General features: G+C 74.5%; 103 protein-coding genes and 1 pseudogene (2 of these 104 running past the window's edge). 51 read left to right on the top strand and 53 right to left on the bottom strand.

What is annotated here, in order from left to right; genetic code table 11:
• A protein-coding gene (locus tag RMN56_RS19975) for a hypothetical protein (RefSeq protein ID WP_313719010.1) crosses the window boundary here: on the bottom strand, positions 1–410 show its 5' portion. The gene continues 1,288 nt to the left of window position 1, outside the view; the window shows 410 of its 1,698 coding nt (coding positions 1–410); the start codon lies at positions 408–410; its stop codon lies beyond the left edge, outside the window.
• 45 nt (positions 411–455) lie between these two features.
• On the opposite strand from RMN56_RS19975, the gene mptB (RMN56_RS19980) reads away from it, so the two are divergent.
• The 3 genes from mptB (RMN56_RS19980) (at position 456) to RMN56_RS19990 (ending at position 3,778) form a co-directional block, all read left to right on the top strand.
• The gene (gene mptB / locus RMN56_RS19980; RefSeq protein ID WP_313719011.1) at positions 456–1,871 is read left to right on the top strand and encodes a polyprenol phosphomannose-dependent alpha 1,6 mannosyltransferase MptB; all 1,416 of its coding nucleotides are present in this window, start codon (positions 456–458) and stop codon (positions 1,869–1,871) included.
• 11 nt (positions 1,872–1,882) lie between these two features.
• Entirely contained in the window at positions 1,883–3,358 is a 1,476-nt protein-coding gene (mptB, locus tag RMN56_RS19985) for a polyprenol phosphomannose-dependent alpha 1,6 mannosyltransferase MptB (RefSeq protein ID WP_313719012.1), read from the top strand.
• A gap of 123 nt (positions 3,359–3,481) precedes the next feature.
• On the top strand, positions 3,482–3,778 hold the full coding sequence (locus RMN56_RS19990) for a GYD domain-containing protein (RefSeq protein WP_313719013.1): 297 nt from the start codon (positions 3,482–3,484) through the stop codon (positions 3,776–3,778).
• Positions 3,779–3,866: 88 nt separating this feature from the next.
• On the opposite strand, the gene glnA is transcribed toward RMN56_RS19990, so the two are convergent.
• The gene (gene glnA / locus RMN56_RS19995; protein WP_313719015.1) at positions 3,867–5,291 is read right to left on the bottom strand and encodes a type I glutamate--ammonia ligase; all 1,425 of its coding nucleotides are present in this window, start codon (positions 5,289–5,291) and stop codon (positions 3,867–3,869) included.
• Between the two features lie 290 nt (positions 5,292–5,581).
• Here glnA and RMN56_RS20000 point away from each other — a divergent pair, with 290 nt between their 5' ends.
• Positions 5,582–5,992 carry an RDD family protein gene (locus RMN56_RS20000; RefSeq protein WP_376787208.1) on the top strand — a complete coding sequence of 137 codons (411 nt, stop codon included), beginning with the start codon at positions 5,582–5,584 and terminating at the stop codon, positions 5,990–5,992.
• A 66-nt stretch (positions 5,993–6,058) separates the two neighbouring features.
• Here the strand turns inward: RMN56_RS20000 and RMN56_RS20005 are convergent, their stop codons facing one another.
• Positions 6,059–6,748, bottom strand: coding sequence for a DUF4191 domain-containing protein (locus RMN56_RS20005; RefSeq protein ID WP_091268389.1), 690 nt, complete (start codon positions 6,746–6,748; stop codon positions 6,059–6,061).
• Positions 6,749–6,960: 212 nt separating this feature from the next.
• Between RMN56_RS20005 and RMN56_RS20010 the strand changes: the two genes are divergently transcribed.
• Together RMN56_RS20010 and RMN56_RS20015 are read left to right on the top strand one after the other, a co-directional pair.
• Complete coding sequence (locus RMN56_RS20010; RefSeq protein ID WP_192579699.1) at positions 6,961–7,131, top strand: hypothetical protein; 171 nt, start codon at positions 6,961–6,963, stop codon at positions 7,129–7,131.
• Positions 7,132–7,334: 203 nt separating this feature from the next.
• Positions 7,335–10,301, top strand: a complete 2,967-nt coding sequence (locus RMN56_RS20015) for a helix-turn-helix transcriptional regulator (protein WP_313719017.1) — start codon at positions 7,335–7,337, stop codon at positions 10,299–10,301.
• Here the strand turns inward: RMN56_RS20015 and RMN56_RS20020 are convergent.
• Both RMN56_RS20020 and lipA read right to left on the bottom strand, forming a co-directional pair.
• Positions 10,283–12,139: a DUF423 domain-containing protein gene (locus RMN56_RS20020; RefSeq protein WP_313719018.1), complete on the bottom strand. Its 1,857-nt coding sequence runs from the start codon at positions 12,137–12,139 to the stop codon at positions 10,283–10,285. The two genes, RMN56_RS20015 and RMN56_RS20020, sit on opposite strands and share 19 nt — an antisense overlap.
• 60 nt (positions 12,140–12,199) lie before the next feature.
• Entirely contained in the window at positions 12,200–13,246 is a 1,047-nt protein-coding gene (gene lipA, locus RMN56_RS20025; protein WP_313719019.1) for a lipoyl synthase, read from the bottom strand.
• A gap of 356 nt (positions 13,247–13,602) precedes the next feature.
• Here lipA and aspS point away from each other — a divergent pair, with 356 nt between their 5' ends.
• Positions 13,603–14,889, top strand: a complete 1,287-nt coding sequence (aspS, locus tag RMN56_RS20030; protein ID WP_313719020.1) for an aspartate--tRNA(Asn) ligase — start codon at positions 13,603–13,605, stop codon at positions 14,887–14,889.
• A gap of 58 nt (positions 14,890–14,947) precedes the next feature.
• Here aspS and nadE read toward each other — a convergent pair whose 3' ends face one another.
• The 4 genes from nadE to RMN56_RS20050 form a co-directional block, all read right to left on the bottom strand.
• On the bottom strand, positions 14,948–15,772 hold the full coding sequence (nadE, locus tag RMN56_RS20035; RefSeq protein ID WP_313719021.1) for an NAD(+) synthase: 825 nt from the start codon (positions 15,770–15,772) through the stop codon (positions 14,948–14,950).
• Between the two features lie 20 nt (positions 15,773–15,792).
• Complete coding sequence (locus tag RMN56_RS20040) at positions 15,793–16,185, bottom strand: VOC family protein (RefSeq protein ID WP_313719022.1); 393 nt, start codon at positions 16,183–16,185, stop codon at positions 15,793–15,795.
• A gap of 4 nt (positions 16,186–16,189) precedes the next feature.
• The gene (gene lipB / locus RMN56_RS20045) at positions 16,190–16,837 is read right to left on the bottom strand and encodes a lipoyl(octanoyl) transferase LipB (protein ID WP_313719023.1); all 648 of its coding nucleotides are present in this window, start codon (positions 16,835–16,837) and stop codon (positions 16,190–16,192) included.
• A 105-nt stretch (positions 16,838–16,942) separates the two neighbouring features.
• Positions 16,943–18,760 (bottom strand): DUF6311 domain-containing protein, encoded by a 1,818-nt coding sequence (locus RMN56_RS20050; protein ID WP_313719024.1) that lies wholly within the window; start codon positions 18,758–18,760, stop codon positions 16,943–16,945.
• Positions 18,761–18,949: 189 nt separating this feature from the next.
• On the opposite strand from RMN56_RS20050, the gene RMN56_RS20055 reads away from it, so the two are divergent.
• Positions 18,950–20,161, top strand: coding sequence for an extracellular catalytic domain type 1 short-chain-length polyhydroxyalkanoate depolymerase (locus tag RMN56_RS20055; protein ID WP_313719026.1), 1,212 nt, complete (start codon positions 18,950–18,952; stop codon positions 20,159–20,161).
• A 22-nt stretch (positions 20,162–20,183) separates the two neighbouring features.
• Here RMN56_RS20055 and RMN56_RS20060 read toward each other — a convergent pair whose 3' ends face one another.
• From RMN56_RS20060 to RMN56_RS20070, 3 genes are all read right to left on the bottom strand, one after another.
• A complete protein-coding gene (locus tag RMN56_RS20060; protein ID WP_313719027.1) occupies positions 20,184–21,083 on the bottom strand; it encodes a TIGR01777 family oxidoreductase in 900 nt (299 codons plus the stop codon).
• A 114-nt stretch (positions 21,084–21,197) separates the two neighbouring features.
• Entirely contained in the window at positions 21,198–21,704 is a 507-nt protein-coding gene (locus RMN56_RS20065) for a DinB family protein (RefSeq protein WP_313719028.1), read from the bottom strand.
• Between the two features lie 71 nt (positions 21,705–21,775).
• Positions 21,776–22,558, bottom strand: a complete 783-nt coding sequence (locus RMN56_RS20070) for an alpha/beta fold hydrolase (protein ID WP_313719029.1) — start codon at positions 22,556–22,558, stop codon at positions 21,776–21,778.
• Positions 22,559–22,630: 72 nt separating this feature from the next.
• On the opposite strand from RMN56_RS20070, the gene RMN56_RS20075 reads away from it, so the two are divergent.
• The gene (locus RMN56_RS20075; RefSeq protein WP_313719030.1) at positions 22,631–23,155 is read left to right on the top strand and encodes a PadR family transcriptional regulator; all 525 of its coding nucleotides are present in this window, start codon (positions 22,631–22,633) and stop codon (positions 23,153–23,155) included.
• Between the two features lie 51 nt (positions 23,156–23,206).
• On the opposite strand, the gene RMN56_RS20080 is transcribed toward RMN56_RS20075, so the two are convergent.
• From RMN56_RS20080 to RMN56_RS20095, 5 genes and pseudogenes are all read right to left on the bottom strand, one after another.
• A complete protein-coding gene (locus RMN56_RS20080; RefSeq protein ID WP_313719031.1) occupies positions 23,207–24,130 on the bottom strand; it encodes an LLM class flavin-dependent oxidoreductase in 924 nt (307 codons plus the stop codon).
• Positions 24,131–24,347: 217 nt separating this feature from the next.
• Complete coding sequence (locus tag RMN56_RS20085; RefSeq protein ID WP_313719033.1) at positions 24,348–24,860, bottom strand: hemerythrin domain-containing protein; 513 nt, start codon at positions 24,858–24,860, stop codon at positions 24,348–24,350.
• 82 nt (positions 24,861–24,942) lie between these two features.
• Positions 24,943–25,380 (bottom strand): NAD(P)-dependent oxidoreductase, encoded by a 438-nt coding sequence (locus RMN56_RS20090; protein WP_313719034.1) that lies wholly within the window; start codon positions 25,378–25,380, stop codon positions 24,943–24,945.
• A gap of 1 nt (position 25,381) precedes the next feature.
• Positions 25,382–25,567 (bottom strand): annotated as a pseudogene (locus RMN56_RS32705) (NAD(P)H-binding protein); the annotation flags it as partial.
• A gap of 24 nt (positions 25,568–25,591) precedes the next feature.
• A complete protein-coding gene (locus tag RMN56_RS20095; protein ID WP_313719035.1) occupies positions 25,592–26,047 on the bottom strand; it encodes an SgcJ/EcaC family oxidoreductase in 456 nt (151 codons plus the stop codon).
• 90 nt (positions 26,048–26,137) lie between these two features.
• Between RMN56_RS20095 and RMN56_RS20100 the strand changes: the two genes are divergently transcribed.
• Complete coding sequence (locus RMN56_RS20100) at positions 26,138–26,584, top strand: MarR family winged helix-turn-helix transcriptional regulator (RefSeq protein ID WP_313719036.1); 447 nt, start codon at positions 26,138–26,140, stop codon at positions 26,582–26,584.
• A gap of 13 nt (positions 26,585–26,597) precedes the next feature.
• Here RMN56_RS20100 and RMN56_RS20105 read toward each other — a convergent pair whose 3' ends face one another.
• Both RMN56_RS20105 and RMN56_RS20110 read right to left on the bottom strand, forming a co-directional pair.
• Positions 26,598–27,929 carry a low temperature requirement protein A gene (locus RMN56_RS20105; protein ID WP_313719037.1) on the bottom strand — a complete coding sequence of 444 codons (1,332 nt, stop codon included), beginning with the start codon at positions 27,927–27,929 and terminating at the stop codon, positions 26,598–26,600.
• Between the two features lie 45 nt (positions 27,930–27,974).
• Positions 27,975–28,541 (bottom strand): TetR/AcrR family transcriptional regulator, encoded by a 567-nt coding sequence (locus tag RMN56_RS20110; protein ID WP_313719038.1) that lies wholly within the window; start codon positions 28,539–28,541, stop codon positions 27,975–27,977.
• A gap of 149 nt (positions 28,542–28,690) precedes the next feature.
• Between RMN56_RS20110 and RMN56_RS20115 the strand changes: the two genes are divergently transcribed.
• Positions 28,691–29,635 carry an SDR family NAD(P)-dependent oxidoreductase gene (locus RMN56_RS20115; RefSeq protein WP_313719039.1) on the top strand — a complete coding sequence of 315 codons (945 nt, stop codon included), beginning with the start codon at positions 28,691–28,693 and terminating at the stop codon, positions 29,633–29,635.
• 59 nt (positions 29,636–29,694) lie between these two features.
• Here the strand turns inward: RMN56_RS20115 and sucB are convergent, their stop codons facing one another.
• Both sucB and lpdA read right to left on the bottom strand, forming a co-directional pair.
• The gene (sucB, locus tag RMN56_RS20120) at positions 29,695–31,512 is read right to left on the bottom strand and encodes a 2-oxoglutarate dehydrogenase, E2 component, dihydrolipoamide succinyltransferase (protein WP_313719040.1); all 1,818 of its coding nucleotides are present in this window, start codon (positions 31,510–31,512) and stop codon (positions 29,695–29,697) included.
• Between the two features lie 67 nt (positions 31,513–31,579).
• Positions 31,580–32,971, bottom strand: a complete 1,392-nt coding sequence (gene lpdA, locus RMN56_RS20125) for a dihydrolipoyl dehydrogenase (protein ID WP_313719042.1) — start codon at positions 32,969–32,971, stop codon at positions 31,580–31,582.
• A 177-nt stretch (positions 32,972–33,148) separates the two neighbouring features.
• On the opposite strand from lpdA, the gene RMN56_RS20130 reads away from it, so the two are divergent.
• The gene (locus tag RMN56_RS20130; protein ID WP_313719044.1) at positions 33,149–33,478 is read left to right on the top strand and encodes a hypothetical protein; all 330 of its coding nucleotides are present in this window, start codon (positions 33,149–33,151) and stop codon (positions 33,476–33,478) included.
• 64 nt (positions 33,479–33,542) lie between these two features.
• Here the strand turns inward: RMN56_RS20130 and RMN56_RS20135 are convergent, their stop codons facing one another.
• Positions 33,543–35,111 carry a leucyl aminopeptidase gene (locus RMN56_RS20135; protein WP_313719046.1) on the bottom strand — a complete coding sequence of 523 codons (1,569 nt, stop codon included), beginning with the start codon at positions 35,109–35,111 and terminating at the stop codon, positions 33,543–33,545.
• A 268-nt stretch (positions 35,112–35,379) separates the two neighbouring features.
• Here RMN56_RS20135 and gcvT point away from each other — a divergent pair, with 268 nt between their 5' ends.
• Complete coding sequence (gcvT, locus tag RMN56_RS20140; RefSeq protein WP_313719048.1) at positions 35,380–36,510, top strand: glycine cleavage system aminomethyltransferase GcvT; 1,131 nt, start codon at positions 35,380–35,382, stop codon at positions 36,508–36,510.
• Between the two features lie 232 nt (positions 36,511–36,742).
• A complete protein-coding gene (locus RMN56_RS20145; RefSeq protein WP_313719050.1) occupies positions 36,743–37,078 on the top strand; it encodes a winged helix-turn-helix transcriptional regulator in 336 nt (111 codons plus the stop codon).
• 7 nt (positions 37,079–37,085) lie between these two features.
• On the opposite strand, the gene RMN56_RS20150 is transcribed toward RMN56_RS20145, so the two are convergent.
• From RMN56_RS20150 to RMN56_RS32710, 4 genes are all read right to left on the bottom strand, one after another.
• The gene (locus RMN56_RS20150; RefSeq protein ID WP_313719052.1) at positions 37,086–38,378 is read right to left on the bottom strand and encodes a DUF2314 domain-containing protein; all 1,293 of its coding nucleotides are present in this window, start codon (positions 38,376–38,378) and stop codon (positions 37,086–37,088) included.
• Between the two features lie 65 nt (positions 38,379–38,443).
• On the bottom strand, positions 38,444–39,217 hold the full coding sequence (locus RMN56_RS20155) for an adenosylcobinamide-GDP ribazoletransferase (protein WP_313719054.1): 774 nt from the start codon (positions 39,215–39,217) through the stop codon (positions 38,444–38,446).
• Complete coding sequence (locus RMN56_RS20160; protein ID WP_313719056.1) at positions 39,207–41,195, bottom strand: bifunctional adenosylcobinamide kinase/adenosylcobinamide-phosphate guanylyltransferase; 1,989 nt, start codon at positions 41,193–41,195, stop codon at positions 39,207–39,209. The genes RMN56_RS20155 and RMN56_RS20160 overlap by 11 nt, the downstream gene beginning before the upstream one ends.
• 50 nt (positions 41,196–41,245) lie before the next feature.
• A complete protein-coding gene (locus RMN56_RS32710) occupies positions 41,246–43,219 on the bottom strand; it encodes a serine/threonine protein kinase (RefSeq protein WP_376787209.1) in 1,974 nt (657 codons plus the stop codon).
• 122 nt (positions 43,220–43,341) lie between these two features.
• Between RMN56_RS32710 and RMN56_RS20170 the strand changes: the two genes are divergently transcribed.
• On the top strand, positions 43,342–43,542 hold the full coding sequence (locus RMN56_RS20170; protein WP_091268332.1) for a hypothetical protein: 201 nt from the start codon (positions 43,342–43,344) through the stop codon (positions 43,540–43,542).
• The gene (locus tag RMN56_RS20175; RefSeq protein WP_313719059.1) at positions 43,539–44,339 is read left to right on the top strand and encodes a site-2 protease family protein; all 801 of its coding nucleotides are present in this window, start codon (positions 43,539–43,541) and stop codon (positions 44,337–44,339) included. Before RMN56_RS20170 ends, RMN56_RS20175 begins: the two co-directional genes overlap by 4 nt.
• A gap of 105 nt (positions 44,340–44,444) precedes the next feature.
• Here the strand turns inward: RMN56_RS20175 and RMN56_RS20180 are convergent, their stop codons facing one another.
• Together RMN56_RS20180 and RMN56_RS20185 are read right to left on the bottom strand one after the other, a co-directional pair.
• Positions 44,445–45,443: an aldo/keto reductase family protein gene (locus RMN56_RS20180; protein ID WP_313719060.1), complete on the bottom strand. Its 999-nt coding sequence runs from the start codon at positions 45,441–45,443 to the stop codon at positions 44,445–44,447.
• A 96-nt stretch (positions 45,444–45,539) separates the two neighbouring features.
• Positions 45,540–47,471, bottom strand: coding sequence for a WG repeat-containing protein (locus tag RMN56_RS20185; protein WP_313719061.1), 1,932 nt, complete (start codon positions 47,469–47,471; stop codon positions 45,540–45,542).
• A 1,414-nt stretch (positions 47,472–48,885) separates the two neighbouring features.
• On the opposite strand from RMN56_RS20185, the gene RMN56_RS20190 reads away from it, so the two are divergent.
• From RMN56_RS20190 to RMN56_RS20205, 4 genes are all read left to right on the top strand, one after another.
• Complete coding sequence (locus RMN56_RS20190; protein WP_313719063.1) at positions 48,886–49,470, top strand: hypothetical protein; 585 nt, start codon at positions 48,886–48,888, stop codon at positions 49,468–49,470.
• Between the two features lie 2,311 nt (positions 49,471–51,781).
• A complete protein-coding gene (locus RMN56_RS20195; RefSeq protein ID WP_313719065.1) occupies positions 51,782–52,633 on the top strand; it encodes an ABC transporter permease in 852 nt (283 codons plus the stop codon).
• On the top strand, positions 52,626–53,435 hold the full coding sequence (locus RMN56_RS20200; protein WP_313719067.1) for an ABC transporter permease: 810 nt from the start codon (positions 52,626–52,628) through the stop codon (positions 53,433–53,435). The genes RMN56_RS20195 and RMN56_RS20200 overlap by 8 nt, the downstream gene beginning before the upstream one ends.
• A complete protein-coding gene (locus RMN56_RS20205) occupies positions 53,432–54,400 on the top strand; it encodes an ABC transporter ATP-binding protein (protein WP_313719068.1) in 969 nt (322 codons plus the stop codon). Before RMN56_RS20200 ends, RMN56_RS20205 begins: the two co-directional genes overlap by 4 nt.
• A gap of 10 nt (positions 54,401–54,410) precedes the next feature.
• On the opposite strand, the gene RMN56_RS20210 is transcribed toward RMN56_RS20205, so the two are convergent.
• The 3 genes from RMN56_RS20210 to nadA all read right to left on the bottom strand — a co-directional run bounded on the left by RMN56_RS20210 (position 54,411) and on the right by nadA (position 57,864).
• Positions 54,411–55,019, bottom strand: coding sequence for a DUF3043 domain-containing protein (locus RMN56_RS20210; RefSeq protein ID WP_262282352.1), 609 nt, complete (start codon positions 55,017–55,019; stop codon positions 54,411–54,413).
• A 99-nt stretch (positions 55,020–55,118) separates the two neighbouring features.
• Complete coding sequence (gene murA / locus RMN56_RS20215; protein ID WP_262282353.1) at positions 55,119–56,531, bottom strand: UDP-N-acetylglucosamine 1-carboxyvinyltransferase; 1,413 nt, start codon at positions 56,529–56,531, stop codon at positions 55,119–55,121.
• Positions 56,532–56,688: 157 nt separating this feature from the next.
• The gene (gene nadA / locus RMN56_RS20220; protein ID WP_313719069.1) at positions 56,689–57,864 is read right to left on the bottom strand and encodes a quinolinate synthase NadA; all 1,176 of its coding nucleotides are present in this window, start codon (positions 57,862–57,864) and stop codon (positions 56,689–56,691) included.
• Positions 57,865–57,908: 44 nt separating this feature from the next.
• On the opposite strand from nadA, the gene RMN56_RS20225 reads away from it, so the two are divergent.
• The 4 genes from RMN56_RS20225 (at position 57,909) to RMN56_RS20240 (ending at position 61,546) form a co-directional block, all read left to right on the top strand.
• The gene (locus tag RMN56_RS20225) at positions 57,909–59,069 is read left to right on the top strand and encodes a glycerate kinase family protein (protein ID WP_313719071.1); all 1,161 of its coding nucleotides are present in this window, start codon (positions 57,909–57,911) and stop codon (positions 59,067–59,069) included.
• 116 nt (positions 59,070–59,185) lie between these two features.
• Complete coding sequence (locus tag RMN56_RS20230; protein WP_313719072.1) at positions 59,186–59,845, top strand: DUF4232 domain-containing protein; 660 nt, start codon at positions 59,186–59,188, stop codon at positions 59,843–59,845.
• A 157-nt stretch (positions 59,846–60,002) separates the two neighbouring features.
• Entirely contained in the window at positions 60,003–60,371 is a 369-nt protein-coding gene (gene erpA / locus RMN56_RS20235; RefSeq protein WP_107079767.1) for an iron-sulfur cluster insertion protein ErpA, read from the top strand.
• A 200-nt stretch (positions 60,372–60,571) separates the two neighbouring features.
• Positions 60,572–61,546 (top strand): carbohydrate kinase family protein, encoded by a 975-nt coding sequence (locus RMN56_RS20240; protein WP_262282358.1) that lies wholly within the window; start codon positions 60,572–60,574, stop codon positions 61,544–61,546.
• A gap of 47 nt (positions 61,547–61,593) precedes the next feature.
• Here RMN56_RS20240 and RMN56_RS20245 read toward each other — a convergent pair whose 3' ends face one another.
• On the bottom strand, positions 61,594–61,830 hold the full coding sequence (locus tag RMN56_RS20245; protein ID WP_313719075.1) for a sulfurtransferase TusA family protein: 237 nt from the start codon (positions 61,828–61,830) through the stop codon (positions 61,594–61,596).
• Entirely contained in the window at positions 61,827–62,978 is a 1,152-nt protein-coding gene (locus RMN56_RS20250) for a cysteine desulfurase family protein (protein ID WP_313719077.1), read from the bottom strand. Before RMN56_RS20250 ends, RMN56_RS20245 begins: the two co-directional genes overlap by 4 nt.
• 171 nt (positions 62,979–63,149) lie before the next feature.
• On the opposite strand from RMN56_RS20250, the gene ctaC reads away from it, so the two are divergent.
• A complete protein-coding gene (gene ctaC / locus RMN56_RS20255) occupies positions 63,150–64,121 on the top strand; it encodes an aa3-type cytochrome oxidase subunit II (RefSeq protein ID WP_313719078.1) in 972 nt (323 codons plus the stop codon).
• A gap of 10 nt (positions 64,122–64,131) precedes the next feature.
• Complete coding sequence (locus tag RMN56_RS20260; protein WP_313719080.1) at positions 64,132–64,557, top strand: cytochrome c oxidase subunit 4; 426 nt, start codon at positions 64,132–64,134, stop codon at positions 64,555–64,557.
• Between the two features lie 478 nt (positions 64,558–65,035).
• Here RMN56_RS20260 and RMN56_RS20265 read toward each other — a convergent pair whose 3' ends face one another.
• From RMN56_RS20265 to RMN56_RS20280, 4 genes are all read right to left on the bottom strand, one after another.
• Positions 65,036–65,245: a hypothetical protein gene (locus RMN56_RS20265; protein ID WP_313719081.1), complete on the bottom strand. Its 210-nt coding sequence runs from the start codon at positions 65,243–65,245 to the stop codon at positions 65,036–65,038.
• A 104-nt stretch (positions 65,246–65,349) separates the two neighbouring features.
• Complete coding sequence (trpD, locus tag RMN56_RS20270; RefSeq protein ID WP_313719082.1) at positions 65,350–66,396, bottom strand: anthranilate phosphoribosyltransferase; 1,047 nt, start codon at positions 66,394–66,396, stop codon at positions 65,350–65,352.
• Positions 66,397–66,607: 211 nt separating this feature from the next.
• A complete protein-coding gene (locus RMN56_RS20275; RefSeq protein WP_313719084.1) occupies positions 66,608–67,006 on the bottom strand; it encodes a response regulator in 399 nt (132 codons plus the stop codon).
• A 133-nt stretch (positions 67,007–67,139) separates the two neighbouring features.
• Positions 67,140–68,093: a cytochrome c oxidase assembly protein gene (locus tag RMN56_RS20280; protein ID WP_313719085.1), complete on the bottom strand. Its 954-nt coding sequence runs from the start codon at positions 68,091–68,093 to the stop codon at positions 67,140–67,142.
• Between the two features lie 108 nt (positions 68,094–68,201).
• Here RMN56_RS20280 and ctaE point away from each other — a divergent pair, with 108 nt between their 5' ends.
• The 5 genes from ctaE (at position 68,202) to RMN56_RS20305 (ending at position 73,378) form a co-directional block, all read left to right on the top strand.
• Entirely contained in the window at positions 68,202–68,801 is a 600-nt protein-coding gene (ctaE, locus tag RMN56_RS20285; RefSeq protein ID WP_151463215.1) for an aa3-type cytochrome oxidase subunit III, read from the top strand.
• 72 nt (positions 68,802–68,873) lie between these two features.
• A complete protein-coding gene (gene qcrC, locus RMN56_RS20290; protein ID WP_313719086.1) occupies positions 68,874–69,710 on the top strand; it encodes a cytochrome bc1 complex diheme cytochrome c subunit in 837 nt (278 codons plus the stop codon).
• Positions 69,711–69,777: 67 nt separating this feature from the next.
• Entirely contained in the window at positions 69,778–70,866 is a 1,089-nt protein-coding gene (gene qcrA, locus RMN56_RS20295; protein WP_313719087.1) for a cytochrome bc1 complex Rieske iron-sulfur subunit, read from the top strand.
• On the top strand, positions 70,863–72,494 hold the full coding sequence (gene qcrB, locus RMN56_RS20300) for a cytochrome bc1 complex cytochrome b subunit (protein ID WP_313719088.1): 1,632 nt from the start codon (positions 70,863–70,865) through the stop codon (positions 72,492–72,494). The genes qcrA and qcrB overlap by 4 nt, the downstream gene beginning before the upstream one ends.
• A 209-nt stretch (positions 72,495–72,703) precedes the next feature.
• Positions 72,704–73,378: a DUF4142 domain-containing protein gene (locus RMN56_RS20305; protein WP_313719089.1), complete on the top strand. Its 675-nt coding sequence runs from the start codon at positions 72,704–72,706 to the stop codon at positions 73,376–73,378.
• Between the two features lie 62 nt (positions 73,379–73,440).
• Here the strand turns inward: RMN56_RS20305 and RMN56_RS20310 are convergent, their stop codons facing one another.
• The 5 genes from RMN56_RS20310 to RMN56_RS20330 all read right to left on the bottom strand — a co-directional run bounded on the left by RMN56_RS20310 (position 73,441) and on the right by RMN56_RS20330 (position 78,929).
• On the bottom strand, positions 73,441–73,728 hold the full coding sequence (locus RMN56_RS20310; RefSeq protein WP_151463220.1) for an Lrp/AsnC family transcriptional regulator: 288 nt from the start codon (positions 73,726–73,728) through the stop codon (positions 73,441–73,443).
• Positions 73,729–73,780: 52 nt separating this feature from the next.
• Positions 73,781–74,668: a nucleotidyltransferase family protein gene (locus RMN56_RS20315; protein WP_313719090.1), complete on the bottom strand. Its 888-nt coding sequence runs from the start codon at positions 74,666–74,668 to the stop codon at positions 73,781–73,783.
• On the bottom strand, positions 74,665–75,204 hold the full coding sequence (locus RMN56_RS20320) for an NUDIX hydrolase (protein WP_313719091.1): 540 nt from the start codon (positions 75,202–75,204) through the stop codon (positions 74,665–74,667). Before RMN56_RS20320 ends, RMN56_RS20315 begins: the two co-directional genes overlap by 4 nt.
• 48 nt (positions 75,205–75,252) lie before the next feature.
• Positions 75,253–77,043: a RelA/SpoT family protein gene (locus tag RMN56_RS20325; protein WP_313724802.1), complete on the bottom strand. Its 1,791-nt coding sequence runs from the start codon at positions 77,041–77,043 to the stop codon at positions 75,253–75,255.
• A gap of 128 nt (positions 77,044–77,171) precedes the next feature.
• Complete coding sequence (locus tag RMN56_RS20330) at positions 77,172–78,929, bottom strand: DEDD exonuclease domain-containing protein (protein WP_313719092.1); 1,758 nt, start codon at positions 78,927–78,929, stop codon at positions 77,172–77,174.
• Between the two features lie 127 nt (positions 78,930–79,056).
• Here RMN56_RS20330 and RMN56_RS20335 point away from each other — a divergent pair, with 127 nt between their 5' ends.
• The 4 genes from RMN56_RS20335 to RMN56_RS20350 all read left to right on the top strand — a co-directional run bounded on the left by RMN56_RS20335 (position 79,057) and on the right by RMN56_RS20350 (position 83,287).
• Positions 79,057–80,457 carry an NYN domain-containing protein gene (locus RMN56_RS20335; protein ID WP_313719093.1) on the top strand — a complete coding sequence of 467 codons (1,401 nt, stop codon included), beginning with the start codon at positions 79,057–79,059 and terminating at the stop codon, positions 80,455–80,457.
• Positions 80,458–80,589: 132 nt separating this feature from the next.
• On the top strand, positions 80,590–80,799 hold the full coding sequence (locus RMN56_RS20340) for a hypothetical protein (RefSeq protein ID WP_262282588.1): 210 nt from the start codon (positions 80,590–80,592) through the stop codon (positions 80,797–80,799).
• A 107-nt stretch (positions 80,800–80,906) separates the two neighbouring features.
• Positions 80,907–82,166 (top strand): M48 family metallopeptidase, encoded by a 1,260-nt coding sequence (locus RMN56_RS20345; RefSeq protein WP_313719094.1) that lies wholly within the window; start codon positions 80,907–80,909, stop codon positions 82,164–82,166.
• The gene (locus tag RMN56_RS20350) at positions 82,163–83,287 is read left to right on the top strand and encodes a glycosyltransferase family 4 protein (RefSeq protein WP_313719095.1); all 1,125 of its coding nucleotides are present in this window, start codon (positions 82,163–82,165) and stop codon (positions 83,285–83,287) included. Before RMN56_RS20345 ends, RMN56_RS20350 begins: the two co-directional genes overlap by 4 nt.
• A 51-nt stretch (positions 83,288–83,338) precedes the next feature.
• Here RMN56_RS20350 and RMN56_RS20355 read toward each other — a convergent pair whose 3' ends face one another.
• A complete protein-coding gene (locus tag RMN56_RS20355; protein ID WP_313719096.1) occupies positions 83,339–85,447 on the bottom strand; it encodes an MMPL family transporter in 2,109 nt (702 codons plus the stop codon).
• Positions 85,448–85,599: 152 nt separating this feature from the next.
• Between RMN56_RS20355 and RMN56_RS20360 the strand changes: the two genes are divergently transcribed.
• Together RMN56_RS20360 and RMN56_RS20365 are read left to right on the top strand one after the other, a co-directional pair.
• Positions 85,600–86,898, top strand: a complete 1,299-nt coding sequence (locus tag RMN56_RS20360; protein WP_313719097.1) for a sensor histidine kinase — start codon at positions 85,600–85,602, stop codon at positions 86,896–86,898.
• Entirely contained in the window at positions 86,850–87,524 is a 675-nt protein-coding gene (locus RMN56_RS20365; protein ID WP_313719098.1) for a LuxR C-terminal-related transcriptional regulator, read from the top strand. Before RMN56_RS20360 ends, RMN56_RS20365 begins: the two co-directional genes overlap by 49 nt.
• A 6-nt stretch (positions 87,525–87,530) precedes the next feature.
• On the opposite strand, the gene RMN56_RS20370 is transcribed toward RMN56_RS20365, so the two are convergent.
• From RMN56_RS20370 to RMN56_RS20390, 5 genes are all read right to left on the bottom strand, one after another.
• Complete coding sequence (locus RMN56_RS20370; protein ID WP_313724803.1) at positions 87,531–89,219, bottom strand: putative bifunctional diguanylate cyclase/phosphodiesterase; 1,689 nt, start codon at positions 89,217–89,219, stop codon at positions 87,531–87,533.
• A gap of 88 nt (positions 89,220–89,307) precedes the next feature.
• Positions 89,308–90,120, bottom strand: a complete 813-nt coding sequence (locus tag RMN56_RS20375; protein ID WP_313719099.1) for an SAM-dependent methyltransferase — start codon at positions 90,118–90,120, stop codon at positions 89,308–89,310.
• Positions 90,121–90,331: 211 nt separating this feature from the next.
• Positions 90,332–91,000 (bottom strand): response regulator transcription factor, encoded by a 669-nt coding sequence (locus RMN56_RS20380; RefSeq protein ID WP_007072219.1) that lies wholly within the window; start codon positions 90,998–91,000, stop codon positions 90,332–90,334.
• Between the two features lie 7 nt (positions 91,001–91,007).
• On the bottom strand, positions 91,008–92,699 hold the full coding sequence (locus tag RMN56_RS20385) for a GAF domain-containing sensor histidine kinase (RefSeq protein ID WP_313719100.1): 1,692 nt from the start codon (positions 92,697–92,699) through the stop codon (positions 91,008–91,010).
• 14 nt (positions 92,700–92,713) lie between these two features.
• Positions 92,714–94,519: an AMP-dependent synthetase/ligase gene (locus RMN56_RS20390; protein ID WP_313719101.1), complete on the bottom strand. Its 1,806-nt coding sequence runs from the start codon at positions 94,517–94,519 to the stop codon at positions 92,714–92,716.
• Between the two features lie 188 nt (positions 94,520–94,707).
• Here RMN56_RS20390 and RMN56_RS20395 point away from each other — a divergent pair, with 188 nt between their 5' ends.
• From RMN56_RS20395 to RMN56_RS20420, 6 genes are all read left to right on the top strand, one after another.
• Positions 94,708–95,163, top strand: a complete 456-nt coding sequence (locus RMN56_RS20395) for an SRPBCC family protein (protein WP_262282383.1) — start codon at positions 94,708–94,710, stop codon at positions 95,161–95,163.
• A gap of 41 nt (positions 95,164–95,204) precedes the next feature.
• Positions 95,205–95,846, top strand: a complete 642-nt coding sequence (locus RMN56_RS20400) for a hypothetical protein (protein ID WP_313719102.1) — start codon at positions 95,205–95,207, stop codon at positions 95,844–95,846.
• A gap of 62 nt (positions 95,847–95,908) precedes the next feature.
• Positions 95,909–96,865, top strand: a complete 957-nt coding sequence (locus RMN56_RS20405; RefSeq protein ID WP_313719103.1) for an ROK family glucokinase — start codon at positions 95,909–95,911, stop codon at positions 96,863–96,865.
• A gap of 1 nt (position 96,866) precedes the next feature.
• A complete protein-coding gene (locus RMN56_RS20410; RefSeq protein ID WP_313719104.1) occupies positions 96,867–97,568 on the top strand; it encodes an endonuclease/exonuclease/phosphatase family protein in 702 nt (233 codons plus the stop codon).
• Between the two features lie 104 nt (positions 97,569–97,672).
• Positions 97,673–99,076, top strand: a complete 1,404-nt coding sequence (locus tag RMN56_RS20415; RefSeq protein ID WP_313719105.1) for a flavin-containing monooxygenase — start codon at positions 97,673–97,675, stop codon at positions 99,074–99,076.
• A 55-nt stretch (positions 99,077–99,131) separates the two neighbouring features.
• A complete protein-coding gene (locus RMN56_RS20420) occupies positions 99,132–99,956 on the top strand; it encodes an alpha/beta hydrolase (protein WP_313719106.1) in 825 nt (274 codons plus the stop codon).
• Positions 99,957–99,969: 13 nt separating this feature from the next.
• Here the strand turns inward: RMN56_RS20420 and RMN56_RS20425 are convergent, their stop codons facing one another.
• Together RMN56_RS20425 and RMN56_RS20430 are read right to left on the bottom strand one after the other, a co-directional pair.
• Entirely contained in the window at positions 99,970–101,388 is a 1,419-nt protein-coding gene (locus RMN56_RS20425) for an alpha,alpha-trehalose-phosphate synthase (UDP-forming) (protein WP_313719107.1), read from the bottom strand.
• Positions 101,389–101,560: 172 nt separating this feature from the next.
• Complete coding sequence (locus RMN56_RS20430) at positions 101,561–102,406, bottom strand: DUF308 domain-containing protein (protein ID WP_313719108.1); 846 nt, start codon at positions 102,404–102,406, stop codon at positions 101,561–101,563.
• Positions 102,407–102,601: 195 nt separating this feature from the next.
• Here RMN56_RS20430 and RMN56_RS20435 point away from each other — a divergent pair, with 195 nt between their 5' ends.
• Positions 102,602–103,294: a lysophospholipid acyltransferase family protein gene (locus tag RMN56_RS20435; protein WP_313719109.1), complete on the top strand. Its 693-nt coding sequence runs from the start codon at positions 102,602–102,604 to the stop codon at positions 103,292–103,294.
• A gap of 1 nt (position 103,295) precedes the next feature.
• Here the strand turns inward: RMN56_RS20435 and RMN56_RS20440 are convergent, their stop codons facing one another.
• The gene (locus tag RMN56_RS20440) at positions 103,296–106,859 is read right to left on the bottom strand and encodes an ATP-binding protein (RefSeq protein ID WP_446685820.1); all 3,564 of its coding nucleotides are present in this window, start codon (positions 106,857–106,859) and stop codon (positions 103,296–103,298) included.
• A gap of 52 nt (positions 106,860–106,911) precedes the next feature.
• Between RMN56_RS20440 and RMN56_RS20445 the strand changes: the two genes are divergently transcribed.
• Positions 106,912–107,145: a hypothetical protein gene (locus tag RMN56_RS20445; protein ID WP_313719110.1), complete on the top strand. Its 234-nt coding sequence runs from the start codon at positions 106,912–106,914 to the stop codon at positions 107,143–107,145.
• 84 nt (positions 107,146–107,229) lie between these two features.
• Here RMN56_RS20445 and RMN56_RS20450 read toward each other — a convergent pair whose 3' ends face one another.
• The gene (locus tag RMN56_RS20450) at positions 107,230–107,922 is read right to left on the bottom strand and encodes a Crp/Fnr family transcriptional regulator (RefSeq protein ID WP_091268212.1); all 693 of its coding nucleotides are present in this window, start codon (positions 107,920–107,922) and stop codon (positions 107,230–107,232) included.
• Between the two features lie 246 nt (positions 107,923–108,168).
• Between RMN56_RS20450 and RMN56_RS20455 the strand changes: the two genes are divergently transcribed.
• The 5 genes from RMN56_RS20455 (at position 108,169) to RMN56_RS20475 (ending at position 111,752) form a co-directional block, all read left to right on the top strand.
• A complete protein-coding gene (locus tag RMN56_RS20455; RefSeq protein ID WP_313724805.1) occupies positions 108,169–108,666 on the top strand; it encodes a polyadenylate-specific 3'-exoribonuclease AS in 498 nt (165 codons plus the stop codon).
• A gap of 70 nt (positions 108,667–108,736) precedes the next feature.
• Entirely contained in the window at positions 108,737–109,240 is a 504-nt protein-coding gene (locus tag RMN56_RS20460) for a pyridoxamine 5'-phosphate oxidase family protein (protein ID WP_313719112.1), read from the top strand.
• A 178-nt stretch (positions 109,241–109,418) separates the two neighbouring features.
• Positions 109,419–110,447 (top strand): 6-phosphofructokinase, encoded by a 1,029-nt coding sequence (locus RMN56_RS20465; RefSeq protein ID WP_151461234.1) that lies wholly within the window; start codon positions 109,419–109,421, stop codon positions 110,445–110,447.
• Positions 110,448–110,523: 76 nt separating this feature from the next.
• Positions 110,524–111,342, top strand: coding sequence for a pyrroline-5-carboxylate reductase (gene proC / locus RMN56_RS20470; protein ID WP_313719113.1), 819 nt, complete (start codon positions 110,524–110,526; stop codon positions 111,340–111,342).
• A 59-nt stretch (positions 111,343–111,401) separates the two neighbouring features.
• Positions 111,402–111,752 (top strand): DUF2203 domain-containing protein, encoded by a 351-nt coding sequence (locus tag RMN56_RS20475; protein ID WP_313719115.1) that lies wholly within the window; start codon positions 111,402–111,404, stop codon positions 111,750–111,752.
• Positions 111,753–111,815: 63 nt separating this feature from the next.
• Here RMN56_RS20475 and RMN56_RS20480 read toward each other — a convergent pair whose 3' ends face one another.
• Entirely contained in the window at positions 111,816–112,763 is a 948-nt protein-coding gene (locus RMN56_RS20480; protein ID WP_313719116.1) for a threonine ammonia-lyase, read from the bottom strand.
• 178 nt (positions 112,764–112,941) lie between these two features.
• Between RMN56_RS20480 and RMN56_RS20485 the strand changes: the two genes are divergently transcribed.
• On the top strand, positions 112,942–113,370 hold the 5' portion of the coding sequence (locus RMN56_RS20485; RefSeq protein ID WP_313719117.1) for an SGNH/GDSL hydrolase family protein. 375 nt of this gene lie beyond the right edge of the window; the window shows 429 of its 804 coding nt (coding positions 1–429); its start codon is at positions 112,942–112,944; its stop codon lies beyond the right edge, outside the window.

Below are 113,370 nucleotides of genomic sequence, written 5' to 3' on the forward strand. Positions count from 1 at the left end.
GCGAGGAGCGCGGCCAGGCCGAAGGTGACCCCGAGGGCGTACGTCACCCGGCCGGAGACCAGATTGCCGGCGATGGTGAGCACTCCGACCAGGCTGCCCAGCAGCGGCCGAGGCACCCGGGTCCGGACCAGCAGGGCCGCGAACGCGGTGGCCGAGGCGAGCAGGGTGAGCGCCCCGGTGAGGTGGACCCCGAGCAGGGCCATGAGCGGCGGCGAGACCAGGCTGTAGCCCCACGGGTGGACGCCGCCGTACCAGCGCAGGTCGACCAGGGCGGGCCCGTGCTCGGCGAAGAAGCCGGCCCGTGCCACCTGGGCGGACAGGTCCGAGCCGGTGGCCGGCAGGGTGAGATACAGCACGGCGAGGACCAGCGCGGACGCGGCGGACACCGCCACCACCCGACCGCCCCGCATGCCCACCTCCTGATCGCGACCCACCGTACTGGCAGCATGTCCGGCGTGCCTCACCACCTCTCGCGCTGGATCGGCCTGGCGGGCTCGGTGCTGCTCGCCGTGGCCGCCTACCTCGGCGGCGCGCTGCCGCACGGTGACCTGCGCCCCACCCCGGTCAGCATCTGGCAGGGCCCCAACGGGCCCCTGATCATCGCGCTCTGGTTGGTCGGCACCGCCCTGCTGGCCGGGGCCTGGTGGTCGCTGCGCGACCAGGCCCCGTCGACCCGCTGGGTGCTCGTCACGGTCGCCCTCTGGCTGCTGCCGATGCTGTTCACCCCGCCGCTGGGCAGCCGGGACGCGTACGCCTACGCCTGCCAGGGTGCCAGCTACTCGGCCGGGATCAACCCGTACGAGCAGGGCGTGTCGGCGCTGCCCTGCCCGTGGCTGGACACCATCTCCTACATCTGGCGGGACACCCCGGCCCCGTACGGGCCGCTGTTCGTGGTGCTTTCCGGGGCCGTGGTGTCGGCGGCCGGGTCGCTGGCCGGCAGCGTGGCGCTGTTCCGGCTGCTCGCGGTCGCCGGGGTGGGGCTGACCGCCTGGGCGCTGCCGGTGCTGGCCCGCCGCTGCGGGGTGCCGCCGCAGCGGGCGCTCTGGCTGGCGCTGGCCTGCCCGCTGGTGCCCGTGCACCTGATCTCCGGGGCGCACAACGACGCGCTCATGGTGGGCCTGCTCGTCGCCGGGCTGGCCGTGGTGGCGGCCCGGCCCGGTCGGCCGCTGCCGCTGCTCGCCGGTGGGCTGCTGCTCGGCCTGGCCGCCGCCGTCAAGGTCACCGCGCTGGTCGTGGTGCCGTTCGCCGCGCTGGCCGCGATCGTCGGGCCGTACCGGATCCGGGCGCTGGTCCGCGACGGCGCGTGGGTGGTCGGCGCGGCCGTGGCCACCGTGGTGGCCGTGACCCTGGCCGCGGGCCTGGACTTCGGCTTCATCAGCGGACTCGAACAGGGCGGGCTGGTCGTGGCCTGGACCTCGCCGCCCACCGCGGTCGGGCAGACCGCCGGGTACGTCGCGGCGATCTTCGGCGCGCACATCGACGCGCTGCCGGTCACCCGCGGGATCGCCGTGGTGGTCCTGGTGGGGGTGCTGGTCTGGCTCTGGTTCCGGGCGCTGCGCCGGGGGGAGCCGTTCTGGCACGCCGGCCTGGCGCTGACCGCGACGGTCGCGCTCTCGCCGCTGTTCCACCCCTGGTACTGGATCTGGCCGCTCACCGTGCTCGCCGCCACCGCGCGCCGGACGGGCTGGTTCGCGCTGGTGGCGCTGGTCTCGTCGTTCCTGGTCCTGGCCGACGGCACCGGCCTGCCCCGGTGGAGCAAGATGCCGGGCGCGCCCCTCATGACGCTGTTGGTGATCGTGGTGGTGGTCCGGTTGGTACGTTCGGCTCGGGCGGCCCGCCGGCCGGTCCCCGCCGACCGAGGAGCCGACTGAGAGAGGTGCCGGTGAGCGAGCCCGGCGCGCTGCCCGACGGACCGGTCCGGCCGGTGGCCGCCGCGGTCGCCCGGTACGCCGGACTCGCCGGGGCCGCGCTGCTGACCGTCGCCGGCTGGCTCGGCGGCGCGCTGCCCGACACCCCCGCCGTGACCAGCCTCGGCGACGCCTGGCGCGCCCCGCACGGGCCGGCGGTGCTCGGCTGCTGGCTGGTCGGCACGGTGCTGCTGGTCGGGGCCTGGTGGTCGCTGCGCTGGGGCGCCCCGTCGGGCCGGTGGGCGTACCTGACCGCCGGGCTCTGGCTGCTCCCGCTGCTGGCCGCGCCGCCGCTCGGCAGCCGGGACGTCTACTCGTACGCCTGCCAGGGCTGGTCCTGGACGCACGGCGCCGATCCGTACCGGGTCGGCGTGGCGGCGGCCGGCTGCCCGTGGGCGGAGAGCGTGTCGCCGATCTGGCGGGACACCCCGGCTCCGTACGGGCCGTTCTTCGTGCTGCTCGCCGGCCTGGCCGTGCTGCTCGGGGGTGGCCTGGTCGGCGCGATCGTGCTGCTGCGCGTGGTGGCCCTGGCCGGGGTGCTGCTGGCGGCGCTCTGCCTGCCCGGGCTGGCCCGGGCCGTCGGGGTGCCCACCCGGCGGGCGGCCTGGCTGGTGCTGGCCTGCCCGCTGGTGGGGGTGCACCTGGTGGCCGGCGCGCACAACGACGCCGTCGGCCTCGGGCTGCTGCTGTTCGGCCTGCTGGTGCTGATCCGCCGGCCCGGCGGGCCGCGGGCGCTGGTCGTCGCCGGGGTGCTGTTCGGGCTGGCCGTCGCCGTGAAGGCGGTCGCCGTGGTGGTGCTCCCGTTCGCGGTGCTGGCCGCCGTGCCGGGCCGCTACACCTGGCGCGCGTTGCTGCGCGACGGCGGTTGGCTGGCCGGGGGAGTGCTGGCCACGCTGGCGGCCACCAGCCTGGCCACGGGCCTGGGTCTCGGCTGGGTACGCGGCCTGGCCCGAAGCGGCGACTCCGAGCAGTGGACCTCCCCACCGACCGCGGTCGGTCTGGTGGTCGACTACGCGGGCGGCCTGGCCGGCCGGGATCCGCAGGCCGTGCAGGTGGTCCGGGCGGCCGCGCTCGCCGTGCTCGCCGTGCTGCTGGTGATCCTCTGGTGGCGGGCCTGGACGGCGCTGCGCCGGCTGGGCGACGTCGGGCAGCCGGCCGCCCGGCCGCGGGCGGCCCTGGCCGGGGCCGGCCTGGCGCTGGCCGCCACCGTGCTGCTCGCCCCGGTCTTCCACCCCTGGTACGCGACCTGGCCCCTCGCGCTGCTCGCCGTGGCGACGCTCGCCGTGGCCCGGACGGCGTGGTTCGTGGCGCCCTGCGCGGTGGCCTCGTTGCTCGCCCTGCCCGACGGCACCAACCTGGCCCGGTTCACCAAGGCGCCGGGGGCGATCCTCATGACCGCGCTGGTGGTGGTGGTCGTGGTGGTCGCGATCCGAGCCCGCCGAGCCCGCTGACGGCGTACGCGCGAACCGGAGCTGGCAGAGCGGGCACGGAAGGACCGGGATGTTGATGCAGATCCCGTCCATTATGTCCAGAATTGACCTTACGATGAGGTCTCTTCATGGAGGTGAAGGCCCATGCCGACGTATGTCGCGTTGCTGAACTGGACCGATCAGGGGATCCGAGGCTACAAGGACACCGGGAAGCGCGCTGAGGCCTTCGCCGCAGCGACCCAGAATCTCGGGGCGAATCTCCTGACCATCTACTGGACTGTCGGTCCGTACGACCTCGTGGCCGTCGTCGAGGCTCCGGACGAGGAAACCGGCACCGCGGCGCTCCTGAAGCTCGGCGGGGCGGGCAACGTCCGTACCACGACCCTGCGGGCCTTCGGTCGAGAGGAGATGGACGGCATCATCGCCAAAGCCGCTGGCTAAGGCGACAGAGCGCGACGGGCCATCGATCGCGCGTACGCGGAGATCGATGGCCCGTCGGTTGTACCCAAGTTGTGCCCAGGGGCTCTGCTCAGCAGTCGAAGTACAGGGCGAACTCGTGCGGGGTCGGGCGCAGGCGCACCGGGTCGACCTCGTTGGCCCGCTTCCACGACACCCAGGTGGAGATGAGGTCCGGGGTGAACACGCCGCCGTCGAGGAGGTAGTCGTGGTCGGCCTCCAGGGCGTCGAGCACCTCCGGCAGCGAGCCCGGCACCTGCTTGACGTCGCCCCACTCCTCCGGCGGCAGGTCGTACAGGTCCTTGTCGATCGGCGCCGGCGGTTCGGTCTTGTTCTTGATGCCGTCGAGACCGGCCATCATCATCGCCGAGAACGCCAGGTAGGGGTTGCTGGACGGGTCGGGCACCCGGAACTCGACCCGCTTGGCCTTCGGGTTGCTACCCGTGACCGGGATGCGGGTGCAGGCGGAGCGGTTGCGCTGCGAGTAGACGAGGTTGACCGGCGCTTCGAAGCCGGGCACGAGCCGCCGGTAGGAGTTGATCGTGGGGTTGGTGAAGGCCAGCAGCGACGGGGCGTGGTGCAGCAGGCCGCCGATGTACCAGCGGGCGGTGTCGGACAGGCCGGCGTAGCCGGTCTCGTCGTAGAACAGGGGTTCGCCGTTCAGCCACAGGCTCTGGTGGGTGTGCATGCCGGAGCCGTTGTCGCCGAACAGGGGTTTGGGCATGAAGGTGGCGGTCTTGCCGTTGGCCCACGCCTCGTTCTTCACGATGTACTTGAACAGCTGCAGCTGGTCGGCGGAGTGCAGCAGGGTGGAGAACCTGTAGTTGATCTCCGATTGGCCGGCGGTGCCGACCTCGTGGTGCGAACGCTCCACGGTGAAGCCGGTGTCGACCAGGCGGCGCACGATGCTGTCGCGCAGGTCGGCGTAGTGATCCACCGGCGGGACGGGGAAGTAGCCACCCTTGTACGCGGTCTTGTACCCGCGGTTGCCGCCGGGCTCGTCCCGGCCGGAGTTCCAGGCGCCCTCGATCGAGTCGATGTAGTAGAACGACTGGTGGGCGGAGGTTTCGTGGCGGATGGAGTCGAAGATGTAGAACTCCGCCTCGGCGCCGAAGTAGGCGGTGTCGGCGATGCCGCTGGCCGCGAGGAACGCCTCGGCCTTCTTGGCCACGTTGCGCGGGTCCCGCGAGTAGGCCTCGCGGGTGAACGGGTCGTGGATGAAGAAGTTCAACGCGAGGGTCTTCTGCGCCCGGAACGGGTCGATGAACGCCGACGCGACGTCGGGCAGCAGCAGCATGTCCGACTCGTGGATCGCCTGGAAGCCGCGGATCGACGAACCGTCGAACGCGAGGCCGTCGGTGAACAGGCTGTCGTCGACGGACTCGACCGGCAGGTTGAAGTGCTGCATCACGCCGGGCAGGTCACAGAAACGTACGTCGACGAACTTCACGTCCTCGTTGGTGAGGTAGCGCAGCAGTTCCTCGGGATTGGCGAACACAGGTCCTCCTGGCGGGTCCACTCCGGTCGCTGTCTTCCTGGCGACGCTATGGCCGCGGGGTTGCCCGGCCGTGTCTCGTCTGTTTCCGCCGTGTTACGTCCCTCGCGGAGCGTCATTCCGGCCGCTCAGCCGCGCGGCTCCGACGCTCCCGCTGCGCCGGTCTGTCGCCGTCTGCGCGGTTTGGTCCCGTTCCCCGCTGGGCGCCGAACCGCCGTACCGGGCAGTGACCGGCACCCCTGCCCGCCGCGGCGCTCCCGTCACCGCGCCGGCCGCTGGCTACCCTGGCCGCTGTGACCGATACCGCCGCCGTGCCGGTGCCGCCCGCCGCGGACCCGACCTTCACGCCTCCGAGCCTCGGCCGCCGCTTCGGCGCGCTGCTCGTCGACTGGCTGCTCTGCCTGCTGATTGCCAACATCTTCGCCAACCCGGTCCGGGACGGCTGGGCCCCGGTCCTGGTGCTGATCCTGGAGTACGGCTTCTTCCTCGGCCTCTTCGCCCAGACCCCCGGCATGTACCTCACCCGGATCCGCTGCCTCTCCTGGGCCGACGGGGGCCGGATCGGCCTGGTCCGGGCGCTGCTGCGCGGCGTGCTGCTGGCCGTCGTGGTGCCCGCTCTGATCATGGACGAGCACCGGCGCGGCCTGCACGACCGGCTCACCGGGTCGGTCGTCACCGACGCCCCGCGCGCCGCCCGCCGCTGACCCTGGCCCGCACGACGAAGGAGCCGGCCCCGCGCGGGACCGGCTCCTTCTCGCGTACGACGGGGATCAGCGACCCCGGGTCTGGCGGAACGCGCCCCGCGGCGGCCGCATGTTCTTGGGGATCGCGCCCTTGGGCATCTGCGGGCGGGCGGTGAGCGCCTTGAGCCGCTTGTCGAGGGCGTTGACGTCCTTCGGGGCGAGGCTGCGGGGCAGCCGCATCAGCGTCATCCGCAGCTTGCGGATCGGCAGTTCGCCCTCGCCCTGGCCGATCACGTAGTCGTGCAGCGGCGCCGAGCCGATCACCTTGGCCAGCCGGCGCTTCTCCTGGCCGAGCAGGCCGCGCACCCGCTGCGGGTTCCCCTCGGCCAGCAGGATCACCCCCGGCCGCCCGATCACCAGGTGCACCATGTCCATCTGGGTGGTGGAGCTGACCGCCGGCGTGACCCGCCAGTCGCCGCGCATGCTCTCCATGATCTGGGCCGCCGCCCCGGGCTGCCCCTCGGCCGCGTTCATCATCGCCTTGTTGGACCGCAGGTTGAGCACGATCAGCACGGCGAGCAGGATGAACAGGATGCCGATCGGCAGCCAGATCCAGCCCCAGAGCAGCACCGCCACCACGGTGAGCGCGAGCGGGATCAGCACCGCCGCCGCGGTCAGCGGCGCGAACCACCGGTCCTGCTTGGCGGTGAACTGGAACACCATCCCGATCTGCTTCAGCCGCTGGCCGAACGAGACCTTCTCCTGGGGCTTTGCCATGGTGCAGAGTCTAGTGGTCGCCGCGCAGCCGGTTGATCCGTGGCCGCCCCTCCGCCGCGGCTGAGTACCTTACGTCGCGGCCGGGCCGCTGAGGCCCCCGGGTAAGGAGGGGGAACGGCCGAAGATCAGGCAGCGCACCCATGCCCCGGGGGCACCTTCGCGCGGAAAGTCAGTGTCGACAGCGACAGACACCGCACGACAGGAGAACCGAGATGTTCGGCAACGACGCAGACCTGCTCCTCAGCATCCACCGCAGCCACGCCTCCGAGCTGCAGGCCGACGCGGCCCGTGACCGGCTCGCCCGGTCCCTGCCCCGCCGCCACCCGCGCGGCTGGCTGGGCCGCCGGCAGCACGCCGCCCGCGTCTCCGACGCCCGCCGGTGACCGCCCCGGCGCTGCCGGCGCACCCGAGCGCCGCAGCCGGGGCGGGCTCCACGGACGCTGGTCCGGCCGTCCCGGACCGGGGTGGTGCGGCCGGGTCGGGTTCCAGGCCCGCCGGTCCGGCCGCCACGGGGGCGGCCGGACCGGCGGGGAACCGGCCGGTCGGCCGGGACGGCGCCGGCGTACGCCGTGGCATGCTCGACGGCGTGACCCCACGCGCCGCCAGCACCGTCCTCGTCGGCCGCCAGTCCGAGCTGACCGGGCTGCGCGAGGCGCTCGGCCGGGCCCGGGCCGGGGACCCGGCGACCGTCCTGGTGGGCGGGGAGGCCGGGGTCGGCAAGACCCGGCTGCTGGAGGAGTTCGGGGCGCACGCCACCGCGACCGGGGCGCGGCTGCTCATCGGCCAGTGCCTGGAGCTCGGCGAGGCCGGCCTGCCCTTCGCGCCGTTCGCCGCCGCGCTGCGCGACGTGCTGCGCCACGACGGCCCGGCCGCCTTCGCCGGCTACGAGGCCGAGTTCGCCCGGCTGCTGCCCGAGCTGGCCCGGGTGCCGGCCGGGGCCGCCGCGCCGATCGGCCTGCCCGTCTCCGACACCCCGCGCGGCTACCTGTTCGACCTGGTCGCCGACCTGTTCCGGCGGCTCGCCGAGGAGCGGCCGCTGGTGCTGCTCATCGAGGACCTGCACTGGGCCGACCGGTCCACCCGGGACCTGATCGACTTCCTGGTCCGGGCCGCCCGGTCCACCCGCCTGCTGCTGGTCTGCACCTACCGCACCGACGAGCTGCACCGCGGCCACCCGCTGCGCCCCTTCCTCGCCGAGCTGGACCGGGCCCGGGGCGTGAGCCGGGTCGAGGTGGGCCGGCTGGACCGGGACGGCACGGCCGCCGTCCTCGCCGACCTGCTCGGCGTCGAGCCGGCGCCCCGCGCCGTGGACGACGTGCACGGGCGTACCCAGGGCAATCCGTTCTTCATCGAGGAGCTGGCCGCGGCCGGTGACCCGGTCGGCTGCGCGGTGCTCCCGGAGACGCTGCGCGACCTGCTGCTGGCCCGGGTGGACCGGCTGCCCGAGCCGGCCCAGCGGGTGCTGCGGATCGCCGCCGCCGGTGGCACCCGCTTCGCCCACCAGCTCCTCGCCGAGGTGGCCGGCCTGCCCGAGAACGAGCTGGAGGACGCGCTGCGCGCGGCCGTGGCCGGCCAGCTCGTGGTGGCCGACCCGGACGGCGACTACGAGTTCCGGCACGCGCTGGTGCGCGAGGCCGTCCACGACGACCTGCTCCCCGGCGAGCACGCCCGGCTGCACGCCCGGTACGCCGCCGCCATCGAGGCGCAGCCGCACCTGGTGGCCGCCGGCCGCGCCCCGGCCGAGATCGCCCACCACTGGTACGCGGCACACGACCACCCGCGCGCGCTGATCGCCGCCCGGGAGGCCGCCGGCGCGGCGGGCGACCGGTACGCGTACGCGGAGCAGAGCCGGCTGCTGGAACGGGTCCTCGAACTGTGGGAGCTGGTGCCCGACGCCGCCGACCGGCTCGGGATGGACCACCTGCGGGTGCTGGAGGAGACCCTGGCGGCGGCCACCACGGCCGGCGACTACAGCCGGGCGCTCACCCTGACCCGGGCCGCGCTGGCCGAGGTGGACACCGCCGCCGAGCCGCTGCGCGCCGCCCACCTGCTGCACCGGCGTGGCCGGCTGCTCGCCCTGCTCGGCAAGAGCGACGGCACCGCCGAGGTGCGCGAGGCGTACCGGCTGGCGGGCGGGCTGGCGGACGCGCCGGAGCGGGTGCGGCTGCTCGCCGACATCGCCGCCCACCTGGTCAAGATCGACCCCGCGCAGGCCGCCTCGGTGGCCGACGAGGCGATGGCCGCGGCCGAGGCGATCGGCGAGGACGTGGCCCTGCTGCCCACCCGGATCGCCCTGCTCTGCCGCACCGACAAGGCCCCCGACCTGGGGCTGGCCGAGCTGCGCCGGGCCGAGGCCCTCGCCCGGGCCACCGGCAACGCGCCGGCGCTGGTCAGCGCGCTGGTGTACCTCTCCGACGTGCTCTACGAGCTGGGCCGGTACGCCGAGAGCGAGGAGGCCGCCGCGGCCGGCGTGAGCGAGGCGCGGCGGGTGGGGATCAGCCGCTCCACCGGGGCGTACCTGCTGTCGAACCGGGCCGAGGCGCTGCTCGCGCTGGGCCGCTGGGACGAGGCCGACGCGGCCTGCGCCGAGGCGGCCCGGATCGACCCGCCGGGCGTCTCCGGGCTGCACTGGCTCCAGCTCCGGGCCGGGCTGCGGCTGGCCCGCGCGCATCCCGCCGCCGACGAGGTGGTCGGCCGGGCGCTGGCCTTCCTGGCCCGGCCGTACCTGTGGCCGAACCACCGGCTGCCGCTGCACGAACTGCGGGTCGAGGCCGCCCTGGCGGCGGACGACAAGGTGGCCGCGCTCGCCGCGAGCCGGGCCGCCCTGGCCGACGAGCGCCTGGTCGACCTGCCGCGGGAGGGCTGGCCGGTGCTCAGCGCGGTGGCCCGCGCCGCGGCGCTCGTCGGCGACGCCGAGCTGGCCGCCGAGGCGGCCGCGGTGGCCGCCGTGCTGCCCGCCCGCTTTCCGGCGGAGCAGGCGCACGCCGCCCAGGTCACCGCGATCCTCACCGGCGTCACCCCCGCCACCGACGGCGGTGCCGGAACGCCCCTCGCTCCGGCGGAGCGGCCGGTTGGGGCGCTGCCGGCCTGGCGGGCGGCGGTGGCGGAGTGGCGGGCGGTGGGGCAGCCGTACCCGCTGGGCCGGGCGCTGCTCGCGCTGGCCGAGGCGGCCGCGGCGGCCGGCGAGCGGGACGAGGTGGCCGCCGCCGTCCGCGAGGCCGCGGACATCGCCACCGCGCTCGGCGCCGCCCCGCTGGGGGAGCAGGCCGCCACCCTGGCCCGGCGGGTCGGGCTGCGTGGCGCCGGCCGGCCCGGCCCGGACCTGCTGACCAGCCGGGAGCAGGAGGTGCTCCGGCTGGTCGCCGAGGGGCACAGCAACAGCCGGATCGCCGAGCGACTCTTCATCTCGCCGAAGACGGCGAGCGTGCACGTGTCCCGGATCATCGCGAAGCTGGACGTGACCAACCGGGTGGAGGCCGCCGCGCTGGCCCACCGCCTCGGGCTGCTCGACCCGGCGCCACCCGTCACGCCGGCTCAGCGGCGGGGCAGGTAGATCCGCCAGCCCGGGACGTCGACCACCCTGAGCCCGCCCGGGCCGGGTCCGAGTCGCCCGTCCAGCCGGGCGGCCAGCGGCGACCCGGCCGGGGCCACCCAGGCCGCGTCCGGGTCGGCGCCCACCGCCCGCCGGTATCCGGGCAGCCGGTCGAACCCGGGGCGTAGTTCGTCGTCGACCACCGCGCAGCGCACCTCCTCGCCGCTGGCGAAAGCGAGCCGGTTGCAGGTCCAGTAGCCGGCGCGGACGTGGCGCAGGTTCAGGTCGCCGAGGGCGTCGACGAGTATGCGGTGCCGGTCGGCCTCCCCGTGGGTGGCCGGCACGGTCCCGACCGCGCCCGTTGTGGCGACCGCCCCGGTGCCCAGCATCCCCGCCAGCACGGCGACCGCCGCCACCCCGGCCGCCCGGATCCGCTTCCGGCCGCCCGCAGCCCGACTGATCGACTCCGGCTCGCCGATGTGGCGGTATCCAGGCCGGTCGGATCCCGCCAGCTCGCCGAGGTGGTGGCCGGCCGGGTCGAATTTCGCCACCTCGCCGGGGTGGTGGGGCGGCCCGGCCGGTCGGGGCCACAGGCCGGCCCGGCGGGCGGCGGACCAGAGGGGCCAGAGCAGGGCGGGCGTGGCGACCGCGAGGACCGAGAGGTAACGGGCGCTCTCCATCGGGGCCCGCCCGGCCGCGTTGCTCATCGCATAGGCCGCCAGCACCGCCGCGGCTCCCGCGAGCAGGGCGAGGCGGACCCCAGCCGACACCCGCTGGCCCGCCTCGCCAGCGGAGTCGTCACCAGATCTTGGAGAGTTGTCGTTCGCAGGGAACCGGAACTCTCCAAGATCCGCGGGCGACGCGGCTCGGCGGAGCGTGCGCCAGGCGGTGATCGCCGCGAGCAGCAGCAGGACGAGGAACGTCGGCGCCCACCAGAGTTGCCACCCGGCACAGCGGCCGGGGGAGCAGAAGCCCATGGCCAGCGGCGGCCCGAGCACCAGCCCGCCGTGCAGGCGCTCGCCCAAGCTCGCCGCCGCATCGGCGCCGCTGGCGGTCAGGACGGCGGCGAGCGGGTTGCGGCCGTGCCGGAGGCTGTCCACCAGCATCGGCGCCGCGCCCAGCAGCAGGCCCCCGGCCAGGGCCGCCCCGGCCCGCCCGACCAGATCCCGCCGGCGCCACCCCACCAGCACCGCGCCGAGCGCCAGCACGAACGGCAGGATCAGCGGGTCGACCCAGAGCAGCAACCCGGAGACAAACCCCCAGGACGCCCAGCGCGGCAGGCCCGCCGCGGGCCCGCCCGCGGCCGCCCGGCGGGAAAGCCCTCGCGAGCCGCCGGCGCACAACCCCACGGTGAGCAGCGCCAGCGCCGCCGCGGCCGGGTTCAGCTCCGGGTAGCCGCCGCCGGCGATGAGCTGGTTCTTGAGCACCCGGTCGGAGCCGAGCGCGAGCACGGCGACGACCAGCAGGGCGTACCAGCGGTCGCCGCCGAGCCGGCGGGCGAGCCGCCAGGACAGGGCGAGGAAGAGGGCGTAGAGCGCCAGGGTGGGCAGGCGCAGGGCGAGCACCGACGGCCCGGCCAGGGCGATCAGCGGCGCGGCCAGGTACGCCTCCAGGGTGCCCATGTACGCCTGGCCGTAGAACCAGACCGGGAAGTCCGCGCCGCGGGCGATGTGCAGGGCGGCCAGCCCCATGGTCGCCTCGTCGCTGTTGGTGGGCGGCGCGTCGGCGAGCAGCAGCGCCAGCCGGTAGCCGACCCCGGCCAGCCCGACCAGCAGGGCGAGCAGGACCGGCAGCCGGGGACGCCGGGGCGCGCGCGGGCGGGTGGCCTCGCGCGGCTCCTGGCGTACCCCGGCGGTCATCCCTGCGATCATGGCATCCGGCGGGTGGCCGGCGGTGGGTGACGCGGCGGACGGCCGGCCTCAGCCGGCGGCCACGACCTCGTCGCGGGCGGCGAGCGCCTGCTGGTAGAGCCGCCCGGCTCGGTACGACGAGCGGACCAGCGGGCCGCTCATCACACCGGCGAAGCCGATCTCCTCGGCCTCCTCGCGCAGCTCGACGAACTCCTCCGGCTTGACCCAGCGGGTGACCGGGTGGTGCCGGGGGGAGGGGCGCAGGTACTGGGTGATGGTGATCAGCTCGCAGCCGGCCTCGTGCAGGTCGCGCAGCGCCTGGGAGACCTCGGCCCGCTCCTCGCCCATGCCGAGGATCAGGTTGCTCTTGGTGACCAGGCCGGCGGCGCGTGCCTGCCGGATCACGTCGAGGGAGCGCTCGTAGCGGAAGGCGGGGCGGATCCGCTTGAAGATCCGCGGCACGGTCTCCACGTTGTGCGCCAGCACCTCGGGCCGCGCGCCGAAGACCTCGGCGAGCTGCTCGGGCACCGCGTTGAAGTCGGGGATCAGCAGTTCGACGCCGCAGCCGGACTGGAGGGCGTGGATCTGCCGGACCGTCTCGGCGTAGAGCCAGGCGCCGCCGTCGGGCAGGTCGTCGCGGGCCACGCCGGTGATGGTGGCGTAGCGCAGGCCCATCGCGGCCACCGACTCGGCGACCCGGCGGGGCTCGTCGGCGTCGAACTCGGCGGGCTTGCCGGTGTCGATCTGGCAGAAGTCGCAGCGCCGGGTGCACTGGTCGCCACCGATGAGGAAGGTGGCCTCCCGGTCCTCCCAGCACTCGTAGATGTTGGGGCAGCCGGCCTCCTGGCAGACGGTGTGCAGCCCCTCCCGCGAGACGAGCCCGCGCAGCTGGGTGTACTCCGGGCCCATCTTGGCCTTGACCTTGATCCACGGCGGCTTGCGCTCGATCGGCGTCTCGGCGTTGCGCGCCTCGATCCGCAGCATGCGCCGCCCCTCGGGGGCGACAGTCGCGGTGCGCGCTGCCTGCTCGGTCGTCGGCGCGGAGTGCTCGATCGTCACGAAACCGAGCCTACGCCGGTCGGCGGCCGTCGATGAACGTCGGGCGACGGCCGTCACGCCCGAATCGTTGTGACACCGGACACGAGCGACCAGAAAACCCCGTCACACCGGGCCGGGAGAGGGTGCTAGCGTGCCCGACAGAGCTGCGACGGAGCCGAGTAGTGGGCCGATCCGCCAGCGCAGAGAGCCGCCGATGTGCTGGAAGGCGGTCTGGCGCCGGCCCGCGAAGACCCTCCCGAGCTGCGGGAAGAACGGCGTGCGCGCCCAGTAGAACCCGCCCGGCTGGCCCCGGTGAAAAGGCGACGAACGAGGCTCCGCCACCGTGCGGGGCGAAGGTGTGGTGGCACCGCGAGGCTCCCGCTCGCCCACACCTCCCGGGGATCGCGTTGCGATTGATCGAGGAGGTAACCGCCGTGCAACGCATCCTGTCCTCCCAGCTCAGCTCCCAGGTCGGCGAGTCCGTCCGGATCGCCGGTTGGGTGCACCGCCGCCGGCTGCTCAAGTCGGTGGCCTTCCTGATCGTCCGGGACGCCGCCGGCCTGGCCCAGGTGGTGGTCACCGACCCCGCCGTGCGGGCGGCCGTCGAGTCGCTTCCCGAGGAGACCGTCGTCGAGGTCACCGGCACGGTGGTCGCGAACGCCACGGCGCCCGCCGGGGTCGAGCTGGCCGAGCCGACGGTACGCCCGCTCGGCCCGCCCGCCGTCCCGCCGCCGTTCGACCTGTACCGGCCGGCGCTCACCGCCACCCTGCCCACCCAGCTCGACCACGCGCCGGCCGCGCTGCGCCACCCGACCCGCTCCGCCGCGCTGCGGATCTCGGCGGCGGCGGTGGCCGGCTTCCGGGCCAGCCTGGACGCCCGCGGGTTCGTGGAGATCCACACGCCGAAGGTGGTCGCCTCGTCCACCGAGAGCGGGGCGAACGTGTTCGCGCTGGACTGGTTCGGCCGGCCCGCGTACCTGGCCCAGTCGCCGCAGTTCTACAAGCAGCTCATGGTCGGCGTCTTCGAGCGGGTCTACGAGGTCGGGCCGGTGTTCCGCGCCGAGCCGCACGACACGGTCCGGCACCTGGCCCAGTACACGTCGCTCGACGTCGAACTGGGCTTCGTGGCCGACCACCGGGACGTGATGGCCGCGCTGCGGGAGACCCTGGCCGGGATGCTGGCCGAGGTCGCGGCGCGGGCCGGCGCGGCCGTCGCCACCCTCGGGCTCACCCTGCCCGAGGTGCCCACCGAGATCCCGGCCGTGCACTTCACCGAGGCGCTGAAGATCGCCGGCGCGCCGGCCGACGAGCCGGACCTCGCCCCGGCGCACGAGCGCGCGCTGGGGGAGTGGGCGCTTCGCGAGCACGGCTCGGACTTCCTCTTCGTCACCGGGTACCCGATGGCGAAGCGGCCGTTCTACACCCACCCGGACCCGGCGCGGCCGGCCCACTCCAACGGCTTCGACCTGCTCTTCCGGGGGATGGAGCTGGTCACCGGCGGGCAGCGGCTGCACCGGTACGAGGACTATCTCGCCGCCCTGGCCGCCCGCGGCGAGCCGGTCGAGCCGTACGCCGGCTACGTGGACGCGTTCCGCCACGGCATGCCGCCGCACGGGGGCTTCGCCATCGGGCTGGAGCGCTTCGTCGCCCGGCTCACCGGCGCGGCCAACGTGCGGGAGGTGACCGCCTTCCCGCGCGACCTGCACCGCCTCACGCCCTGAGGAGAAAGGAGGGGCCCCCTGTTAACAGACGGGTGTTAACAGGGGGCCCCTCCTTTCGTCAGGGGGCGATCGGGAGCTGGCGCTTGTGGTCGGTGGCGTGGTAGCGGGCCACCAGCGCCGCCTCCACCTCCGGGGGCACCGGCTGGCCCTCCAGGTAGTCGTCGATGTGCTCGTAGGCCAGGCCGAGCGCGTCCTCGTCGAGCTTGCCCGGGGCCAGGGTCTCCAGGTCGGCCGTGGGCGCCTTGCCGACGAGTTCGGTGGGGGCGCCGAGCGCCGCGGCCAGCGCCCGCACCCGCCGCTTGGTGAGCCCGGTCAGCGGGACCAGGTCCGCCGCGCCGTCGCCGTGCTTGGTGAAGAAGCCGGTGACCGCCTCGGCGGCGTGGTCGGTGCCGACCACCAGCCCGCCCTCCGCGCCGGCCACCGCGTACTGGGCGATCATGCGCTGGCGGGCCTTGACGTTGCCGAGCACGAAGTCCTGCTGCGCGGCGTCGCGGAAGGTCAGCCCGCCGGCGACCAGCGCGGCCAGGGCGGCGTCGGCGGCCGGCTTGACGTCGACCGTGAGCACCCGGTCGGGACGGATGAACTCCAGCGCGGCCTGCGCGTGGTGCTCGTCGGCCTGCACCCCGTAGGGCAGCCGCATGGCGATGAAGACGGCCGGGTGGCCGGCGGCGCGGGCCCGCTCCGCGGCGAGCTGGCAGAGCCGGCCGGCGGTGGTCGAGTCGACGCCGCCGCTGATGCCCAGGACCAGCGTGGTGAGGCCGGTGTCGACCAGGCGGTCGGCGAGGAAGACGACGCGGCGCTCGATCTCCTGGGCGGCGTCGAAGGTCGCCGGCACCCGGAGCTCCTCGGCGATCCGTTGCTGGGTCGACATCACGTCGGTCATCGGGGGTGGTCCTCTCCTCGTCAGGCGGAACCGAGCAGGTCCCAGGGGTTGCCGGCGAGGTCGCGGAACACGGCGACCCGCCCGTACGGCTCGGTGCGCGGGGGCTTCACGAACTCGACCTTCGCCTCGACCATCCGGCGGTAGGTGGCGTCGAAGTCGTCGACCTGGAGGAAGAAGCCGACCCGGCCGTGGGTCTGGTCGCCCACCGCGGCCGCCTGCCGTTCCCCGTCGGCGCGGGCCAGCAGCAGCCCGGTCCCGCCGCCCGGCGGGCGGACGACCACCCAGCGCTTCGGCCGGCCGTCGTTGGTCAGCGAGGGCTTGTCCTCCACCAGCTCGAAGCCGAGCACCTCGGTGAAGAAGGTGATCGCCGGGTCGTACTCGGCGACGACGAGGGTGACGAGGTCGATCCGCACCGGGTCAGCCCTGGACCGCGACCAGGGTCGGCAGGTGCCGCTCGACCACCGGCAGCACGTCGGCGACCGTGACGGGGCGGCCCAGCTCGGCGGTGAGCGAGGTGACCCCGGCGTCGCGGATGCCGCACGGCACGATCCGGTCGTAGTGGCTGAGGTCGCAGTCGCAGTTGATCGCGAAGCCGTGCAGGGTCACGCCGCGGGCCACCCGGATGCCGATGGCGGCGACCTTGCGGGCCGGCCCCCGGTCGTCCTCCGGCACCCAGACGCCGCTGCGCCCCTCGACCCGGCCGGCGGCCAGCCCGAACTCGGCGCAGACGTCGATCAGCAGCTGCTCGGTGCGCCGGACGTACGCCACCACGTCGACCGGGTCGGGCAGCCTCACGATCGGGTAGCCGACGAGCTGCCCCGGCCCGTGCCAGGTGATCTTGCCGCCGCGGTCCACGTCGACCACCGGGGTGCCGTCCATCGGCCGGTCCCACGGCTCGGTCCGCTTGCCGGCGGTGTAGACGCTGGGGTGCTCCAGCAGCAGCACGGTGTCGCCCTGCTCGCCGGCCACCACGGCCTCGTGCACCCGGCGCTGCTCGTCCCAGGCGGCCCGGTAGTCGATCAGGCCGGCACGGACGGCGGTCAGCCCGGAAGTCGTCACGCTCACCCGTCCAGCCTAGTCGCGCCGGGCCGCGCGGCACCGTGTGAGCCTCGTCGCGAGCGCGAGGCGTGCGGCGGAGCGGCGCCCCGCGGTCGCGAGCACCGGTCGCCGTCAGGCCGGCGGCACCCGCCAGACCCAGACGTCCTCGACCCGCTCGGGCCGGCCGAGCAGGGCCGTGGCGGTGCGTCGCACCGCCTCCTCGTCGACATCGAACTTCGCCCCGTGCACCCGGTCGGCCAGCACCACCGTCTCGACCCCCCAGTAGCGCAGGTCGGTTCGGGACTCCCGGATGCTGCCGTCGGTGATGATCGGCACCAGCCCGGTCCGGCCGGCCTGGTCCATGAGCGCGCTGAAGGTGCGCGGGACGGGCCCGATCCGGCCCCGGCCGTCCGGCCCGCCCGGGCCGAGGAAGAAGCCGGCCGGGATGCGGAACTCGCCCTGCCGGTGCGCCAGGGCGTACGCCTGCCAGCGCTGGCCGTCGGGATAGATGTCGACGGTCAGCGGCAGCGGGGTGAGCACCCCGCCGGGGGAGACGTAGCGCTGCCAGGCGCCGGTGGTGATGAACGCCGGCACCGGCTCCCGGACGCTGGTCAGCAGCGGGGTGGGCAGCAGCGGCAGCAGCGCGGCGGCGAAGCCGAGCGCCCAGGCCAGCTCGGTGGAGCGGTGCCGGGGCGGCCGGGCGCGCAGCGAGTCGACCGCGTACGCCAGCAGCAGCCCGATCACCGGGGCCACCACCAGGGCGAGCCGGGAGGGCAGCGCCGCGTTGATCACCGGCAGGTTGTCCAGCACCCCGAACGGCAGCAGCTGGTCGGTGCGCCGGCCGTTCCACTTGGCCGTGGGGCCCCAGGAGAGCACGGCGAAGACCAGCGCGGTCACGCCGAGCGCGGTGAGCGTGGCCCGGAACGCCCGGTCGGCGCGCCGCCGGAGCAGGACGAAGCAGGCCACGGCGAGCAGCAGCAGCGGGATGCCGAAGAAGGAGTTCTCCTCGGTCGGGTTGGGCGCCAGCGAGGTGCCGAGCCCGGCCCAGCCGGCCAGCGACCGGCGGGGGTACGACCCGAAGGCCGCGATGTCCTCGGAGTGGATGAGCGGGTCGAAGCCGGTGCCGTGGAACCGCTGCGGCCCGGCGAAGTGCAGCCACAGCGGGTACGCCAGCAGCACCCCGGAGACGAGCGCGGTCACGCCGAGCCCGCGCAGGAAGCTCGGCAGCGCGGCCCGCGCCTCGGCCCGGCGGGCCGGGTGCAGCGCCCACACCAGCAGGAACAGGGCGAGCGCCAGCGCCGTGAAGAAGAGCCCCTCGGCGGCGATCGAGAAGGCGACCGCCACCAGCACGCCGAGCACGACGCCGCCGGCGACCGCGCGCCCGGGGCGGCGCAGCCGGAGCACGCCCCAGATGAGCAGCGGCACCAGCCAGCCGGCGGTCCAGTTCAGGTGCGCGTTGGCGTGCGACACCATGGCCGGGCAGTAGGCGATGAAGAGGGCACCGATCCCGGCGGCCAGCCGGCTGGCGACCAGGTGCCGGCTGAGCAGCCAGTACCAGGCCACCGCGGTGGCGGCCAGGTTGAGCGTGAGGATCACCAGGAACGTCGCGGGCGGCCCGATCAGGTACGTCAGCGGCGCGAAGACCACCGCGTACGCGGTGATCGAGGTGTTGACCGCGAGGTTCACCCCGTCCGGCACGTTGATCAGGTGGGTGAAGAGCGGGTTCTCCCCGTGGGTCACGGCGTGCCCGCCGAAGGCCAGCAGCCACTCGAAGAGCGCCTGGTCGCTGGAGTTCACGGTGATCGTGCGGGTGTTCGGGTCCCGCCACATCCCGCTGGTCACCCAGAGGGCCAGGGCCACCGCGGCGAGCACCAGCACCAGGTCGGCGCGCCGGCTCCGGGTGGCGGGCGCGGTCGGCGGGCCGGTGGCCAGGGACGGGGAGGACGGCACGCAGCGGACGTTACCAACCGGACCTGGACCCGCCGGTCAGACACGAAACCCGGTGGGGTCGGCCCCGTCCGCACACTTCGGCGTTCGTGAATGTGTGAACGGCGGCCATTCCGGGAGCGCGAAACACGGACGTAACGTCGCGGCAACTCGACAGTGACCCAGTTCACACTTCGTCGTCAGGAGGCCGCCGTGCGCCGTTCCTCATCCCTTCTCACCCGCCTGTCCGGGGTGGCGGCCGGGGTCGTGCTGGCCGCGGCCGCCGTCCTCGCCGCCGCGCCGCCCGCACAGGCCGCCGCGCTCACCCAGGTCACCGGCTTCGGCTCGAACCCCGGCAACCTGGCCATGTACGCCTACCGCCCGGACGGCCTGCCGGCCAACGCCCCGGCCGTCGTGCTGCTGCACGGCTGCACCCAGAACGCCTCGACCTACTTCACCAACTCGGGCTGGCAGAAGTACGCCGACCAGTGGAAGTTCACGCTGATCGTGCCGCAGCAGCCCTCGGCCAACAACGCGAACTCCTGCTTCAACTGGTTCGAGACCGGGGACACCGCCCGGGGCCAGGGCGAGGCGCTGTCGATCAAGCAGATGGTCGACTACGCCCGGTCCAGCTACGGAACCGACGGGAGCCGGGTCTTCGTCAGCGGCCTGTCCGGCGGCGGGGCGATGAGCGCCGTCATGCTCGCCACCTACCCGGACGTGTTCGCCGCCGGCTCGGTCATCGCCGGCCTGCCGTACCGCTGCGCCACCAGCATGACCAACGCCTTCACCTGCATGAACCCCGGCGTGGACAAGACCCCGGCGCAGTGGGGCGACCTGGTCCGCAACGCCTACCCCGGCTACACCGGCAAGCGGCCCCGGGTGGCCATCTGGCACGGCACCTCGGACACCACGGTCGCGCCGCTGAACGCCACCGAGTCGCGGGACCAGTGGACCAACGTGCTGGGTGTCCCGCAGACCCCGAGCAGCACCGCCTCGCTGCCGGCGGGCACGAGCATGGAGGTCTACGGCAGCGACCAGGTGCGGCTCTACCGGGTCTCCGGCATGGGCCACGGCACCCCGATCGACCCGGGCTCGGCGGCCGACCAGTGCGGCACCGCCGGGGCGTACTTCCTGGACACCATCTGCTCGACCTACCGCGACGCGCTCTTCTTCGGCCTGAACGGCGGGGGCGGCACGCCCAGCCCGACGCCGACGGCGACCGCGTCGCCGACCCCGACCCCGACCACCGCGCCGGTCTGCGTCACCGCGAGCAACTACGCGCACGTCACGGCCGGCCGCGCCTACCAGTCCGGCGGCTACGCCTACGCCCTGGGCAGCAACCAGCGGATGGGCCTCGACAACACCTTCTACACCAGCACCCTCAAGCAGACCGGCCCCGCCTACTGGGTCATCGGCTGCTGACCGCGCCGCCGCCCTCGCCGGCTCAGTCGGTGAGGGCGGCGTGCAGCGCGCCCGGCAGGTCCGGGTGGGTCCAGGAGAAGCCGGCCTTGCCGAGCACACCGGGCAGCACCCGGGTGCTGGTGAGCGCCTCGTGGGCGAAGCCGCCCAGGGCGACCTTCAGGGCCACCGCCGGGATCGGCATGACCGCCGGCCGGTGCAGCTGGCGGGCCAGTTCCCGGGTGAACTCGGCGTTGGTGACCGGGGCCGGACCGACCACGTTGACCGGACCGGCGAGGTCGTCGCGGGCCAGCAGGAAGGTCACCGCGTCCAGCCAGTCCCGCAGCGAGATCCACGGCAGCCACTGCCGGCCGTTGCCCAGCTTGCCGCCGACGCCCAGCCGGAACGGCAGCAGCTGCGGCTTGAGCGCCCCGCCGTCGCGGTGCAGGGGGAGCCCGGTGCGCAGCCGCACCACCCGGGCGCCGGCGTCCTCGGCCGGGCGGGTGGCCGCCTCCCACACCCGGCAGACGTCGGCCAGGAAGCCCTCGCCGGCCGGCGAGTCCTCCTCGACCGTCCGGTCGCCGGTGTTGCCGTACCAGCCGACGGCGGAGGAGTTGAGCAGCACGGCGGGCCGGTCGGCGGCGGGCAGCCCGGCGATGGTGATCGCCAGCGTGGTGGTGCTGTCCACCCGGCTGGACCGGATCAGGCCCTTGTACGCGTCGTTCCAGCGCTTGTCGCCCACCCCCGCGCCGGCCAGGTTCACCACCGCGTCGGCGTCGGCCACCACCTGCGGGTCGAGCTGCGCGGCGGACGGGTTCCAGCGCCGCTCGTCAGGGGTGCGCGGCGCGCGGCGGACCAGGCGGGTGACCTGGTGCCCGTCCGCGGTGAGTCGGTCGACCAGTCGGGTGCCGAGGAAACCGGAGACTCCGGCCATGAGGATCCGCATGCGCATATCTTCGGGTACGGACGCCGGCGCGGATGCGTTGAGCGAAATCACTCACTCGTCGTTCCCGACTCCGGCCCGCCGACCTCGGGGCGGTTCTCGTGAGTGAGTGCCGCTTCACTCCCCGGTCCGGCCGTCGATCGCCTCCCGCAGGATGTCGGCGTGCCCGAGGTGGCGGGCGTACTCGTCGATCATGTGCGCGAGAACCCAGCGCAGGGAGTGCGGGCGCCCGGTGCCGGGGTTGCGGCCGACCGCGTCCAGCGGGCGTTCGGCGGTGATCCGCCGCGCGGCGGCCACCTCCGCGCGCCAGAGCGCGAAGGTCTCCGCGCCGGTGGCCTCCGCGACGTCGGTGAACGGGGCGTCCGGGTCGTCGGTGAGGTCGTAGAGGTCGCCGGGGCGGGCCTCGGCGAGCACCGCCTGGAAATACCACCGCTCCACGGTGGCCAGGTGCCGGACCAGGCCGATCAGGGACAGGCCGGACGAGGGCACCGGCCGCAGGCGCAGCTGCGCGTCGGTGAGGTCGGCGCACTTGCGGACCAGCGCGTCCCGCTGGAAATCCAGGAACGTCTCGAGCAGGGAGCGTTCGTCCACGGTGGCCGGCAACGCGAACCGTTCATCGATCATTGGCCGGATCGTACACGCGTTCGACGTCCGATGGGGGGCGGCCGCGGTGGCCGGGCGGCAGCCGCGCCGGGTCAGTCCCGGCCGGCCAGTGCGGCCGCCACGGCCAGGGCGAATCGCGTCGGGTTGTCGACCATGATGTTGTGGCCGCAGTCCGGAATCGCCACCGCGTCGACACCCGCGGCGGCCAGCCGGCTCGCATCGGACCGCGGCCGGTCCGCCGCCGGATACAGCACCGTGCGCGGCACGGCCAGCCTCTCCAGTTCCTCGCGTACGCCCGGGGTCGTGCCGCGGAGCAGGCTCATGGCCGTGCGGTAGAGCGCCTCCGGTCCGGCCAGGCGCATCGTGGCCGCCCACTCCGGCCCGACGAACGCCATCGTCTCGTCCCAGCCGTGGTCCAGGAACTCCTGCTCGGTGTGGTAGACGCCGATGCCCGAGCTGCCCGGCCGCTTCGTCGTCGGCAACGTCTCCGTCGCGTCGAGGGCGGGATCGACGAGCACGAGGCGGCGTACCAACCGGGGGTGGCGCGCCGCCAGCAGGACCGCGACGGCGCCGCCCGCGCTGTGCGCGATCACGTCGGCGTCCGTCACCGCCGCCTGGTCCAGCGCGTGGGCCAGCAGGTCCGCGTGCATGTCCAGGGTGTACGCCGCGTGCGCCGGCCGGTCGCTGATGCCGAAGCCCAGCAGGTCCAGGAGCAGTGAGCGGTGCCCGGCCAGGGCGGGGTGGGCGACGGCCTCGGCGTAGTAGGTGGCGGAGCTGGCACCGAGTCCGTGCAGGTAGACGCGGGTGGGTTCGGTGCCGGGGAGCTCGGCCCAGCGGATGCGGGAACCGTCCGGGGTCACGATGGCGCTGTGCATGGCGAAGAAGATACCTCCATTCCGAGGTATCTTGGCAAGAGGGTATATCGGCACGGGGGTATGATCTGGATCATGTTGGAACTCGCGGTCCTCGGCTTCCTCTACGACGACCAGCTGCACGGCTACGACCTGCGGAAGCGCATCGCCGCCCTGACCGGGCACGTGCGCCCGATCGCCGACGGCACGCTCTACCCGCTGCTCAAGCGCCTGGAGGCGGCCGGACTGCTGACCCGCGAGCTCCAGCCCGGCCGGGTGGCCGCGCCGCGACAGGTGCTGTCGCTGACCGCCGCCGGCCGCCGGGCCCTGCTCGACCGGCTGCGCGAGCCCGACGACCTGTTCATCACCGACGAGAACCGGTGGTTCACCCTGCTCGCGTTCCTGCGTCACCTCGACGACCCGGCGGCCCAGGCGGCGGTCCTGCGGCGGCGCCTGACCTTCCTCACCCAGCCGGCCAGCTTCTTCTGGGACGGCGACCGGCCGCTGCGCGCCGCCGACTTCGACGACCCGTTCCGGCGGGGGCTGTTCACCATCGCGACGGCGACGACGCGCACCGAGCTGGCCTGGCTGCGGGAGACGCTCGCGGATCTCGACGCCTGAGCGCCCGGGTGTCGCGGCGACCGGGCCGGAACGCCGGCGAGCCGGAGTTGGTCAGGCGATGGCGGTCAGGCGGGGGAGCAGCGGGGCCAGGGCGTCGACGGCGCCGGCGCGGACCACGAAGCGGGTGATCCCCCAGCGGCGCCGGTGCTCGGCGACGGCCGCGACGATCTCGTCAGCGGTGCCGACCAGCACGAACGGCGTGGCCAGCAGATCGGCGACGGTCAGCCCGGTGTCGGCGGCGATCGAAGCGGCCGCGGCCTCCGCGTCGTCGGTCACGGTCACCTGCTGGACCAGGGCCTCCAGCGCGGGCGGCGCGTCCCGCCCGGCCGCCCCCGCCGCCACGTGCGCGAGCTGCGCCTCGATCTGGTCGGCGCGCCACCGCACGTCGTGGGCGTGGCCGTCGGCCAGGGTACGTCCGAAGCCGGTCAGCCCGACCACGTCGGCGTGCGCGCCGGCCCAGCGCAGCAGCGCCGAGTTGGCCGTACCCATGGTGAGCGGGACCCGGTCCCGCACCGGTCGCAGCTCGGTCAGCCGGGCGGCGTACGCGGCCAGCTCGGGGGTGTCCACGGTGACCTCGTTCCCGGCCAGCAGGTCCCGCACGGCCTCGGCGACCGCGACGCAGCGGCGGACCCGGGCGGCGACGTCGGGGCGCTCGCGCCCGACGGCCCGCCACTCGGCCGGGGTGTGCCCGGCGCCCAGGCCGAGCCGGGCCCGGCCGCCGGAGACCACGTCGAGGGTGGCCACGTCGGTGGCGAGCAGGATCGGCTCCCGCACCCCGGCGTTCGAGACGTACGAGCCGAGGCCGAGTGTCGACGTCACCGCCGCCGCGGCCGCGAGCGCCACGAACGGCGACGGGCCGTGGCCGGGGTGGTCGGCGGCCAGCAACGCGTCGAACCCGGCCGCCTCGACCCGTCGGGCCAGGTCGGTCCAGCTCGCCGCGTCGGTCGGGCCGGCCTGCACGGAGAAGGTCACCATCGGCCCAGCATTCCTTGGGTACGCCGGTCCCGGCCAGTCCGGACCCGCCGATTCTGCTGACCGGCGAATCCGCGGAAGTCTCATGGGCAGGGGCCCTTCCTTGACGCCCAGGCGTCAAGGAGGGGCCCGTCCTGTCACGCGGCCCGGTGCACGGCGTCGAGGCGGGACAGGTCGTCGTCGTTGAGGCGGAGCGCGGCGGCGGCGACGGTGTCGACGGTCATGCGGTCTCCGTCCGTTCGAGGATGTCCCCGTCTCCGGGTGGCGTGACACCGAGCAGTTCCACGGGGTCGCCGCCCAGCCGGTTCAACGCGGCGGCCAGTTTCCGCTCCTCGTAGCTGAAGTGCGACTCCAGCAGCGCCGCCAGCCCGTCCAGCTCGGCCCGGACGGTCCGGCCGTCGGCCGCGCCGGCGAGCAGGGCGTCGATCCGGCGCAGCAGGTCGGCGACCACCCGGTGGTCGGCGCTCAGCTCGGCGAGCACGGGACGCAGCTCGGGCGCCCGCTCGGCCAGGGCCTGGAACGCGCCGCCGTCCTCGCCGGTGTGGTGCCGGTCCAGCGCGGCGCAGAAGCCGACGCAGTGCGCGCGCAGCTCCCGGGTCAGGGCGGCGCCGCCGGCGGGGGAGTCGAGGCTCGCGCGGAGCCGGGCCAGCTCCTCGCGGAGCCAGTGGTGGATCTCGATCAACTGGGTGCCGAGGGCGGTCAGCCGGCCGCTCGACGGGTGGGATGGGTGCACATGGTCCCCTGCTGTCCCGCGCCTCCATGCCCACGGCGGCCTTCGTGCCGGGTGCACCGCGACGCTCCGGGCAGTGTACGCGTCACGAGGAGACCGCCACGGCGGTGCGGAAGGTGGCGGGATCGTCCAGCGCGGCGACCACGTACGCGGCCAGGTCCGCCCGGCTGATCTGGCGGCCGACCGGTGTGGCGCCGCCGATCGAGGTGCGGACCCGGCCGGTCGCCGGACCGTCGGTCAGACGGGTGGGGCGCACGGCGGTCCAGTCCAGCTCGGTCCCGGCCAGCAGTTCCTCCATCCGGGCCTGGTCGGCGTACGTGTCCCGCATGACGCGCCGCAGGATGCGGGCCGCGAGCCGGGTGCCGGGACCGGCGCCGGCCGGAACGGCGAGGCCGGCGGAGGAGAGCACGACCAGCCGCCGTGTGGTCCCCAGGGCCGCCACCAGGGCGGCCGTGCCGGCGGAGTAGACGGCGGTGGGTCCGCGACCGGCCGCGCCGAGCGCCGAGCGCCGAGACCTGGCCACGCAGCGCGGCACGCAGCTCCGCGGAGTGGAGCACGTCGGCGGCGTGCTGGCGCAGCCGGTGGTGCGGGTGGGCCGGCGACTGCGGGCGCCGGGCGACGGCGGTGACCGTGTGTCCAGCGGTCAGTGCCCGGTCGACGATGAGCCGTCCGGTGCGTCCGGTCGCGCCGACGACCGCGATGGCGGACATGAGGCTGCTTCCTCCCGGTCCCGGTCAGCGGCCGACCGCGGGCCGGGTCGCGGGCTGGAGCCGGAACGAGACGCCTTCCATGAGGCGCTGGTGCCGGGTGTTGTGGAAGCTGGCCACGCGCCATTCGCCGTCCGCGCCCCGCACCAGGGTCCAGGTCTGGATCTTGTCCGGCTTCCCCGGCCGCCCCTTGCCCGTGGCGCCGCGACTGACCAGCACGGCCACGTCGTCGGTGAGGAACCGGAGGTCATCGGCCTCGATGGTGAGCCGTGTGCCCTTGAGGAAGCTGTCGAAGAGCGCCTGGTGCGCGGCGCCGATCTCGGCCGCCCCTCGGTAGTGGGTGCCGACGTAGGTGACGTAGCTGGCGTCCTCGGTGAAGGCGGCGCCGTAGCCGGCGCCGTCTCCGCCGGCCCAGGCTTCGGCGAGCTGGTCCAGCAGGGCACGGATGGCGGCGTTGTCGCGCTGGCTGTCGGCCTGTCGCATGGTCTAACCTCCGGTGATAGCTGCACGGAGGAAGTGTCTTCCTTCAGGAAGCTTCTTCCTTAAAGAAGAGATTAGGGAGGGGATCGGTTCGTGTCAACTCCGCAGATACGTCCGGATGCCGCGATCTACCGGCGCTACCTGAGCGCGGTGCTGCTGCACGGCCACGCGGGCGCGAAGGAGTGCGGCCTCGGCGGCACCGACCTGTACGCGCTCAACATCCTGGAGCTGGCCGGGCCGATGACACCGGGCGAGCTGGGAGCGCGGACCGGCCTGACCACCGGGCCGACCACCCGGCTCATCGACCGCCTGGAACAGGCCGGCTACGTGCGCCGGGTGCCGTCACCGGACGACCGGCGGAAGGTGATCGTCGAGCTGGTCGGCAAGCCGGCCGGCCTGGACGAGGTGCTGGCCCCGGCGCGCCGGAAGATCGGCGAGATCCTCCAGGGCTACTCCCCGGAGCAGCGGGAGGTCCTGTTCGACTACTTCGCCCGTGCCGCGGCCGCGTACGAGGAGGCCGCCGCCGAGTTGCGCCGCTGAGTCCGAGGTCGGCTCACTCGCCCTCGTCGCGTTCGTGGGGTTCGTGCCAGCGTGCCCGGTAGGCCGCCTCGTGGGCCTCGTGGCTGGTGCGCTCCTCGAAGACCAACCTCCGCAGCGCCCGCCGGCCCTCGTCGAAGACCACCACCTCGGCGGCCACCATGCCGACGGTGATGGCGGTCAGCAGCGTCAGGGCGGCCAGCGCGGGCAGGTGTACGGCCACCGGGATGCTCACGGCCAGCAGCAGCACGGCGACGACCCGGGTCCAGCTCAGCGTGCGCAGGGTGCGGAGCTGGAAGAGCATGTTGCCGCAGATGTAGCAGATCACCCCGCCGAAGAGCAGCGGCACGCCGGGGCCGGGCGCCGGCAGGTGCTGCGCCACGTGGGGGTCGGCGATCTGGTGCACGATCATCTCCGCGCCGAGCGCGAACAGGATGATGCCGGCGATCATCGGCAGGAACAGGTAGCCGTAGGCGTCCCGGGCCATGGCGACGCGGGGGCCGTCCTCGGCGGCGTGCAGGGCGATCCGGGCGGCCGGCCCGATCATGTCGTAGTGCGCCCACCAGAGCGCGGCGGTGAAGAAGATGCCGAGCGCGGCCGCCGCCACGGCCGGCCAGGTCGGGGGCTGGCCGAGCAGGTTGCTGCCGACGCCCACGGAGATGACCGACTCGCCCAGCGCGATGATCAGGATGAGGTCGTACCGCTCGGTCCAGTGCTCGGCGGAGGCCACGCCCCAGCCCCAGGTGCCCGCGACGAGGCCCGTGGCGTACTGGAGCAGCACGACGAGCGCCCACAGCCCGTCCCGGACCGCCGCCGCCGAGAAGAGGTCGTCGATCTTCGGCGGGATCAGGGCGGCGATCCCCAGCAGCAGGGTGCTGCCCACCAGTTCGGGGGTGAACCGGAGGAGCTGCCGGCGCTCCGTCGGGCTGTCCCGCACGGCGTGCAGGTAGAGCAGCAGGTGCACGCCCCGGATGACGGTGTAGCTGATCGCCGCGACGATCGGCCCGGCCGCGTTGCCGCGCGGGTCCCGGAACGCGTTCGGCAGGGACAGGGCGAAGGTGAACAGGGCCGCCATGCCGACCGTCATGAGGACCGGGACGAAGCCCTCGCCGAGCCGGATCCGGGTGGCCACGATGCTGTGCACGACCCACGTCCACCACAGCACGGCGAGGACCAGCAGCGCGTGCAGCAGCGCGCCGCCGTTGACCTGGAGCGCGGTGGCCCGGGTGATGATGAAGAACGAGAAGACGAAGACCAGGTCGAAGAAGACCTCGAACCGGTCCACCCGGGCCCCGGGCGCCACCGGCACCGCCGGCCCGAGGCGTCCCCGCCACCCGAAGCCGCTCACCGACCGAGTCTGTCAGCGTCGGGTCGGCGGCGGGTCGGATTGGGCTCAGCCCGGGCGGTGGCGCAGCCCGTCCATGAGCAGGTCGAGCAGGCGGCCGGCCTGGGCGCGCTGGTCCGGCTCGCCGGCCACCAGGGAGACGCCGCTCAGCCCGGCGAGCACGTCGGCGGGGGCCACGTCGGCGCGTACGGTGCCGGCGGCGGCGCCGGCCGCCAGCAGGTCGCTCAGCGCCGCGAGCAGCCGGTCCCGGCTGTGCGCGTACGGGTTGGCGCCGGAGGCGATGGCCAGCCGCAGCGCGTCGGCCATGCCTCGCTTGGTGGCGAGGTAGTCGACGAAGCGGTCCATCCAGGCCCGGACGGCCGCCTCGGCGGGCAGCGCCGCGAGCAGCTCGGGCACGGCGTCACAGAGCTTGGCCAGCTCCTTGCGGTAGGCCGCCTCGATCAGCGCCTCCCGGCTGGGGAAGTGGCGGTAGAGGGTGCCGATGCCGACGCCGGCCTCCTTGGCGATGCGGTCCAGCGTTACCTCGCCGCCGGCCTGGGAAAAGGTGTGGACCGCGACGTCCAGCAGTCGCTGCCGGTTGCGCAGCGCGTCGGCGCGCAGCGGGCGGTCGGGCACGGCCCCTCCTCGGCTCGACCGGGGCGTGGGCCCGGCCGGGTTTGGCAACCGGAGGAGCCTCCGGTTAGGGTCGGAGTAACGGAGGATCCTCCGCTTCTCATCGTAGCGCTCGGACGACCGGTCCGTGCCGCCGCCGACAAGGATGGATCATGACCACCAGCACAGCCGTCAGCACCCCGTTCTCCCGCGAGACCACCGCCCTGGAGGTGGTCCGTGACCTCGACCTGACCGGCCGGCGGGCCGTCGTCACCGGCGGCGCCTCCGGCATCGGCGTCGAGACCGCCCGCGCGCTCGCCGCCGCCGGGGCCGACGTCACCCTCGCGGTCCGCAACACCGAGGCCGGGCAGCGTGCCGCCGCCGACATCACGGGCACCACCGGCAACGACCGGATCCTGGTCGCCCCGCTCGACCTGGCCGACCTCGGCTCGGTAGCCACCTTCGTGCGCACTTGGGACGGGCCGCTGCACATGCTGGTCAACAACGCGGGCATCATGGCCTCGCCCGAGATGCGCACCGAGCAGGGCTGGGAGATGCAATTCGCGACCAACCACCTCGGGCACTTCGCGCTGGCCACCGGGCTGCACCCGGCCCTCGCCGCAGCCGAGGGCGCGCGGATCGTCTCGGTCAGCTCGGCGGCCCACCTGCGCTCGCCGGTGGTCTTCGAGGACATCCACTTCCGGCAGCGGCCGTACGACCCGTGGCAGGCGTACGGGCAGTCGAAGACCGCGAACGTGCTCTTCGCGGTGGACGCCACCCGGCGCTGGGCCGACGACGGCATCTACACCAACGCGCTCATGCCGGGCGCGATCCGGACCAACCTCCAGCGCTACATCAGCGAGGAGGAGCTGGACCGGATGCGCACGCAGAGTGGCGGCGGCGCGGCGTACTGGAAGAACCCCGAGCAGGGCGCCGCCACCTCGGTGCTGGTCGCCGCCTCGCCGCTGGTCGCCGGCGTCGGCGGCCGGTACTTCGAGGACTGCCAGGAGGCCGGGCCGAACCAGCCGGGCACCCGCACCGGCTACGCCCCGTACGCCCGGGACCCCGAGGCCGCCGAGCGGCTCTGGGCGGTCTCCGAGGAGCACCTGCGCGGCTGACCCGGAAACGACGAGAGGGGCGCGCGGCTTCCGCCGCGCGCCCCTCTGCCGTCAGGGGGTCAGAGCCCCAGTTCGGCCTCGAAGTTGCCGGCCTCCAGCCGCTCCTTGACCGCGACGAGGAAGCGGGCCGCGTCCGCGCCGTCGATCAGCCGGTGGTCGTACGACAGGGCCAGGTAGACCATCGACCGGACCGCGACGACCTCGCCCAGGTCCGGGTCGTTGACCACGACCGGGCGCTTCACCACGGCACCCGTGCCGAGCATCGCCGACTGCGGCGACGGCACGATCGGCGTGTCGAAGAGCGCGCCCCGGCTGCCGGTGTTGGTCAGCGTGAAGGTCGCGCCGGCGATCTCGTCCGGGCTGATCTTGTTGGTCCGGGTGCGCTCGGCCAGGTCGGCGACCCGCTTGGCGATCCCACCCAGGTTGAGGTCACCGGCGTTGTGGATGACCGGCACGAGCAGGCCCCGCTCGGTGTCCACGGCGATGCCGAGGTGCTCGGCGTCCGGGTAGGTGATCGTCCCGCCGTCCAGGTCCAGCTGGGCGTTGAGGATCGGGTACGTCTGCAGCGCCTCGATGGCGGCGAGGGCGAAGAACGGCAGGAAGGACAGCTTCACGCCGTGCCGCTGCTGGAAGGAGTCCTTGGCCTGGGCCCGCAGCTTGGCGATGCGGGTGACGTCCACCTCGATCACCGTGGTCAGCTGCGCCATCTCGTGCAGCGACTCGTGCATCCGGTTGGCGATGGCCTTGCGGATCCGGGGCAGCTTCTCGACGGTGCCCCGCTTGCCGCTCGGCTGCGGCTTCGCGGCCGGCTTGGCCGGAGCCGGAGCCGCGGCGGCCGGTGCCGGCTGCGCGGCCGGCTTGGCCTGGGCGGCCTTCGCCTTCTCGGCCGCCTCCAGCACGTCCTGCTTGCGGATCCGCCCGCCGACGCCGGTGCCGTTGACCGAGGAGAGGTTCACCCCGTGCTCGGCGGCCAGCTTGCGGACCAGCGGGGTCACGTAGCCGGCGCCCTCCTCGCCACCGGCCTGGGCCGGGACGGTCGGCCGCTGCGGCGTGGCGGCCGGCGCGGGCGGGGTCGCGGCCTGCTCGGCCTTGGCCGGCTGCGCGGCCTGCTCCGCCTCGGCGGCCGGCTCGTTGTAGGACAGGCCCGGGGTCGGCTCCTCGACCGTGGGCTCCGGCTCCGGCTTCGGCTCGGGCTTCGGCTCCGGCTTCGCCTCGACCTTGGGCTCCGGCTTCGGCTCGGGCTTCGGCTCCGCCTTCGGCGCGGCGCCGGCCGCGCCCACGATCGCCAGGACGCCGCCGACCTCGGCGGTCTCGTCCTCGGGGACCTTGATCTCCAGCAGCGTGCCGGCCACCGGCGACGGGATCTCGGTGTCGACCTTGTCGGTGGAGACCTCCAGCAGCGGCTCGTCCACCTCGACGGTGTCGCCGACCTGCTTGAGCCAGCGGGTCACCGTGCCCTCGGTGACGCTCTCACCCAGGGCCGGCATGGTGACCGGCGTGCCCTCGCCCGACGGCGCGGCGGCCGGGGCGGGCTCCTCGACGGCCGGCTGCTCCGCCTCGGCCTGCGGCTCGGCGGCGGCCTGCTCGGCCTCCTCCGCCGGGGCCTCCTGCTGCGGGGCGGCTCCGCCGGCCTCCTCGCCCTCACCGGCGATGATCGCCAGCTCGCTGCCGACCTCGGCGGTCTCGTCCTCGCCGACCACGATCCGGCTCAGCACGCCCGCCGCGGGCGACGGGATCTCGGTGTCCACCTTGTCCGTGGACACCTCAAGCAGCGGCTCGTCCGCCTCGACGGTGTCGCCCTCCTGCTTGAGCCAGCGCGTGACGGTGCCCTCGGTGACGCTCTCGCCGAGCCGGGGCATGGTGACCGATACCGGCATGTTCTCCAGACTCCTTCATTCCCCTGGTGGGATCATCGCCCGTCGCCGGACGCCGCGGTTGTCGTGATCAGGCGTGCGAGTGCAGCGGCTTGCCGGCCAGGGCCAGGTGCGCCTCGCCCAGGGCCTCGGTCTGCGTGGGGTGGGCGTGCACGAGCTGCGCCACCTCGGCCGGGTACGCCTCCCAGTTGTAGATGAGCTGCGCCTCGCCGATCAGCTCGCCGACCCGGGCCCCCACCATGTGCACGCCGACCACCGGGCCGTCCTCGACCCGGACCAGCTTCACGTGGCCGGCGGTCTTGAGGATCTGGCTCTTGCCGTTGCCGCCCAGGTTGTAGTTGTAGGTCTTGATCTTGTCGGCGCCGTACTGCTCCTTGGCCTTCGCCTCGGTGAGCCCGACCGACGCCAGCTCCGGGTCGCAGTAGGTGACCCGCGGGATGCCGGCCTCGTCGATCACGGCCGGGGTCTTGCCGGCGATCTCCTCGGCGACGAAGATGCCCTGCTGGAAGCCACGGTGGGCGAGCTGGAGGCCGGGCACGATGTCGCCGACCGCATAGACGTTCGGCACGCTCGTGCGCAGCCGCTCGTCGGTCAGCACGTAGCCGCGGTCCATCTTGACGCCCTGCTCCTCGTAGCCGAGGTTGGCGGTGTTCGGGCCGCGGCCGACGGCGACGAGCAGCAGCTCCGCCTCGACGGTGTCGCCACCCTGGATGGTCAGCTTCACACCGTTCTCGGTCTTCTCGACCTTCTCGAACGGCTTGCCGACCTTGAAGTTGATCTTCCGCTTGCGGAACGCCCGCTCCAGCGCCTTCGAGGACTCCTCGTCCTCGGCCGCGACCAGCCGCGGCAGCGCCTCGACGATGGTCACGTCCACGCCGAAGGACTTCCAGACGCTGGCGAACTCGACGCCGATCACGCCGCCGCCCAGCACGATCACCGACGAGGGGACGCGGTCCAGGGTCAGCGCGTGGTCGCTGGTGATGATCCGCTCGCCGTCGACCTCCAGGCCGGGCAGGCTCTTCGCGTACGAGCCGGAGGCCAGGATGACGTTGCGGCCGGTGTAGCGCTTGCCGTCGACCTCGACGACGTTCTTCCCGACCAGCTTGCCGGCGCCCGCCACGAAGGTGATCTTCTTGGCGCTGCCCACCAGGCCCTGCAGACCCTTGTAGAGGCGGGAGATCACACCGTCCTTGTACGAGTTGACCGCCGCCATGTCGATGCCGACCAGCTCGGCCTTGACGCCGAACTGCTCCGACTCGCGGGTCTGGTCGGCGATCTCGGCGGCGTGCAGGAGCGCCTTGGTGGGGATGCAGCCGTTGTGCAGGCAGGTGCCCCCGAGCTTGCCCTTCTCGATCAGGGCGACGGACAGGTCCAGCTGGGCGGCACGCAGCGCCGCCGCGTAGCCGCCGCTACCACCTCCGAGGATGACGATGTCGAAGGTTGCGTCGTTCGGCTCGCTCACGTCCAACTCCCAGGTCGCGTCGCTGCATCGGGGGTTACGGCGGAGTAACAGGCACACCCCACCTCGGTCATCTTGTCACCACCGGGGACGGGGCGCGTAGTGAGGTGCCCAACGACACGTCGGTGACACGTACGCTTGGCACCGTCTTCGATGACGGACGGGGGAGGAGTGGGTTCGGTGGGGCTGTTCCGACGACGTAAGCAGGCGGGCGCGCTGAGTCGCGACCGGGTCGCCGACCGCGCCGATCTGGACCATCTTGAGAGTTTCGTCCGCACCCGGCGGGGCGTCGAGGCGTACCTGGAACCCCGGACCACGGTCACCGAGACGACGATCATGCTGATCGCCGACGACGGCGAGTGGACCCGGCGGCGGGTCGGCGGGCCGGAGGAGGCCCGCCGGTTCGCCCACCGGCTGGCCATCCCGATCTACGACGTCCGGCTGATGGGCTACCCGCAGCGGATGCGCGACTACAACGAGCGCCGCAAGCGCCGCCCCGAGTTGTTCTGACCCGGACACGCGGACGGGGCGCCCCCCGGCGAGGGGAGCGCCCCGTTGCGGCGTGGTGGACGCGTCAGCCGTTGGCGGCGACGTCGTCGACCAGGTGCAGCAGCGTGCGCACCGGGACGCCGGTGCCGCCCTTGGTCCAGTAGCCGGTGGCCTCGCCCGAGTGGTAGCCGGGGCCGGCGATGTCGATGTGCGCCCACGCCACGTCGTCGGTGACGAACTCGCGCAGGAAGACACCACCCTGGAGCATGTGGCCCGCCCGGTCCATGCCGGCGTTGACCTGCGAGATGTCCGCGACCTCGGAGTCCATGCCCTTGCGCACGTCGTCCGGCAGCGGCATCGGCCAGGCCGGCTCGCCCGTCGCGTCACCCGCGGCCCGGACCCGCTCGCACAGCTCCGGGGTGCCCATCACGCCGGCGATCCGCTTGCCCAGCGCGATCACCTGACCGCCGGTCAGCGTCGAGGTCTCGAACAGGTAGTCGGCGCCGTCCTCGCAGGCCCGGGCGATGGCGTCGGCCAGGATCATCCGGCCCTCGGCGTCGGTGTTGAGCACCTCGACCCGCTTGCCGCTGTACATCGTGATCACGTCGCCCGGCCGGTAGCTGGTGCCCGACGGCATGTTCTCCGCCATCGGCAGGTAGCCGGTGACCGCGACCGACGGCTTGAGCGCCGCGACGGCCAGCATGGCCGCGCCGACCGCCGCCGCACCCGCCATGTCGGACTTCATCTCCCACATGCCCTGGGCCGGCTTGATCGAGATGCCGCCGGTGTCGAAGGTGATGCCCTTGCCGACCAGCGCCACCCGCTTGCCGTTGCCACCGCCCTCCGGGGTGTAGGTCAGCTTGACCAGCCGCGGCGGGGCCTCCGAACCCTGGCCGACGGCCAGGATGCCGCCGTAGCCACCGGCGGCCAGCGCCGCCTCGTCGAGCACCTCGACGCCGAGTCCGGCCTCCCGGGCGGCGGCGGCCACGGCCTCGGCGAACGACGGCGGGCGCAGCTCGTTCGGGGCGGTGTTGACCCAGTCCCGGCTGGTCCGCACCGCGCCGGCCACCGCCTGGGCGCGGGTGACCTCGGCCTGGGCGGTCGCGTCGGCCGCGTCCGGCACCGCGACCAGCACCTCGGCCACCGGCTCGCGCCGGGCCGGCTGCGGCTTGGTCTTGTAGCCGGCGAACCGGTAGCCGCCGAGCAGCGCGCCCTCGGTGACGGCGCGCAGCGCGGCGGGGGCGTCGGCGTCGTCGGGCAGCGGCAGGGCGAGCGCGACGCGGGACGCGCCGGCCAGGGCCCGGACGGCCGCGCCGGCGGCCCGGCGCAGGGTCTCCGGGGCCGGAGCGGCGCCGGACGGCTCGGGGCCGAGGCCGACGGCGACCACCACCGGTGCGGTGACCGTGCCCAGTGTGGCCAGCTTGATCACCTCGCCGGGGCCGCCGGTGGCGCCGAGCAGGGCCAGCGTCTCGGTCAGCTTGCCGTCGAACGCGGCGGCGATGCTCTCCGCGCCGCTGGCCAGCAGCAGGGCGCCGGCGGGTGAGCCGGCCTCCTGCTCGGTCGTCTGGCTGTGCACGCCGATCACGATCGCGTCGACGGCGAGTTCGGCGGGGTCGGTGTCGACCAGGCTGAGGGTGGTGCGGGGCGATGTCACGAAAGCTACTCCGGGCGGGCCGGGCCGGCCGCTGCGTCGCGTGCCGGCGATGAAGGTCTCCGGCGGCGAACCTACCCGCCGGACGCGTGGCTGTCCCGCCGATGGGTCCAGGCGGGGCTGTCCCGCCTGCACCCGAGGGGATGCGGGCGGGCTGTCCCGCCTGCACCCGATGAGTCCAGGCGGGCCGTCCCGCCTGCACCCGAGGGGACGCGGGCGGGACCTCCCGCCGATGCTAGCCAGCCGGTCACGGGCCGGTAAGTTCGCACCCATGACCGAGGTGACCTCCGACGCCGCCGCGACCCGGCTGCGCCGTTCCCCGTTGCACGAGCGGCACACCGCGCTCGGCGCCAAGTTCGCCCCCTTCGGGGGATGGGAGATGCCGCTCGAGTACGCCGGGGGCGGCGTGCTCAAGGAGCACACCGCCGTGCGTACCGGGGTGGGCGTCTTCGACGTCTCGCACCTCGGCAAGGCCCGCGTCACCGGGCCGGGCGCCGCGGACTTCGTCAACTCCTGCCTGTCCAACGACCTCGGCCGGATCGCCCCCGGCAAGGCCCAGTACACGCTCTGCTGCGACGACGCCACCGGCGGCGTGGTGGACGACATCATCGCCTACCTGTACGCCGACGACCACGTCTTCCTGGTGCCGAACGCGGCGAACACCGCCGAGGTGGTCGGCCGGTTGCGCGCCGCCGCGCCCGAGGGCGTGATCGTCACCGACGAGCACGAGGCGTACGCGGTGCTCGCCGTCCAGGGGCCGCGCTCGGCGGAGCTGCTGGGCACGCTCGGCCTGCCCACCGGGCACGACTACATGAGCTTCTCGGCCGCCGGGCTGAACGGCGTCGACCTGACCGTCTGCCGCACCGGCTACACCGGCGAGCTCGGCTACGAGCTGGTCGTGCCGGCCGGCGACGCGCTGGCCGTCTGGGACGCGCTGTTCGCCGCCGGCGAGGTGGAGGAGCTGCGCGCCTGCGGCCTGGCCGCCCGGGACACGCTGCGCACCGAGATGGGGTACCCGCTGCACGGGCAGGACCTCTCGCTGGACATCACGCCGGTGCAGGCCCGCTCGGGCTGGGCGGTCGGCTGGGACAAGCCGGCCTTCTGGGGCCGCGACGTGCTGCGGGCCGAGAAGGCCGCCGGCCCCGCCCGGACGCTGCGCGGCCTGGAGGCGGTCGACCGGGCCATCCCGCGCCCCGGCATGGCCGTCTACGCCGGCGACAAGCAGGTCGGCACGATCACCAGCGGCACCTTCAGCCCGACGAAGAAGCAGGGCATCGCCCTGGCCCTGATCGACACCGACCCGAAGCTCCCCGACGGCGAAACGCTGGAGGTCGACATCCGCGGCCGCCGCGCCCAGATGCGCCTGACCCGCCCACCCTTCGTCCAGCCCTCCGTCCGCTGACCGCGGCGAACGCGTCGATCATGAAGTTGGCGGCATTCGAAGAGATCGACATCGCCGCCAACTTCATGATCGACAGGTGCTAGGGGGTGGAGGCCACCTCGGTCGAGGTGTAGAACTCCGCCTGCCGCTCGACCGGCACCCGGTACCTGATGTACTCGATGATCATGTCACCAGCCCACACCCGGGCCGGCCCATGTTCAAGTACGCACTTTCCGGTGAGTAGGGGGATCGCGTGCCCAGGCGCTACCACTGCGCGGTGGAGGTGGCCGTCGACGTGATCGGCGGCCGGTGGCGGCCGGTGATCCTCGCCCACCTCAAGGAGGGTGTGCACCGCTACGGTGAGCTGCGCCGCCGGATGCCGGACGTCAGCGAGAAGATGCTCGTCCAGCGGCTGCGGGAGCTGGAGGCGGAGGGGCTGGTCGCCCGGCACGACCTCGGCGCCCCGAAGGCCCCGCACGTCGAGTACCACCTCACCGAGGAGGGGCGCAGCCTCGTCCCGGTGCTGTCGGCGCTGCACGACTGGGGTCTTGCCCGGGCTGCCCGGACCGGCACCCCGATCGAGCCCTGACGCCCGGTCAGTCGGTGGCGGGGGGCTCGCCGGCGTCGAGGACGGCCTGCGTCCAGCCGCCCTCGATGACGCCGGTGGCGTCCAGCACGGCCCAGTCGACGACGTCGGCGGCCTCCACCACGACCGGGGCGCCGATCCGGACCGTGGGGTCGCCGGCGGCGTCGCTGGCGCTCGCGCCGACGATCCGCTCCGGCGTGTCCCACGAGGTCACCCCGGCCCAGACGTACTCGGGGCCGTCGTCGCCGGGCAGCCCGTACTTGACCACGAGCTGGCTCTCGGTGGGGAGCAGGCCGGCCAGGAAGCGGGACCGGATGTCGTCGAGCGCGGCCCGGGCGGTGTCGACCGCCCGGCTCATCGCGTCGCCGGAGCGGGCGTACCGGACGTCGGGCTGGATGCCGTTGAACAGGGTCGCGCAGGCGGCGGCGAAGTAGCGGCCGGGCGGGCCCGGGTGCCCGGGCGGCGGGTTGAGGGTGAGGAACGAGTCGGCGTCCGGGTCGGTCGCCGGGTCCAGCTCCAGCCGCAGCAGCACGGGCGCGGTCGCGCCGTGCTGCTCCGGATTGCCGTACGCCACCGCGATGTCGTGCCCGGTCACCGTGGCCAGCACCGGAAGCTGCACGAACGCCGGCACCTCCTCGCCGGACAGCCCGTCGGTCCAGTCCCGCAGCAGGCGCCGCGCGGCCCCGGTCATCACCGCGCCCCAGGCCCGGGTGAGGTGGTCCGGCACGCCCTGCGCCTGGAGCTCCAGCAGCCCGAAGCGGCGCAACCCCTTCGTGGTGAACCAGAGCCCGTCGGCGTCCGACGAGTAGGGCACCAGCACCCAGTCGACCAGCCGGATCCGGCCCTGCTCGTCGGGGAGGGACCGCAGCGCCGCGGCCGGGTCGAGGAACTGGAGCCCGAAGACGTCCACCACGTCCCCGTCGACCGTTTCGGCGACCGCCGCGGCCACCGCGCGGGCCGCCCACTCGTGCGCCGGCGGCCAGCCCGGCCGGTATTCGGCCTGCACCACCACGAGGTGCGTGGCGGCGGCCAGCCGGGCCAGCTGCGGCTCGGTCGCACCGAACGCGGTGAGCAGGTCCGGCGGCAGCTCCGGGAACTCGCTGACCGGGCGGGTGTCCACGGTCATGAGCGGGCTGTCCAGCATCTGCCGGGCCAGCCCGTGCACCGGCTCGGCGAGCCGGCCGGCCAGCCGCTCCACGGCGGTCTTCGGGCTCACCTTCGGCAGGCCGACGAGCGGCACCAGATAGGTCGCGTCCAGCGACTCCGGCACCGGTACGGGCAGGAAGTCGTCCGTGATGAGCATGCCGTCCCCCTCGACCGTGCCGGTGCACCTCGCCTGAGAACGCTACCCGCCCGGACGGGTGAGGCTCAGCCGGACAGCACCAGTCCCAGGTAGGACAGCGTGGTGACGAGCTCCACGAGGGCGCCGAGCACGTCGCCGGTGATCCCGCCGAGCCGACGTACCAGGTGCCGCAGCAGCCCGGCTGCGACGGCGAGCGCGGCCAGCACGGCGAGCGGCCCCTGCCACGGGCGGCCGGGCACCGCCGGCACGGCCAGCAGCGCCACGGCGGCCGTGCCGGCCGCCAGCGCGACCGGCCCCACCGTGCCGGCCACCAGCGCGCCCAGCCCCTCCGGCCGGGCGGCGGGCACCCCGCGCCGGCAGGCCAGCGCGACAGCCAGCCGGCCGGCCGCCGTCGCCGCGACCACCGCCGCGAGCGCCGCCGGCCGCGACCGCCCGGCCAGCTCCGCGAGCACGGCCGCCTGGAGCAGGAGTACGACCACCAACGCGACCACGCCGAACGGCCCGACGTCCGGCTTCTTCATGATCTCCAGTGCCGCCGGCCCGCGCCGGTAGGAGCCGAGCGCGTCGACCGTGTCGGCCAGCCCGTCCAGGTGCAGGCCCCGGGTGAGCAGCGCGCCCAGCGCGACGGTCACCCCGGCGGCGACCAGCGGGGGCGCGACCGCCGCGGCGAGCAGCAGCACCGCCCCGAGGAGCGCGCCGAGCAGCACACCGACCGCCGGGGCCAGCGCCATGGCGGCCCCGGCCGCGGCCCGGTCCACCCGGCCGGCGCGCACCGGCGCCGTGGTGAAGGTGGTGAGCGCCAGCCGGATCCCGTCGCCGAGCCGGAACTCAGTCGGCACGTCGGCCGGGGGCGACCGGCTCGTCCGGCCCGACCGTGGTGGGCCCCGGGCCGGCCGGTTCGGGCTCGGTGAAGTCCGGCTCGGGCCCGGTGGTGGCGGGTCCGGGGCCGGCGGGCTCGGGCTCGGTGAAGTCCGGCTCGGGTCCGGTGCTGGCGGGTCCGGGTCCGGCCGGTTCGGGCTCGGTGAAGTCCTCGTCGTCCCCGCCGCCGAGCGCCGGGTGCACGGGCAGGCCGGCGGCGAGGGACAGGGCCGAGCGCAGCAGCGGCAGGGCGGCCAGCGCGGTCGCACCCTCGCCCAGGTCGAGCCGGAGGTCCAGCAGCGGGGTCAGGCCCAGCACGTCGGCGGCGAGCCGCACCCCGGGCCGGCCGCCGTGGTCGGGCAGCAGGCACCAGTGCCGGGCCTGCCCGGCCAGGTCGCGGCTGACCATGCCGGCGGCCACCCCGACCGGCCCGTCGAGCAGCACCGGGACGCGCCGGGCGGTCGCGCCGAGCAGCACGCCGGTGGCCACCGCCACGTCGCCGCCGCCCAGCTCGGCGAGCACGTCCTTGGCCTCGCGGGCGGAGCGCCGGGTGCGGTGCAGCGCGTCGCGGACGGCGGCGCAGCGGACCATCCAGGCGGCGTCGTCGAACTCGCCGTGCTCGGTCACCACCCGGCCGAGCACCGCCGGGGGTTCCGCGCCGGCCGTGGCCGCCAGCACCGCCGCGGCGGCCGTCTCGGTGCCGGCCCCGCACGCCGCGAGCACCAGCAGCTGTACGCCCGCGTCGGCGGCCTGCTCGGCGAGCCGCCAGCCGTAGCGCAGGGCCGCCTCGACCTCCTCGCCGCCGAGCGCCGGCCCCTCCTCGATGGGGGCGGAGGTGGGCGTCTCCACCACCTGGAGGCTCGCGCCGTTCTCGGCGGCCAGCCGGGCGAGGGGCCCCTTGCCGGCGCGCGCCTGCCGGGCGCGGCGGGCCGACTCGCCGGGCACCGCGCCGGCCGACGCGCCGCCCTCGTGGTCGCCGTGCAGCAGCAGCACGCGGACCGAACCCCACGGCGTCGGGGTCGCGGTGCCCTGGGTGGCGGCGGCGAAGCCGACCACCCGCTCCAGCACGCCCAGGCCGGCGCCGGGGATATCCAGGGTGGCGAGCCGGTCGACCGCCTGCGGCCCGGTGTAGTCGTCGGGCATCGGCAGTTCCATGCCGGGCTGGATGACCAGGCCGGTGGCGACCATCGGCAGCGCCATGGTCGGCGCGGCCCAGTCGGCCGGGCCGACGGCGGCCGGGGCCGGGGCGGGGACGGGCGGCGCGGTCGGGGTGAGCACCTCGGGCAGCGCCTCGTCAGGGACGCCGGCCTGTGCGGGGGCGGCCTGGGGTGCGTTTGCCTGTGCGGGACCGGCCTGGCCGGCGCCCGCCTGAGCAGGGGCCGCCTGTGCAGGGACGGCCTGTGCGGGCGCGGCGGCCGGCTTCAGCCAGGCGGTCTGCCCGGCCACCACCAGGGCGACGGCGTCGCAGGCCTCGGCCACCGCCCGGTTGGTCGCGCCCAGCGCGTCGGTGAACGCCCGGCCCAGCGGCGTGGTCGGCACCAGCGACAGGCCCACCTCGGGGCTGACCAGCACCAGCCGGGCGGCGCTGGCCCGGACGGCCGCGGCCAGCTCCGCGATGGTGGCCGTGTCGTCGGCCGGCTGGTGCGCCGGATCGAGCAGCACGGTCACCCAGCCGCCCAGGTCGTCGACGAGCAGCGTCTCGTTCGGCCCGGCCGTCGCGATCACCTCGGCCAGGCGGCCGGGGTCGGCGGCGGTCTCCTCGGTGGTCCAGCTGCCAGGCCGGCGGGCGCGGTGCGCCGCGAGGCGGGTCGCCCACTCGGTGTCCTCCGGATCCCCCTCGGGGGCGGTGGCCACGTACCGGACCGTGGGCGCGTCGGCGACCACCGACTCGGCGAACTCCGACTTGCCCGAGCGGATACCGCCGAGCACCAGGAGGGTGTTCCACCCGTCTACCGACATGCCCGTACCTTAAGGCCGCCCGGCGGGTCGCCGCCCGCCGGCCCGGGGGCTCAGTCGCAGTGCTCGAACGCGCTGCCGTAGCTGGCCCCGCCCGCCGACCCGCCCCACTTCACGCAGGCCCCGGCGGCGCTCGCCCGCACCGGCCCGGCGTAGTAGCGGTAGGCGCCGCTCTCGGTCTGCCGCGCCTTGCCCTGCACCTCCAGGTACGCGGTCACCGTGGTGGCCTGCCCGACGTCGGTGTCCTTGAGGGTGACCACGCAGTTGGTGCCGCCCGCGGTGCTGTAGAGCAGGTAGACGCGCCCCTTGCGGACCCCGCCGGCGGTCAGGGTCGCCGAGTCGATCACCTGGTAGCCGCTGCCGCACGCCTGCGCCGCCGTGTACGGCTGCTTCGTGCTGGCCTTGCTCCCGGTCGGGGCGGGCGCGCCGGTGGTCGGCGCGGGGTCCCCGGCCGACGGGGTGCCGGCGTCCGCGGCGGGACGGCTCGGCGTGGCCGACGGTGACCGGCCCGGCCGCCCGCTGCGGCTCGGCGTCGGCGACGCGCCGGAACCGGCGCCCACACTGGCGCCGGCCGACGCCTCCGGCTGCGCGGGGTCGGCGACCGGGGACTCCCCGGCCAGCGCGGCCGGGCCGCGGCCGGAATCCGGGTCGTCGGGGGAGTTCAGCACCGCCACGACCACCGCGGTCAGCACGGCGACCAGCACCACGCCGGCCGCACCGGCCAGCGCCAGTGCCCGCCCGCGGCCCCGGCGCTCCGCCGGCTCCTCCAGCGTCGGCGGTACGCCGGAACCGGCGTGCCGGTCCCGCAGCGACCCGTGGCCGGGCTCCCCGCCCGCCTGCGCGACGCCGGCCGCCCAGACCGGCGCCGGCGCGGAACCCGGCCCGGGAGCCCCGGGGACGGGCCCGGGAACGGCGGAGGCCTGCCCGGGAGCGAAAACGGGACCGGGCGGCGTGGTGGGGACGGCCGGGGCGGGGCCGGCGGCCGACCGCGGCCCGGGCGGGAACGCCGCGGGCGGCGGACCTGCGGGTGGCTGGCCGGCAGGGGACTGGCCGGCGGGCGTGTGACCGGTCGACGGCTGGCCGGCCGGTGGCGTCGCCGCGGGCGGGTCCGGGGTCGGCGCCGGGAGGACGGCCGGGCCGGGCACGGCGGGACCCGCGACCGCCCACGGCGGGCGGGGCGGTGCGGGGAGCCGGGCCAGGGTGGCGTCCCGGGCGTCCTGGGCGGCCTCGGCCAGGGCGAGCGCGCTCGGGAACCGGTCGGCCGGACGCTTCGCCAGCGCGCGGCCGACCACCTCGACCACCGCGGGCGGCGTGCCCACCAGCGGCGGCGGCTCGTCCTGGACGTGCCGCATGGCCACCTGGAGGGGGTTGTCGCCCTCGAAGGGCGGCCGCCCGGCCAGGCAGTAGTAGGCGACGGCGCCGAGCGCGTAGACGTCGGTGACCGGTGACACCGGCTGTCCGGCCGCCTGCTCCGGCGACATGTACGAGGCGGTGCCGAGCACCATGTGCGCGGCCGTGATGCCCGCCATGGTGCTGGCCCGGGCGATGCCGAAGTCGACCAGCACGACCGTGCCGTCCCGCTTGACCAGCAGGTTCCCCGGCTTCACGTCGCGGTGGACGATCCCGGCGAGGTGGGCGGCGTGCAGGGCGTGCGCGGCCTGCCCCACCACCGACATGGTGGACGCCGGGTCGAGCCGGCCGGCGCGCCGGATCCAGGTGACCAGCGGCTCGCCGTCGACGTACTCCATCACGAGGTAGCTGACCTGGCTGCCGTCGGCGAGGGTCGCGGAGCCGAAGTCGTGGACCTGCACGATGCCGGGGTGCCGCAGCGCCGCCAGCATCCGGGCCTCGGCGTGGAAGCGGGTGGTGAACTCGGGATCGGCGACCAGCGACGGCAGCAGGACCTTCACGGCGACCTCGCGGCCCAGCAGGGTGTCGGTGCACTTCCAGACCGCACCCATGCCGCCCGTCGCGATGCGTTCGCCCAGCCGGTAGCGATCGCTGAGCACCACTCCTTGAGTCAGCACCGAGCCACCGTACCGGTGGGCCGTGGGCATGATCCACGTGGCGGCCGGGCCGTCCCGCGGCCGGCCGACTAGGCTTGCGGGGGTTTCCGTCCCAGGGCGACGGCGGCGAGGGGAGACGCGGCATGGCGTGGAGCTGGCGGTACGAGGGCACGAACGGCGCATCGGTCGACGGGCCGGGTGAGTCGTTCCCCAGCCAGGCGGACGCCGAGTCGTGGATCGGCCAGGCCTGGCGGGAGCTCGCGGCGTCCGGCGTCACCTCCGTCGCGCTCCTGGAGGACGACCGGGTGGAATACCGCATGAGCCTGCTGCCCCCGGCCGAATGACGGGCTACGACCGCCCGCGCGACCCGCTGGTGCTCGGGGTGCCCCGGGCGGCGTTCCGGCCCAGCCCGATCTTCCTCGCCCTGGTCGCGATCTTCGTGGCCAGCGGCGTGATGGCCTGGAACGGGTTCGGCAGCGTCCGGTTCGACGTCTTCCTCTTCGTGGTCTCCGGCTGGCTGGTCTCGCTCTGCCTGCACGAGTACGCGCACGCCGTGGTCGCGTACCGGGCCGGGGACCGGGACATCGCGCACCGGGGCTACCTGACGTTGAACCCGCTGAAGTACACCCACCCGCTGCTGTCCATCGTGCTGCCGGTGGTCGTGGTGCTGCTCGGCGGCATCGGCCTGCCCGGCGGCGCGGTCTGGGTCGACCGGCACGCCATCCCGGGCCGGCTGCGGCACACCCTGGTCAGCCTGGCCGGGCCGGCCACCAACGTGCTGTTCACCCTGCTGCTCGTGCTGGCCGTGCGGGTCGGCCGGGAGGTCGGCGGCGGCCCGCTGGAGTTCTGGGCCGGGGTGGGACTGCTGGCGTTCCTCCAGCTCACCGCGAGCGTGCTCAACCTGCTGCCGGTGCCCGGCCTGGACGGCGGCAACATGATCGAGCCGTGGCTGTCCCCGCCGTACCGGCGGATGTACGACCTGTTCGCCCCGTACGGCTTCATCCTGCTGTTCGCCCTGCTGTGGAGCCCGCGGATCAACGGCTGGTTCTTCAGCGCGGTCTTCTCGGTCGGCGACCTGCTCGGCCTGCCGCCCCAGCTCTACGCGCTCGGCTGGCACCTGATCCGGTTCTGGGAGGGCTGACCCTCCGGAATCGGGAGCCGTCGCGCAGCGGCGGGGCCCTTGCCGCCGCGCGTACCCCCGAGGGTCCCGGGCCGGCGCGGAGGCCGCGCCGGCCCGGGAAGAGCGTCACGGACGCTGCGCCGGGCTCTCGGTCTTCGCCGCGTCCCGCTCGGTGACCGGCTCGACGATCTCGTCGATGGCCTTGAGCAGGTCGGCGTCGAGCTTCACGCCCGCCGCCTTCACGTTGTCGTGCACCTGCTCCGGCCGGGACGCCCCGACGATCGCCGAGGAGACGTTCGGGTTCTGGAGCACCCACGCGACGGCGAGCTGCGGCATGGTCAGCCCGGCCTGCTCGGCCAGGGGCTTGAGCCGCTGCACCCGGGTGAGCACCTCGTCGGTCATGAACCGGGCGATGAAGCCCGCGCCGGACTTCTCGTCGGTGGCGCGGGAACCGGCCGGCGGCGGCTGGCCCGGCAGGTACTTGCCGGAGAGCACGCCCTGGGCCATCGGCGACCAGACGATCTGGCCGACGCCCAGCTCCTCGCTCGTGGGGATGACCTCGGCCTCGATGACCCGCCATAGCATCGAGTACTGCGGCTGGTTGGAGACCAGGGGGATGCGCAGCTCGCGGGCGAGCCCGTGCGCCTCCCGGATCTGCGACGCCTTCCACTCGGAGACGCCGATGTAGTGCGCCTTGCCGGAGTGCACGATGTCGGCGAACGCCTCCATCGTCTCCTCCAGCGGGGTGCTGTAGTCGTAGCGGTGGGCCTGGTAGAGGTCGACGTAGTCGGTCTGCAGGCGGCGCAGCGAGCCGTTGATCGACTCCATGATGTGCTTGCGGGACAGGCCCCGGTCGTTGCGGCCCGGCCCGGTCGGCCAGAACACCTTGGTGAAGATCTCCAGCCCCTCGCGCCGCTCGCCCTTGAGCGCGCGGCCGAGCACCTCCTCGGCCTTCGTGCCGGCGTAGACGTCGGCGGTGTCGAAGGTGGTGATGCCGGTGTCCAGGGCGGCCCGCACACAGGCGGTGGCGGCCTCCTCCTCGACCTGCGACCCGTGGGTGATCCAGTTGCCGTACGAGATCTCACTGACCAGCAGGCCCGAGCGGCCTAGGTGTCGGAATTCCATGCCCCGACCCTAGCCCTGCCCGATCATGGTCGCCGCGCGGCGCGGCGGTGTGTGACGCTGCACCGGCGTCTCCTGCCCGGTGCTGACGCCGCAGCGTCAGAGCACCGGGGTCGTGTCGGCGAGCAGCCGGTCGATCTCCGCGACCACCGCGGCCCGCCCCGGGTGCTCCAGGTCGATCAGCAGCTCACCCCGCCGGTCCAGGGCGCCCCACCGGCCGGACTCGTCGGCCACCAGGAACGCCACCGGATGCACCACGAGCGACGGGTACGCCGGCGGGACCAGCACCCGCCCGGTCCGGTCCACCACACCCCGGCGACCGGCCAGCTCCACCCCGGCCAGGCCGTCCTCGGTGAAGCCGTCCACCTGCCGGCCGTCGGCCAGCGCCGTGGTGAGACCGTGGTACCGGGTCGGCACCACCACCTGGCCGGTCCGGTCCACGGCACCCCAACCGCCGTTCTGCCGCACCGCCGCCAGGCCGCCCCGGAACGGCCGGACGTCCTCGTAGCCCGGCGGGATCTTCACGATGTTGGTCCGGTCGACCGCCATCCACCGGCCCTTGCCGTCCATCGACACCCAGGACAGCCCCTCCGAGAACGAGCCCACCGCCCGGTAGCCGTTGTTCGCCTCGATCAGCGCCGCGCCGGCCGTGTCGATCAGCGCCCAGCGGGACGCCTCCGGGCGGCGTACCCACGCCAGGCCCTCGCGGAACGGCTGCACCTCGGCGTACCGGTGGGCGATCACCAGTTCGCCCTCGGCGTCCGCGTACCCCCAGAGCTCCTGCTCCTCGTCGAACGTCGGCACCGGGTGCCGCTCGCCGCCCAGGAGCGTCTCCCGGCTGCGCGGCTTCGGCCCGAACCCGCCCGTCGCGGCCCGCTCGGTGACCGCGTCCAGCGCCAGCGTGGTCCGCGCGTTCAGCTCCCCGTCCTCACCCTGGCGCAGGTCCAGTGCCCGCTCGAAGTGCAGGCACGCCTCGGTCAGGCGGCCCTGGTCGTAGCAGGAACGGCCCGCGTGCTCGTGCAGCACGGCACGCAGCCGGTCCGGCAGCTCCGGCGAGTTGGCCTCCGCGAAGAGCCGGTCCGCCTCCGCGTACTCGCCCCGCCAGCGCAGCACCTCGGCCAGCCGGGCGCGGGCCAGCGCGGTCCGCCGCAACTCACCGGTGGCCTCCGCGTACGTGAGGGCGAGCCGCCCGTCGGCCACGGCGTCGTCAAGTTCGCCGAGGATCCGCGACGCCACCGAGCGCAGGCTGAGCAGCCGGGCACGGCTGCGGTTGTCCAGCGCGCTGCCCAGCTTGGTGGTGAGGCCGTCCCGGATCTCCCGCAGCGCCGCCGGGTCGGGCGCCTCCTCGCGGAGGGTCTCCGGGTCCAGCCGCCAGCGGACGGCGGCCAGCGCCTGCTCCGGGTCGGCCGGGCGGGCCTCCCGCCGCTCGATGTCGGCTTCCTGGTCGGCAGGCTCGCTCTCGGCCGCTTCCTGGTCAGCGGCTACCCCGTCAGCCGGTCCGGCGGTGTCGGCGGATGGAGCAGCCCCGGCCGGGGTGGATTCGGCGGAGACGTCGGCCGGGGTGGCCGGTGCTGGTGCCGGCGCGTCCGGCACGGCCGGCGGACCCGGGACGGGATCCGGTTGGTCGGTGGCGGCGGCCGGCTCGTGCGGTGTCGCGGCGGTCTCCTGCCACGCGGCTGCCGGTGCGGCATCGTCCTGTGCCGGTTCCGCCGGTGCCGGCACGTCGGAGGGTTCCGGCGCGCGCGGCGCGGGTGCCACCTGTGCCGGCACCCCGCTCTGTGCCGACACCCCGGTCTGATCCGGCACGCCGGCCTGACCTGGCACGCCGGCCTGACCTGGCACGCCGGCCTGGGTCGGCACCTTGGTCCGCGGCGGCGCGGGCCGCGCGGGCGCCGTCTCTGCCGGCACCCCGGCCTGGTCCGGTGTGCGCGGCGCGGGAGCCGGGGCGGCGCTGGCGGGCGTGGCGTCCTGACTGGTCTCCGCTGGCACGGCGGCCTCGGTCGGCGGGTGCGGGTTCCGGTCCGCCGGCATGCCTTCGGCGGTCCCTGTGGCGTCGGCGGCGTCGGTGGCCTGTCCGGCCGGAACCGCCGGGGCGGTGGCGGCCGGCTCCCGCGTGGCCGGCTCCCGCGTGGCCGGCGCAGATGCGGAGTGCGGCGGGACGTCGGGGCCGGGCGGCCCGGAGATCGGCGCCACGGCACCGGCGGCGAGGGATCCGGCGAGGCTCGGCGAGGGCGCTCCGGACACCGGGGCGGCCGGGTCCGGGGCGGGTCGTTCGGAGGCGGCGGCGCCTGGCGTGGGCGTTGCCGGCGCGGGCGCGTCGGGGTTCGCCGCGGGCGGTGCGGAGACCGGCGTGGCGGGGCTCGGCGCAGGCGCTGCCGGAACGGGCCCGGCCGGTGCCGGGGCGGGTCCGGCCGGTGCCGGGGCGGGTCCGGCGGCGGGCGGTGCGGCGCCGCCGGACGGGCCGGCGACCGGTGGCGTCCACGGCGCCGGAGCGGGTCGGTCCGTTGCGGTGGCCGTGGACGGTGCCGCGGCCGGGGTGGTGGGTCCGGGCACGTCGGACCGGGGCCTGGCGGGGGCTGGTTCCGGCTGCGCCGGGACGTTGGTCGGCGGCTGGGGCGGGCCGGAGACGGGCCGGGCATCGGCTGCGGGGCTGGGGGTACCCGGGCCGACCGGGGCGGGCGCGGGTTCCGCCGAGCGCGCGGATGTCGGATCCGACCCGGGCCGGACGTCGAGGGTGGAGGTCGGCCGCTCCCGGTCCGGTGCGGCTGCCTCCGGACGGAGCGCCACGCGAGCCTCGGGCGCCGGGTCGGACCGCTCCGCCATGGGCCGTAGGGCCGGCGAGTCGGCGGGTCCGGACGAAGGGGACACCGGCGCATTCGCGTGCGCGGGAGCGGAGGTCTCCGGCGCAGCTGCCGGCGACACCGGCTCGCTCGCCCGGAACCAGGCCTCCGCGCCACCGTCCGCCGGTTCGGCCGGGCGCGTCGCCGCCGCGTCGTGCGGCCGGCCGGCGACCTCGCCGAACGGAGCGTTCCCGTCCTCGCCGACCGGAGTGGACGCCGGGCCGCCCGCGCGCGGCGAGCCCGGGCCGGCCGGCGTGGTCGCCGGGCCGTCCGTCGGCCTGGCGGCCTCGGCGCGCGTGCGCGGACCGGCGGCGCCGCCCGTCCGGGTGTCCTCGGCGGACACGGTCCGGCTGACGGTGTGCTCCGGTCGGGCGACCCCGGGCCCGGGGTAGGTCGGTGGTGCGGGTCGGGCCGCTTCGGCCGCTGCCGGCCCCTCGACGGGTCGGGTCTGCGGTGGTGGTCCTGTCCTGCCGCCGTCCACCGCCGGCTGGACGGTGGGGTAGGCGGGCGGGGCCGCGGCCGGTCCCGCCGGCCGGTCGAACCGATCGCCCGGCACCGGTCGCTCGCCCGGACCGGCGGGCCGGCCGGAAGCGGGCGCGCCGGAGGTGGGCGCAACTGAGGTCGGTGCTCCGGAGGTCGGTGCTTCCGAGGTCGGCGCCTGGGCGGTGGAGGCCCCGGATGCGAGCGCACCGGAGATCGGTGGGCCGGACACGGGTGGGCCGGACACCGGCCGCCCGGACACGGGCGCCTCGAAGACCGGCGGTGCGGAGACGGGTGCCCCCGACACGGGCACGCCGGAGACGGGGGCGTTCGCGATCGGTGCGCTCGATACGGGCCTGGCCGGCAGCGGTGCGTCCGACACGGGCGTGGCCGGTAGCGGCGCGCCCGACACGGGCGTGGCTGGCAGCGGTGGGCTCGATACCGGCGTGACCGGCAGCGGCGCGTCCGACACCGGCGTGACCGGCAGCGGTGCGTTCGACACCGGCGTGGCTGGCAGCGGTGCGTTCGACACCGGCGTGGCTGGCAGCGGTGCGTTCGACACGGGCGTTGCCGGCAGCGGCGCGTCCGACACCGGCATGGCCGGCAGCGGTGCGCCCGGGATGGGCTCCACCCGGCGCGGGTCCGGTCGACCCGCCGGCTCCACCGGTGGCCGCCGGCCGTCGTCGGGGCGGGTCGGCACGGCGGGCTGACGCCACTCGTCCGGCCGCGTCGGCGGCACCGGCCGCTGGCGCGCGTCGTCGGGGCGTGGCGGAGGCGGCGCCATCGGCCGGTCCGGGCGCTCCCCGGGTCGGGCCGGGGCGGCCGGCATGGCCGCCTCGCGTCGCGGGTCGGGGCGCGCGCCGGGCTGCGGCTGCTGCCTGACCTCGTCGGGGCGCAGCGGCCGCTCCCGCAGGTCGTCCGGACGGGCTCGCGCGGCCGGCTCGACCGGAGGTCGCCAGCCGTCGCCCGGGCGGGCCGGTCCGGGCTCGCCCGGCCGCCCCTGCCACCCGTCCGGCTGCGGGCGGAACTCCGGTCGGGGCCCGACCGAGTCCGGCCGGGGCCCGACCGAGCCAGGACGCGGACCGGTGGACTCCACGCGGGGACCGACCGGGTCAGGGCGCGGACCGGTGGAATCCGCACGGGGCCCGACCGACTCCGGCCGGGGTCCGACCGACTCGGGGCGCGGGCCGGAGAACTCGGGCCGGGGACGGACCGGCTCCGCCCGGCCGTTCACCGGTTCTGGGCGACGACGGGTCGACTCCGGTGGCGGGCCGACCACGTCCGGCCGCGGGCCGCCCGACTCGGGGCGGCGGCCGTCGTAGCGGGCCGCCTCGTCCACCGGGCGGCCGGGGCGGGCGTCCGGGCCCGGCCGGTCGACCGTCGGGCGGTGCCGCTCGTCGGGCCGGTACGCGGCCGGCTCGATGTGCGGTCGCCGCTCGACGACCGGCCACTCCCCGTGGTGGGGGCGCGCGCGGTCGCCCGGAGGGCGCTGACCCTCCCGGCGCTCCTCGGGCCGGAACGCGGCGGGACGCGACTCGCCGTACCGGCCCGGCTCGGCGCGGTACGGGTCCACCGGCCGGCGCCCGGCCTCGGGTGCCTCCCGGTACGTCTCGGCCCGCGCGGCCGCCTCCCGGCGCGGCGGCCCGTCGTGACCCCGGTCCGGTTCCCGGCGCGATCCGTCGAGACCGCGGCCCGGCTCGCCACGCGGCGGTCCGTCGTGACCCCGGACCGGCTCGCCACGCGGCGGTCCGTCGTGACCCCAGTCCGGTTCCCGGCGCGGTCCGGCGAGACCGCGGCCCGGCTCGCCAGGCGGCGGCCCGTCGTAGCCCCGACCCGGCTCGCCGCGCGGCCCGTCGAAACGTGGCTCGCCCGGCTGGCGGAAGTCCGGGTTCCACCCGTTCGGGCGGGCCGCTCCGGCGTCGCGGCGGCCGGGGAAGTCCTGGTCGCCCCGACCGGGCATGTCCTGGTCGCGCCGCCCGGGGTCCGCCTCCCGCCGACCCGCTCGCCCGTCGAAGGCCGGATCCCGGCGATCGTCGAGTCCCGGCTCGCGCCGGCCGTCGAACGTCCGGCGGCCGTCGAACGCCGGCTCCCGCCGGTCCACCGCGCCGTCCGGCGGCAGGCTGGTCCGGCCTGCCGCCGGCGCCCGGCGCTGCTCCGGTCGACCGGATCGCGGCGCGTGGTGCGGGTACTCCTCCGGCTCCGGCACCCAGCCGGGCTCCGCGGCGGGGGAGACCGGCCGGTGCGGCGCCGCCCCGCGCGCCGACTCCGGGCGCACCCACCGCTGGTCGAACCGGTCACCCGGCGCCCCGCGCCGCGGACCGTCCTCGAGCTGCCGCCCGTTCGCGCCCGGCCGCCCACCGCGTCGACCGTCGAGGTCATCCGGACCCGCAGGACTGACGGGGTACGCCGCGCCGCGCCGACCGTCGGGTCCGGCCGGGCTGACCGGGTACGTGCCGCGGCGCCGGTCGAGGTCGTCGGGTCCGGCCGGGCTGACCGGGTACATGCCGCGGCGCCGGTCGAGGTCGTCGGGTCCGGCGGGGCTGACGGGGTACGCGCGCCGCCGGTCGAGGTCGTCGGGGCCGGCCGGGCTGACCGGGTACGTGCCACGCCGCCGGTCGAGGTCGTCGGGCCCCGCCGGGCTGACCGGGTACGCGTCCTCGCCACCCGGCGCGGGGCTGACCGGGTGCACCTCGGCCCGGCCGACCGCCGAGGCCCGGCCACGCGGGGCGGGCGAGGCCAGGTACTCGAGTCCGATGTCGCCGGGATAGCGCTGACCGGGGAACTGCGGGCGCCACTCGTGGGTGGGTTCGGCCGCCCAGGAGGGCTCGGCCAGCTCGCGCCAGCGGTCCCAGCCGCTCATCGGGGGACCCTGTCGCCGCCCGCGCGGCGCGGCCCCGGGGCCGGCTCGCGTCGCTCGCTCACGGCGATGTCACCTCGTTGGAAATTGTCGCGCTGGGCGCCCTCCGTGCCGGTAGAGTCGCCCGGTCCAGCACGTCGTGGCTGCGGAAGGAGGGTAGCGGCGTGGGCTCTGTCACCGCCACTGTGGCACCGCCCACGGATCCAAACGTTACCCGATGGTTTCGGACATTCGGCGCGATAGCCGCCTCCGGTTTCCGGCGTCATGCCACCTACCGGCAGGCCGCCGTGGCGGGGGTCGTGACCAACACCGTCTTCGGCTTTCTGCGCTGCTACATCTTTCTCGCGGTGGCCGGCGCGGCCGGCACGGTGGCCGGCTACGACCGCGCCCAGCTCGGCACCTTCGTCTGGGCGGGGCAGGGGCTGCTCGCGGTGATCGCGATCTGGGGCTGGACCGACCTGGCCGACCGGATCCGGACCGGGGAGATCGCCGCCGACCTGCTCCGCCCGGTGCACCCGGTGACCAGCTACCTCGCCACCGACCTGGGCCGGGCCGGGTTCGCCTCGCTGGCCCGGCTGCTACCGCCGGTGGTGATCGGCCCGTTCTTCTTCGCGGTCTACCTGCCCCGGCACTGGGCCACCCTGCCGCTGTTCGGGCTCTCCGTGCTGCTCTCCGTCGTGGTGTGCTTCGCCTGCCGCTACCTGGTCAACGCCACCGCGTACTGGTTGGAGGACGTCCGCGGGCCGATGATCCTCTGGACGCTGGGCTCCGGCGTGCTCGCCGGCCTCTACTTCCCGCTCGGCTTCCTCCCGAGCTGGGTGGAGGCGACGCTGCGGTACGCCACCCCGTTCCCCAGCCTGTTGCAGGTCCCGCTGGACGTGCTGGTCGAGCGGGAGCCGATGCCGACCGAGCTGCGCCTGGTCGGGCTCCAGGTCGGCTGGGCGGTGCTGCTGCTGGCGCTCTGCCGGCTCGTGCAGCGGCGGGCCGAGCACCGGCTGGTGGTGCAGGGTGGCTGAGCCGGGCGCGCTGCGGGCGTACCGGGCGTTGCTCGGTGCGCAGGCCCGGTCGCAGGCGTCGTACCGGACCTCGTTCGCCGTCGACCTCGTCGGCAACATGGGCGCCACCGTGTTCGACGTGATGACCGTGCTGGTGCTCTTCGGGGTCACCCGGGAGCTGGGCGGGTTCACGCTCCGCGAGACCCTGGTGATCGTCGGCCTGTCGTCGTTCGCGTTCGCCACCGCCGACCTGCTGGTCGGCAACATCGAGCGACTGCCCCGGTACGTGCGTACCGGCCTCTTCGACGCGGTGCTGGTCCGGCCGCTGGCCGCGCTGCCCCAGCTGCTCCTGATGGACCTGCCGCTGCGCAAGGTCTCCCGGGCGGTCTTCGGGCTGGCCGTGCTGGTGTTCGCGCTCGCCTCGGCCGGCATCGGGTGGACGCCGGGCCGGGTGGCGCTCGCGCTGGTCGCCCCGCCGGCCGCGGTGGTCTTCTTCGCCGCGGTCTTCGTCACCACGGCCACGGTGTCGTTCTACTGGATCGACTCAGGGGAGCTGGCCAACTCCGTCACCTACGGCGGGCGCGACTTCACCTCGTACCCGGTCACCGTCTACGGCGGCTGGTTCCGCGCGCTCTTCGCGTACGGGATGGGTTTCGCCTTTGTCAGCTACCACCCGGCGCTGGCGCTGCTGGGCCGGCCCGACCCGCTGGGCCTGCCGGCCTGGGTCGGCTGGGCCTCGCCCGGCGTCGCGCTGGTCGCCGCGGCGGTCGCCGCCCTGGCCTGGCGCGTCGGGATCCGCCACTACCGGAGTACGGGGTCATGAACGTCATCGAGATGGACGGGCTGCGCAAGGAGTTCACCGTCCGGGTGAGGACCGGGCGGCTGCGCCGGGAGAAGCGGACGGTCACCGCGGTCGACGGGGTGGACCTGCGGGTGGAGCGGGGCGAGATGCTCGGCTACATCGGTCCGAACGGGGCCGGCAAGTCCACGACGCTGAAGATGCTCACCGGGGTGCTGATGCCCTCGGCGGGACGGGCCCGGGTCTGCGGGCTGCGGCCGGTGCCCGACCGGACCCGGCTGGCGCTGCGCATCGGCGTGGTCTTCGGGCAGCGCTCGCAGCTCTGGTGGGACCTGCCGCTGCGGGACTCGTTCGCGCTGCTGCGGCACGTCTACCGGGTGCCGTCCGGCGAGCACGCGGCCCGGCTGACCCGCTGCCGGAGCCTGCTCGACCTCGACGAGTTCCTGGACACCCCGGTCCGGCAGCTCTCCCTGGGCCAGCGGATGCGCGGTGAGTTGACCGCCGCCCTGCTGCACGGCCCCGAGGTGCTCTTCCTGGACGAGCCGACCATCGGGCTGGACGTGGTCAGCAAGCAGGCGGTCCGCGGCTTCCTGGCGGAGCTGGGCCGGGCCGGCGACACCACCCTGGTGCTCACCACCCATGACCTGGCCGACATCGAGCGGCTCTGCCGGCGTCTCGTGGTGATCGACCACGGGCGGGTGGTGCACGACGGCTCGATCGCCGCACTGCACAGCCGGTACGGCTCCCGCCGGATGGTGGTCGCCGAGCTGGACGCCGCGCTGCCCGAGCCGCCGGTGCTGCCCGGCGCGCCGGTGCAGCGGGTGGAGGCGGACGGGCGCCGGCTGGTCTTCGCGCTGGAGTCGGCGAGCGTCGCCGAGGTGGTGGCCGGGCTGGCCGGCCTGGCCACGCTGCGGGACATCTCGATCGTGGAGCCGGACATCGAGGAGGTCGTGGCCCGGCTCTACCGCGCCCCGGCCGAGGTGGGCTGAGCGGGCCCGGTCAGATCTTGTCGCCGATGTTCACCTGGGGCGCCGGGGCGCGCATCTTGCGGAACGTGATCGACCGCATGATCGCGTAGAAGTAGAGCGAGCCGAGCCGCTCGGTGCTCTTGGGGAAGCGCTCGCGGACCAGCTTCTTGATCTTCCGGGTGATCAGCACCGAGTCGATCACCACGCCGAGCGCCAGCGCGCCCCACAGCACGTTCGACAGCAGCCGGACGATCGGCGGCATGGCCTGGTTGGAGCCGAGCAGCACGATCAGCGCGCCGCCGAAGAACCAGGTGCCCACCGTGCGCCGGGAGTCGACCACGTTGCGGGCCAGCAGCCGCTCCGGGCCCCGGTCGCGCGGGCCGCCCTCACGCCGGAACTCGGCCGCGGACTCGGCGCGCGCCGCGCGGCGCTGCTCCCGGGCCTCCTCCTTGGTCAGCGGACGGGCCGGGGCGGCCGGGCGGCGACCCGCGGCCGGCCGCTTCGGGGTGGTCAGCCCCAGCTCCTTCTTGCTCGGGGTGTAACCCCGGGGCTGGGCGGCGGCGGACGCCTCGTCGGTCGTCACCGGGGTGACGGACTCCTCGACGAGGTCGGTGGGCTTGCGGCGAAACAGCGACGGCACGCGGCAAGGGTAGCCAAACAGCCGCGCCCGGTGCACATCGCGGGTGCACCGGGCGCGACTGCCGCCAGCCGAGCTGGAGTTGTCGTAGCGGATGTGACGTCAGGGACGCTCGACGTGCGCGCCCAGGTCCGCCAGCTTGGCCTCGAAGTCCTCGTAGCCCCGGTTGATCAGGTCGACGCCGTAGACCCGGGAGGTGCCCTCGGCCGCCAGGGCCGCGATCAGGTGGCTGAAACCGGCCCGCAGGTCGGGGATCACCAGGTCGGCCGCGTGCAGCTTGCTCGGCCCGGCGATCACCGCGGAGTGCTTGAAGTTGCGGCGGCCGAAGCGGCACGGGGTGCCGCCCAGGCAGTCCCGGTAGACCTGGATGTTGGCGCCCATCGTGTTCAGCGCCTCGGTGTAGCCGAGCCGCTGCTCGTAGACCGTCTCGTGGACGATCGACAGGCCACGGGCCTGCGTGAGCGCCACGACGAGGGGCTGCTGCCAGTCGGTCATGAACCCGGGGTGGACGTCGGTCTCCAGCGCCACGGCGTTCAACTCGCCGCCCGGGTGCCAGAACCGGATGCCGCCCTCCTGGCCCGGCCCGCCGCCGCGCGGCGGGCGGAGGTCGGTGACCTCGTACTCGCCGCCGACCGAGCGGAAGATGTTCAGGAAGGTCATCATGTCGGCCTGCTGAGCGCCGAGCACCTCGACGTGCCCCCGGGTGGCCAGCGCGGCCGCCGCCCAGCTCGCGGCCTCGATCCGGTCCGGGATCGGCCGGTGGGTGTAGCCGCTGAGCCGCTTCACACCCTGGATCTCGATCACCCGGTCGGTGTGCACCTTGATGATCGCGCCCATCTTCTGCAGCACGCAGATCAGGTCGATGATCTCGGGCTCCACGGCCGCGTTGCGCAGCTCGGTGACGCCCTCGGCCATCACCGCGGTGAGCAGCACCTGCTCGGTGGCGCCCACGCTCGGGTAGGGCAGGGCGAACTTGGTGCCGTGCAGCCCGTTGGGCGCCGACAGGTGCAGCCCCTCCGGGGTCTTGTCCACGGTCGCGCCGAACTCGCGCAGCGCCTGGAGGTGGAAGTCGATCGGGCGCGGGCCGATGTGGCAGCCGCCCAGGTCGGGGATGAAGGCGTGACCGAGCCGGTGCAGCAGCGGGCCGCAGAACAGGATCGGGATCCGGCTGGAGCCGGCGTGCACGTTGATCTGGTCGGTGCTGGCGCTCTCGACGTTGGACGGGTCGAAGACCAGCTCACCGTCCTCCTCGCCGTCGCTGACCTTGACGCCATGCAGGCCGAGCAGCCCGCGGACGACCTCCACGTCCCGGATCCGGGGCACGTCGAACAGTCGGCTGGGGGTGTCGCCCAGCAGGGCGGCCACCATCGCCTTGGACACGAGGTTCTTCGCGCCGCGCACGCGGATCCGCCCTTCGAGCGGAGTGCCTCCGTGTACGACCAGGACGTCGTCGGTCAACGCAACCTCCAGCGCGTTGGTGCTGCCGTGTAGATGAGTCAGGTGCACGATCTGCATCGCTACCCGGATGGCGGCCCCGTCAAAACGGACCGCGTGAGTCGTCGCCCCGGCAGCATAGCCCTCCGTGACGAGAATGGAATCGGTCACATCACCAGTCAGGGCACGAACCGGGGATTCCGGCGCGTTTCCGTACCAGTGATGTGACCGAGGGTGATCAGGCGCCGGGAAGGGCGAGCATCTGGTCCAGCGCGGCCCGGGCGTGTGCGGCGGTGTCCGGGTCGACGGTGATCTGGTTGACCACCCGGCCGGCGACCAGCTCCTCCAGGGCCCAGACCAGGTGCGGCAGGTCGATCCGGTTCATCGTCGAGCAGTAGCAGACTGCCCGGTCGAGGAACATGATCTGCTTGTCCGGGTGGGCCAGCGCCAGCCGGCGGACCAGGTTCAGCTCGGTGCCGACCGCCCACGCCGAGCCGGCCGGGGCCGCCTCGATGGTCTTGATGATGTATTCGGTCGAGCCCACCTGGTCGGCGGCGTTGACGACCTCGTGCCGGCACTCCGGGTGGACCAGCACGTTGACGCCCGGCACCCGTTCGCGCACGTCGTTGACGCTGTCGAGGGTGAAGCGGCCGTGCACCGAGCAGTGCCCGCGCCAGAGGATCATCTTCGCGTCGCGCAGCTGCTCCGGGGTCAGCCCGCCGTTCGCCTTGTGCGGGTCGTAGAGCACGCAGTCGTCCAGCGAGAAGCCCATCTCCAGGACGGCGGTGTTGCGGCCCAGGTGCTGGTCGGGGAGGAAGAGCACCTTCTGCCCCTGCTCGAACGCCCAGTCCAGCGCCCGCTTCGCGTTGGACGAGGTGCAGACCACGCCGCCGTTCCGGCCGACGAAGCCCTTGATGTCCGCCGAGGAGTTCATGTAGGTCACCGGGACGGTGTCCGCGGCGATGCCCAGCTCGGTCAGCACGTCCCAGGCGGTCTCGACCTGCGACAGCACCGCCATGTCGGCCATCGAGCAGCCGGCGGCGAGGTCGGGCAGGATCACCTTCTGGCGGTCCGAGGTGAGGATGTCGGCGCTCTCGGCCATGAAGTGCACGCCGCAGAAGACGATGTACTCCGCGTCGGGGCGGGCCGCCGCCTCCCGGGCCAGCTTGAACGAGTCGCCGGTCACGTCGGCGAACTGGATCACCTCGTCGCGCTGGTAGTGGTGGCCCAGCACGAAGACCTTCGTGCCGAGCGCGGCCTTCGCCGCGGCCGCCCGGGCCACCAGGTCCGGGTCGCTCGGCGCGGGGAGGTCACCTGGACACTCCACGCCACGCTCGGTGGCGGGGTCGCTGCCGCGGCCGAGGAGCAGCAGCGCAGTGGCGGTGTTGGAGGGCTCAACCCAGGTCGAAGTCACGCCCCCCATGGTCCCACAGCGGGACGGCCGCGCGGCCGCCACGGATGTGGCCTGCCACACTGCTCGGCATGCGCGTGCTGCTCTGCCCGGACAAGTTCGCCGGCACGCTGCCGGCCCAGGAGGTGGCCGTCGCGGTGGCCGAGGGCTGGCGCGAGGTCGCCCCCGCCGACGAGCTGCTGGTCCGGCCGCTGGCCGACGGCGGCCCCGGGTTCGTCGCCGTGCTCGCCGAGGCACTCGGCGGCCGGCTGCTGCCGGTGCCCACGGTCGACCCGCTCGGCCGGCCCGCCGCCGGTGAGATCCTGCTCACCGACGACGGCATGGCGTACCTGGAGAGCGCCCAGGCGTGCGGGCTGCACCTGCTCTCCGCCGCCGAGCGGGACCCGAAGGCGACCACCTCCTACGGGCTGGGCCTGCTGGTCGCCGCGGCGGTCGAGGCGGGAGCGCGGACCGTGGTGGTCGGGCTGGGCGGCTCGGCCACCAACGACGGCGGCGCCGGCATGCTCACCCCGCTCGGGGTCACCCCGCTGGACGGGGCCGGCCGGGCCCTGCCGTACGGCGGGGCGGCCCTCGCCGCGGTGACCGGGCTGGACGGGGCGCCGCGGCTGCGCGGCGCGGCGCTGGTCGCCGCCACCGACGTCGACAACCCGCTGCTCGGGCTGCACGGCGCCAGCAACGTGTACGGCCCGCAGAAGGGCGCCACCCGCGCGGACGTGCTGCTGCTCGACGCCGCCCTGGAGCGCTGGGCGGCGGTGCTGGAGAGGGACCTGCCGGGCTGCCCGACGGGGCTCGGCGCGCTGCCCGGCGGCGGCGCGGCCGGCGGCCTCGGCGCGGCGGTCCTCGCGCTCGGCGGCCGGTGCGAGTCCGGCATCGGCCTGGTCACCCGGGCCATCGGCCTGGACTCCGCGCTGGACACCGCCGACCTGGTGATCACCGGCGAGGGCTCCTTCGACCACCAGTCGCTGCGCGGCAAGGTGGTCGCCGGGGTGGCCGGGGCCGCCCGGGACCGGGGGGTGCCCTGCGTGGTGCTGGCCGGCCGGGTGAGCACCGGGCGGCGGGAGGCCGCCGCGGCCGGCGTGACCGAGGCGCACAGCCTGGTCGAGCACTTCGGCGGCGAGGAGCGCGGGGGAGTGGAGGCGGCGATGAGCCGCCCGGCCGAGGGGCTGCGGGCGCTCGGCGCCCGGCTCGCCGGCCAGTGGAGCCGCTGAGCCGATCCGCACGCCCTCCGCGCGCCGTGACCGGTGTCGCGCACCCGACGGTCCCTGGCCGCAACGCGGCCCGGACCCGGCGCGTGTGCGTCAGGACACCGGACGAGGAGGTCGACATGACCACGACCACGGCTCACCTGACCAGGAATCCCGCGGCACGGCGGCGGACCGGCGGCCGGCTGGCCGCGCTGGCGGCGGGCGCGACCGCCCTCGCGCTCACGGCCTGCGCTCCGGCACGGGAGGCCCCCTCCGCCACCGCACCGACGGCCCCGACCGCATCGACCACCTCGCCGGCCCCGCACACCCCGCCGGCCACAGCGCGACCGACAACCAGCCCGACGCCACCGGCCTCCGGGACCCCGGACTGCCGTACCGCCGACCTCGCGCTGGCGTCCGCCGGCTCGTCCGGCCACGCCGGCAGCGGGACCGCCTACCTCGCGCTGGCGAACCGGTCCGGCCGGCCCTGCGCGCTGGCCGGATTCCCCACGGTCCGGCTGGTCGACGCCACGGGCCGGGCCCTCCCGGTGCGGGTGCGGCAGCACCTCGCCGCGCACCGGGTGGTGCTGGCACCCGGTGGCACGGCCTGGACCGCGGTCACCCTGAGCCACGTGCCCCGCGCGGACGACGAGGGAGCGCCGTGCGAGCCGCCGGCCGCCGCGCTCCGGCTCACCCCGCCGGGCGGCACCGGCTACCTGGCCGTCGAGGGCGCCTGGCGGGCCTGCGGCGGTACGGTCGAGGTGGATTCGTTCACGGCCGGACGCCCGCCGGCCGCCTGACGGTCCGCCCCCGATCGGGGCGAGTCCGTCATCACGCCGCCGGGTGACCTCGGTGGGAGCGGCGTAGGATCGGATCTGGACCACACCGGGAATCATTGGCGGACGTGCGGCGTTGGCCAGTGCGTCCGGACCCCATACCGCGCAGGGAGACTTCCACGTGACCACGCCAGCGCAGACCGAGTCGACCGAGGCCAAGGCCCCCAGCACCGTCGTCCTCACCGACGTCGCGGCGCAGAAGGTCAAGGCCCTGATCGAGCAGGAAGGCCGTGACGACCTGCGGCTCCGGGTCGCCGTGCAGCCGGGCGGCTGCTCCGGCCTGCGGTACCAGCTGTTCTTCGACGAGCGGTCGCTCGACGGTGACGTCGTCACCGACTTCGGCGGTGTCGAGGTCGTCGTCGACCGGATGAGCGCCCCCTACCTGGCCGGCGCCACCATCGACTTCGCCGACCGGATCGACGCCCAGGGCTTCACCATCGACAACCCGAACGCCGGCAGCTCCTGCGCCTGCGGCGACTCGTTCAGCTGAGTCGACGGGGCCGACGACGCCTGCCGGACGGCGGGGCCATCCCTCACGGGGTGGCCCCGCCGTTCCGTCTTCTCCGGCGGGTGTCCGGGAGGTGAGGTCCGGAGGCACGGGAGGCGACCGGTTGTCGACCGACCCCCGACCCACCGGCCGGGGCGACCGGTAGGCTGACCCGCGCCGTGCTCCCGACCACGAGGGTTGACATGAAGATCGCCGTGACCGGCTCGATCGCGACCGACCACCTGATGAGCTTCCCCGGCCGCTTCGCCGACCAGCTCATCGCCGACCAGCTGGACAAGGTCTCGCTGTCCTTCCTCGTCGACGAGCTGGTCCTCCGGCGCGGCGGCACCGCCGCGAACATCGCCTTCGGCATGGCACAGCTCGGGCTGCGCCCGGTGCTGCTCGGCGCGGTGGGCGCGGACTTCGCCGACTACCGGTCCTGGCTGGAGCGGCACGGCGTCGACTGCGACTCGGTGCACGTGAGCGAGATCGCCCACACGGCCCGTTTCGTCTGCACCACCGACACCGACATGTGCCAGATCGCCTCGTTCTACGCGGGCGCGATGAGCGAGGCCCGCAACATCGAGCTGGCCCCGGTGGCGCAGCGGCTCGGCGGCCTCGACCTGGTGCTGGTCAGCGCCAACGACCCGGCCGCGATGATCCGGCACTCCGCCGAGTGCCGGGAGCGCGGCTACGCCTTCGTGGCCGACCCGTCGCAGCAGCTCGCCCGGATGGACGGCGCGGACGTGCTCGGCCTGGTCGACGGCGCCGACTACCTGATGACCAACGAGTACGAGAAGTCGCTGCTGCAGAGCAAGGCCGGGCTGACCGACGCCCAGCTGCTGGAGCGGGTGAAGGTCCGGGTCACCACGCTGGGCAAGCAGGGCGTGGAGATCGCCGGCCGGGACGTCGGCACCATCCACGTGCCGATCGCCCGGGAGATCCAGGCGGTCGACCCGACCGGCGTCGGCGACGGCTTCCGGGCCGGCTTCTTCGCCGCGCTCAACTGGGGGGTCGGCCTGGAACGCGCCGCCCAGGTCGGCTGCCTGCTCGCCACGCTGGTGCTGGAGAACTTCGGCGGCCAGGAGTACGAGGTCCGCCGGGACCTGTTCGTCAAGCGGCTCGCCGAGTCGTACGGCGACGCGGCCGCCGAGGACGTCCGGCCGCACCTGCAGTGACCGGCCCGGTGCCGGGGCTCCTCGCCCACCTCCGCTGACCCGCGGGGTCAGTGACTGCGTCGCACGTCGTAGCCCGGCCCGTCCGGGTGGGCGGCCACGAACTGCTGGCCGCGCATCCGGCACCACGCCGGGATGTCCACGGCCGCGGCCGGGTCGTCGGCCAGCACCCGGACCACCGCGCCGACCGGCAGCTCGGGCAACCTCCGGGCGAGATTGATCACAGGCAGGGGGCAGCGCTGGCCCCGGCAGTCGAGCACCTCGTCCGGCTCGCTCCTCGCGCTCACAGGCCGGTCACCCCCGCCTCGGCGCGCAGGCCGGCGACGACCCCGGGCAGCTCGGCCAGGAACCGGTCGACGTCGACCTCGGTGGTCTCCCGGTGCAGCGACACCCGGACGTTGCCGTGCGACAGCACCCCCATCGCCTCCAGCACGTGCGACGGCCGCAGCGTCGAGGAGGTGCACGAGGAGCCGGAGGAGACCGCGAAGCCCCGCCGGTCCAGCGCGTGCAGCAGCGCCTCCCCGTCCACGTACAGGCACGAGAACGTGACCAGGTGGGGGAGGCGGTCCACCGGGTCGCCGACCACCTCCACGTCCGGCACCTCGGCCGCCACCCGGGCCCGGATCCGGTCGACCAGCGGCCCGAGCCGGGCCGCCTCCGCCGCCGCGTCGGCCGTCGCCGCGCGCAGGCTCGCCGCCGCGGCCACCACCGCCGGCAGGTTCACCACCCCCGGGGTACGCCCCGACTCCCGCTCGTCGGCCGGGAACGGCGACTCCCAGCGGGTGCCCTTGCGCACCACGAGCAGCCCCACGCCGGGCGGCCCGCCCCACTTGTGCGCGCTGGCGCTCAGCACCGACCAGCCGGCCGGCAGCGGTGCCCGGCCGGCCAGCTGCGCCGCGTCGACGTACAGCGGCACCCCCGCCTCGGCGCAGAGCTCCGCCGCCGCGGGCACCGGCTGCACCGTGCCCACCTCGTGACTCGCCCCGATCAGGGCGGCCAGGGCCACGCCGGGGGCGGCCACCGCCGCCGCCCAGGCGTCCAGGTCCACCCGGCCGAGCCGGTCCACGGGTACGCACACCGCGTCGCCCCCACCCGCCACGTGCCGCTCCGCGGCGTGCAGCACCGCCGAGTGCTCGATCGCCGAGTGCACCAGGGCCGTCCCGGTCCGGCGCCGCCCGGACAGGCCCCCGAGCACGGCGGCGTGCGCGGCCGCTGTACCGCTGGGGGTGAAGGAGAGCTCGTCGGCGCGGACGCCGAGGGTCTGCGCGGCGGCCTCGCGGGCGGCGTCGAGGAGCTGGCGGGCCCGGCGGGCCTGGCCGTAGAGCTTGGCCGGGTCGGCCCAGCCGTCGTCCAGCGCGGCCAGCAGCGCCTGCCGCGCGACCGGGTGCAGGGGGGCGGCGGTGGCCGCGTCCAGGTAGACCGGGATTGCGCTCACGAAGGACCACGCTATCGCCCCGGTACGCCCAAGATCCCCCCGATGGGGGCGGACAGTGACCCCAAGACGGTCAGGCCCGCCATGGTCGAGTAATCTGCGACCGTCGGTGACGCCTTTGCCGTCGGTGTCGAGCGAAACAATCACCGCGGCGCGCTAGGGAGGCAGGACCAGGTGGTCGCAAGGAGTTCGGAGGTACGGCCGTCGGCCGTACGGCACAGCGCTTCCTCGGGGGCCGGCGGGGGCCGGCGGCGTGGTGCTGGTCGACTCGCCGGGCTCGGTCTCGGTGGAGCCGCGCTGCTGGTTCTGCTCACCGGCTGCGACGTCGGCAAGACGTTCGGCGGCTTCGGGTGGCCGCAGGGCGGCATCACGCCCGAGTCGCACCGGATGTACGACCTGTGGATCGCGTCCTGCATCGCGGCCCTCGCGGTCGGCGTGTTCGTCTGGGGCCTGATCTTCTGGTGCGTGATCCGCTACCGGAAGCGCGGCAACGAGCTGCCGGTGCAGACCCGCTACAACCTGCCGATGGAGTTCCTCTACACCATCGCGCCGATCCTCGTGGTCTCCGTGCTCTTCTACTACACCGCGGTGGTGCAGACCGACGTGGTGAAGGAGTCGAAGAACCCCGACGTCACCGTCGAGGTCGTCGCCTTCAAGTGGAACTGGCAGTTCAACTACCGCGACGGCCAGGGCCGCGACGCCAACACCGTCGCCTCGGTGCTGGGCACCAGCGAGGTCATCCCGGTGCTGGTCCTGCCGAGCGGCAAGTCGATCCGGTTCGAGGAGCAGAGCCGCGACGTCGTCCACTCCTTCTGGGTGCCGGAGCTGCTGTTCAAGCGCGACGTCATGCCGGGCAGCATCCGCAACACCTTCGAGGTCTCCAGCATCGACCAGGAGGGCCACTTCGTCGGCCGCTGCGCCGAGCTGTGCGGCAGCTACCACGCCTTCATGAACTTCGAGCTGCGGGTCGTCTCGCCCGAGAAGTACGACCAGTTCCTGGCGGCCAAGAAGGCCGGCAAGTCGACCCAGGACGCGCTCTCGGCGATCGGCGAGGACCCGTACGCCACCGAAACCGTGCCGTTCAAGACGCGGCGCAACACGGCCAACTTCAACCCGTCCGACGCGACGGCCGGCGCGGGAAGCTGAGGGGTCCGGCATGAAGACCGAGTGGAAGATCTTCCTGATCATCGCGACGTTCCTCTTCGGCGCGGCGATCCTCTACGGCGCCTGGACGTACGGCGACGGCGGCCGAGTCGAGTGGGTCGGCACCGTGGCGCTGCTGCTGTCCTTCCTGCTCTGCTCGATGTGCGGCGGCTTCTTCTGGTTCGTCTCGCGCCGCATCGACCTGCGGCCTGAGGACCGGGCGGACGGCGAGATCGCCGACGGCGCGGGCGAGATCGGCTTCTTCAGCCCGGGCAGCTACTGGCCGTTCGGCCTGGCCCTGGCCGCCGCGATCGCCGGTCTCGGCCTGGTCTTCTGGCAGTTCTGGCTGATCGGCCTGGGCATGGTGGCGGTCGTCTTCGGCGCCTGCGGCCTGCTCTTCGAGTACTACTCCGGCACCCGGCGCACCGCCGAGCACTGACCCCGAACCACCGGCAAGGCCCGCGTCCCCCTCGGGGGCCGCGGGCCTTCCGCATTTCCCGGCCCTTCCGCTTTCCCCGCCGTCCTCGAGCGTGGGCGTTCTCGCGAGTGGGCCGTGCGCCGGCTGGTGCGGACGGCGGCGGCTTGGCCGGCGCGGTGCGGCGCCTGATGACGTGGCGTGGCGGGTGGTCCGGGTGCGGCGGCCTGGTGCGGCGCGTGGCGGTCGGGTGCGGCGCGGGCGAGCGGAGGCTGGACCGTGCACGCCGGTGGGCTGCAGCCGTGCTGGGCGGTGGGATGCGGCCGCGCGCGGCGGAGGCGTGGGCGGATCGCGTCGGCAAAAGCCGGGCCCATTCGGCGTGGCCCTTGCCGCTTCCGCCGCTCCGGCGGGTCTTGGCGCTTCCGTTCGGGCTGCCCGTCGGGGCGGTCTTGCCGCTTCGATTGCATGGCCCGTGCGGGCCGGTCTGCCGGGCGGGAGCGGATCAGGCGGCGCGGCGGGTGGTGCTGCGAGTGGCGGCGCGGCGGTTGGCCAGGCGCGGGGCGCGGAAGGCGAACGTGGCGATGAGCACGGCCGCTCCGCAGCCCGTGCAGATCAGCTCGGGGCAGTCGGCGCCGTGCCCGTCGACGCAGGGGGGCGCCTCGAACAGCACGACGCCCTCGCAGCTGTCGCAGTAGAGCTCGCGGTCCGACACGGGCGTCTCCTCTCGTTCCGGTGCCCGCCGGTTGGCGGCGGCGCAACGGCGGAAAGCGGAAGATTACTCCCGTGTAGTTTGGCACGCAGGTCCGACAAAACCCGTCAGAGCGTGCCGGCCACCTCGAGCCAGCGCTCCAGGGCGCCGGCGGCCGCGCCCGAGTCGACCGACTCGGTCGCCCGGGCCAGGCCGGCGCGCAGCGCCTCGTGGAGGTCACCGTCGAGCGGGCCCTGCGTGGCGAGCGCGACCGCGGCGTTCACCAGCACCGCGTCGCGGACCGGGCCGGTCTCGCCGGCCAGCAGCCGCCGCACGACGTCGGCGTTGTACGCCGCGTCACCGCCCCGCAGGTCGGCCAGGGTGGCCCGGGGTACCCCGAGTTCCGTCGCGTCCAGCAGCGCCTCCCTGACGGCCCCCTGCTGCGCCACCCAGACGCGGGTCGGCGCGCCGGTGCTGAACTCGTCCAGCCCGTCCTCGCCGCGCATCACGATCACCGAGTCGCCCCGGGCGGCGAAGACGGCCGCCATCACCGGGGCCATCCGTGGGTCGAAGCAGCCCACCGCGCCGGCCCGGGGGCGGGCCGGGTTGGTCAGCGGCCCGAGGAAGTTGAACGCCGTGGGCACGCCGATCTCGCGGCGTACCGGGCCGGTGTGCCGCATCCCGGGGTGGAACCGGGCGGCGAAGCAGAAGCCGATGCCGGCCTCGGTCACGCAGCGCGCCACCTGCTCGGGGTCGAGGTCCAGCGGGACGCCCAGGTACTCCAGCACGTCGGCCGTGCCGCACGAGGAGGAGGCGGCCCGGTTGCCGTGCTTGACCACCCGGACGCCGGCCCCGGCGACCACCAGCGCGGCCATGGTGGAGATGTTCACCGTGTGGGCGAGGTCGCCACCGGTGCCCACCACGTCCAGCGCGGTGGCCCGGATCTCTTCGGGCAGCACCACCGGGACCGCCCGGGTCAGCATCGCCTCGACCAGGCCGCCCAGCTCGGCGGGGGTCTCGCCCTTGGTGCGCAGGGCCACGGCGAAGCCGGCGATCTGGGCCGGCGTGGCCGAGCCGGCCATGATCTCGCCCATCGCCCAGGCGGTGTCGGCGGTGGAGAGCTCCTCGCCGCGCAGCAGCGCGTTGAGCAGAAGCGGCCAGGTCCGTTCGCCCATGGCGGGCCTCCCGAGCGGGCGTGAGAAGGGGGTGTTGCCGGTCCGCGCCGCCGGGCGGCGCGGGGCCGGATCAGGGCCGACGACCTTCACCCGACCGGAGCGCCGCCGGTCGGCGCAGGGGCCGGATCAGGGCCGAGAGCCAGCGCCACGGCCGCGTCGCCGTGACGCCGGGACGACGGCTCCAGCCGAGCTGGAGTCGTCGCGGGGTGGCTCAGGCCGCGGCGTGGGTGCGCCGCAGCAGCTCGGCGACGGTGGTGCCGGCGGTCACCGGGTCGAGCGGGTGGGTCAGGGTGGCGTCGACCTCGGCGTACGCGGCCAGCCAGCGGTCGGCGGCGCGGGCCAGCACCACGCAGGTCAGCGGGGCGTCGTCCCGGTCGTCCTTGATCTGGCGGGCGATGCCGAGGCCGCCGCCGGGGCTCGCCTCGCCGTCGAGCAGCAGCAGGTCGATCTCGTAGTCGTCGACCAGCCGGACGCATCCGGCGTAGTCGTCGGCCTCGACGAACTCGATCTCGAGCCCGGGGGCGGGCCGGGTGCCGACGGCGAGTCGCATCCGGTCACGGACCTTCGGGTCGTCGCTGTAGAGCAGGACGGTGCAAAGACGATCGCTCATCGTGACGTGGCTCCCACCTCGTAGCTGCCCGCCGATCGTAGCGGGCGTCACATCCGGCCTGTCGCCCCGCCCTGGCGACGGCTCCGGGTCGCGGCGCGGCGTCGGACGCGCCGCGTGGGAGCCGCCGTAGGGGTCAGGCGCTCGCTTCCGCGGCGCGCTGGCGGGCCTCCTCGCGGTCCAGCTCGCGGTCCAGCCGGCGGGCCTCGCGCTCGGACTGCTTGATCCACTGGACGACCAGCACGGCCAGCATGGTGACGCTGACGAACTCGCCGCCGGCCCACAGCACGCCGCCGGCGACCACCTGGTCGTTCCACGGGTCGGACCAGCTCAGGTGCAGCGACGGGTACCAGTCGCCGCCGAGCAGGGTGGTGCTCTGCATGATGGTGAGCCCGAGCACGGTGTGGAACGGCACGGAGAGCAGCATGAGCAGCGCCCGCGCCGGGTACGGCCAGCGCCCCGGCAGCGGGTCCAGGCCGAGCAGCGGCCAGAAGAACACGCAACCGGTCATGATGAAGTGCGCGTGCACGAGTTCGTGCGCCCACTCGTGCCGGAGGGTGATCTCGTAGAGCCCGGTGAAGTAGAGGGCGAACGGGTTCACCACGAAGATGGCGAACGCCACCAGCGGGAAGCTGTAGACCCGGGCGACCCGGCTGTGCACGATGGCCAGCAGCCGCTTGCGCGGGCGCAGCGGCAGGGTCCGCAGGGCGAGCGTCACCGGGGCGCCGAGCGCGAGGAAGATCGGCGCGATCATGGACAGCACCATGTGCTGGATCATGTGCACCGACAGCAGGGCGGTGTCGTAGGCGCCGAGCCCGCTGACCGTGACCGCGGCGATGCCGCCGAGGCCCGGGAAGAGGAAACTGACGGTACGCGTGACCGGCCAGCGGTCGCCGCGCAGCCGCAGCCGGTACACCCCGTAGAGGTAGAGGCCGGCGGCGAGCACGAGACCGAGGGTGAGCCAGCTGTCCAGCCGGGTCTCGGTCAGGACCCGGGCCACGGTGAACGGCGGCGGGACGGCCTCGCTTCCCGCGGCGAGTGTCGCCGGGGCCACCGAGGTGGCGGCGAAGATCGGATCGACGTGCAGCACGCTTTTCAGGGTAGGTCAGGCGAAGCGGACGACCACGATCGGGCCACGGATGGCACAGGATTGCCACCCCGCTGATCCTCGGTCCCGGTCAAGGGCAATAATGACCGCGTGACTGCGGCCCCAGCCATTGACAAGAGCCGGATCCACTCCCTGACCCGACCCAACATGGTCAGCGTCGGGACGATCGTGTGGCTCTCCAGCGAACTCATGTTCTTCGCGGCGCTGTTCGCGATGTACTTCTCGATCCGCGCGGCGGCGCCGGAGCAGTGGGAGAAGCACACCGAGATCCTCAACATCCCCTACGCGACCACCTTCACGGTGATCCTGGTGTTGTCCTCGGTGACCTGCCAGCTCGGTGTCTTCGCGGCCGAGAAGGGTGACGTCCACGCCCTGCGCCGGTGGTTCACGATCACCTTCGTGATGGGTCTGATCTTCGTGCTCGGCCAGGCGAACGAGTACCGCAACCTGGTGCACGAGGGCGTCAAGATCAACGAAGACGGTTACGGGTCGATGTTCTACCTGACGACCGGCTTCCACGGCCTGCACGTGACCGGCGGTCTCGTCGCGTTCATCATCTTCATGATCCGCACCACCATGGGCCGGTTCACCCCGGCGCAGGCGACCTCGGCGATCGTCGTGTCCTACTACTGGCACTTCGTCGACGTCGTGTGGATCGGGCTCTACGCCATGATCTACTGGCTTCAGTGATCTTGGCGCGTCACGTATCGCGCCGCTGCTCCGTCCCCTGAGACAAGGTCCAACCGGTTAAGGACACAGGTCATGACTTCTGACAACGACCGCCGACGCGGTCTGCTCGCGCGCCTGCGCGGGCGGCCCGTAGCGCGCAGCAGGGGCCGCCGCCGGCTGGGTGCCGCGGTCCGGCTGGCCGCCGCGCTGATGCTGGCCGGCGGCGCCTACACCGTCTTCGCCCCCGGTGCACAGGCGCAGGACAACCCGCCCCTGAGCGCCGCCGCCAACGAGGGCAAGGCGCTGTTCGACGTGAGCTGTGTGACCTGTCACGGTCGCAACGCCCAGGGCGTCGAGGGACGCGGTCCGAGCCTGATCGGCGTCGGGTCGGCCTCGGTCGAGTTCCAGGTCAGCAGCGGTCGCATGCCGATGGCCCGGCAGGAAGCGCAGGCCATGCGCAAGCCGCCGGCGTTCACCGACGAGCAGGTGCGCCAGCTCGGCCAGTACATCCAGGAGCTCGGCGGCGGCCCGCAGGTGCCGCAGGGCAACAACCTGCACCAGAACGCCGACATGGCCGCCGGTGGCGAGCTGTTCCGGATCAACTGCTCGCAGTGCCACGCGTTCGGTGGCGGCGGCGGCGCCCTGTCCTCGGGCAAGTACGCGCCGAGCCTGCGCCCGGCCAGCGACCGGCAGATCTACGCCGCCATGCTGAGCGGCCCGCAGAACATGCCGGTGTTCGGCGACAACCAGATCACTCCGGAGCAGAAGGCGGACATCATCGCCTACATCCAGGAGACCCTGAAGCACGACCAGGACCAGGGCGGCTTCAACCTGGGCCGCTACGGCCCGTCGACCGAGGGTCTCGCGATCTTCCTGGTCGGCATCGTCGCGCTGGTCTTCGCGAGCCTGTGGATTGCGGGCAAGTCGTGACCGAGCGGATCATTGGTTTCAGTGCTGTGACGCCGACCCCCGGCGTTACCCGTAGCGAGGTGACGGCATGAGCACCCACACCGAGCACCCGGCCCAGCGGGGCCCGGAGCCGCTCGACGTGAACGACCCCCGGATCTCCCGGTTCGAGATCGTCCAGGAGGGCGCCCGGCGGGACGACATCGAGATCGTCCACTACGAGCCGCAGGTGGTCGCGGGCAGCAAGGCGGAGCGTCGGCTGACCCGCACGGTCGCCTCGATGTTCCTGCTGACCGGTGCCGCGGCGACCGCCTTCCTGATCATCTACATCTGGTGGCCGTGGAAGTGGGAGGCCGGCCGCGGTGGTGACAAGTACTACACCCCGCTGCTCGGCGTGACCCTGGGCATCGCCCTGCTCGGCATCGGCTTCGGCATCCTCACCTGGGGCAAGAAGCTGCTGCCGAAGGAGGTCTCGATCCAGGACCGGCACGACCAGCCCGGTTCCCCGGAGGATCGCAAGATCACCGGCGAGACCATGGTGTACATGGCCGACGAGCTCGGCGTGAAGCGCCGGCCGCTGCTCGGCGTCTCGCTGCTCGCCGGCCTGGTGCCGGTCGGCGCGGTCGTCGCGGCGCCGCTGGTCGGTGGCCTGATCTCGAACCCGCACAAGAACAACCAGATGTTCACCACCGGCTTCAAGCCGGCCTCGGACGGCAAGCGGATCCGGCTGATCCGCGAGGACGGCCGGCCGATCCGCCCGGCGGACGTCAGCGTCGGCGGCCAGCTCACCGTGTTCCCGGGTATCGAGGGCGGCGTCAGCAACAAGCACGCCGACTCGCCGACCCTGCTGATCCACCTGCGCGAGGACGACGCGCAGAAGTCGCGCGCCGCCAACGAGCGCAAGGGCCACGGCGACTACATGTGGGGCAACTACGTCGCGTTCTCCAAGATCTGCACGCACGCCGGTTGCCCGGCTAGCCTTTACGAGCAGCAGACCAACCGGCTGCTCTGCCCCTGCCACCAGTCGCAGTTCCTCATCACCGACAACGCCATGCCGGTCTTCGGCCCGGCGAACCGGCCGCTGCCCCAGCTGCCGATCGAGGTGGACGAGGAGGGCTTCTTCGTGGCGAGGTCCGACTACACCGAAACCATCGGTCCCGACTTCTGGGAGCGGCCATGAAGCGCCGAAAGTTCGATGCGGCCGCGCTGCCGGCCAAGACCGCCGGGGCGGTGGACGACCGCTTCCAGGTGGCCACCCCGCTGCGCAAACTGCTGAACAAGGTCTTCCCCGACCACTGGTCCTTCCTGCTGGGCGAGATCGCGCTGTTCTCGTTCATCGTCCTGCTGCTGACCGGTGTGTTCCTGACCTTCTTCTACGAGCCGGCGATGACCGAGGTGGTCTACGACGGCAGCTACGCCCCGCTGCGGGGCACCCCGATGTCGACCGCGTACGCCTCCAGCCTGGACCTGTCGTTCGACGTCCGGGGCGGTCTGATCATGCGGCAGATGCACCACTGGGCGGCTCTGCTGTTCATGGCCGCGATCGTGGTGCACATGCTGCGGGTCTTCTTCACCGGCGCGTTCCGCAAGCCGCGTGAGACCAACTGGATCATCGGCTCGCTGCTGTTCTGGGTCGGCTTCCTGGCCGGCTTCACCGGCTACTCGCTGCCGGACGACGGCCTGTCCGGCACCGGTCTGCGGATCGCCTCCGGGATCATCCTGTCGATCCCGGTGATCGGCTCCTGGGTCAGCTCGTCGATCTTCGGTGGCGAGTTCCCGGGCACCATCATCATCAGCCGGTTCTTCATCGCTCACGTGCTGCTCATCCCGGCGCTGCTGGTGGCGCTGATCAGCGTCCACCTGGGCCTGGTCTTCAAACAGAAGCACACCCAGTGGCCCGGGCCCGGCCGGACCAACGAGAACGTGGTCGGCGAGCGCATGTTCCCGCGTTACGCGCTCAAGCAGGGCGGCTTCTTCATGGTCGTCTTCGGTGTGATCGCGCTGATGGGTGGCCTGTTCCAGATCAACCCGATCTGGTACTTCGGCCCGTACGAGGCGTGGGTGGTGTCGGCTGCCAGCCAGCCCGACTGGTACGTCATGTTCCTCGACGGCTCGACCCGCCTCATGCCGGCGTGGGAGATCAGCATCCCGATCGGCGACGGGTACGTCATCCCGCCGCTGTTCTGGCCGACGGTCGTGCTCCCCGGCATCCTGGTGGGCCTGTCGACGATGTACCCGTTCCTGGAGGCGCGCCGCCTCAAGGACTACAAGCACCACAACCTGCTCCAGCGGCCCCGGGACGTGCCGGCCCGGACCGCGGTGGGCGCCATGGCGGTCTCCTTCTACATCGTGCTGACCCTCTCCGGCGGCAACGACGTCATTGCCGACAAGTTCCACATCAGCTTGAACGCGATGACCTGGGCCGGCCGGATCGGTCTGCTGGTCGTCCCGCCGCTGGCGTACTACATCACCTACCGGCTCTGCCTGGGTCTCCAGCAGCACGACCGGGAGGTGCTGGCCCACGGCGTGGAGACCGGCATCATCAGGCGGCTGCCCGACGGCCGGTTCGTCGAGGTCCACCAGCCGCTCACCCCGGTCGACGGGCACGACGGGCACGGCCCGGCTCTGGACTACGCCGGTTGGGTGGTCCCGAAGAAGATGAACCGGCTGGGGGCGCTCGGCCCGGCGATCCGGGGCTTCTTCTACCCGATCGAGAAGCCGGCCGAGGCGCCGGTCTCGCCGGGGCACCCGCCGGTCCAGCGACGACCGGAGCGGGAGGAGATCAGCAGCGGCGGGAGCCGTCGCTGACCCACTCCGCTACGACTGACCGTGGCGCCCACCGGATCACCGGCGGGCGCCACGGCCGTTTGTGGCTCCGCCGTCCCGTTCCCGCCGCGAGACGCCGGTCGGCCCCGCTCCGGTCTCCCGCCACCCCCCGACACGGACGGGTGGAATCGCAGGAATAACCCCGGTCAGCCGGGTATCCGTGCGGTCCAACGTCTCAAGGGGGGGAAAGCATGTTGGGAATCAAACGCCTGGGCCTGCTGGCGGCGCTGGTGCTCGTGGGACTGGCACCGGCAGCCGCGGCCCAGGCCGCGGCGCAGCCGTCTGCGCAGGACACGCAGTACCTGCAGGCGGTGCACCAGGTGAACCTGTTCGAGATCACCGCGGGTAACCTGGCGCAGCAGAAGGGCCAGAACCAGCAGGTCAAGGACCTGGGCAAGATGTTCGTGACGGACCACACCCAGCTGGACCAGACGGTGCAGTCCACCGCTCAGCAGCTCAACGTCCAGCTGCCGGCCGACCCGACCGCGGACCAGCAGAAGGTCCTCGACCGGCTGAACAACCTCAGCGGCGCCGAGTTCGACAAGGCGTGGGTGACCGCTCAGTTGGCCGGCCACGTCCAGGCCATCCAGGCCACCCAGACCGAGATCTCGCAGGGCTCCGAGCAGTCGGTGATCCAGCTCGCCCAGGACGCCCTGCCGATCCTCCAGGCGCACTACGACGAACTGGTGGCCCTCGCCCAGACCCTGGGCGTCCCGGTCCCGCAGACCAGCGCCAGCGGCACGCCCAGCCCGGGCGGCACCACGTCGACGGCTCCGGGCGGAACCGAGTCGCCGGCTCCGGGCGGCACCGGCACCGAGGAGCCCGCTCCGGGCACCACGGAGACCCCGGCGCCCAGCCAGAGCTGACGCGTACGACCGATGGTGGCCGGTCCGCCCCTGCGGGGGTGGGCCGGCCACCGGCGTGCGGGTCAGTCGGCGTTGGCCAGCCCGATCGCGAACGCCTCCTCCAGGTCGTGCTGGGAGTAGGCGCGGAACGCGATGTGGGACTCGGTGTTGAGCACGCCGGGCACCTTGGAGATGCGGCCGGCGATGACCTGGGCGATCTGCTCGAACTCGCGGACCCGGACCATGGCGATCAGGTCGACGTGCCCGGCCACCGAGTAGACCTCGCTGACGCCGGGCAGGTTGGCCAGCGTCTCGGCCACCTCGGGAATGGAGTCGGTGGCGCAGTCGATCAGCACGATCGCGGTGATCACGGGACATTTCTCCGTTCGTCGACGTCGACGCCCATGCTAAGGGCTGGGCGGGTCACCGGGCCGCCGGGACGGTCAGGTCGGCGCCCGCCCGGATCACCCCGCTGAGGCGTTCCCCCGCGGCGACCGTCGCGCCCGGCCAGACGACCGAGCGGTCCACCGCGCCGCGCACCACGGCGCCCGCGCCGACCACCGAGCGGGTCACCCGCCCGTCGACCGTGGCGGACGGGTCGACAAGGCCGCCCGGGCCGGCCGCGTGCAGGTTGGCCGCCAGGTAGTCGGCCGGGGTGCCGGTGTCGTAGAAGGTGCCCCGGTAGGGGACCACGGTGAGCGCGCCGGCCGCCTCGGCCGGCCGCCAGACCGCCCGGACCAGGTCGTCGAAGGTCGGCGGCAGCTCCCGGACCAGCCGCCACGGCAGCAGCGAGAACCCCACGAACCGGTGGCCGGCGAAGGTGCCGGGGGCCGCCGGGTCGTCGGCCGGCTGGCCGAGCAGGCGTACGCTCCGCCCGTCCCACCCGTCCAGCAGCGCCGCCAGGTCCGGTCCCGGCGGGGCGTCCGGGTCGGCCAGGTACGCGTCGGCGTTGCCGACCAGCACGCCCCGCCCGGCGATCCAGTCCCGCAGGTTGCCCACCCCGCCGGCGGTGCCGAGCGGGTCGCCCGGCTCGACCGACAGGTGCGCCCGCGCGCCCACGTGCGCCACCACCTGCCCGCCCAGGTAGCAGGCGTTCACCGCGACCCGGTCCGGCCCGGTGCGGCCCAGCCCGGCCAGCCGGTCCAGCGCCCGGTCGAGCAGCGGCACGTTGCCGACCGGGCAGAGCGCCTTGGGCAGGTGCGCGGTGAGCGGGCGCAGCCGGGTGCCCTCGCCGGCGGCGAGCACGACCGCGCAGACGTCGACGGCGGCCCGCCATCCCGGGCCGGCCGCGGGCGCGCCGGGGCCGGTCACGCGGCGGGGGGTGCCGCCGGCGGGACCTCGTCCGCGCGCGGGCCGATCCCGTAGTACCGGAGCAGGTTGGCGGTGGCCCGGCTCAGCCGGGGCAGCTCGTCCAGCGGGTGCCAGGCGGCCTCGAAGACCTCGGCGCCGTCCACCGCCAGCTCGGTGCTGGAGGCCGGCACCTCCGTCTCGAAGACCACGTCCACCCAGCCCTTGGCGTGCACCACGGCGTTCGGCACGGCCGGGCGCAGCCGCTCGGGGGCCAGCTTGATGCCGGACTCCTCGTGCAACTCGCGGGCCGCGCCGACCACCGGCGCCTCGCCGCGCTGCAGCAGCCCGGCCGGGAGGGTCCAGCTGTGGCCGGGCGGCTGGCGCAGCAGCAGGATGCGCCCCGCCCCGCCGGCCTCGGAGTCCCGGACCAGGGTGACCGCGCCGACGATGTACTTCGGCACGGCGAGCCGGACCAGCCGCCGCCGCAGCGGGACGGGGAGCCGGTAGAAGATCTGGTAGCCGAGGGCCCGTCCGGTGGCACGCGCGCGGGGGATCATGCCTGTAAGGCTAGTGGCCGGTCGGCGCCGGCGGATGAGCGGAGCTCGCTACTGCCGGTGGTCGACCAGATCGATCAGCTGCCGGACCACCGTGTCGGGTTCCACGGTGCGGTCGAAGACCGCCACCAGCAGGGTTTCCAGGTCGGGGTAGCCCAGTTCCTCGGAGAGCCGCAGCAGCGGCAGGTCGCTGGCCAGGCCCCGGTCGTGCTTGCGCAGCGCCAGGCCGATGGTGGCCCGGCCGAGGCGGACCTTGTCGGCGATCGAGATGCCCGGCTCGGTGTGCTCGGCGAACCAGCGGTTGATCTGCATCTGCGCGTGCGGGGACTTGACGAAGCCCAGCCACTCGCGGCGCGGCCCGCGCGGCGCCACGTCGACCTCGAAGCCGCTCTCCGCGTCGCTCTCGGTGAAGATCTCCACGACGTCGCCCTCCTCCAGCTCAGAGGAGAGCGGCGCCAGCCGGCCGTTTATCCGCGCGGCGAGGCAGTGGTCGCCCCGCTCGGTACCCAGCTCGTAGGCGAGGTCGACCGGGGTGGCGCCGGCCGGCAGCACCACCTGCCGGCCGTCGGCGACCACCTGGATCTGCGCCTCGGCCAGGTCGCAGCGCAGCGACTCCATGAACTGGGTGGGATCGACCGTCTCCTGCTCCCAGTCGAGCACCCGGCGCAGCCAGGCCAGCTCGTCGGTCCGCTCGTCGGCCCGGCCGGCGGCGCGGGGGAAACGGTAGTGGGCGGCCACGCCGTACTCCGCGGAGTGGTGCATCTCCTCGGTGCGGATCAGCACCTCGACGGTCCGGTCCTGCGGGCCGCAGACGCTGGTGTGCAGGGACCGGTAGAGGTTGTTCTTCGGGGAGGCGATGAAGTCCTTGAAGCGGCCCGGAACCGGCCGCCAGAGCCCGTGCACCGCGCCGAGCGCGGCGTAGCAGTCGGTGGCCGGACCGTCGACCACGATGGCGATGCGGGGCAGGTCGTAGGGCGCGGTGTGCTCGCCGGCCACCGTGTCCTTCCAGATCGAGTAGAGGTGCCGGGGGCGGGGGCCGACCTCGGCGTCGACCCGGCTGCGGCGCAGGGCCGCCCGGGTCTTCGCGACCACGTCGTCGAGGTAGGCGTCCCAGCCTGGCCGGTCGTGCACGAACCGGGCGATCCGCGCGTGCTCCTCCGGATGCAGGTGCAGCAGCACCACGTCGTCCAGCTCGCGTTTGAGGGTCTGGATGCCCAGCCGGTCGCAGAGCGGGACGAGCACCTCCTGGGTCTTGCTGGCGATCCGCTCCCGGGAGGCGGCCGAGCGGACCCCGAGGGTGCGCATGTTGTGCAGCCGGTCGGCCAGCTTGATGATCAGCACCCGGACGTCCTTGCCGGCCGCGACGATCATCTTGCGGACGGTCTCCGCCTCGGCGGCCTTGCCGTAGAACGCCTTGTCGAACTTGGTCACCCCGTCGACCAGGTGGGCCACCTGGCGCCCGAAGTCCTCCTGGAGGGCCTGGAGGGTGTAGCGGGTGTCCTCCACCGTGTCGTGCAGCAGCGCGGCGACCAGGGTGGTGGTGTCCATGCCGAGGTCCGCGCAGATCTGGGCGACCGCCAGCGGATGGGTGATGTAGGGCTCGCCGCTCTTGCGGAACTGGCCGCGGTGCATGTTCTCGGCGATCGTGTAGGCCCGCCGCAGCACCGACGCGTCGGAGCTGGGATGGATGCCGCGGTGGGCGCGGACCAGCGCGGTGACCGGGTCGTTGTCGGTGGTGGGCCAGGAGAGCAGTGAGCGCAGGCGCCGGGAGAGTGGCAGGTCGCCGGGCTGGGTCGGAAGGGCGCCGCCCAGGGCGGCGCCGTGTCCGGCGTCGACGTCCACCTGGGACACCTCCTCACCCCGGCCCCCGGGACGCCGGGGCCGGCGACCGGAGGCAGGCCCGCGAATCGGGCAGGACTGCACTTCTCCAACAGCCTAAGGGAGTTGACGTAGTCCGATCGGACACATGGTCATGAGCGTTCGGTCGAGAGTTGGTGGGACGCGCCGTTCTCCGCCTTGGTCAGCAGGTCGCGGAACCGGCCCGCGCCGGCGACCGGCGACGCCCATCCGGCCGACGTCTCGACCAGCCGGGTCTCCGGTCGCTCCAACCAGGACAGGATGCGCTCGGTCTCCTCCGCGGTGGCCGCCGGCACCGGGCCGTGCCCGGGCAGGACCGTCTCGGCCGTGGCCCGGATCGCGGTGATGGTCGGTCGCGGGTGGACACCCGGCGGGGACACCCCGGCCCCGGCCAGCCGGCCGTGGCGCACCAGGGCCAGCTCCCAGCCGCCCCCGGCGGCCGGGCGGGCGGCGGCCAGCTCGGCGATGCCGGTCAGCGCGGCCAGGCGCTGCATCCGGACCGCCGCGCGCAGCACCGCGGCGAGCCGGCTGCGCACCACCGCGGCCTCCTCGTAGCGCTGGGCGGCGGAGAGCACCTCGATCCGGGCCAGCAGGGCGTCCACCACCACCTGCGGGTCGTCCCGGGTGGCGGTGCGGAACGGCACGGCGGCGCGGTGGTCGTACTCCTCCGGGGTGATCCGGTGCTCGCAGGGCGCCGGGCAGCGACCCAGCTCGGCCAGCGCGCAGGCCGGCATGGTGGTGCGCCGGGACAGCCGGTGGGTGCACTGGCGCAGCGGCACCGCGTCGTGGAAGCCGGCGGCGGCCAGCTCGGCCGCCTGCTTCGAGCGGAACGGGCCGAGGTAGGCCGAGTCGGTGGGGGCCAGGTCGCGCACGATCGACAACCGCGGGTACGCCTCGTCGGTCAGCTTCAGCCAGACCTGGCGCTCCGGGTACTTCGACCGCCGGTTGTAGGGCGGGGCGTGCGCGGCGATCAGCCGCAGCTCGCGCACCTCGGCCTCCAGCGAGTGGGCGCACTCGACCGCCTCGACCCGCTCGGCGGCGGCCAGCATCTCCGAGATCCGGGCCCGCTTCTCGGAGGCCGTGAAGTAGCTGCGCACCCGGGTGGCGATGTCGCCGGAGGTGCCGACGTAGAGCGGACGGTCGTCGGCGGCCCGGAAGATGTAGACGCCGGGCACCTTCGGCAGCCCCTCGGCGAGGTGCCGCTTCCGGCGCTGGGTCGGGGTGACCGCCCGGGCGAACTCGATGGCCTCGCCGACGGTGTCCACCCGGTGCCCGCCGAGCCGGCCGATCAGCCCGTGCAGCACGTCGACCGTGGCCTTGGCGTCGTCGAGCGCCCGGTGGGTGGGCTGGGTGGCGGTGCGGAAGTAGGCCGCCAGGGTGCCCAGCTTGCGGTTGGGCACCTCGTCGCGGGTGAGCACCCGGCGGGCCAGCGCGGCGGTGTCGAGCACCCGCGGGTTGGGCCAGCGGTAGCCGTGCTTCGCGCAGGCGGCCTTGAGGAAGCCCACGTCGTAGGGGGCGTTGTGGGCGACCAGGACGGCGTCGGCGACGAATTCCAGGAAGCTCGGCAGGACCTGCTCGATGGGCGGCGCGGGCAGCAGCATGGCCTGGGTGATCCCGGTCAGCACGGTGATGAACGGCGGGATCGGCACCCCCGGGTTGACCAGGGTGGCCAGCACGCCCAGCTCCTCGCCGCCGCGCACCTTGACGGCGCCGATCTCGGTGATCCCGCCGCCGTCCGGCGCGCCGCCGGTGGTCTCCAGGTCGACCACCACGAAGGTGGTCGCGTAGAGCGGCAGCGCGGGGTCGACCCCCGTGCCCGCCACCCGGTCCAGGCCGGCCAGGGCCTCCTGGACGTAGTCCGGTCGCGTCACCCGCGGCACGCTAGCGGCGGGGTCCGACACTCCCGTCCCGGCAGCCTCAGGAGTTACCACGGGGGTAGGATGAGAGATCGGCTCACTCACCGGGCGGTGGGCCCGGTCGGGGTGGGAGACTTGCCACATGCCCCTCACCGAGCCGCACGACGACCACTCCTCCGTGGAGGAGCCGGTGGTCGGCGCGCAGGACCCCGGTGAGACCCCCGCCACACCGCCCGAGCCGGAGCCCACCCTGCCCGAGCCGGTCCGGCAGCGGATCGTGTCGCTCACCGCCGCGGTGCTGCCCGGCCTGGCCGCCGACGAGGTGCCGGTGCCGCTGCGCCGGGTGGCCAAGTTCGCCCCCAACCGGCGCGCCCGGCTCGGCGCCCCGGCCATCGCCGCCCAGCTCACCGCCGACCCGCTGTTCCGGCAGCGGGTCACCGCCCGGGTGCTCGCCGACGCCGGCGACCTGGGCGCGGCCGTGGTGGACGGCACCGCCCCGGCGGCGGCCGACCCGGTCGAGGTGGCCGCCCTGGCCTACCTGGCCCGGCCCCGGGGCTGGCGGGAGCTGATCGACGCCAGCGGCGCCGCGGTGCGCGCCGAGGCGGACAGCGCCGTGGTCGCCGAGCTGGTCCGCGAGGCCGAGCAGCGCGCCACCCGCGCCGAGCACGACCGGGCGGTGGCCCGCGTCGAGGCGGAGAAGCTCCGCGACGAGCTCGCCCGGGTCCGCGAGGAGCTGGGCCAGCTCCGCGAGGAGGCCCGGCAGCTCACCCGTACCCTCCGGGAGACCCAGGCCCGGGAGCGCAAGGCCACCGAGATGCTGGCCACCGAGCGCGGCCGGGCCGCCCGCGCGGCCGCCGACGCGGACGCCGAGCTGCGCCGGGCCCGGGCCCGGCTGGCCGAGGCGGAGGCCGCGGCCGGGGTGGCCCGGGTCAGCGCCAAGGAGGCCCGCTCGGTCGACGAGGCCAGGCTGTGGCTGCTGCTGGAGACGATCGGGCAGGCCGCCGTCGGGCTCCGCCGCGAGCTGGCCCTGGACCCGGTGGACAAGCTGCCCGCCGACTTCGTCGCCGACGCGTTCGCCGACCGGCCCGGGACCACCCCGGCCGGGGCCGCCACCCGGGCCCGGGACACCGACGACCCGGCCCGCCTCGACCAGCTGCTCGCCCTGCCCAAGGCGCACCTGGTGGTGGACGGCTACAACGTCACCAAGCGCGGCTTCGGCGAGATGTCGCTGGAGCAGCAGCGCAAGCGGCTGATCACCGGGCTCGGCGGGATCGCCGCGCAGACCGGTGACGAGGTCACCGTGGTCTTCGACGGCGCCGAACGGATCCACGGGCTGCCGCCCGCGCCGCGCGGGGTGCGGGTGCTCTTCTCCCACAAGGGGGAGACGGCCGACGAGCTGATCCGCCGGCTGGTCCGCGCCGAGCCGGCCGGGCGGCCGGTGGTGGTGATCTCCTCCGACCGCGAGGTCGCCGACGGGGTACGCCGGCACGGCGCCTACCCGCTCGGCGCCGACTCGCTGCTGCGGCGGCTCGCCCGGTCCTGACGCCGATGATCGGGTTCGGGGTGGGTGCTGCCTCGTTGTCCGGTTCTGTCACACCCCCGGCCTAGCCTCGTGGTGACTGACGGTGGCGGGCTCCTCTCCGGTCCGCCACCGGCGACGCGTCAGGAGGCGTTGATGCTCATCGACTGCGACACCTGCGGGATCCGGGGCGCCGGGTGCTCCGGCTGCCTGGTGACCGCGCTGCTCGACACCGGTGCCGCGGCGGCCGACCTGGGCCCCGCCGAGCACCGGGCGATCGAGGTGTTCGCCCGGGCCGGCTTCGAGGTGCAGGTGCTGCCGGCCCCGCCCGCTCCCCGGCGTCGGTCCGGTCGCCGGGTGGCCTGATCCCGCTCGGCCACCACGGCCACCGCGCCGCCCCCGGGCCTTAGGATGAGCGCTCACGGCGGGAGGGGAGCGGGCATGAACCGGGTGGGGCGCGACGGGGTGCGGCGGTGACCCCGCGCGGCTGGGCGGTGCTGACCCTGGCCGGGCTGGTCGTCGCGCTGCTTGTCGCCGGGGCGCTGCTGGTGCCGTGGAGCCGGCCGCCGGCACCCCGCGCCGACCAGCTCGCGGCGCTGCGTGCGCTCCCCGTCGACCAGGTGGCCCGGGGTCGCGCCTTCCACGGCGCCCTGCGCCCGGCCGGCTGGTCGGCGCTCGTCGTCGGCCTCGTGGTGGCCCTGCTGCTCGGGCTCACCCCGCTCGGCGGCCGTCTGGTCGAGCTGGCCGGCCGGCCCTTCGGCGGGCACTGGGCCGCCCAGGCGGTGCTCGGCGGGCTGGCCGTGCTGTTCCTCGCCGACCTGCTCACCCTGCCCTTCGCCGCGTGGCGGCAGACCGTGCTGACCCGCTACGGGCTGAGCACCCAGGGCTGGGGCGGCTGGGCCGTCGACCTGCTCAAGTCGTACGCGGTCAGCGCCGTCATCGGCGCGCTCGTCCTGCTCGGCTTCTACACGGTGGTCCGGCTCGCCCCGCGCTGGTGGTGGGCGTTCGGCGCGGCCGGCGCCGCCCTGCTGGTGGTGCTGCTGTCGTTCGTGCTGCCGGTGCTGGTCGAGCCGGTGTTCAACCGGTTCACGCCCATGGAGCCCGGCCCGCTGCGCACCGAGCTGACCAGCCTGGCGGCCCGGGACGGGGTGCCGGTGCGCGACGTGCTGGTCGCCGACGCCTCGCGGCGGACCCGGGCGGTCAACGCGTACGTCTCGGGCCTGGGGCCGACCCGGCGGGTGGTCGTCTACGACACCCTGCTGCGCGAGGCGGACCCGGCGGAGGTGACCAGCGTGGTCGCCCACGAGCTGGGGCACGCCAAGGACCGGGACGTGTGGACCGGCACCCTCATCGGGGCGCTGGGCGCCGCCGCCGCGGTGGTGGCGCTCTACCTGATCGGCTCCTGGACGCCGCTGCTGCGGCTGGCCGGCGTCGACTCGATCGCCCAGCCCCGGGCGTTCCCGCTGCTGATCGCGCTGGTCACGGTCGCCGGGCTGGTGGCCACGCCGGCGCAGGCGCTGGTCTCCCGGCGGGTGGAGGCCCGCGCCGACGCGCACGCGCTGGCGCTCACCGGCGATCCGGTCACCTTCGAGGCGATGCAGCGCCGCCTGGCCGGGGTGAACCTGGCCGACCCCGACCCGCCCCGCTGGGAATACCTCTGGTCGGCGTCCCACCCGTCCACCGTGGAGCGGATGGCCGCCGCCCGCGCCTACGCCAGGGAGTCCGGCCGATGAGCCGCACCTTGCTGATCACCAACGACTTCCCGCCCCGCCCCGGCGGCATCCAGTCGTTCGTGCACCACCTGGCGGTGCGCCAGCCCCCGGGTTCCGTGGTGGTCTACGCGTCGAGCTGGCGGGGCGCGGCCAAGTTCGACGCCGACCAGCCGTTCGAGGTGGTCCGGGAACGCACCAAGGTGCTGCTGCCCACCCCGCTGGTGGCCCGCCGGGCGGCGCGGCTGGCCCGGGCGTACGACTGCGACACGGTGTGGTTCGGCGCGGCGGCCCCGCTGGGGCTGCTCGCGGCCGGGCTGCGCCGCCGGGCCGGGATCCGCCGGGCAGTGGCGCTGACCCACGGGCACGAGGCCGGCTGGGCCACGCTGCCCGGCGCCCGGGCGGCGCTGCGCCGGATCGGCCGGGGCGTGGACGTCACCACCTACCTCGGCGAATACACCCGGGTCCGGTTGGCCCGGGTGCTCGACGGGGTGACCGAGCTGCGCCGGCTCGCCCCGGGCGTCGATGTGGACACCTACCACCCCGACGTCGACGGTGAGCGGGTGCGGCTGCGGCTGGGGCTGGCCGACCGGCCGGTCGTGGTGTGCGTCTCGCGCCTGGTTCCGCGCAAGGGGCAGGACATGCTCATCCGGGCGATGCCGGAGATCCGCCGCCGGGTGCCGGACGCCGCGTTGCTGGTTGTCGGTGGCGGCCCCTACCGGGCGGCGCTGCAGAAGCTGGCCCGGCAGACCGGGGTGGAACGCGACGTGGTGTTCACCGGTTCGGTGCCCTCGGCGGAGCTGCCCGCCCACTACGCGGCGGGCGACGTCTACGCGATGCCCTGCCGGACCCGCAACCGGGGCCTGGACGTCGAGGGCCTGGGGATCGTCTACCTGGAGGCCAGCGCGACCGGGCTGCCGGTGGTGGCCGGCGACTCCGGTGGCGCGCCGGACGCGGTCCGCGAGGGTGAGACCGGCTACGTGGTCCGCGGCCGGGACGTGCCGCAGCTCGCCGACCGGGTGGCGACCCTGCTCGCCGACCGGGACCTGGCCCGCCAGCTCGGCGCGGCCGGCCGGGCCTGGGTGGAGCGGGAGTGGCGCTGGGAGACCCAGGCCGAGCGGATGGCCGCCCTGCTCGCCGGCTGACCCGCGGGCGGCCCCGGCGTCGTGCCGGGGCCACCACGTCCGATCGGGTGATCAGGTGCGGACGAGAGCCGGCTCCGCCGGGGCCGGCCGCGGCGACCGGCGGGCCGGCCGGCCCGGCCACCAGGTGCGCACGCCGAGGTCCAGGGTCAGCGCCGGGATCAGCAGGCTGCGCACCAGCAGGGTGTCGAGCAGGATGCCGACCGCCACGATGACGCCCATCTGCACCGACGGCACCAGCGGCAGCACCAGCAGCGCGCCGAAGGTGGCGGCCAGCACCACGCCCGCGCTGGTGATCACGCCGCCCGTGACGGTCAGCGCGCGCAGCACGCCCGGCCGGTGCCCGATCCGGGCGACCTCCTCGCGGGCCCGGGTCATCAGGAAGATCGTGTAGTCCACCCCGAGCGCCACCAGGAACAGGAACGCCTGCAACGGGACCCCGACGAAGAGCCGGGGATGGCCCAGGGCGTCGAGCAGCAGCCCGGCGGCCCCCATGGCGGCCGCGTACGACAGCACCACGCTGACCATCAGCAGCAGCGGCGCGACCAGCGACCGGAGCAGCAGCACCAGGATGACCAGGACGACCGCGAGCACCAGCGGGATGACCACCCGGTTGTCCCGGTTCACCGTGTGCTCCTCGTCGAGCACGGTGGCGGTCCGCCCGCCGACCAGGGCCCGTGCGTCCGGTACCGCGTGCACGGCGGTCCGCAGCCGGGCCACTGTGTCCCGGGCGGCGTCGCTGTCCGGCGCGGCCGCGAGCACCGCCGGCACCCGGACCCACCGGCCGTCCGCCGAGCGTTCCGGCGCGCCCACCTCGGCGACGCCCGGCACCGCGCGGGCGGCGGCCACCACCGTCTCGGCCGTCCCGGCGGCGGCCAGGATCTCGGCGGGCGCGGCCGAGCCGTCCGGGTAGTGGGCGGCGATCAGCCGCTGCCCGGCGACCGAGCCGACCTCGGTGGTGAACGACTCGTCGTCGGGCAGGCCCAGGCTGAGGTTGCCGATGCCCAGGGTCAGCGCGGCCAGCGCGGCGGCGGTGCCGACCCAGACCGCCCGGGGCCGGCCGGCGACCAGGCCGGCGATCCGGCGCCACACCCCGTGGTCGGCGGTGTGGTCGCGGGTGTCGGCACCGGGGCTGTACCGGGGCACGAACGGCCAGAACAGCCACCGGCCGCAGAGCACCAGCACCGCCGGCAGCAGGGTGGTCATGGCCAGCAGCGCCGCGGCGATCCCGACCGCGCCGACCGGACCGAGGCCGCGGGTGGCCGGCAGGTCGGCCGCGAGCAGGCAGAGCAGTCCGACCGCGACGGTCGCCGCCGAGGCGCAGACCGCGCCGGCCGAGCGGTGCAGCGCGGCCCCCATGGCGACGTGCCGGTCGGCGTGCCGGCGCAGCTCCTCCCGGTACCGGGCGATCAGCAGCAGGGCGTAGTCCACCCCGACGCCGAAGACCAGCACGGTGAGGATGGTCTGGCTCTGGAAGTCGACGGCCAGCCCGGCGTGCCGGGCCAGCAGGTAGACCACCGCCCCGGCGAGCTGGTTCGCGACGGCCACCCCGACCAGCGGGATCAGCCACAGCACCGGGCTGCGGTAGGTGACCAGCAGGAGCAGGGCGACGGTGAGCGCGGTGGCCAGCAGCAGCGCGCCGTCCATCCCGGCGAAGGCGTCGAAGACGTCGTGCTCGGCGGCCGCGTCGCCGGTCAGGGCGGTCCGCAGGCCGGGTGGCGCGCGGTCGGCGAGCCGGTCCTTCAGCGCGTCGACCGTCTCGGCGCGCCGCTCGTCGTCGAGGCTGACCGGCAGGGAGAGCAGCAGCGCCCGACCGTCGGCCGCGGCCACCGGCGGGGACACCGCGCCGCCGTCGGCGTACCGGGCGAAGGCGGCCCGGTCGGCCTCGACCCGGGCCCGGTCGGTCGGGGTGAGCCCGGAGTCGCGGACATAGACGGCGATCGCGAGGGGGTGCCGCGAGCCGGGGAAGGCCGCTTCGGCGCGTTGCACTGCCCGGCTGCTCTCGGCGCCGGCCGGCAGCGCGCCGAGGGTCGAGTTGTCCTGGACCTCGCCGAGCTTCAGCGCGAGGGGGCCGGCCGCCACGAGCAGCGCCAGCCAGAGGAGAAGGGCCGCGTACTTGCCGCGGCGGCCGGCGGGCAGGCCGGCCAGGCGTTGCGGGGACATCCGAGTTCCCTTTCGTCGTCACGGTTGCGGGGTCGGCGACCCCGCTTCCGATCCTTCGGCCCGGCCGGGCGCGGGTCAGGGGTGTCAGCGCGCCGGCCGGGGTGGTGCCAGCACCACCGATCCGGGACGGCCGGTGCCGCAGAATGAGGCCCGTGGACGGCGTACGCGGACTGCTCCGCACCTGGATCCGGCCCGGCGCGGTCACCGCCGCGCAGGGGCTGCTGATCGCCCTGCTGTCGTTGACCACGCACGTCGCGCTCTTCGTGCTGTCGCTGGTGTCGCTGGTGCTGATCCCGGCGTTCGGCGTGGGGTTCGCGCTGTTTCCGGTGGTCACCGCGCTGGTCCGGCTCTGCGCCGGGCTGCACCGCCGGCTGGCCCGCTGGGGCGGGGTCGAGCTGGCCACGCCCTACCTGCCGGCGCCGGCAGGCGCGCAGTTCGGCACCTGGCGGCGGTTCCGCTGGGTGGTGAGCGACCCGGCCACCTGGCGGGACCTGTCCTGGCTGCTGCCCGGCGCGGTCACCGGCGCGGTCTGCCTGGCCGCCTTCGTCCTGCCGCTGTACGGCCTGGAGGGCGTGCTCGGGGTCCCCCTGGTGCTGCACCTGACCGTCGGCTTCGGCTACGGCCCGTTCTGGCCGATCGACAACCTCCTCGAGGCGTTGCTCTGCTTCCCGCTGGGCGCGCTGTTCCTGGTCGGTGGGCTGGCCGCGGGGCGCTGGCTGGTCTGGCTGCACCTGGCCTTCGCCCGGTTCTTCCTGCCGCCGACCCGCAGCGCCGAGCTGGCACTGCGGGTCCGCCAGCTCACCGTCACCCGGGCCGAGACGGTGGACGCGCAGGCGGCCGAGCTGCGGCGGATCGAGCGGGACCTGCACGACGGGGCGCAGGCCCGGATCGTCGCGCTGAGCATGAGCATCGGCCTGGCCGAGCAGCTGCTGGCCGACGACCCGGAGGCGGTGCGGCGGCTGCTCGCCGAGGCCCGGGAGACCAGCGGGCAGGCCCTGGCCGAGCTGCGCGGGCTGGTCCGCGGCATCCACCCGCCGGTGCTCGCCGAGCGCGGCCTGGCGGGCGCGGTACGGGCGCTGGCGCTGGCCGTGCCGCTGCCGGTGGCGGTGGCCGTCGACCTGCCGGGCCGCCCGGCCGCCCCGGTGGAGTCCGCCGCGTACTTCGCGGTGGCCGAGGGGCTGGCGAACGTCAGCAAGCACAGCGGGGCGACCCGGGCGTGGGTCGAGCTCGGCCACGCCGACGGGCGGCTGACCATCGTGGTCGGTGACGACGGGCGGGGCGGGGCCGACCCGGCGGCGGGTGGCGGCCTGGCCGGGATGGGACGCCGGCTGGCCGCGTTCGATGGGACGATGGTGGTGACCAGTCCGGCCGGTGGGCCCACCGTCATCAGCATGGAGCTGCCGTGCGAGTTGTCATCGCCGAGGATCTCGCCCTCCTCCGGGACGGGCTGACCCGCATCCTGGAGGCGTTCGGCTGCCAGGTCGTCGGGGCCGTCGACAACGGACCCTCGGTGCTGCCCGCGCTGATCGCGCACCGCCCGGACGTCGCGGTGCTCGACGTCCGGCTCCCGCCCACCTTCACCGACGAGGGCCTGCAGGCCGCCATCCGGGCCCGCGCCGAGATCCCCGGGCTGCCGATCCTCGTGCTGTCCCAGCACGTCGAGCAGCTCTACGCCCGGGAGCTGCTCTCCGACCGGCTCGGTGGGGTGGGCTACCTGCTCAAGGACCGGGTGTCCCACGTGGACCAGTTCGTCGACGCGGTGCGCCGGGTGGCCGCCGGCGGCACCGTGATGGACCCGGAGGTGGTCGCCCAGCTGCTGGCCAGCCGGTCCGGGGCGGGGCCGCTGGACGAGCTGACCCCCCGGGAGCGGGAGGTGCTCGGCCTGATGGCCGAGGGCCGGTCCAACGCCGCGGTCGCGGCCCGGCTCTTCGTCACCGAGAAGGCGGTCAACAAGCACATCAACAACATCTTCAGCAAGCTGCGGATGCCGCCGTCGACCGACGACAACCGGCGGGTCCTGGCCGTGCTGGCCTACCTGCACGGAGAGGACGGCCGCCGGCCGCGGACCCCGGCCTGACCCGGCTCAGGAGGCGGTGTCGGTCAGGGCGGGGGAGCGGTCCAGGTACGGCCGGGCCGGCCCGGGGCGGCCGAAGTGCCAGCCCTGCCCGGCGTCGCAGCCGATCGCGCGCAGCCGGTCCGCCTGGTCGGCCGTCTCCACCCCCTCGGCCGTGACGGTCAGGCCGAGGGCGTGCGCCAGGGACACCAGGGAGGCGAGGATCCGCTCGTCGGTGCGGCTGCCCGGGTCACCGGCCGGTGCGCGCAGCCCGGCCACGAACTCGCCGGCCACCTTCAGCTCGCTCACCGGCAGGTCCCGCAGGTACGCCAGGTTGCAGTAGCCGGTGCCGAAGTCGTCGATGGCCACCCGCACGCCGAGGTCGGCCAGCACCCGCAGGGCGCGGACCGGCTCGGCCACGGTGCTCATCATGGTGCTCTCGGTGATCTCCAGCTGGAGCCGCTCGGCGGGCAGGCCGGTGCGTCCCAGCACCCCCTGCACCTCCTGCACGAGGCCGGGCCGGTGCAGCTGTCGGACGGCGAGGTTGACGCTGACGAACGGCGCGCCGCCCGGCCCGGCCGCCCAGCCGCGCGCCTCGCGGCACGCCTCGGCCAGCACCCAGCTGCCGAGTCGGACGATCAGACCGGTCTCCTCGGCCAGCGGGATGAAGCTGTCCGGCCGCAGCACGCCCAGCTCCGGATGGCGCCAGCGGACCAGCGCCTCCATGCCCACCACCCGGCCGTCGCGCAGCCCGGTCAGCGGCTGGTAGTCGAGGTAGAACTCGCCCCGGTCCAGCGCGGCGGGGATCGCCGCGGAGAGGGCGTACCGGGCCAGGTCCTGGCGGTTGCGGTCGGCGTCGAACAGCGACCAGCGGGCCCCGCCGGCCGCCTTGGCCCAGTGCAGGGTGCTGTCGGCGGCGCGCATCAGCTCCAGCGGCGAGGTGCCGGCCACCTGCCGCTCCACGATGCCGATGCTGGCCGACACGGTCAGCTCGTGCCCGTCGACCGGCGCCGGCTCGCTCACCGCGGCCAGCGCCGCCTCGGCCACCTTCACCACGTCCTCGGTGCCGCCGGTGCGCTCGACCAGGATGACGAACTCGTCGCCGCCCAGCCGGGCCACCAGGTGCTCGCCGAGCGCCCGGCGCAGTCGCCGGGCCACCGCCACCAGCAGCGAGTCGCCGACCTGGTGGCCGAGGGAGTCGTTGACCACTTTGAACCGGTCCAGGTCGAGGAAGCAGACCCCGATCCGGTCGGCGCCCCGCCCGGGCGCGGTGATGGCGGCGGTGAGCCGCTCGGTGAACAGCGTGCGGTTGGGCAGGCCGGTCAGCGGGTCGTGGGTGGCCTGGTGCCGGAATCGGGCCTCGCTGTCCCGCAGCGCGCGTTCGGCCGTCGCCCGGGCCGTCATGGCGGCCCGCCGGATGGCCTCCTGCTCGTCCAGCGTGCGGTCGCGCAGGGCGCGCGCGTACCCGGTGGCGACGGTGGCCAGCAGCCGGGCCATCCGGTCGTCGACGTCGTCGACGGCCAGGTCGAGATCCCGCACGAGGCGGAGCTGGATCACCTCGATGGTGCGGCCGAGCCCCTCCGCGGAGGCGATGTGCGACTGCACCAGCTCGGCGCCGACCTGCTGGCCGATCCGCAGGTCGAACGGGTCGGCGCGCAGCGCCAGCGCCAGCCGCTCGGTGAGCCGCTGGAGCAGCGCCTCCAGCTGGGCCTGCGTCATCGGCAGGTAGCTGGTCCCGGAGACCGCCTTGGCCCAGGCCCGGGCGAAGGCGCCGGGGCGCGAGCGGGTGGTGGCGGTGGCCCCGTCGTCACCCACCGAGCCGCCCGACGCCGCCCATGAAGACCGCCTGCGCGGCGTTCTCCGCGTGCTCCGGGGCGTCCGGCCGCCACTGCGGCACCCAGACCACGCCCGGGTCGACCAGGTCGAAGCCGGCGAACAGCGCGGTCAGCTCGGCGCGGCTGCGGATGAAGAGCTGGTTGTCGGTGCGCCGGTAGACCCGCTCGGCCTCGGCCCGCTCGCCGGTGCCCGCCCGGCCGTCGTCGCTGGCCTGCGACATGACCAGGTAGCTGCCCGGGGCCAGCGCCGCGCGCAGCGTCCGCAGGAACTCCTCCGGGCGGTCCTCGTCGGGGATGAAGTGCAGCACCGCCACGATCATCACGGCGACCGGCTGGGAGAAGTCCAGCAGCCGGAGGACGTCGGGATGGCGGAGGATCGCCTCCGGCCGGCGCAGGTCCTCCTGCACCACGGCGGCCCGCTCGTTGCCGGCCAGGATCTCCCGGCTGTGCGCCACCGCGACCGGGTCGACGTCGACGTAGACCACCCGCGACTCCGGGTCGATCCGCTGGGCGATCTCGTGCACGTTGCCCACGGTCGGGATGCCGGAGCCGATGTCGAGGAACTGGCGTACGCCGGCGTCGGCCAGGAACTGCACCGCCCGGCGGAGGAAGGCCCGGTTGGCCTGGGCCATCAGCGGCGCCTCCGGCACCGCCTCGACCATGGCCCGGGCGGCGGCCCGGTCGGCCGCGAAGTTGTGCGAGCCGCCGAGGTAGTAGTCGTACATGCGGGCCACGCTGGGGCGCTCGATGTCGATGGTCTCGGGTGCCCAGTCCGGCCGCTGCATGCGCTTGCCCCTTTGTGTCGGCGACGCGCGGGGGTCACCGCCGCGCGGATCACCCGGGTATTCTGCCCGCCCGCCGTCGCGGTGCAAAGACCGCCGTCGCTCCGCGTCCGGCCCCTCACCGTACGGGGTCGCGCGCTGCCCGGAATGCCGGAGAGGCCCGCGTCCGGCGTGCGGACGGGGGCCTCTCCGGCGTCGAACTGGCGGGACGCCGTCAGAACTTCGGCGCGTCCGGGGCCTCCAGCAGCCCCAGCCGCAGCGCGGTCATCAGCGCCTGCGCGCGGTTGGCGGCGCCGAGCTTCTCGTAGAGCTTCGAGATGTGCGTCTTGGCGGTCGACTCGCTGACGAACAGCTGCTTGGCGATGCCGGCGACGCTCATGCCGTCGGCCAGCAGCCGCAGCACCTGGCCCTCGCGGGGGGAGAGCTGCGGACCGGACGGGGCCAGCCGCCGCTTCATCGCCTCGGCCAGGTCGGCCGCGGTGAACGCGCTGGGGGAGGAGGCGGCGTGCCGGGCGGCGGCCACCACCTCGTCGGCCGGGGCGGTCTTCGGCACGAACGCGCTGGCCCCCGCCTCCAGGGCCCCGAAGAGCTGGTCGTCGCCGGCGTACATGGTGAGCACCACGATGCCCATCGACGCGCTGGACTTGCGCAGGGCGCGCGTGGCCTCCAGGCCGCTGCCGTCGGGCAGCCGCAGGTCCATGATCACCACGTCCGGCTGGAGCGCGCCGGCCTGGCGCACACCCTCCGCGGCCGTGGCGGCCTCGCCCACGACCTCGAACTGCCGGTCCCGCTCGAAGGCGTGCCGCAGACCCTTGCGGATCAGATCGTGATCGTCGACAAGGAGCACCTTGGTCCGGGTGGCCGGTGTCGGGCTAGTGGTCATCCTCGGGTTACTCCCCTTCTGCTGCTGTGCTGCCGCGCACACTATCGCGCCGGGGCGAGGAGCCGAGTACCACCGCCACGGTCGTGCCGCTGGGTTGCCGCGGCCTGATCTCCAACCGGCCCCGGATACGTTCCGCCCTCTCGGCCATGATCGCAAGACCGTAGTGCCCCTCGGGGCGCTGGTCACCGATGCCGTGACCGTCATCCGACACTTCGATCTGCGCGTACGGGGGGTCCACCTCACACGTGACCCACAGGTTCGCCGCCCCGGCGTGCTTGCGCGCGTTGGTCACCGCCTCCTGCGCGATGCGCAGCAACTCGGCCTCGGTGGCGGCGGGCAGCCGGGCGGTGGACTCGTCCAGGGACAGGTGCACCCGCAGGCCGCCGGAGGCGCCGACGGTGCGGGCGTACTCGGCGATGGCGGCGGCCAGGCCACCGTGCCGGTCCACCTCGCTGCGCAGCTCGAACAGGCTGAGCCGCAGCTCGGTGATCACCCGGGTGACCTCTTGGCGCAGCGTGCGCAGCGAGTCGGCGGTCTCCTCGGCGTCGTCGTGCACGGTGGCGAGGGCGTTGTCGATGCCGTACCCGACCATCACCAGCTCCTGGGCGACCCCGTCGTGGATCTCCCGGGCCAGCCGCTGCCGCTCCTCGTTGGTGGCCAGCGACCGCACCTCGTCGAAGAGCAGCGCGGCCTCCAGGCGCAGCGCCGCCGGGCCGGTCAGCGCGGTCACCCGGGACACCACCGGCGGCGGGTACGCGTGCGCGGCGTCCGCCTCGATGACCACCAGGCCGACCGTGCGCACGCCGGCGACCAGCGGCACGATCAGCGCCGAGACCTCCCCGGACTGCCGGGAGCGGGCCTGCGAGCGGGCCGAGGTGGTCGGCTGCTGGCTGGCCCAGGCGTCGGCGATGGCCGAGTCCGCGTCGAGCGTGGTCTCCCAGTCGACCCGGTCCGCGCCGATCTGGGCGAGGACCACCAGCCGGCCGCCTCCGCTGGCCGACAGCACCGCGCCCCGGTCGGTCTTCGCCACCACCCGCAGCTCCTCCAGCAGGTGCTCGGAGATGCCGCCCGGGTCCAGGGTGGCGCCGGGAAGCTGGCGGGCGACCGTGCGCAGCTGGGTGAGCAGCCGGGTGGCCTCCGCGTACGGCTGGGGCTTGCCCTCGCCGCGGACCCGCATCACCCGCTGGAGCATGCCGGCCGTGTAGAGGCCGAGGCCGGCCAGGATCAGCCACTGCGCGCAGACCGTCAGGTAGCCGAGCTGGCCGAGCTGCGGCTCGCCGCCGACCTCGGTGAAGGCCGCGCTGACCAGCAGGGTGGCCGCCGAGACCACGAGCAGCGCCGCGCCCTCGCGGAAGCGGCGGCGCAGCGCGGTCACGGTGACCGGCACGGCGAGGTACGGCAGCACCGCCGAGGCGCCCAGCCCGCCGGTGACCCCGGTGAGGTGGGTGTCGGCGGCGACCTGGCTGGCGGCCAGCCCGAGGACCACCACTTCGGCGAAGCGGCTGATCGGTGCGAGCAGGCGGTGCTGCGGCGCCAGCACGGCGGGCAGCCCGGCGACGCCGAGCAGGGCGATCCACCACAGCTGGGCGGCGTCGCGGGTGGCGAACAGGGTCAGGGCGGCGACCAGCGCGAGGAGGACCGCGCGCGCCGCGGCCGCGAGGGGCTGCGTCTGCGGGGGGCTGGGTGTGGAGGCGGGCACGTGACGGATGGTAGTCAGCCTCCGTAGATGTCCGCGATCTCCGCCGCGTACGTCTTGTGCACGACCTGCCGCTTGACCTTGAGCGAGGGGGTCAGCTCGCCGGTCGCCTCGGTGAAGTCCTGCGGCAGGATCCGGAACACCTTGATGGCCTCGGCCTTGGAGACGGACTGGTTGGCCTGGTCGACCGCGGACTGCACCTCGGCCCGCAGCGTCTCGTTCCCGCGCAGCTCCGCGACGCTGGTGTCCTCCGGGAGGCCGTGCGCGGCCAGCCACTTCGGCAGGGCCTCCTCGTCGATGGTGACCAGCGCCGCGATGAACGGCTGCCGGTCGCCGACCACGAGGCACTGGCTGACCAGCGGGTGCGCCCGCACCTGGTCCTCCAGCACCGCCGGGGCGACGTTCTTGCCGCCGGCGGTCACGATGATCTCCTTCTTGCGGCCCGTGATGCTGAGGTAGCCGTCCTCGTCGAGCTGCCCCAGGTCGCCGGTGCGGAACCAGCCGTCGGTGCTCAGCGCCTCGGCGGTGGCCGCCTCGTTGTGCCAGTAGCCCTGGAAGACGATCTCCCCGGAGATCAGGACCTCGCCGTCGTCGTCGATGCGGATGGTGACGCCGGGCAGCGGCCGGCCGACCGAGCCGATCCGGGTGTGCCCGGGCAGGTTCGCGGCGGCGGCCGGTGCCGTCTCGGTGAGGCCGTAGCCCTCGCAGATGGTCACCCCGATGCCGCGGAAGAAGTGCCCGAGCCGGGAGCCGAGCGGGGCGCCGCCGGAGATGGCGTCCCGGCAGCGGCCGCCCATCGCGGCCCGCAGCTTGCGGTAGACCAGCTTGTCGAAGAGCGCCTGCTGGGCGCGCAGCCCCAGGCCCGGCCCGTCGGGGGTCTCCAGCGCCTCGCTGTAGGCGATGGCGACCTTCTCGGCCCGGTCGAAGATCTTGCCCTTGCCGTCGGCCTCGGCCTTCTGCCGCGCGCCGTTGTAGACCTTCTCGAAGACCCGGGGTACGGAGAGCACGAAGGTCGGCTTGAACTCCTGCAGCTCGCCGACCAGGTTCTTGGTGTCCGAGCAGTGCGCCATGGTGGCCCGGGCCTGCACGACGCCGACCTGGATGAGCCGGGCGAAGGCGTGCGCCAGCGGCAGGAAGAGCAGGGTGGACGCGCCCTGGCGGAACAGGTTCGGCAGCACCGGGACGGCGTTGGCGATGTCGGCGTAGATGTTGCGGTGGGTCAGCACGCAGCCCTTGGGGCGGCCCGTGGTGCCGCTGGTGTAGATGATGGTGGCGATGTCGTCGGCCTTCAGCGTCGAGCGGCGTACCTCGACGTCGGCCGGGTCGACCGCCGCGCCGGCGGCGACCAGCTCGTCCACCGCGCCCAGCTCGATCTGCCAGACCTCGCGCAGCTCGGGCAGCCGGTCCCGGACCCCGGCGACCAGGGTGGCGTGCGCGGTGCTCTCGACCACCACGGCGACCGCGCCGGAGTCGGAGAGGATCCAGGCGGCCTGCTCGGCGCTGGACGTCTCGTAGATCGGCACGGTGACCGCGCCCGCGGCCCAGATCGCGTAGTCGAGGAGGGTCCACTCGTAGCGGGTGCGGCTCATCAGCCCGACCCGGTCGCCGGGGGCCACACCGGCCGCCACCAGGCCGCGGGCCACCGCGACGACCTCGTCGCGGAACTGCCGGCAGGTCACGTCGACCCAGGCGCCGCCGGTGCCCTCAGCACGCCGGACGAACTGCACGGCATCGGGGGCGACCTCGGCGTTGTCCCAGACCGGGTCGGTCAGGTTGGCCGCGTCGCCGACGGTGACGATCGGCGGAACGGAGAACTCGCGCACCTGCACTCCCTCGTGCTCGCACTGGCCGGGCCGGCCGTGGTCGGCTCTGTCGAAACCTACCCGCCCGTCACCGGGGAGGAGGTAGGGAGGTTGCCCGCCCGGCTGGTGGGACACGCGCGCGGCGGGCGCGTCGCGACGGGCGGGGGTGGAGCGGCACGCACCGGCCCACCGCCGGGTAGCCTCCCCCCATGGCGGACTCCTCCACCCAGTCGATCGTCGTCGGCGCGTCACCGGACCGGGTGGCGGCGGTCATCTGCGACTTCCCGCGCTACCCGGAGTGGGCCGAGGCGGTGCGGCGGGCCGAGGTGATCGAGGAGTACGAGGACGGTTACGCCAGCCAGGTCCGGTTCACCATCGACGCGGGCGTGATGGCCGACGAGTACGTGCTGGCCTACGAGTACGCCGAGGACATCTCCCGGATCGAGTGGCACCTGGTGGCGCCCTCGAAGATGCAGAAGTCCCAGCGCGGGTCGTACGACCTCGTCGACAACCCGGACGGAACGACCACGGTGACCTACACCCTCGAGGTGGAGCTGTCCGTGGGGATGCTCGGCATGTTTCGCCGCAAGGCCGAGAAAATGATCATGGACGCGGCGTTGAAGCAGCTCAAGCGCCGGGTAGAAGCACTCGGTGCGGCCCACTGACCCGACCGTCGTCCCGGTTGTCACGGTGAAGGAGCCGAACCATGGGCACCACTGATCCGGGTTCGGCCCGGGAAGAGGCCGAGCGCCTCGTCGCCATGCTGCTGGCCAGCGCGAAGCTGGCCGCCGCCTCGCCGGGTTCCGGTCCCTGGGGTCCGCTCGGCGGGATCCTGTCGGGTGTCCTCGGTCACACCCCGCCCGGCGAATCGTCCACCGCGCCCGGCGCCGGCGCGGGTGCGCGTTTCGCCACCGGCTCGGCCGAATGCTGTGTCTGCCCGGTCTGTCGCGGTATCGCGGCGTTGCGCGACCCGAGTCCGGAATTCGCCGAGCGTCTCGCCACCGGGGCCGGGGATCTGGCCGCCGGAGTGGCCAGCCTGCTGCGCGCGTTCACCCCGGCCGAGCCGGCCGGGCCGGGTGGCCCCACGGCTCCCGGCGGGTCCGACGGGGCGACCGCCGGGCCCGCGACGGGGGACCACGTGTGGCGCGAGGCGACCCGTACCGGGCATGATTCTCAGCCGGCACCCGAGCAGGACGTGTGGTCCGCCGCCACCCGGGGGGAGGGCGCGGCCGAGGCCGACGGGCCGGACGTGCCGGCGCCGAGCCGGCCGCCGGCGGACGCTCCCGTGGTGCCCGCCTCGCGGGCGTCCGTCGAGGTGGCCGAGGACGCACCAGGCGACGGGGCCTGACCACCGGACATCCCGGGACCGCACGGCCGGTTCGGCCGCGCCGGGCAGCACAGCAGAGGGGAGTGGCAGCGGTGACGCTGACCATCGGAGTCGACGTCGGTGGCACGAAGGTGGCCGGCGGTGTCGTGGACGACACCGGCAAGGTTCTCGTGCAGGCCCGACGGGACACCCCCGCCGACGACGTGGCCAAGACCCGCGACGTCATCACCGAGCTGGTCAGCGAGCTGGCCACCGGCCGGACCATCGACGCCGTCGGCATCGGCGCGGCCGGCTGGATCGACGCCTCCCGCTCCACCGTGCTCTTCGCCCCCAACCTCGCCTGGCGGGACGAGCCGCTGCGCGAGTACGTCAGCAACGCCACCGGCCTGCCGGTGATCGTGGAGAACGACGGCAACGTCGCGGCCTGGGCCGAGTTCCGCTACGGCGCGGCCCGGCACGCCGACGACTCGATGGTCATGTTCACCATCGGCACCGGGGTGGGCGGCGGGATCGTGCTCGGCGGCGAGCTGGTCCGTGGCGCCCACGGCATCGCGGCCGAGCTGGGGCACATGCTCACCGTGCCGGACGGCCACCAGTGCGGCTGCGGCCGGCTCGGCTGCATCGAGCAGTACGCCAGCGGCAGCGCCCTGGTCCGCTTCGCCCGCGCCGCCGCCCGCCAGGAGCCGCACCGGGCCACCGCCCTGCTGGAGCTGGCCGGCGGCGAGGCCGAGGGGATCAGCGGGCCGATGGTGACCGCCGCCGCGAAGGGCGGCGACCCGGTCTCCACCGAGGCGTTCGCCCAGGTCGGCCGCTGGCTCGGCACGAGCCTCGCCGACATGGCGCAGATCCTCGACCCGCAGGTGCTGGTGGTCGGCGGCGGCGTGATCGACGCCGGCGACCTGCTGCTCGGCCCGACCCGCCGGTCGTTCACCGACGCCCTGGCCCAGCGCAGCCGCCTGCCCGTCGCCGAGGTGCGCCCGGCCGAGCTGGGCAACACCGCGGGCGTCATCGGCGCCGCCGACCTCGCCCGGCGGATCTGACGTGGCCGTGGCAGGCGTGCCGCTGCGGGTCGTCTCCTACAACATCCACAGCCAGCGGGACGACACCGCGGCGCTGGCCGAGGTGGTCCGGGAGGCCGCGCCGGACGTGGTGATCGTCCAGGAGGGGCCGCGGCGGTTCCGGTGGCGACAGAAGTGCGCCACGCTGGCCGACTCGTTCGGGCTGGTCTTCGCGGCCGGCGGCCTGCCGGCGCTGGGCAACGTGCTGCTGACCAGCCTGCGCGTCCGGGTGACGGCCAGCCGCTGCCAGCGCTACCCGCTGACCCCGGGACGGCATCTGCGCGGCGCCGCGTACGCCGAGTGCCTCGTGGGTGGCACCCGGTTCCTGTTGGCCGGCTCCCACCTCTCCACCGACCCGGCGGAGCGGCCCGCCCAGGCGGCCGCGTTCAAGCGGGAACTGGCCGCCGCGACGCTGCCCGTGGTGGCCGGCGCCGACCTCAACGAGGGGCCGGACGGGGCGGCCTGGCGGACCGTCGCCGAGGGACTGACCGACGCGGCCGTGGCCGCCGACCGGGCCGACCGGCACACCTTCTCCTGCGCCGACCCGCGGCGACGCATCGACGCTCTCTTCGTCGACCCGCGGATCACCGTGGTCGACTACGACGTGGTGGACACCCCGCGTACCCGCCGGGCCAGTGACCATTTCCCGGTCCTGGTCGACCTGCTGCTGCCCGCCGGCGACTGAGCCCCCGCCCGCCGTCGCCGGCCCGTGGGGCTGGACAACGGCGGGCATTGTCGGCAGGATTTCGCACCGACCCGGCACTCGTGCCGCACAAAAGGAGATTCCCGGTGTCCTCCTCCACCGACCTCGGCCGCCCCGATCCGGATCCGACGGTCGCCCCGACCCGGGACGGCCGCCCGGTCTCCGACCGCGGCGACACCGTCTGCGTCATCGGCGCCGGAGCCAGCGGCCTGACCGCCGTGAAGAACCTCCGCGAGGCCGGCTTCGGCGTGGACTGCTACGAGCGGGAGACCGGCGTCGGCGGGGCGTGGAACTGGCGGCACGACCGCAGCCCGGTCTACGCCAGCACGCACCTCATCTCGTCCCGGCCGTTCACCCAGTTCCCCGACTTCCCGATGCCGGACGACTGGCCGGACTACCCGCACCACGCCCAGCTGCTGTCCTACTTCGAGCGCTACGCCGACCACTTCGACCTGCGCCAGCACGTCTGGTTCGGCACCGAGGTGGTCCGGGTGGAGCCGGTCGAGGGGGACCGCTGGGACGTCACCACCCGCAGCACCGGCGGCTACGGCCCGGAGCGCACCTCCCGCTACGCCGCCGTGGTGCTGGCCAACGGGCACAACTGGTCGCCGAAGCTGCCCCGCTACGAGGGGCTGGAGCAGTTCCGCGGCGAGGTCATGCACGCGTCGTCCTACAAGGACCCGGCGCAGCTGCGCGGCAAACGGGTGCTGGTGGTCGGCGCCGGCAACACCGGCTGCGACATCGCGGTCGAGGCGGCCCAGCAGGCGTCCCGCTGCTGGCACTCGACCCGCCGCGGCTACTGGTACGCCCCGAAGTACGTCTTCGGCCGCCCCGCCGACCAGGTGAACGACACCCTGCTCGCGTTGCGGGTGCCGCTGCGGGTGCGGCAGTGGCTCTACCACTGGACGCTGCGGCTCACCGTCGGCGACCTGACCCGGTTCGGCCTGCCCCGCCCCGACCACCGGGTCTACGAGACCCACCCGATCGCCAACAGCCAGCTCGTCTACTACGTGGGCCACGGGAGGGTCAGCCCGGTGCCGGACGTGGCGCGCTTCGGCGACCGCACGGTCGTGCTGGCCGACGGGAGCGAGATCGACCCGGAGCTGGTCGTCTTCGCCACGGGCTACCTGCCGCGCTTCGAGTTCCTGGAGGGCCGGGTGCTCGGCGACGCGGACGGCTCGGGCCGGCCCCGGCTCTGGCTGAACGCGTTCGCCGCCGGCCACCCCACCCTGGCCGTGGTGGGCCTGGTGCAGCCGGACTCCGGCATCTTCCCCATCTCGCACTGGCAGAGCGTGCTCTTCGCCCGGCTGCTCACCCTGCGCGCCACCCGCCCGGACCGGGCCGTCGCGTTCGGCAAGCGGGTCGCGGCCGGTCTCGGCGAGCGGTACTCGGCCCGGGTGAAGGACAGCACCCGGCACTGGTTCGAGGTCGGGCACGCCGACTACCTGCGCGCGCTCCAGCGGGCGCTCCACGACCTGGAGGACAAGTGAGCGCGAGGAACGCAGCGCAGCGGCGTCCCGCAGTCGCGAACGAAGGGCCGGCTCGGTGAGCGCCGAGCGGGTACGGGTCGTCCGCGGTTGGGAGTGGGCCCGTCCGGAGCGGCCGGCCCGCCGCGAGGTCGTCGCGGCGGTGCCCGAACTGGACCAGGCGAAGCCGCCCCTGCTGTTCGTGCCCGGCTTCGGCCACGGGGCGTGGGCGTTCGCCGAGCACTGGCTGGGGCACGCCGCCGGCCGCGGCTTCCCGGCGTACGCGCTGAGCCTGCGGGGGCACGGCGGCAGCGAGCCGGCGCCGGGGGCGACGCTGCGGTCGTACACCCATGACGTGGTCCAGGTGGCGGCGAGCCTGCCGCGGCGGGCGGTGCTGGTGGGGCACGGCGCCGGCGCCCGGGTGGTCGCGCACGCCCTGGCCCGCTACCCGGCCCGGGCGGCGGTGCTGGTGGCGCCGGTGCTCGGCGGCTGGGGCACGCTCGGCACGGCGCTGCGCCGCAACCCGGCCGGCACGGTGCCCGCCGTGTTCGGCGCCGGCCTGCGCCTGAACCGTCGGCAGCTGTTCAGCCGGGAGCTGCCCGACGCCGACGCCCGCCGGCACCTCGGCCGGCTGGGCCGGGCGGGCCGCCGGGCGCAGTGGCAGCTCCTCACCGGGCGGCAGCCGGAGCCCGCGGTGGGTCGCCCGCCGGTGCTGGTGCTGGGCAGCCCCGACGACCGGGTGGTGCCGCCGGCCGCGCTGACCCGGGCGGCCCGCCGCTACGCCTCGGCCCCGCTGCTGTTCCCCGGCATGGGGCACGACCTGATGCTCGACGCCCGCTGGCGGGAGCCGGTGGACGCGATCCTCGACTGGCTGGAGAAGGATCCGGCGCCCGCCGCCGGCTGAGCGCCGCCGCGGGTCACTCGGCGCCGGTGAGCCGGGCGACCAGCGACCCGCTCTCGTCCAGGGCGCGCAGGTAGGACCGGGCCCAGGCGTGGATGTCGTTGCGGCCCAGGTGCTCCCGCATGGCCCGCATCCGGGCCGCGACGTCCTCGGGCGCGGCCCGCAGGGCGGCCAGCAGCGCGGCCTTGAGCCCGTCCAGGTCGTGCGGGTTGACCAGGTACGCCTGCGCCAGCTCGGCGGCCGCCCCGGCGAACTCGCTGAGCAGCAGCGCGCCGGTGCCGTCGACCCGGGCGGCCACGTACTCCTTGGCCACCAGGTTCATCCCGTCCCGCAGCGGCGTCACCGCCATCACGTCGGCGATCCGGTAGAGGGCGACCAGCTCGGTGCGGTCGAAGGGCTGGCTGAGGTAGTGGATCGCCGGCTCGCCGACCCGGCCGAACTCGCCGTTGATCCGGCCGACCTGGTGCTCCACCCGGTCGCGGAGGATCTGGTACCGGTTCACCCGGTCCCGGCTGGGCACCACCACCTGCACCAGCACGGTGTCCCGGACCTTCACGTCTCCGCTGGTCAGCAGCTCGTGGTAGGCCTTGAGCCGCTGCTCGATGCCCTTGGTGTAGTCCATCCGGTCGACGCTGAGCACGACCCGCTCCGGGTCGCCGAGATCCTGGCGCAGCCGCCGGGCCCGGTCGGCGACGTCGGGCCGGGCGGCCAGCGCGCCCATCTCGGCGGCGTCGATGGAGACCGGGAAGGCGCCGATCCGGACCACCCGGTCGCCGACGCCGATCCGCCGGTCGGTGGCGGGCAGGTCGAGCACCCTCGTCGCGAGCTGGGCGAAGTTGTGCGCGGCCTGGGCCCGCTGGAAGCCGATGAGGTCGGCGCCGAGCATCCCGCGCAGCAGCTCGGCCCGGCGGGGGAGCTGCATGTACAGCTCCGGCGGCGGGAACGGCACGTGCAGGAAGAAGCCGATCCGCAGGTCGGGGCGGAGGTCGCGGAGCAGCCCCGGCACGAGCTGGAGGTGGTAGTCCTGCACCCAGACCAGCCCGCCGGGCTCGGCCACCTCGGCGGCGGCCTCCGCGAACCGCTGGTTGACCCGCTGGTACGCCTCCCACCAGCGCCGGTGGTACTCGGGCTGCTCGACGGCATCGTGGTAGAGCGGCCAGAGGGTGGCGTTGGCGAAGCCCTCGTAGTGGTCGCGGAAGTCCTCGCCGCTGAGCGCGACGGCGTGCATTCGGACCCCGTCCACGTCGGGCAGGTGCGGGGCCGGGCCGGTGCCGCCGGCCCAGCCCACCCAGGTCGCCGGCGTGTGCCGGAGCAGGGGGTGCAGGGCGCTCATCAGGCCGCCGGGGCTGCGGCGCCATTCGAAGGCGCCGTCCGGCGCCACACTGTCGTCGATGGGGAGGCGGTTGGCGACCACCACGAGGGGACTCTGTCGCATCTCGGGCATTCCGATCAGCAGAGGACCGGCCACCGGAGGAAGCGCACAACCCGGACAGCCGGTGCGCGAAGTGACGTTCAGCGGTATTCCTACTGACCGTAAGTTACACCCTTGTTACGTGGTCGGCCCGGGACGCGGGTGTCTCGCGATCCGGGCGTCGGGTGCCCGCCGGTCAGACGACGGCGCCGTCGTCCGGGTCGTGCTCGTCGGAGTCGCCGGGGCGCAGCCGCCAGATCAGCATCACGAAGCCGGCCAGGATGCCGGTGAAGCCGAGCAGGGTCACCACCGACGGGTCGACCACCGACAGCACGGTGGGCGACAGGAACAGCAGGAACCCGACCACGATGCAGAGCACGCCCAGCACCGCGTACTTCGAGAAGCGCGGCAGCGGGGGCGGCGGTGGCGGGGTGAAGTGCTCCTCGTCCTCGTCGCCGGGCAGGTCGGCGCCGAAGGTGTCCAGGCCGTCCAGGAGCGAGGGCTCGTCCTGCGGCCCGCGGCTCAGCGAGATGCCGGAGACGTCGGCCGCGTAGGGCAGCCGGCGCACGTCGGTGGCGGTCGGACCGGCGGTCTCCTCGGCGCGGCCCGGTGCGCCGCCGCCCGGGGTGGTCGGGTCCACCGGCTCGTCGACGTCCTCCGCGGCCGGCCAGGGGTGGCTCCCGGCGCTCGGCGCGGTGTGGAAACCGGCGACGATCTTCGCCCACTCGGCCTCGATGTCCGGCTCGTCGTCGCGGGTCGGCTCGCGGCCCTCCTCGTCGGTGAGCTGGGTGAGGTAGTCGCGGGCGGTGGTCAGGTGGGAGCGGTCGACGTAGAGCCGGTCGACCGGGCGGGACGGGACGGTGGTGGTGCGGGTCACCGGGTTGAGGTCGGCCGAGGGCTGCAGGTAGGCGGCGATCCCGCCCGCGGCGAGCACGTCGAGCAGGTGCTCACCGACACGCGGATCGACGTCGCCCGCGACCGCGTACTCGGCCGCGTCGAGCCCGTTGTCCCGCCGTCCCCGACGGGGCCCACCCCCTGACACCGGACACCCCCTTCACCGCATCGTCGTGCCCTGAATCCTGACACGCCGGGACCCGGTTCCGGGAGTGCGTTGTGGCGTGCCGCTCCCTGTTCGTACGCTCTTCCCCGACAGTCCCGCTCGCCGACGGCGCCCCGGGCACGGTCCCGGCGGCCCCGGCGACCGTCGCCCGTCACGCTCCCGCCTGGAAGGACCCCGGTGCTGTACTGGCTGCTGAAGTACATCATCCTCGGCCCGCTGCTGAGGTTGATCTTCCGCCCGCAGGTGGAGGGGCTGGAGAACGTCCCGGAGGACGGCCCGGTGATCCTGGCCAGCAACCACCTCTCGTTCTCGGACTCGATCTTCACCCCGCTGATCGTCAAGCGAAAAGTCACATTCATCGCGAAAGCCGAATACTTCACCGGCAAGGGCCTCAAGGGCTGGCTGACCAAGATGTTCTTCGTCGGCTCCGGCACCATTCCGGTGGACCGCTCCGGCGGCCGGGCGGCCCGCGCCGCCCTGGACACCCAGCTCAACGTGTTGCGCTCCGGCGGCATCGCGGGCATCTACCCGGAGGGCACCCGCTCGCCGGACGGCCGGCTCTACCGGGGCAAGACCGGGGTGGCCCGGCTCGCCCTGGAGAGCGGCGCCCCGGTCGTGCCGATGGCCATGCTCAACTCCGACGCCATCCAGCCGACCGGTCAGATCGTCCCCAACCTCGGCCGGGTGCGGATCCGCTTCGGCGCGCCGCTCGACTTCTCCCGCTACGCCGGGATGTCCGGCGACCGGTTCGTCGAGCGCGCCGTCACCGACGAGATCATGTACGAACTCATGGAACTCTCCGGCCGCGAGTACGTGGACGTGTACGCGCAGAAGGCGAAGGCCCGGCCCCGCGAGCCGGTGCCCGCCTGAGTCAGCCGGCCCCGGCGATCCGGAGCAGGCCGCCGGCGGCGTGCCGTTCGGCGAACGCGCGCACCGTGGCCAGCGTCTCCGCCGCGGCCGCCGGATCCACCTCGGTCAGCGGCCCCACCGCGAGGGCGGACGCGATGACGTGGTCGGTGACGTCGGTCATCTCCGCGTAGCTCTCCGCCGCCGCGCTGAACAGCCGGGCGGCCCGCCGCGCGTCGCCGTCCCGCCGGGCCAGCGCCGCGTCGGCGGACCGGCCGGCCGCCTGCGCCCAGCGCGTCGTGCGCGGGGCGCGGGCCAGCAGGTCCCGGACCAGGAGCGCGGCCTCGTCACCGAGCACCCCCGCCACGTGCCCGACCGCCGGCACCCACTCCGCGAACGGGATCATCCGGGTCCGCCGCCAGTCGGCGTCGAGTTCGGCGAGCAGCGCCAGCGCCTCCTCCCGGCGGCCCTGCACCGCGCGGCACAACGCGGCGTGCGCCACGGTCGACCGCAGCACCCGGAGAAAGCCACTGCGCCGGGCGGCGACCAGCGCCTGGTCCACCAGGTCGGCGCCCGCCTCGTCCGTGCCGTCACCGGCGGGCACGTCGCCGAGCGCGCGGATCCAGCCGGAGACCGCCACGATGTGCAGGTCCCATTCGTCGGTGGGGCGCCGGATCGACCCCTCGGCCATCCGCAACGCCGCCGTCCAGTCCCCGCTGTAGTACGACCGGGTCCACTGGTCGGCGAAGCTCACCGTGAGGCCGTGCTCGCCGGCCAGGTCCAGCGAGCGCTGCTCGTCGACCAGGCGGGCCGAGCCGGTCAGGTCGCCCTCCTCCTGCAGCGCCCAGGCCAGGTTGTGCACCGCGCGCCGGCGGCTGGTCAGCCGCTCCACCCGGCACTCCTCGGTCACCTCGGCGAGCTCGGCGTACGCCCCCTCGACGCCGGCCTGGTAGCGCGCCACCGCCAGGGTGATCCGGGCGTTCGCCCGCGCCTCACGCAGCTCCAGCCGCTCGGCCAGCTCGGCGGCGGCCTTGGCGGCGGCGCACGCGGGCTCGGCCTCCGCGTCCAGCATGTGCATCCGGGCCAGCTCCAGCAGCGCGCCGACCTTGTCCTCGCTGTCCGGCAGCTCGGCGTGCAGCCGGATCGCCCGGTCCAGGCAGCGCAGCGTCTCCGACCGGTCCGCCCGGGCCCACGCCGCGGTGGCCAGCAACCGCCACGCCTTCGCCGCGCCCGGCAGGTCGCCCGCCCCCGCCAGCCGGTCGGCCAGCGCGGTGAGCAGATCCGTGCCCCCGCCCACCAGGAACCCGTCGCGGTCCCGGTAGAACGCCAGCTCCGCCTCGAACAGCTCGAGGGACGGGTCCGGTCCGCAGTCCACCGCCAGCGTGCGGCCGATCAGCGTGGCGGCGGTGTCCAGCGCGTGCAGCGCGTACGCCCGCCGGGCGGCCCGGTGCAGCGCGCTCCGGGTGGCCGGGGCGTACGGGGTCGGGTCGAGGCCGACCGTGCGGGCGATCTCGTGCGCCGCCCACCGGTGGTTCGCCAGCACCTCGGCCAGGTCGTGCTGCCGTCCGTCGGCCAGCTGCTCGAGCCAGTCGGCGGTGCGCTGGTGCCGGGTGACCCGCTCCGCCCGGGGCAGGCGCTGGTAGCAGACGTCCCGCACCAGGATGTGCCGGAACCGGTACTCGGGCTGGCCCGGCATGGACGAGGCGGGCAGCTCGTAGACGAGGTCGCGGCGCTGGAGGCGGTGCAGCGCCCGCTCCACCCACTCCGCGGGCCGGCCCAGGGCCAGGGCCACCGGCGCCGCCCAGAACTGCACGCCCACCACCGAGGCGGCCTGGAGGACCGCCCGGTCGGCCGGGTCGAGCAGGTCCAGCCGGTTCGCGATGACCGCCTGGACGGTTCGCGGCATCCCCGTCCCACCCATCGGGTCCAGCGGTGGGAGGGCCGTCGTCCGGTCGACGAGCCCGCCGTCGAGCAGCATCCGCGCGTACTCCTGGGCGTACAGCGGATTGCCGTCGGCGAACTCGAGCAGCGGCCCGCGGGCCTCCGCCGGCAGGGTGGCGTGGCCGAGCAGCAGCGAGTAGAGGCTGTCGATGTCCCCGTCGTGCATGGGCGGCACCGAGATGGACATCGCGCCGCTGATCGTGCCCGTCCACGCCGGATGCCGTTCACGCAGCTCCGGGCGGGCGGTCGCGATCACCAGCAGCGGCACGTTGCGGGCGGCCGCGCCGAGCTGCTCGACGAAGGAGAGCATCGTCTCGTCCGCCCAGTGCATGTCCTCGAAGACGAGCACCGTGGGACCGGTCGCGGCCAGGTTGAGCAGGAACCGCCGCCAGGCCGCCTCGGTCTCGGCGGAGGTGAGCCGCTCGCCGGCCACGCCGACCAGCGGGCCCAGCGCCTCGGCCAGCCGCACCGAGTGCGGGTCGGCCAGCCGGCCCAACCGGTCCCGCAGGCGCTCGCGCATGGCGGCGGGATCGTCCGAGTCGGGCAGCCCGATCCAGCTCCGGACGATGTCGGCCAGGGCGGCGTAGGTGACGTTCTCCCCGAACGGCGGGCAGTGCCCGATCAGCCAGGTCACCCGCGCGCCGGGCAGGTTCGCCGCGTGCCGGGCCAGCTCGCGCAGCAGCCGGCTCTTGCCCACCCCCGCCGGCCCGAAGACCGTGAGCAGCTGGGAGGTGCGTTCGGTGACGGTGCGGTGCAGCGCGCTGACCAGCAGGCCCCGCTCGTGGTCCCGGTCGACCATCGGGGTCAGCTCGGCGGTCTGCCCGTCCCGCCGGGGCTTGGCGCGGACGGCCAACCAGATCCGGCTGACCGCCGACCGCCCTCGGAGGGTGACGGGTGGCTGGTCGGCGTACTCCATCTCGTGCCGGGTGGCCGCCCAGGTGCTCTCGTCGACCACGACGCCGCCGGCGGGCGCCAGCCCCTGCAACCGGGAGGCCGTGTTGACCACGTCACCGGTGACGAACGCCTGGCCGCCGTCACGGGCGGCGGCGAGGTCGACCAGGGCCTCGCCGGTGGCGATGCCGACCCGGAACTCGAGCGGCGGGTGCGGGCCGGCCGACTGCCGGGCGAGGCTCCGGTGCAGCTCCAGCGCCGCCCGTACGCAGCGCAGCGCGTCGTTGTCCGTCGCCACCGGCGCCCCGAACAGCGCCATCACGGCGTCGCCGATGTACTTCTCCACCACGCCGCCGTACTGGTGCACCAGCCGGCGGACCGTGCCGAAGTACGCCTGCTGGAGCCCGCGGGCCTGCTCCGGGTCGGCCCGTTCGGCGTAGGTGGTGAAGTCCACGATGTCGATGAAGAGCACGCTGACCTGCCGGCGGTCCTCCTGCACCGAGACGGCGTGGTCGCGCAACGGCTGCCCGCAGTTGGTGCAGAAGTTCGCTCCGGCGTTGTTGGCGTGACCGCAGCCCGGACAGGTCGCCGCGAGGGGCCGGCCGCAGCCGCCGCAGTAACGGTCGTCCGGCCCGGCGGTCCGGGAGCAGTGTCCACAGGTGAGGTCGATGTCCAGCTCCGTACGCGTGAGGTCCCCATCGTCTCGCGCGACCGCGCAGTCGGGTACCCGACGGGTCGGCGGGACGTCACGGCTGATCGGCCGGGTCTAGTGTTCCGTACCAGGAAGTTCCGTCGACAGGGAGAGTGCCGTGCACGTCCGGCTGTCCGCCTCCTGGACCGATCCACGAGGGACGGTGTGGGCGCCGGGAGACACGGTCGACGTCGACGCTGTCACCCTCGCCGAACTGGAGGAAAAAGGCATGGTAGAGCAGCCGGGCACTGGATCGACCGAGACCACGACGACGACCACGCCCAAGGAGACCGACCCGAAGAAGATCGGCCCCGGCCCGAGCGCGCCGCCGGCCGACACCACCGGGAAGTGACACAGTCGGTGGGGCCGGCGGCGGTGCCGCCGGCCCCACCGACTCTGTGCTGCTGAGGCGAGCGTCGCCCGGCGAGTGGGCCGGTCAGCGGTCGTTCATGCCGGCGCGGCGGCGCAGCGCGGCCACGTCGGTGACCACGATCCGGCGGCCCTCGGTGCGCAGCCAGCCGCGGCTGGCGAAGGAACCGATGGCCTGGTTGACGCTCTGTCGCGAGCCGCCGGCCATCTCGGCGAGCTGGCTCTGGTTGAGCTCGATGGTGATCATCGGCGCCTGGCTCTCGCCGGCCAACCGGACCAGCGTCTTGGCCACCCGGCCGGGCAGGTCGAGGAAGACGTGGTCGGCGTTCTGCTCGGTGAGCCGCCGGATCAGCTGGCCGAGGGAGCGCATCACCGCGTCGAGGATGCGCGGGTTGGAGTGCACCAGCTCCATGAAGGCCGGCCGGGACAGCGCCAGCGCGGCGCAGTCCTCGATCGCCTCGGCCGACGCCGACCGGGTGGAGGCGTCCAGCAGGGAGACCTCGCCCAGCACGTCCGGCGGTCGGATGACCGACAGCACCGCACGCTCGCCGGTCGGTGCGGTGCGGAACACCGCGACGGCGCCGCGGCGCAGCACGATCAGCGACTCGCCGGGGTCGTTCTCGACGAACAGCAGCTGGCCCTTGCGGTAGGTGCGCGGCACGGCTGCGGCGATGACCCGCTGCCGCACCTCCGGCTCCAGCCCGGCGAACATCTCGACGCCCGTGAGCGCGTCACCCGGCTCCGGCAGGCGCATCTCCACGGCCCAACCCCTCCCCGGTCAAGGACCACATCCCGCACACCGGGTGAACCTGTCATCCCCGGCACGAGGCATCTCAACCGGTTCGGCGTCCGGTAGCGGTACACATCAGATCATGACGGTCCCGTCGCGTGCTGTACACCCCTGGAGACACTTCCGTGACCGTCCCCAGCTGCGGTGGCCTGCCGTCCCGGTTCGGCGGCGGCCCCGGCGACCGGCCGGTGACGGCGGTGGGCGAGGATGGTGCCGATGGTCTACCGCTACTTCTACGACTGCGAGTTCATCGAGGACGGCCGGACCGTCGACCTGGTGTCGATCGGCGTCGTCGACGAGCACGGCCGCGAGTTCTACGCGGTCTCCACCGAGTTCGACGACTCCCGGGCGGTGCCCTGGGTGCGCCGCAACGTGCTGGACAAGCTCCCCTCGCCGGCCGACCGGGCCTGGCGGTCGCGGGAGCGGATCCGCGACGACCTCTACGAGTTCCTGATGGCGCCGGTCCGGGACCGGCCGGGGGAGCAGCTGGAGCTCTGGGCCTGGTACGCGGCGTACGACCACGTCGTGCTGGCGCAGCTCTGGGGGGCGATGCCGGCGCTGCCCCGGGAGATCCCGCGGTTCACCAAGGAACTGCGCCAGCTCTGGGACGACCGGGGCCGGCCGCGGCTGCCGGAGGCCGAGGCGGGCCGGCACGACGCGCTGGTCGACGCCCGGCACAACCTGGCCCGCTGGCGGGCCATGACCACCCGGTGACCTCTCGGCAGGTTTGACCGGTTCTGTCCCGGGCACGGTTCGGCTCGAACCGATCGCGAGGGAGGGGCGCATGAGCCAGCAGCCGACCAGCGCCGAGGATGGCCGCCGCCGGGTCACCGAGCTGATCCGGGACGCGCGAATCTGCCTGCTGACCACCACCGCAGTCGACGGGCGGCTGGTCAGCCGCCCGATGGGGCTCCAGGAGGCCGAGTTCGACGGCGACCTGTGGTTCTTCGCGTACGCGGACTCCGCGAAGGTCCGCCAGATCCGGGTCAACCCGCAGGTCAACGTCGGCTTCTCCGACCAGCGGCACCACGCCTGGGTGTCGGTCGCCGGCACGGCGGTCGAGCAGTGGGACCGGGCCCGGGCCGGGCGGCTGTGGAACCCGCTGCTGAAGGCGTGGTTCCCGGACGGGCTGGACACCCCGGGCATCACGCTGCTCCGGGTGCACGCCGGCTCGGCCGAGTACTGGGACGCGCCGGGCAACCGGGTGGTGAACCTGCTCGGCCTCGCCCGGGCGGCGGTCACCGGGCAGCCGCCGGAGGCGGGGGAGAACCGCGAGGTCAGCTACTGAACGGTAGCCGGCCCGGGGTGCGGGACGGGCCGGGCCGCGGTGCCGGCGGACAGCCACGCCGACTACAGTGCGCAGTGACGGCCCGCCCCGGGCCGGCAACGGCGCCGATGGTCTGATCTGACACATATCCTGGGGCTTATCCGGGCTTCACCTGATGCTCCAGGAGGATGAGCAGATCATGCGTATCGGCGTGCTCACCGGCGGCGGCGACTGCCCAGGTCTCAATGCGGTGATTCGGGCGGTGGTCCGCAAGGGCGTCGCCACCTACGGTCACGAGTTCGTGGGCTTCCGGGACGGCTGGAAGGGCCCGCTGGAGGGCCTGTCCAGGCCGCTGGGCATCGCGGACGTCCGTGGCATCCTGCCGCGCGGCGGCACCATTCTCGGCTCGTCCCGGACCAACCCGTTCAAGATCGACGGCGGCGTGGAGCGGATCAAGGACAACCTCGCCGCGCAGGGCGTGGACGCGCTCATCGCGATCGGCGGCGAGGACACCCTCGGGGTCGCCACCAAGCTGCACGAGCTGGGCGTCCACGTCATCGGCGTGCCGAAGACCATCGACAACGACCTCGGCGCCACCGACTACACCTTCGGCTTCGACACCGCCGTGAACATCGCCATGGAGGCGATCGACCGGCTGCACACCACGGCGGAGAGCCACCACCGCACCCTGGTCGTCGAGGTGATGGGCCGGCACGCCGGCTGGATCGCCCTGCACGCCGGCCTCGCCGGGGGCGCCAACGTGATCCTGCTGCCGGAGCGGCAGTTCGACGTCGAGCAGGTCGCCGGCTACGTCGAGAAGCGCTTCCAGCACCAGTACGCCCCGATCGTCGTGGTCGCCGAGGGCGCCCAGCCGCTGGACGGCCAGATGGTGCTGCACAACCAGGAGCTCGACGCGTTCGGCCACGTCCGCCTCGGCGGCATCGGCCAGTGGCTCGCCGAGCAGCTGGAGGCGAAGACCGGCAAGGAGGCCCGCACCGTGGTGCTCGGCCACATCCAGCGCGGCGGCACCCCGACCGCGTTCGACCGGGTGCTCGCCACCCGGCTGGGCCTGCACGCGATCGACGCCGCCAACGAGGGCGACTGGGGCAAGATGGTCGCGATGCAGAGCACGGACATCGTCCGCGTCCCCCTCGCCGAGGCCACCCGGGAGCTGAAGACCGTGCCGCTGGAGCGGTACGCCGAGGCCGAGGTCTTCTTCGGCAGCTGACCGACGGCGGGCGGCGCGGCGGGGTCCTCCGGCGAGGCCCCGCCGCGCCGCGCCTCCACCGAGAGGGGTACGGCTCATGGCACCCGAGGTGCACACGGTCGCGGTGATCGGCGCGGGCAAGATCGGCGAGCTGATGCTCTCCGGGCTGCTCCGCTCCGGCTGGCCGGTCGAGCGGCTGCTCGCCACCGCCCGGCGACCGGCTCGCGCGGAGGAACTGACCGCCCGGTACGGCGTCCGCGTGGTGGACAACCTGACCGCGGTGGACGAGGCCGAGGTGCTCGCCGTCTCGGTCAAGCCGCAGGACGCGGCCGCCCTGCTGGACGAGATCGGCCCGAAGGTGCCGGCCGACAAGCTGGTCATCTCGCTCTGCGCCGGCCTGCCCACCGCCTTCTTCAACCGCCGGCTGCCCGAGGGCACCCCGGTGGTCCGGGTCATGACCAACACCCCGGCCCTGGTCGACGAGGCGATGAGCGCCATCTCGCCCGGCGCGCACGCCAGCGGCGCGCACCTGGCCCTGGCCGAGGAGATGTTCAAGCCGCTTGGCGCCACCCTCCGGGTGCCCGAGTCCCAGCAGGACGCGGTGACCGCGCTCTCCGGCTCCGGTCCGGCCTACTTCTACCTGCTGGTCGAGGCCATGATCGACGCGGGCATCCTGCTCGGCCTGCCCCGGCAGGTGGCGCACGAGCTGATCGTGCAGACCGCCATCGGCTCGGCCGTGATGCTGCGCGACTCCGGTGAGCACCCGGTGAAGCTCCGCGAGGCGGTCACGTCGCCGGCCGGCACCACCATCTCCGCCATCCGGGAGCTGGAGAACCACGGCGTCCGCGCGGCCATGCTGGCGGCCCTCGAAGCGGCCCGCGACCGGGCCCGCGAACTGGCCGCCCAGGCCGACTGAGCGGCCCGGCCACCCCCGAGCCGGCTTCGCTCTCCCGCGGCGTGCCCCATACTGGCGCGGTGTTCACTCTCGCCCAGGCGCGACACCTGGTGGCCACCCTGCGGCCGCGCGTCGACGAGCTGATCCGGCACCGCGCCGACCTGGCCGAACTGCGCATGGACCTGGCCGACCACCGGGTCAGCTCCCTCGGTGGGCTGGCCGAGGTGAAGGCCCTGGAGGCCCGGCTGCACGCCGTCGTGGAGGAGTTCCACCAGCACGGCATCCAGGTCAAGGGGATCGCCCCGGTGCTGCTCGACTTCCCCGGCGAGCGGGACGGCCGGGCGGTGCTCTGGTGCTGGCTGGAGGGCGACACCGACATCCGCTGGTACCACCGGGTGGAGTGCGGCTTCGCCGGCCGCCGCCCGGTCTGACCGGCCGGCGCCGGCCGCCGTCCGATCCGACCCGCCGGGACTGCCGCCGCCCGGTCCGACCCGTCAGCCCAGGGTGGCCAGCACGGCCGGCGCGACGTTGCCGCCGCTGAGCACCAGGACGGTCCGCTCGCCGGGCGTCACCTCGACCAGCCCGGCCCGCAACGCCGCCAGGGTGACCGCGGCGGCCGGCTCCACCAGCAGCTTCGTGGCCTGCACCAGCTCGGCCCAGGCGGGCAGGACGGCCGCCTCGGGCACCTCCACCACGGCGTCGACCAGCGCCCGGACGTGGGCCAGGGTGTGCCGCCCGGCGAACGGGGCGGCCAGGCCGTCGGCGACCGAGGCGGGGCGGAACGGCGGGGTGGGCGTCCCGGTCCGCAGGGCGTACGACATGGCGTTGGCCCCGTCCGGCTCCACCCCGACGATCCGCGTGCCCGGTGACCCGGCCCGGATCGCCGCGGCGATCCCGCTGATCAGCCCGCCGCCGCCCACCGGCACGAGCACCAGGTCCGGCGGCGGGCCGTCGGCCAGGATCTCCCGCCCGACGGTGGCCTGACCGGCGATCACGTCCGGGTCGTCGAAGGGCGCGAGGAGGTGGAAGCCGCGCTCGGCGTTGATCGCCTCGGCGGTGGCCAGCAGGTCGTCGGTGAGCACCGCCTCGGCGCCGAGCCGGCGGACCGTGGCCAGCTTGCCGGGCACCGCGTGTGGCGGCATGCAGACCACCGCGGGCAGCCCGGCGGCGCGGGCCACGTGGGCCACCGCGATCGCGTGGTTGCCGGCGGAGAACGCCACCAGCCCGGCCGGTGTGCCTTCGCGCTCGGCGTGGGCGAGCAGCGCGTTGGTGGCGCCGCGCACCTTGAAGCTCCCGGTGTGCTGCAGGTTCTCGGCCTTCACGGCCAGCCGGAGGCCCAGGTCGGCGCCGAGGACCGGCGCGTCCAGCAGCGGGGTGCGGACCACCCGCCCGTCGAGGCGCCGTTCGGCCGCCGTCATGTCGTCCCCGGTGATCAACCGCACCCGCCGAGCCTAGCCCGCGCCGCACGATGACGAAAACCTTCAGCGGGGATTGCTGCCTCGGCAACGATTTGTAGCGATAAGCGTCTATCGGCAACCGGCGCGAAACGATGATCTTTCGCGGGCATCCGATTCATTGGTATCTATCTCTCACCACCACTTCCCACCCCAGGAGTGCGACGTGCGGAGATCCCGTCTTGCCACCCTCGCCCTGACCCTGGCCGCCTCGTTCGGCATCACGCTGACCCTGGCCGCTCCCGCCCAGGCGGCCCCGGCCGACCGCTACGTCGCTCTCGGCGACTCGTACGCCTCCGGCGTCGGCGCCGACAGCTACACCTCCGAGAGCGGGTCCTGCCTGCGCAGCACCAACGCCTACCCGGCGCTCTACAACACCAACATCAGGCCGGCCTCGTACCGGTCGGTCGCCTGCTCCGGCGCGACCACCACGGACGTCATCAACAACCAGCTCTCGGCGCTCTCCTCGACCACCACGCTGGTCAGCGTCACCATCGGCGGCAACGACGTCGGCTTCTCCAGCATCATGAGCACCTGCGTGCTCCAGGGGGAGACCCAGTGCGTGTCCGCGATCCAGGCCGCCGAGGACAAGGCC

It is taken from the genome of Micromonospora halotolerans, from assembly GCF_032108445.1.
In the GTDB taxonomy this organism is placed as follows: domain Bacteria; phylum Actinomycetota; class Actinomycetes; order Mycobacteriales; family Micromonosporaceae; genus Micromonospora; species Micromonospora halotolerans.

Excerpts from the sequence above, each read along its gene's own strand:
- RMN56_RS19990 (WP_313719013.1), top strand. The coding sequence starts at position 3,482 with ATGCCGACGTATGTCGCGTTGCTGAACTGGACCGATCAGGGGATCCGA.
- RMN56_RS20380 (WP_007072219.1), bottom strand. The coding sequence starts at position 91,000 with ATGACCACTAGCCCGACACCGGCCACCCGGACCAAGGTGCTCCTTGTC.
- RMN56_RS20335 (WP_313719093.1), top strand. The coding sequence starts at position 79,057 with ATGCCCCTCACCGAGCCGCACGACGACCACTCCTCCGTGGAGGAGCCG.
- qcrA (WP_313719087.1), top strand. The coding sequence starts at position 69,778 with ATGAGCACCCACACCGAGCACCCGGCCCAGCGGGGCCCGGAGCCGCTC.
- proC (WP_313719113.1), top strand. The coding sequence starts at position 110,524 with ATGGCACCCGAGGTGCACACGGTCGCGGTGATCGGCGCGGGCAAGATC.
- RMN56_RS20150 (WP_313719052.1), bottom strand. The coding sequence starts at position 38,378 with ATGCTCATCACGGACGACTTCCTGCCCGTACCGGTGCCGGAGTCGCTG.
- RMN56_RS20375 (WP_313719099.1), bottom strand. The coding sequence starts at position 90,120 with ATGCAGCGGCCGGACTGGGCACCCGAGACCATCGACATCGAGCGCCCC.
- RMN56_RS20455 (WP_313724805.1), top strand. The coding sequence starts at position 108,169 with ATGGTCTACCGCTACTTCTACGACTGCGAGTTCATCGAGGACGGCCGG.
- RMN56_RS20075 (WP_313719030.1), top strand. The coding sequence starts at position 22,631 with ATGTTGGAACTCGCGGTCCTCGGCTTCCTCTACGACGACCAGCTGCAC.
- RMN56_RS20180 (WP_313719060.1), bottom strand. The coding sequence starts at position 45,443 with ATGGAATTCCGACACCTAGGCCGCTCGGGCCTGCTGGTCAGTGAGATC.
- qcrC (WP_313719086.1), top strand. The coding sequence starts at position 68,874 with ATGACTTCTGACAACGACCGCCGACGCGGTCTGCTCGCGCGCCTGCGC.
- nadE (WP_313719021.1), bottom strand. The coding sequence starts at position 15,772 with ATGACCGACGTGATGTCGACCCAGCAACGGATCGCCGAGGAGCTCCGG.
- RMN56_RS20400 (WP_313719102.1), top strand. The coding sequence starts at position 95,205 with ATGGGCACCACTGATCCGGGTTCGGCCCGGGAAGAGGCCGAGCGCCTC.
- RMN56_RS20175 (WP_313719059.1), top strand. The coding sequence starts at position 43,539 with ATGACGGGCTACGACCGCCCGCGCGACCCGCTGGTGCTCGGGGTGCCC.
- trpD (WP_313719082.1), bottom strand. The coding sequence starts at position 66,396 with ATGGGCGAACGGACCTGGCCGCTTCTGCTCAACGCGCTGCTGCGCGGC.
- RMN56_RS20160 (WP_313719056.1), bottom strand. The coding sequence starts at position 41,195 with ATGTCGGTAGACGGGTGGAACACCCTCCTGGTGCTCGGCGGTATCCGC.
- RMN56_RS20065 (WP_313719028.1), bottom strand. The coding sequence starts at position 21,704 with ATGATCGATGAACGGTTCGCGTTGCCGGCCACCGTGGACGAACGCTCC.
- RMN56_RS20070 (WP_313719029.1), bottom strand. The coding sequence starts at position 22,558 with ATGCACAGCGCCATCGTGACCCCGGACGGTTCCCGCATCCGCTGGGCC.
- murA (WP_262282353.1), bottom strand. The coding sequence starts at position 56,531 with ATGCAGATCGTGCACCTGACTCATCTACACGGCAGCACCAACGCGCTG.
- RMN56_RS20425 (WP_313719107.1), bottom strand. The coding sequence starts at position 101,388 with ATGCGACAGAGTCCCCTCGTGGTGGTCGCCAACCGCCTCCCCATCGAC.
- RMN56_RS20185 (WP_313719061.1), bottom strand. The coding sequence starts at position 47,471 with ATGCCGGCGGACCGGAACCCGCACCCGCCGACCGAGGCCGCCGTGCCA.
- RMN56_RS20260 (WP_313719080.1), top strand. The coding sequence starts at position 64,132 with ATGAAGACCGAGTGGAAGATCTTCCTGATCATCGCGACGTTCCTCTTC.
- RMN56_RS20465 (WP_151461234.1), top strand. The coding sequence starts at position 109,419 with ATGCGTATCGGCGTGCTCACCGGCGGCGGCGACTGCCCAGGTCTCAAT.
- RMN56_RS20370 (WP_313724803.1), bottom strand. The coding sequence starts at position 89,219 with ATGACGCAGGCCCAGCTGGAGGCGCTGCTCCAGCGGCTCACCGAGCGG.
- gcvT (WP_313719048.1), top strand. The coding sequence starts at position 35,380 with ATGACCGAGGTGACCTCCGACGCCGCCGCGACCCGGCTGCGCCGTTCC.
- RMN56_RS20230 (WP_313719072.1), top strand. The coding sequence starts at position 59,186 with ATGACCACGACCACGGCTCACCTGACCAGGAATCCCGCGGCACGGCGG.
- RMN56_RS20010 (WP_192579699.1), top strand. The coding sequence starts at position 6,961 with ATGTTCGGCAACGACGCAGACCTGCTCCTCAGCATCCACCGCAGCCAC.
- RMN56_RS20115 (WP_313719039.1), top strand. The coding sequence starts at position 28,691 with ATGACCACCAGCACAGCCGTCAGCACCCCGTTCTCCCGCGAGACCACC.
- RMN56_RS20275 (WP_313719084.1), bottom strand. The coding sequence starts at position 67,006 with ATGAGCGATCGTCTTTGCACCGTCCTGCTCTACAGCGACGACCCGAAG.
- RMN56_RS20020 (WP_313719018.1), bottom strand. The coding sequence starts at position 12,139 with ATGACCGCCGGGGTACGCCAGGAGCCGCGCGAGGCCACCCGCCCGCGC.
- RMN56_RS20095 (WP_313719035.1), bottom strand. The coding sequence starts at position 26,047 with ATGCGACAGGCCGACAGCCAGCGCGACAACGCCGCCATCCGTGCCCTG.
- RMN56_RS20005 (WP_091268389.1), bottom strand. The coding sequence starts at position 6,748 with ATGGCAAAGCCCCAGGAGAAGGTCTCGTTCGGCCAGCGGCTGAAGCAG.
- RMN56_RS20240 (WP_262282358.1), top strand. The coding sequence starts at position 60,572 with ATGAAGATCGCCGTGACCGGCTCGATCGCGACCGACCACCTGATGAGC.
- RMN56_RS20340 (WP_262282588.1), top strand. The coding sequence starts at position 80,590 with ATGCTCATCGACTGCGACACCTGCGGGATCCGGGGCGCCGGGTGCTCC.
- RMN56_RS20205 (WP_313719068.1), top strand. The coding sequence starts at position 53,432 with ATGAACGTCATCGAGATGGACGGGCTGCGCAAGGAGTTCACCGTCCGG.
- RMN56_RS20225 (WP_313719071.1), top strand. The coding sequence starts at position 57,909 with ATGTGGCCTGCCACACTGCTCGGCATGCGCGTGCTGCTCTGCCCGGAC.
- RMN56_RS20080 (WP_313719031.1), bottom strand. The coding sequence starts at position 24,130 with ATGGTGACCTTCTCCGTGCAGGCCGGCCCGACCGACGCGGCGAGCTGG.
- RMN56_RS20355 (WP_313719096.1), bottom strand. The coding sequence starts at position 85,447 with ATGTCCCCGCAACGCCTGGCCGGCCTGCCCGCCGGCCGCCGCGGCAAG.
- RMN56_RS20460 (WP_313719112.1), top strand. The coding sequence starts at position 108,737 with ATGAGCCAGCAGCCGACCAGCGCCGAGGATGGCCGCCGCCGGGTCACC.
- sucB (WP_313719040.1), bottom strand. The coding sequence starts at position 31,512 with ATGCCGGTATCGGTCACCATGCCCCGGCTCGGCGAGAGCGTCACCGAG.
- RMN56_RS20170 (WP_091268332.1), top strand. The coding sequence starts at position 43,342 with ATGGCGTGGAGCTGGCGGTACGAGGGCACGAACGGCGCATCGGTCGAC.
- RMN56_RS20060 (WP_313719027.1), bottom strand. The coding sequence starts at position 21,083 with ATGCGGATCCTCATGGCCGGAGTCTCCGGTTTCCTCGGCACCCGACTG.
- RMN56_RS20395 (WP_262282383.1), top strand. The coding sequence starts at position 94,708 with ATGGCGGACTCCTCCACCCAGTCGATCGTCGTCGGCGCGTCACCGGAC.
- qcrB (WP_313719088.1), top strand. The coding sequence starts at position 70,863 with ATGAAGCGCCGAAAGTTCGATGCGGCCGCGCTGCCGGCCAAGACCGCC.
- RMN56_RS20350 (WP_313719095.1), top strand. The coding sequence starts at position 82,163 with ATGAGCCGCACCTTGCTGATCACCAACGACTTCCCGCCCCGCCCCGGC.
- RMN56_RS20320 (WP_313719091.1), bottom strand. The coding sequence starts at position 75,204 with ATGATCCCCCGCGCGCGTGCCACCGGACGGGCCCTCGGCTACCAGATC.
- RMN56_RS20305 (WP_313719089.1), top strand. The coding sequence starts at position 72,704 with ATGTTGGGAATCAAACGCCTGGGCCTGCTGGCGGCGCTGGTGCTCGTG.